120 protein-coding genes and 2 tRNA genes (2 of these 122 running past the window's edge) are annotated in these 114,119 nt (G+C 37.9%); 63 read left to right on the top strand and 59 right to left on the bottom strand.

What is annotated here, in order from left to right; all coding sequences use genetic code 11:
- Positions 1 to 648, top strand: the 3' portion of a protein-coding gene (locus tag BLW74_RS14345) for a carboxy terminal-processing peptidase (RefSeq protein WP_089693289.1). It extends 1,482 nt beyond the left edge of the window; the window shows 648 of its 2,130 coding nt (coding positions 1,483-2,130); its start codon lies off the left edge, out of view; its stop codon occupies positions 646 to 648.
- A gap of 55 nt (positions 649 to 703) precedes the next feature.
- Here the strand turns inward: BLW74_RS14345 and BLW74_RS14340 are convergent, their stop codons facing one another.
- Positions 704 to 1,207: a superoxide dismutase family protein gene (locus BLW74_RS14340; protein WP_089693287.1), complete on the bottom strand. Its 504-nt coding sequence runs from the start codon at positions 1,205 to 1,207 to the stop codon at positions 704 to 706.
- Positions 1,208 to 1,439: 232 nt separating this feature from the next.
- Here BLW74_RS14340 and BLW74_RS14335 point away from each other — a divergent pair, with 232 nt between their 5' ends.
- The 9 genes from BLW74_RS14335 (at position 1,440) to BLW74_RS14295 (ending at position 9,107) form a co-directional block, all read left to right on the top strand.
- The gene (locus BLW74_RS14335; RefSeq protein WP_089693285.1) at positions 1,440 to 2,084 is read left to right on the top strand and encodes a 4'-phosphopantetheinyl transferase family protein; all 645 of its coding nucleotides are present in this window, start codon (positions 1,440 to 1,442) and stop codon (positions 2,082 to 2,084) included.
- A 170-nt stretch (positions 2,085 to 2,254) separates the two neighbouring features.
- The gene (locus tag BLW74_RS14330; protein WP_089693283.1) at positions 2,255 to 4,501 is read left to right on the top strand and encodes a TonB-dependent receptor; all 2,247 of its coding nucleotides are present in this window, start codon (positions 2,255 to 2,257) and stop codon (positions 4,499 to 4,501) included.
- A 49-nt stretch (positions 4,502 to 4,550) separates the two neighbouring features.
- Positions 4,551 to 5,210, top strand: coding sequence for a hypothetical protein (locus BLW74_RS14325; RefSeq protein WP_089693281.1), 660 nt, complete (start codon positions 4,551 to 4,553; stop codon positions 5,208 to 5,210).
- A 138-nt stretch (positions 5,211 to 5,348) separates the two neighbouring features.
- Entirely contained in the window at positions 5,349 to 6,662 is a 1,314-nt protein-coding gene (locus tag BLW74_RS14320; RefSeq protein WP_089693279.1) for a 2TM domain-containing protein, read from the top strand.
- Between the two features lie 4 nt (positions 6,663 to 6,666).
- Positions 6,667 to 6,972, top strand: a complete 306-nt coding sequence (locus BLW74_RS14315; protein WP_089693277.1) for a 2TM domain-containing protein — start codon at positions 6,667 to 6,669, stop codon at positions 6,970 to 6,972.
- A gap of 33 nt (positions 6,973 to 7,005) precedes the next feature.
- Positions 7,006 to 7,575, top strand: coding sequence for a methyltransferase family protein (locus BLW74_RS14310; protein WP_089693275.1), 570 nt, complete (start codon positions 7,006 to 7,008; stop codon positions 7,573 to 7,575).
- 125 nt (positions 7,576 to 7,700) lie between these two features.
- Positions 7,701 to 7,997, top strand: a complete 297-nt coding sequence (locus BLW74_RS14305; protein ID WP_089693273.1) for a 2TM domain-containing protein — start codon at positions 7,701 to 7,703, stop codon at positions 7,995 to 7,997.
- A gap of 31 nt (positions 7,998 to 8,028) precedes the next feature.
- Entirely contained in the window at positions 8,029 to 8,304 is a 276-nt protein-coding gene (locus BLW74_RS14300; protein WP_089693271.1) for a 2TM domain-containing protein, read from the top strand.
- Positions 8,305 to 8,363: 59 nt separating this feature from the next.
- On the top strand, positions 8,364 to 9,107 hold the full coding sequence (locus tag BLW74_RS14295; RefSeq protein WP_089693269.1) for a LytR/AlgR family response regulator transcription factor: 744 nt from the start codon (positions 8,364 to 8,366) through the stop codon (positions 9,105 to 9,107).
- A gap of 110 nt (positions 9,108 to 9,217) precedes the next feature.
- On the opposite strand, the gene BLW74_RS14290 is transcribed toward BLW74_RS14295, so the two are convergent.
- Both BLW74_RS14290 and BLW74_RS14285 read right to left on the bottom strand, forming a co-directional pair.
- Positions 9,218 to 10,444: a DUF6051 family protein gene (locus BLW74_RS14290; protein ID WP_089693267.1), complete on the bottom strand. Its 1,227-nt coding sequence runs from the start codon at positions 10,442 to 10,444 to the stop codon at positions 9,218 to 9,220.
- 164 nt (positions 10,445 to 10,608) lie between these two features.
- Positions 10,609 to 11,505 carry a hypothetical protein gene (locus BLW74_RS14285; RefSeq protein ID WP_089693265.1) on the bottom strand — a complete coding sequence of 299 codons (897 nt, stop codon included), beginning with the start codon at positions 11,503 to 11,505 and terminating at the stop codon, positions 10,609 to 10,611.
- A 113-nt stretch (positions 11,506 to 11,618) separates the two neighbouring features.
- Here BLW74_RS14285 and BLW74_RS14280 point away from each other — a divergent pair, with 113 nt between their 5' ends.
- Positions 11,619 to 12,350 (top strand): glycine-rich domain-containing protein, encoded by a 732-nt coding sequence (locus tag BLW74_RS14280; protein ID WP_089693263.1) that lies wholly within the window; start codon positions 11,619 to 11,621, stop codon positions 12,348 to 12,350.
- A 14-nt stretch (positions 12,351 to 12,364) separates the two neighbouring features.
- On the top strand, positions 12,365 to 12,715 hold the full coding sequence (locus BLW74_RS14275; RefSeq protein WP_089693261.1) for a hypothetical protein: 351 nt from the start codon (positions 12,365 to 12,367) through the stop codon (positions 12,713 to 12,715).
- Positions 12,716 to 12,776: 61 nt separating this feature from the next.
- Here the strand turns inward: BLW74_RS14275 and BLW74_RS14270 are convergent, their stop codons facing one another.
- Both BLW74_RS14270 and mnmA read right to left on the bottom strand, forming a co-directional pair.
- A complete protein-coding gene (locus tag BLW74_RS14270; RefSeq protein WP_089693259.1) occupies positions 12,777 to 12,986 on the bottom strand; it encodes a hypothetical protein in 210 nt (69 codons plus the stop codon).
- Between the two features lie 126 nt (positions 12,987 to 13,112).
- A complete protein-coding gene (mnmA, locus tag BLW74_RS14265; RefSeq protein WP_089693257.1) occupies positions 13,113 to 14,300 on the bottom strand; it encodes a tRNA 2-thiouridine(34) synthase MnmA in 1,188 nt (395 codons plus the stop codon).
- A 191-nt stretch (positions 14,301 to 14,491) separates the two neighbouring features.
- Here mnmA and BLW74_RS14260 point away from each other — a divergent pair, with 191 nt between their 5' ends.
- Positions 14,492 to 15,019: a hypothetical protein gene (locus tag BLW74_RS14260; protein WP_089693255.1), complete on the top strand. Its 528-nt coding sequence runs from the start codon at positions 14,492 to 14,494 to the stop codon at positions 15,017 to 15,019.
- Between the two features lie 273 nt (positions 15,020 to 15,292).
- Here BLW74_RS14260 and BLW74_RS14255 read toward each other — a convergent pair whose 3' ends face one another.
- On the bottom strand, positions 15,293 to 17,830 hold the full coding sequence (locus BLW74_RS14255) for an ATP-dependent Clp protease ATP-binding subunit (protein ID WP_089693253.1): 2,538 nt from the start codon (positions 17,828 to 17,830) through the stop codon (positions 15,293 to 15,295).
- A 151-nt stretch (positions 17,831 to 17,981) separates the two neighbouring features.
- Here BLW74_RS14255 and BLW74_RS14250 point away from each other — a divergent pair, with 151 nt between their 5' ends.
- Genes BLW74_RS14250 through BLW74_RS14235 form a run of 4 tightly spaced genes read left to right on the top strand, consistent with a single transcriptional unit; the run spans position 17,982 to position 20,742 of the window.
- Positions 17,982 to 18,206 (top strand): uroporphyrinogen decarboxylase, encoded by a 225-nt coding sequence (locus BLW74_RS14250; RefSeq protein WP_089693251.1) that lies wholly within the window; start codon positions 17,982 to 17,984, stop codon positions 18,204 to 18,206.
- Positions 18,206 to 19,300, top strand: a complete 1,095-nt coding sequence (locus tag BLW74_RS14245) for a glycosyltransferase (RefSeq protein WP_089693249.1) — start codon at positions 18,206 to 18,208, stop codon at positions 19,298 to 19,300. The genes BLW74_RS14250 and BLW74_RS14245 overlap by 1 nt, the downstream gene beginning before the upstream one ends.
- 48 nt (positions 19,301 to 19,348) lie before the next feature.
- Complete coding sequence (locus BLW74_RS14240) at positions 19,349 to 19,768, top strand: SufE family protein (RefSeq protein WP_089693246.1); 420 nt, start codon at positions 19,349 to 19,351, stop codon at positions 19,766 to 19,768.
- Positions 19,769 to 19,770: 2 nt separating this feature from the next.
- Positions 19,771 to 20,742: a glycosyltransferase family 9 protein gene (locus BLW74_RS14235; RefSeq protein WP_227413299.1), complete on the top strand. Its 972-nt coding sequence runs from the start codon at positions 19,771 to 19,773 to the stop codon at positions 20,740 to 20,742.
- On the opposite strand, the gene BLW74_RS14230 is transcribed toward BLW74_RS14235, so the two are convergent.
- The 4 genes from BLW74_RS14230 to BLW74_RS14215 all read right to left on the bottom strand — a co-directional run bounded on the left by BLW74_RS14230 (position 20,732) and on the right by BLW74_RS14215 (position 23,440).
- Positions 20,732 to 21,853, bottom strand: a complete 1,122-nt coding sequence (locus tag BLW74_RS14230; RefSeq protein WP_089693244.1) for a hypothetical protein — start codon at positions 21,851 to 21,853, stop codon at positions 20,732 to 20,734. The two genes, BLW74_RS14235 and BLW74_RS14230, sit on opposite strands and share 11 nt — an antisense overlap.
- Positions 21,854 to 21,970: 117 nt before the next feature.
- Positions 21,971 to 22,045 (bottom strand) — tRNA-Val (locus tag BLW74_RS14225).
- 33 nt (positions 22,046 to 22,078) lie between these two features.
- Positions 22,079 to 22,153, bottom strand: a tRNA-Val gene (locus BLW74_RS14220).
- Positions 22,154 to 22,195: 42 nt separating this feature from the next.
- Complete coding sequence (locus BLW74_RS14215; RefSeq protein WP_089693242.1) at positions 22,196 to 23,440, bottom strand: bifunctional folylpolyglutamate synthase/dihydrofolate synthase; 1,245 nt, start codon at positions 23,438 to 23,440, stop codon at positions 22,196 to 22,198.
- Between the two features lie 183 nt (positions 23,441 to 23,623).
- Here BLW74_RS14215 and BLW74_RS14210 point away from each other — a divergent pair, with 183 nt between their 5' ends.
- The 5 genes from BLW74_RS14210 to BLW74_RS14190 are packed head-to-tail and all read left to right on the top strand — an operon-like array spanning position 23,624 to position 27,821.
- Positions 23,624 to 24,946 (top strand): TolC family protein, encoded by a 1,323-nt coding sequence (locus BLW74_RS14210; protein WP_089693240.1) that lies wholly within the window; start codon positions 23,624 to 23,626, stop codon positions 24,944 to 24,946.
- 1 nt (position 24,947) lies between these two features.
- Positions 24,948 to 25,538: a SprT-like domain-containing protein gene (locus tag BLW74_RS14205; protein ID WP_089693237.1), complete on the top strand. Its 591-nt coding sequence runs from the start codon at positions 24,948 to 24,950 to the stop codon at positions 25,536 to 25,538.
- 2 nt (positions 25,539 to 25,540) lie between these two features.
- On the top strand, positions 25,541 to 26,623 hold the full coding sequence (locus BLW74_RS14200) for a mannose-1-phosphate guanylyltransferase (RefSeq protein WP_228424920.1): 1,083 nt from the start codon (positions 25,541 to 25,543) through the stop codon (positions 26,621 to 26,623).
- A 33-nt stretch (positions 26,624 to 26,656) separates the two neighbouring features.
- Positions 26,657 to 27,319 carry a hypothetical protein gene (locus tag BLW74_RS14195; RefSeq protein ID WP_089693235.1) on the top strand — a complete coding sequence of 221 codons (663 nt, stop codon included), beginning with the start codon at positions 26,657 to 26,659 and terminating at the stop codon, positions 27,317 to 27,319.
- Positions 27,288 to 27,821, top strand: a complete 534-nt coding sequence (locus tag BLW74_RS14190; RefSeq protein WP_089693233.1) for a GNAT family N-acetyltransferase — start codon at positions 27,288 to 27,290, stop codon at positions 27,819 to 27,821. Before BLW74_RS14195 ends, BLW74_RS14190 begins: the two co-directional genes overlap by 32 nt.
- A gap of 93 nt (positions 27,822 to 27,914) precedes the next feature.
- Here the strand turns inward: BLW74_RS14190 and bcp are convergent, their stop codons facing one another.
- A complete protein-coding gene (gene bcp / locus BLW74_RS14185) occupies positions 27,915 to 28,364 on the bottom strand; it encodes a thioredoxin-dependent thiol peroxidase (protein ID WP_089693231.1) in 450 nt (149 codons plus the stop codon).
- 33 nt (positions 28,365 to 28,397) lie between these two features.
- Here bcp and BLW74_RS14180 point away from each other — a divergent pair, with 33 nt between their 5' ends.
- Positions 28,398 to 29,018 carry an endonuclease III domain-containing protein gene (locus BLW74_RS14180; protein WP_076595135.1) on the top strand — a complete coding sequence of 207 codons (621 nt, stop codon included), beginning with the start codon at positions 28,398 to 28,400 and terminating at the stop codon, positions 29,016 to 29,018.
- 179 nt (positions 29,019 to 29,197) lie between these two features.
- Here BLW74_RS14180 and BLW74_RS14175 read toward each other — a convergent pair whose 3' ends face one another.
- From BLW74_RS14175 to BLW74_RS14165, 3 genes are all read right to left on the bottom strand, one after another.
- The gene (locus BLW74_RS14175) at positions 29,198 to 29,644 is read right to left on the bottom strand and encodes a DinB family protein (RefSeq protein ID WP_089693229.1); all 447 of its coding nucleotides are present in this window, start codon (positions 29,642 to 29,644) and stop codon (positions 29,198 to 29,200) included.
- A 1-nt stretch (position 29,645) separates the two neighbouring features.
- Positions 29,646 to 30,128 (bottom strand): hypothetical protein, encoded by a 483-nt coding sequence (locus BLW74_RS14170; protein ID WP_089693227.1) that lies wholly within the window; start codon positions 30,126 to 30,128, stop codon positions 29,646 to 29,648.
- 86 nt (positions 30,129 to 30,214) lie between these two features.
- Complete coding sequence (locus tag BLW74_RS14165; protein WP_089693225.1) at positions 30,215 to 32,011, bottom strand: DUF885 domain-containing protein; 1,797 nt, start codon at positions 32,009 to 32,011, stop codon at positions 30,215 to 30,217.
- Between the two features lie 169 nt (positions 32,012 to 32,180).
- Here BLW74_RS14165 and BLW74_RS14160 point away from each other — a divergent pair, with 169 nt between their 5' ends.
- From BLW74_RS14160 to BLW74_RS14145, 4 genes are all read left to right on the top strand, one after another.
- Positions 32,181 to 32,642, top strand: coding sequence for a hypothetical protein (locus BLW74_RS14160; RefSeq protein WP_089693223.1), 462 nt, complete (start codon positions 32,181 to 32,183; stop codon positions 32,640 to 32,642).
- A gap of 173 nt (positions 32,643 to 32,815) precedes the next feature.
- A complete protein-coding gene (locus BLW74_RS14155) occupies positions 32,816 to 33,520 on the top strand; it encodes a MotA/TolQ/ExbB proton channel family protein (protein WP_089693222.1) in 705 nt (234 codons plus the stop codon).
- A gap of 12 nt (positions 33,521 to 33,532) precedes the next feature.
- A complete protein-coding gene (locus tag BLW74_RS14150) occupies positions 33,533 to 33,931 on the top strand; it encodes an ExbD/TolR family protein (protein WP_089693220.1) in 399 nt (132 codons plus the stop codon).
- A 36-nt stretch (positions 33,932 to 33,967) separates the two neighbouring features.
- Positions 33,968 to 34,852, top strand: a complete 885-nt coding sequence (locus BLW74_RS14145) for a ferric siderophore ABC transporter substrate-binding protein (protein WP_089693217.1) — start codon at positions 33,968 to 33,970, stop codon at positions 34,850 to 34,852.
- A gap of 15 nt (positions 34,853 to 34,867) precedes the next feature.
- On the opposite strand, the gene BLW74_RS14140 is transcribed toward BLW74_RS14145, so the two are convergent.
- From BLW74_RS14140 to BLW74_RS14095, 10 genes are all read right to left on the bottom strand, one after another.
- The gene (locus BLW74_RS14140; protein WP_089693216.1) at positions 34,868 to 35,260 is read right to left on the bottom strand and encodes a hypothetical protein; all 393 of its coding nucleotides are present in this window, start codon (positions 35,258 to 35,260) and stop codon (positions 34,868 to 34,870) included.
- Positions 35,261 to 35,300: 40 nt separating this feature from the next.
- Positions 35,301 to 35,666: a four helix bundle protein gene (locus BLW74_RS14135; protein ID WP_089693214.1), complete on the bottom strand. Its 366-nt coding sequence runs from the start codon at positions 35,664 to 35,666 to the stop codon at positions 35,301 to 35,303.
- 54 nt (positions 35,667 to 35,720) lie between these two features.
- Positions 35,721 to 37,124 (bottom strand): nucleoside recognition domain-containing protein, encoded by a 1,404-nt coding sequence (locus tag BLW74_RS14130; RefSeq protein WP_089693212.1) that lies wholly within the window; start codon positions 37,122 to 37,124, stop codon positions 35,721 to 35,723.
- A 303-nt stretch (positions 37,125 to 37,427) separates the two neighbouring features.
- Complete coding sequence (locus BLW74_RS14125; protein ID WP_089693209.1) at positions 37,428 to 37,937, bottom strand: DUF6973 domain-containing protein; 510 nt, start codon at positions 37,935 to 37,937, stop codon at positions 37,428 to 37,430.
- Between the two features lie 54 nt (positions 37,938 to 37,991).
- Positions 37,992 to 38,846: an acetyl-CoA carboxylase, carboxyltransferase subunit beta gene (gene accD / locus BLW74_RS14120; protein ID WP_002982142.1), complete on the bottom strand. Its 855-nt coding sequence runs from the start codon at positions 38,844 to 38,846 to the stop codon at positions 37,992 to 37,994.
- An 89-nt stretch (positions 38,847 to 38,935) separates the two neighbouring features.
- Positions 38,936 to 40,006 (bottom strand): class II fructose-bisphosphate aldolase, encoded by a 1,071-nt coding sequence (fbaA, locus tag BLW74_RS14115; protein WP_089693207.1) that lies wholly within the window; start codon positions 40,004 to 40,006, stop codon positions 38,936 to 38,938.
- 71 nt (positions 40,007 to 40,077) lie between these two features.
- Positions 40,078 to 40,944, bottom strand: coding sequence for an NAD kinase (locus BLW74_RS14110; protein ID WP_089693205.1), 867 nt, complete (start codon positions 40,942 to 40,944; stop codon positions 40,078 to 40,080).
- Between the two features lies 1 nt (position 40,945).
- On the bottom strand, positions 40,946 to 41,599 hold the full coding sequence (locus BLW74_RS14105; RefSeq protein WP_089693203.1) for a CBS domain-containing protein: 654 nt from the start codon (positions 41,597 to 41,599) through the stop codon (positions 40,946 to 40,948).
- A 187-nt stretch (positions 41,600 to 41,786) separates the two neighbouring features.
- Positions 41,787 to 42,317 (bottom strand): RNA methyltransferase, encoded by a 531-nt coding sequence (locus BLW74_RS14100; protein WP_089693201.1) that lies wholly within the window; start codon positions 42,315 to 42,317, stop codon positions 41,787 to 41,789.
- A gap of 5 nt (positions 42,318 to 42,322) precedes the next feature.
- Positions 42,323 to 42,943 (bottom strand): toxin-antitoxin system YwqK family antitoxin, encoded by a 621-nt coding sequence (locus tag BLW74_RS14095; protein ID WP_228424918.1) that lies wholly within the window; start codon positions 42,941 to 42,943, stop codon positions 42,323 to 42,325.
- A gap of 55 nt (positions 42,944 to 42,998) precedes the next feature.
- Between BLW74_RS14095 and BLW74_RS14090 the strand changes: the two genes are divergently transcribed.
- Positions 42,999 to 43,598 carry a hypothetical protein gene (locus tag BLW74_RS14090; protein ID WP_228424916.1) on the top strand — a complete coding sequence of 200 codons (600 nt, stop codon included), beginning with the start codon at positions 42,999 to 43,001 and terminating at the stop codon, positions 43,596 to 43,598.
- 12 nt (positions 43,599 to 43,610) lie between these two features.
- Here BLW74_RS14090 and BLW74_RS14085 read toward each other — a convergent pair whose 3' ends face one another.
- Positions 43,611 to 44,489: a bestrophin family protein gene (locus BLW74_RS14085; protein WP_089693197.1), complete on the bottom strand. Its 879-nt coding sequence runs from the start codon at positions 44,487 to 44,489 to the stop codon at positions 43,611 to 43,613.
- Between the two features lie 207 nt (positions 44,490 to 44,696).
- Between BLW74_RS14085 and BLW74_RS14080 the strand changes: the two genes are divergently transcribed.
- The gene (locus BLW74_RS14080; RefSeq protein WP_089693195.1) at positions 44,697 to 45,572 is read left to right on the top strand and encodes a cupin-like domain-containing protein; all 876 of its coding nucleotides are present in this window, start codon (positions 44,697 to 44,699) and stop codon (positions 45,570 to 45,572) included.
- 183 nt (positions 45,573 to 45,755) lie between these two features.
- On the opposite strand, the gene BLW74_RS14075 is transcribed toward BLW74_RS14080, so the two are convergent.
- On the bottom strand, positions 45,756 to 46,286 hold the full coding sequence (locus tag BLW74_RS14075; RefSeq protein WP_089693193.1) for a GNAT family N-acetyltransferase: 531 nt from the start codon (positions 46,284 to 46,286) through the stop codon (positions 45,756 to 45,758).
- Between the two features lie 126 nt (positions 46,287 to 46,412).
- Here BLW74_RS14075 and mutS point away from each other — a divergent pair, with 126 nt between their 5' ends.
- Positions 46,413 to 49,004, top strand: coding sequence for a DNA mismatch repair protein MutS (gene mutS, locus BLW74_RS14070; protein WP_089693190.1), 2,592 nt, complete (start codon positions 46,413 to 46,415; stop codon positions 49,002 to 49,004).
- Between the two features lie 31 nt (positions 49,005 to 49,035).
- On the opposite strand, the gene BLW74_RS22250 is transcribed toward mutS, so the two are convergent.
- The 5 genes from BLW74_RS22250 to BLW74_RS14065 all read right to left on the bottom strand — a co-directional run bounded on the left by BLW74_RS22250 (position 49,036) and on the right by BLW74_RS14065 (position 50,864).
- The gene (locus BLW74_RS22250; RefSeq protein WP_139265744.1) at positions 49,036 to 49,191 is read right to left on the bottom strand and encodes a bacteriocin; all 156 of its coding nucleotides are present in this window, start codon (positions 49,189 to 49,191) and stop codon (positions 49,036 to 49,038) included.
- Between the two features lie 28 nt (positions 49,192 to 49,219).
- Positions 49,220 to 49,387, bottom strand: a complete 168-nt coding sequence (locus BLW74_RS22465; protein ID WP_167358431.1) for a hypothetical protein — start codon at positions 49,385 to 49,387, stop codon at positions 49,220 to 49,222.
- A gap of 163 nt (positions 49,388 to 49,550) precedes the next feature.
- Positions 49,551 to 49,709: a hypothetical protein gene (locus BLW74_RS22460; RefSeq protein WP_164723311.1), complete on the bottom strand. Its 159-nt coding sequence runs from the start codon at positions 49,707 to 49,709 to the stop codon at positions 49,551 to 49,553.
- A gap of 37 nt (positions 49,710 to 49,746) precedes the next feature.
- Positions 49,747 to 49,908, bottom strand: a complete 162-nt coding sequence (locus BLW74_RS22455) for a hypothetical protein (protein WP_167358430.1) — start codon at positions 49,906 to 49,908, stop codon at positions 49,747 to 49,749.
- Between the two features lie 113 nt (positions 49,909 to 50,021).
- A complete protein-coding gene (locus BLW74_RS14065) occupies positions 50,022 to 50,864 on the bottom strand; it encodes a hypothetical protein (protein ID WP_089693188.1) in 843 nt (280 codons plus the stop codon).
- A 148-nt stretch (positions 50,865 to 51,012) separates the two neighbouring features.
- Between BLW74_RS14065 and BLW74_RS14060 the strand changes: the two genes are divergently transcribed.
- The 3 genes from BLW74_RS14060 to BLW74_RS14050 all read left to right on the top strand — a co-directional run bounded on the left by BLW74_RS14060 (position 51,013) and on the right by BLW74_RS14050 (position 52,627).
- Positions 51,013 to 51,489: a TlpA family protein disulfide reductase gene (locus BLW74_RS14060; RefSeq protein ID WP_228424914.1), complete on the top strand. Its 477-nt coding sequence runs from the start codon at positions 51,013 to 51,015 to the stop codon at positions 51,487 to 51,489.
- A gap of 10 nt (positions 51,490 to 51,499) precedes the next feature.
- Positions 51,500 to 52,153 (top strand): thioredoxin family protein, encoded by a 654-nt coding sequence (locus BLW74_RS14055; RefSeq protein WP_089693184.1) that lies wholly within the window; start codon positions 51,500 to 51,502, stop codon positions 52,151 to 52,153.
- A gap of 72 nt (positions 52,154 to 52,225) precedes the next feature.
- The gene (locus BLW74_RS14050; protein ID WP_089693182.1) at positions 52,226 to 52,627 is read left to right on the top strand and encodes a ribosomal maturation YjgA family protein; all 402 of its coding nucleotides are present in this window, start codon (positions 52,226 to 52,228) and stop codon (positions 52,625 to 52,627) included.
- Positions 52,628 to 52,644: 17 nt separating this feature from the next.
- Here BLW74_RS14050 and BLW74_RS14045 read toward each other — a convergent pair whose 3' ends face one another.
- Genes BLW74_RS14045 through BLW74_RS14030 form a run of 4 tightly spaced genes read right to left on the bottom strand, consistent with a single transcriptional unit; the run spans position 52,645 to position 55,859 of the window.
- Complete coding sequence (locus BLW74_RS14045; RefSeq protein ID WP_089693180.1) at positions 52,645 to 53,565, bottom strand: YARHG domain-containing protein; 921 nt, start codon at positions 53,563 to 53,565, stop codon at positions 52,645 to 52,647.
- Positions 53,562 to 54,200: a DUF2306 domain-containing protein gene (locus BLW74_RS14040; protein WP_089693178.1), complete on the bottom strand. Its 639-nt coding sequence runs from the start codon at positions 54,198 to 54,200 to the stop codon at positions 53,562 to 53,564. Before BLW74_RS14040 ends, BLW74_RS14045 begins: the two co-directional genes overlap by 4 nt.
- Positions 54,201 to 54,206: 6 nt before the next feature.
- Positions 54,207 to 54,626 carry an energy transducer TonB gene (locus tag BLW74_RS14035; RefSeq protein ID WP_089693176.1) on the bottom strand — a complete coding sequence of 140 codons (420 nt, stop codon included), beginning with the start codon at positions 54,624 to 54,626 and terminating at the stop codon, positions 54,207 to 54,209.
- Positions 54,627 to 54,656: 30 nt separating this feature from the next.
- Complete coding sequence (locus BLW74_RS14030; protein WP_089693174.1) at positions 54,657 to 55,859, bottom strand: BaiN/RdsA family NAD(P)/FAD-dependent oxidoreductase; 1,203 nt, start codon at positions 55,857 to 55,859, stop codon at positions 54,657 to 54,659.
- A 115-nt stretch (positions 55,860 to 55,974) separates the two neighbouring features.
- Between BLW74_RS14030 and BLW74_RS14025 the strand changes: the two genes are divergently transcribed.
- The 5 genes from BLW74_RS14025 (at position 55,975) to BLW74_RS14005 (ending at position 60,912) form a co-directional block, all read left to right on the top strand.
- Positions 55,975 to 56,469, top strand: coding sequence for an acyl-CoA thioesterase (locus BLW74_RS14025; protein WP_089693172.1), 495 nt, complete (start codon positions 55,975 to 55,977; stop codon positions 56,467 to 56,469).
- Positions 56,470 to 56,554: 85 nt separating this feature from the next.
- Positions 56,555 to 57,607, top strand: coding sequence for a thiamine-phosphate kinase (gene thiL, locus BLW74_RS14020; RefSeq protein ID WP_089693170.1), 1,053 nt, complete (start codon positions 56,555 to 56,557; stop codon positions 57,605 to 57,607).
- 89 nt (positions 57,608 to 57,696) lie between these two features.
- Entirely contained in the window at positions 57,697 to 58,515 is an 819-nt protein-coding gene (locus BLW74_RS14015; protein WP_089693167.1) for a helix-turn-helix domain-containing protein, read from the top strand.
- Between the two features lie 169 nt (positions 58,516 to 58,684).
- A complete protein-coding gene (locus BLW74_RS14010) occupies positions 58,685 to 59,905 on the top strand; it encodes a multidrug effflux MFS transporter (RefSeq protein ID WP_167358429.1) in 1,221 nt (406 codons plus the stop codon).
- A gap of 98 nt (positions 59,906 to 60,003) precedes the next feature.
- Complete coding sequence (locus tag BLW74_RS14005; protein ID WP_089693163.1) at positions 60,004 to 60,912, top strand: DUF6268 family outer membrane beta-barrel protein; 909 nt, start codon at positions 60,004 to 60,006, stop codon at positions 60,910 to 60,912.
- Between the two features lie 54 nt (positions 60,913 to 60,966).
- On the opposite strand, the gene BLW74_RS14000 is transcribed toward BLW74_RS14005, so the two are convergent.
- From BLW74_RS14000 to pepT, 7 genes are all read right to left on the bottom strand, one after another.
- On the bottom strand, positions 60,967 to 61,701 hold the full coding sequence (locus BLW74_RS14000) for a LytR/AlgR family response regulator transcription factor (protein ID WP_089693161.1): 735 nt from the start codon (positions 61,699 to 61,701) through the stop codon (positions 60,967 to 60,969).
- On the bottom strand, positions 61,694 to 62,752 hold the full coding sequence (locus BLW74_RS13995) for a sensor histidine kinase (RefSeq protein ID WP_089693159.1): 1,059 nt from the start codon (positions 62,750 to 62,752) through the stop codon (positions 61,694 to 61,696). Before BLW74_RS13995 ends, BLW74_RS14000 begins: the two co-directional genes overlap by 8 nt.
- 79 nt (positions 62,753 to 62,831) lie before the next feature.
- Positions 62,832 to 63,428 (bottom strand): porin family protein, encoded by a 597-nt coding sequence (locus BLW74_RS13990; protein ID WP_089693157.1) that lies wholly within the window; start codon positions 63,426 to 63,428, stop codon positions 62,832 to 62,834.
- Positions 63,429 to 63,581: 153 nt separating this feature from the next.
- A complete protein-coding gene (locus BLW74_RS13985) occupies positions 63,582 to 63,824 on the bottom strand; it encodes a hypothetical protein (RefSeq protein WP_089693155.1) in 243 nt (80 codons plus the stop codon).
- 152 nt (positions 63,825 to 63,976) lie between these two features.
- Positions 63,977 to 65,284 (bottom strand): hypothetical protein, encoded by a 1,308-nt coding sequence (locus BLW74_RS13980; protein ID WP_089693153.1) that lies wholly within the window; start codon positions 65,282 to 65,284, stop codon positions 63,977 to 63,979.
- Positions 65,285 to 65,437: 153 nt separating this feature from the next.
- Complete coding sequence (locus tag BLW74_RS13975; RefSeq protein WP_089693151.1) at positions 65,438 to 66,004, bottom strand: energy transducer TonB; 567 nt, start codon at positions 66,002 to 66,004, stop codon at positions 65,438 to 65,440.
- A 6-nt stretch (positions 66,005 to 66,010) separates the two neighbouring features.
- A complete protein-coding gene (gene pepT, locus BLW74_RS13970) occupies positions 66,011 to 67,258 on the bottom strand; it encodes a peptidase T (protein WP_089693149.1) in 1,248 nt (415 codons plus the stop codon).
- Positions 67,259 to 67,445: 187 nt separating this feature from the next.
- On the opposite strand from pepT, the gene BLW74_RS13965 reads away from it, so the two are divergent.
- Together BLW74_RS13965 and BLW74_RS13960 are read left to right on the top strand one after the other, a co-directional pair.
- Entirely contained in the window at positions 67,446 to 68,294 is an 849-nt protein-coding gene (locus tag BLW74_RS13965; protein ID WP_089693147.1) for a hydroxymethylglutaryl-CoA lyase, read from the top strand.
- A gap of 109 nt (positions 68,295 to 68,403) precedes the next feature.
- Complete coding sequence (locus BLW74_RS13960; RefSeq protein ID WP_089693145.1) at positions 68,404 to 69,240, top strand: sulfurtransferase; 837 nt, start codon at positions 68,404 to 68,406, stop codon at positions 69,238 to 69,240.
- A 50-nt stretch (positions 69,241 to 69,290) separates the two neighbouring features.
- On the opposite strand, the gene BLW74_RS13955 is transcribed toward BLW74_RS13960, so the two are convergent.
- The 11 genes from BLW74_RS13955 to BLW74_RS13905 form a co-directional block, all read right to left on the bottom strand.
- Positions 69,291 to 69,617 carry an SUF system Fe-S cluster assembly protein gene (locus BLW74_RS13955; RefSeq protein ID WP_089693143.1) on the bottom strand — a complete coding sequence of 109 codons (327 nt, stop codon included), beginning with the start codon at positions 69,615 to 69,617 and terminating at the stop codon, positions 69,291 to 69,293.
- Between the two features lie 3 nt (positions 69,618 to 69,620).
- Complete coding sequence (locus tag BLW74_RS13950; RefSeq protein WP_089693141.1) at positions 69,621 to 70,322, bottom strand: 3'-5' exonuclease; 702 nt, start codon at positions 70,320 to 70,322, stop codon at positions 69,621 to 69,623.
- Between the two features lie 16 nt (positions 70,323 to 70,338).
- Positions 70,339 to 70,686 (bottom strand): tRNA-binding protein, encoded by a 348-nt coding sequence (locus BLW74_RS13945; RefSeq protein WP_089693139.1) that lies wholly within the window; start codon positions 70,684 to 70,686, stop codon positions 70,339 to 70,341.
- A complete protein-coding gene (locus BLW74_RS13940; RefSeq protein WP_089693137.1) occupies positions 70,683 to 71,192 on the bottom strand; it encodes a hypothetical protein in 510 nt (169 codons plus the stop codon). The genes BLW74_RS13945 and BLW74_RS13940 overlap by 4 nt, the downstream gene beginning before the upstream one ends.
- A 152-nt stretch (positions 71,193 to 71,344) precedes the next feature.
- Positions 71,345 to 72,355, bottom strand: a complete 1,011-nt coding sequence (locus tag BLW74_RS13935) for a trypsin-like serine peptidase (RefSeq protein WP_089693135.1) — start codon at positions 72,353 to 72,355, stop codon at positions 71,345 to 71,347.
- A gap of 73 nt (positions 72,356 to 72,428) precedes the next feature.
- On the bottom strand, positions 72,429 to 73,274 hold the full coding sequence (locus BLW74_RS13930; protein WP_089693133.1) for a caspase family protein: 846 nt from the start codon (positions 73,272 to 73,274) through the stop codon (positions 72,429 to 72,431).
- A 270-nt stretch (positions 73,275 to 73,544) separates the two neighbouring features.
- Positions 73,545 to 74,189, bottom strand: coding sequence for a response regulator transcription factor (locus BLW74_RS13925; RefSeq protein ID WP_089693131.1), 645 nt, complete (start codon positions 74,187 to 74,189; stop codon positions 73,545 to 73,547).
- On the bottom strand, positions 74,186 to 74,956 hold the full coding sequence (locus tag BLW74_RS13920; protein WP_089693129.1) for a sensor histidine kinase: 771 nt from the start codon (positions 74,954 to 74,956) through the stop codon (positions 74,186 to 74,188). The genes BLW74_RS13925 and BLW74_RS13920 overlap by 4 nt, the downstream gene beginning before the upstream one ends.
- Before the next feature lie 13 nt (positions 74,957 to 74,969).
- Entirely contained in the window at positions 74,970 to 75,614 is a 645-nt protein-coding gene (locus tag BLW74_RS13915) for a hypothetical protein (RefSeq protein ID WP_089693127.1), read from the bottom strand.
- A gap of 14 nt (positions 75,615 to 75,628) precedes the next feature.
- Complete coding sequence (locus BLW74_RS13910) at positions 75,629 to 76,183, bottom strand: hypothetical protein (protein WP_089693124.1); 555 nt, start codon at positions 76,181 to 76,183, stop codon at positions 75,629 to 75,631.
- Between the two features lie 322 nt (positions 76,184 to 76,505).
- The gene (locus BLW74_RS13905) at positions 76,506 to 77,330 is read right to left on the bottom strand and encodes a universal stress protein (RefSeq protein WP_089693122.1); all 825 of its coding nucleotides are present in this window, start codon (positions 77,328 to 77,330) and stop codon (positions 76,506 to 76,508) included.
- 229 nt (positions 77,331 to 77,559) lie between these two features.
- On the opposite strand from BLW74_RS13905, the gene BLW74_RS13900 reads away from it, so the two are divergent.
- The 11 genes from BLW74_RS13900 to BLW74_RS13850 all read left to right on the top strand — a co-directional run bounded on the left by BLW74_RS13900 (position 77,560) and on the right by BLW74_RS13850 (position 93,209).
- Positions 77,560 to 78,678, top strand: coding sequence for a sensor histidine kinase (locus BLW74_RS13900; protein ID WP_089693120.1), 1,119 nt, complete (start codon positions 77,560 to 77,562; stop codon positions 78,676 to 78,678).
- Positions 78,675 to 79,439: a LytR/AlgR family response regulator transcription factor gene (locus BLW74_RS13895; protein WP_089693118.1), complete on the top strand. Its 765-nt coding sequence runs from the start codon at positions 78,675 to 78,677 to the stop codon at positions 79,437 to 79,439. The genes BLW74_RS13900 and BLW74_RS13895 overlap by 4 nt, the downstream gene beginning before the upstream one ends.
- Positions 79,440 to 79,698: 259 nt before the next feature.
- Positions 79,699 to 80,820: an efflux RND transporter periplasmic adaptor subunit gene (locus BLW74_RS13890; protein ID WP_089693116.1), complete on the top strand. Its 1,122-nt coding sequence runs from the start codon at positions 79,699 to 79,701 to the stop codon at positions 80,818 to 80,820.
- 29 nt (positions 80,821 to 80,849) lie between these two features.
- Positions 80,850 to 84,008, top strand: a complete 3,159-nt coding sequence (locus BLW74_RS13885) for an efflux RND transporter permease subunit (protein ID WP_089693114.1) — start codon at positions 80,850 to 80,852, stop codon at positions 84,006 to 84,008.
- The gene (locus BLW74_RS13880; RefSeq protein WP_089693111.1) at positions 83,995 to 85,410 is read left to right on the top strand and encodes an efflux transporter outer membrane subunit; all 1,416 of its coding nucleotides are present in this window, start codon (positions 83,995 to 83,997) and stop codon (positions 85,408 to 85,410) included. The genes BLW74_RS13885 and BLW74_RS13880 overlap by 14 nt, the downstream gene beginning before the upstream one ends.
- A gap of 252 nt (positions 85,411 to 85,662) precedes the next feature.
- Positions 85,663 to 86,241 carry a DUF4840 domain-containing protein gene (locus BLW74_RS13875; protein ID WP_089693109.1) on the top strand — a complete coding sequence of 193 codons (579 nt, stop codon included), beginning with the start codon at positions 85,663 to 85,665 and terminating at the stop codon, positions 86,239 to 86,241.
- Between the two features lie 106 nt (positions 86,242 to 86,347).
- Entirely contained in the window at positions 86,348 to 86,914 is a 567-nt protein-coding gene (locus tag BLW74_RS13870) for an RNA polymerase sigma factor (RefSeq protein ID WP_089693108.1), read from the top strand.
- On the top strand, positions 86,907 to 88,304 hold the full coding sequence (locus BLW74_RS13865; protein ID WP_089693106.1) for a porin family protein: 1,398 nt from the start codon (positions 86,907 to 86,909) through the stop codon (positions 88,302 to 88,304). The genes BLW74_RS13870 and BLW74_RS13865 overlap by 8 nt, the downstream gene beginning before the upstream one ends.
- A 41-nt stretch (positions 88,305 to 88,345) precedes the next feature.
- A complete protein-coding gene (locus tag BLW74_RS13860) occupies positions 88,346 to 89,308 on the top strand; it encodes a T9SS type A sorting domain-containing protein (protein ID WP_089693104.1) in 963 nt (320 codons plus the stop codon).
- Between the two features lie 532 nt (positions 89,309 to 89,840).
- Positions 89,841 to 91,538, top strand: coding sequence for a T9SS type A sorting domain-containing protein (locus BLW74_RS13855; RefSeq protein WP_089693102.1), 1,698 nt, complete (start codon positions 89,841 to 89,843; stop codon positions 91,536 to 91,538).
- Between the two features lie 135 nt (positions 91,539 to 91,673).
- Complete coding sequence (locus tag BLW74_RS13850) at positions 91,674 to 93,209, top strand: YifB family Mg chelatase-like AAA ATPase (RefSeq protein ID WP_089693100.1); 1,536 nt, start codon at positions 91,674 to 91,676, stop codon at positions 93,207 to 93,209.
- 29 nt (positions 93,210 to 93,238) lie between these two features.
- Here BLW74_RS13850 and BLW74_RS13845 read toward each other — a convergent pair whose 3' ends face one another.
- Complete coding sequence (locus BLW74_RS13845) at positions 93,239 to 94,171, bottom strand: MBL fold metallo-hydrolase (RefSeq protein ID WP_089693097.1); 933 nt, start codon at positions 94,169 to 94,171, stop codon at positions 93,239 to 93,241.
- A gap of 508 nt (positions 94,172 to 94,679) precedes the next feature.
- Between BLW74_RS13845 and BLW74_RS13840 the strand changes: the two genes are divergently transcribed.
- Together BLW74_RS13840 and BLW74_RS13835 are read left to right on the top strand one after the other, a co-directional pair.
- The gene (locus tag BLW74_RS13840) at positions 94,680 to 97,787 is read left to right on the top strand and encodes a non-ribosomal peptide synthetase family protein (protein ID WP_089693095.1); all 3,108 of its coding nucleotides are present in this window, start codon (positions 94,680 to 94,682) and stop codon (positions 97,785 to 97,787) included.
- A gap of 160 nt (positions 97,788 to 97,947) precedes the next feature.
- Positions 97,948 to 98,238, top strand: coding sequence for a hypothetical protein (locus tag BLW74_RS13835; protein WP_139265743.1), 291 nt, complete (start codon positions 97,948 to 97,950; stop codon positions 98,236 to 98,238).
- A gap of 85 nt (positions 98,239 to 98,323) precedes the next feature.
- Here BLW74_RS13835 and BLW74_RS13830 read toward each other — a convergent pair whose 3' ends face one another.
- The 3 genes from BLW74_RS13830 to BLW74_RS13820 form a co-directional block, all read right to left on the bottom strand.
- Entirely contained in the window at positions 98,324 to 99,550 is a 1,227-nt protein-coding gene (locus BLW74_RS13830) for a spondin domain-containing protein (protein ID WP_089693092.1), read from the bottom strand.
- Positions 99,551 to 99,672: 122 nt separating this feature from the next.
- Positions 99,673 to 100,149, bottom strand: a complete 477-nt coding sequence (locus tag BLW74_RS13825) for a YdeI/OmpD-associated family protein (RefSeq protein WP_089693090.1) — start codon at positions 100,147 to 100,149, stop codon at positions 99,673 to 99,675.
- Between the two features lie 78 nt (positions 100,150 to 100,227).
- Entirely contained in the window at positions 100,228 to 102,435 is a 2,208-nt protein-coding gene (locus tag BLW74_RS13820; RefSeq protein ID WP_089693088.1) for a S46 family peptidase, read from the bottom strand.
- Positions 102,436 to 102,521: 86 nt separating this feature from the next.
- Between BLW74_RS13820 and BLW74_RS13815 the strand changes: the two genes are divergently transcribed.
- Positions 102,522 to 102,956, top strand: coding sequence for an META domain-containing protein (locus BLW74_RS13815; protein ID WP_228424912.1), 435 nt, complete (start codon positions 102,522 to 102,524; stop codon positions 102,954 to 102,956).
- Between the two features lie 570 nt (positions 102,957 to 103,526).
- Here BLW74_RS13815 and BLW74_RS13810 read toward each other — a convergent pair.
- A complete protein-coding gene (locus BLW74_RS13810; RefSeq protein WP_228424910.1) occupies positions 103,527 to 104,234 on the bottom strand; it encodes a LytR/AlgR family response regulator transcription factor in 708 nt (235 codons plus the stop codon).
- A 192-nt stretch (positions 104,235 to 104,426) separates the two neighbouring features.
- Between BLW74_RS13810 and hflX the strand changes: the two genes are divergently transcribed.
- The 9 genes from hflX (at position 104,427) to BLW74_RS13765 (ending at position 113,898) form a co-directional block, all read left to right on the top strand.
- Positions 104,427 to 105,650 carry a GTPase HflX gene (hflX, locus tag BLW74_RS13805; RefSeq protein WP_089693086.1) on the top strand — a complete coding sequence of 408 codons (1,224 nt, stop codon included), beginning with the start codon at positions 104,427 to 104,429 and terminating at the stop codon, positions 105,648 to 105,650.
- Complete coding sequence (locus BLW74_RS13800) at positions 105,650 to 106,285, top strand: DUF4919 domain-containing protein (protein WP_089693084.1); 636 nt, start codon at positions 105,650 to 105,652, stop codon at positions 106,283 to 106,285. The genes hflX and BLW74_RS13800 overlap by 1 nt, the downstream gene beginning before the upstream one ends.
- A 21-nt stretch (positions 106,286 to 106,306) precedes the next feature.
- Positions 106,307 to 107,593: a cation:proton antiporter gene (locus BLW74_RS13795; protein WP_089693082.1), complete on the top strand. Its 1,287-nt coding sequence runs from the start codon at positions 106,307 to 106,309 to the stop codon at positions 107,591 to 107,593.
- A gap of 8 nt (positions 107,594 to 107,601) precedes the next feature.
- A complete protein-coding gene (locus tag BLW74_RS13790; protein WP_089693080.1) occupies positions 107,602 to 108,318 on the top strand; it encodes a DNA alkylation repair protein in 717 nt (238 codons plus the stop codon).
- Positions 108,319 to 108,448: 130 nt separating this feature from the next.
- On the top strand, positions 108,449 to 109,117 hold the full coding sequence (locus BLW74_RS13785; protein WP_089693078.1) for a hypothetical protein: 669 nt from the start codon (positions 108,449 to 108,451) through the stop codon (positions 109,115 to 109,117).
- A gap of 17 nt (positions 109,118 to 109,134) precedes the next feature.
- A complete protein-coding gene (locus BLW74_RS13780; protein ID WP_089693076.1) occupies positions 109,135 to 111,156 on the top strand; it encodes a hypothetical protein in 2,022 nt (673 codons plus the stop codon).
- A complete protein-coding gene (locus BLW74_RS13775) occupies positions 111,157 to 112,395 on the top strand; it encodes a hypothetical protein (protein ID WP_089693074.1) in 1,239 nt (412 codons plus the stop codon).
- Between the two features lie 27 nt (positions 112,396 to 112,422).
- On the top strand, positions 112,423 to 112,761 hold the full coding sequence (locus BLW74_RS13770) for a DUF6122 family protein (protein WP_089693073.1): 339 nt from the start codon (positions 112,423 to 112,425) through the stop codon (positions 112,759 to 112,761).
- Positions 112,762 to 112,827: 66 nt separating this feature from the next.
- Entirely contained in the window at positions 112,828 to 113,898 is a 1,071-nt protein-coding gene (locus tag BLW74_RS13765) for a calcium:cation antiporter (protein WP_089693070.1), read from the top strand.
- Between the two features lie 44 nt (positions 113,899 to 113,942).
- Here the strand turns inward: BLW74_RS13765 and BLW74_RS13760 are convergent, their stop codons facing one another.
- Positions 113,943 to 114,119 carry the 3' end of a group III truncated hemoglobin gene (locus BLW74_RS13760; protein ID WP_089693068.1) on the bottom strand. 204 nt of this gene lie beyond the right edge of the window, so only the last 177 of its 381 coding nucleotides appear in the window; the start codon falls outside the window, past its right edge; its stop codon occupies positions 113,943 to 113,945.

Below are 114,119 nucleotides of genomic sequence, written 5' to 3'. Positions count from 1 at the left end.
TACGGAAGAGCAATGATTATCGGATCTCCACAATCTTTCGGGAAAGGAACGGTTCAGACTTTTGTAGACCTGAACAGATTCCTGAACACAGAAGATGATTTCGGATCTTTAAAACTGACTATCCAGAAGTTCTACAGAATTACCGGAGAATCTACACAGAGAAAAGGAATTGTTTCTGATATCCAGATGAAAGATTTCTTTACTTATGCTGAAGTAGGAGAAAGATATGATGATTATGCCCTGGCATGGGATAAAATTTCGCCTACAAAATTCCAGAAGCTGAACTACTTTAATATTCAGGCATTGGAAAAAGCCAGTGCTGGAAGAATGGCTAAAAACAGCAATTATCAGTTACTACTAGAATCTGCTCAGTGGAGAGAAAAACTGGATAAAGAAGAAAATATCACTTTGAACATAAACAAGTTTAATGAACTGATGAAGAACAGAAAGTCTCAGATTGAAAAGTTCAAGGCGTTGACAAAATTTGAAAACGGACTTCAGTTTACGATGTATCCAAGTGAAATCGAAAGAGAGAAAAAAGATGAAGCTTTCAAGAAAAAATCTGAAATGTGGATCAAGAATCTGAAAAAAGATCTTTACCTGCAGGAAGCAATGAATATTGTATCAGATATGGGAGCTAAATCCTAAACATAAAAAACCGCTAATGAAAATTAGCGGTTTTTTTATTGAAGAAAAGAATTAATTACTTAATCTCTACGCATCCCACTCTTCCTCCTGCATTTCCGGTAGGCTGGGTATGGAAATCATCAGCGGCAGCATGTACAATAAGGCCCTTTCCAATGATGTTTTTAGACTCATCTGTACAGCCCAGACACCATTTGTCTGTCTTAAAAGTTAATGTTGCAGTTCCACTCTGATCAGCCACCAGGTTTCCTATATCTCCCATATGGAAATGTTCGGCACCCCATTTACCATGATCATTTTTAGAAGGATTCCAGTGGCCTCCGGTAGAAGTTCCGTCTGCTGCGGAGCAGTCTCCTTTTTCATGAATATGTACGGCATGAATTCCAGGAGTAAGATTGGTAATATCCAGTTTCATTGTTACCTCATTTCCATTTTGAGTGAACTTGGCTGTTCCTCCGGTCTGTGTTCCGCTTTTGGCATTTACGGAATACATTTTTGTGGTTCCGCATGAAACGGCTAAAAATGCAAATCCAGCCAGTAATGCTAATTTTTGTACTTTCATTTTTAAATGATTTATAGTGATTTTACGATAAATTTAAAAAAGATTTTCCAAAGCGCTTTATGATCTCACTCTTTTTTACAAAACACATCGGAATAACCACTGCAGCAGAGCTTTTGTTTGCCTTACATTCAAAAGATATGGAATGGAAGTTAATGCACTGAAAAAGGAGATGAAAAAAAGCTTATTTTAGATGTCATAAGCAATTTATAAATCCGGTATCCGGAAGAAAAATATGATTATTCTGTATACAATCATTAGCCGGGAGAAACACGAGTCTCTTTTAAACAAATATCTGCCTGCATTTTCTCAGGAAGACAGACAGAACATTCTGAGATACAGAAGATGGCAGGATGCGCAGCTGTCGTTACTCGGAAAACTACTGTTACAGTACGGATTGAGAACACACTATAACATCGCTGAAGCAGAAACAGGGATTCTTCCCAACAGGAAGCCTTATCTTAAGAATTATAATGTCCATTTTAATATATCGCATTCCAGGGAGCTCGTGGTGTGTGCTATTGCAGAATATCCTTTAGGAATTGACATAGAATTCAACGATCCTAAGGTCAGCTATCATGATTTTAAATTTCAAATGACGGGTCATGAATTTCAGGAAATTGACAGCTCTGATAATAAAACAAAAGAATTCTTTGCCTGTTGGACGAGAAAAGAAGCTGTTATAAAGGCCCACGGAGCCGGAATGACAATCCCGTTGGATACTTTTGAAATTATAAAAGACGAGTGTTCCATTGAAGGAGAAAGATTTTTTACCAGAGCAGTTTTTATTCATGAAGATTACCACAGTTATGTTGCTTCGTCAAATCATAAAATAAAAGATGAGGTAGCTATTATTACATATTTTGAAGCGGAGATGTAATGTAAAAATGAAGCGATTTTCGGATAAGCGCAATAAATGAGGAAAAAAGAGGTGGATTTTTGCATTCCGGTTCATTAATTACCATTCGGTAGCAAAAGAATGCCTTTCGGTAATAAATTTTTTACAGAAAGGCATTTCTCACCCTATTTTTGAACCAGAAAACAATAAAAATGAAAACACAAGGACAAAATATACTGTTTCTGATTCTGCTTGTCACTTCCATTTTGGGCTATTCCCAGGTGAAAATATCAGGAAAAGTTTCCTTCAAAAATAAAGGAGTAGCGGATGTAAATGTGACGCTGAAAGATACTTATGACGGTAGTACTACAGATGCTCAGGGTAACTTTACATTCGAAACCTCAGAGAAAGGCGCACATATTATCACTTTTACCCACCCGAAATATGAAAATGTGGAAAGAACAGTTTCTCTTGAGAATCAGGAAGTTTCTTTAAGTATAGATCTTAAAGAACAGATCAGCGAGATTGATGCGGTAGTAGTTTCCGCAGGATCTATTGAAGCCAGCGATAAGAAAAGGGCAACAGCTTTGCTCAGCCCGATTGATATTTATACAACGGCAGGTGCAGACGGACAGATTTCTTCGGCACTAAACTATCTTCCGGGAGTACAGAAAGTGGGAGGAACAGAAGGGCTGTTTATCAGGGGAGGTACAGGAACGGAATCTAAAATTTTTATGGACGGAAGTCTTATCAACAATTATTTTTCCAATTCGGTTCCGGGAATTGCGGGAAGAGACCAGTTCAACACTTCTCTTTTTAAAGGAAACATATTTTCTAGCGGAGGCTACTCTGCGCTGTACGGACAGGCTCTATCGGGGGCATTGATGCTGGAGAGTGTTGATCTTCCTGATGAAAGCTCTTACAGTATTGGGATTTCACCTATTTTCGTGAATGCCGGGTTTCAGAAACTGGATGATCATAAAAACTATTCCTACGGCGCTACGGCAGGGTATTCCCTTTTGAGCCTGATGCAGAAAGTTTTTAAATTTAATACAGATTTTGTTGAAGCACCACAAGGACTTAACGGGGATCTTAATTTCAGATTTAAAACCAAATCAGGAGGCTTTTTAAAATATTATGGAATGTTCAATTCCAATAAAATGGGGGTGAGATCAGAAAGTCTGGAACCTGAATATGATTTCAGCCTGGTGAAGCTTAACGGTAAAAATACATTTCACAACCTGTCTTTCAGGCAAAAATTCGGAAAATACCTTCTGAATGTGGGAGGCTCTTACTCTTACAACAGATCGGATCTACATTTTTCTACAGAAACCAATGATATTGAGTCGAATAGAAGCCAGCTTCTGACAGATGGAAATTATCTGAATTTCAAAGCAGTAATGGAAAGAAAAATTAACAGAATCAGTGCAGTAAGAGGAGGAGTTGAACTGAATAATACCGATGAAAATCTCAACTTTGAAGCGGTACAAAAACATTATAAGGACTTAATTTCTTCCGCTTTCTTGGAAACGGATCTTGGTTTCAGCAATGCATTGTCTGCCAAAATAGGAGTAAGGGCAGAACATTCTTCCTTTTTAGGAAAAAATAATATCGCTCCCCGTTTTGCTATTGCCTACCGCCTTGCAAAAGACTGGACTACTTCATTGGCTTACGGTCTTTTTTACCAGAATCAGGAAAGTAAATACATTAATGGACCTGCCCACCTTGATTTCCAGAGATCACAGCATTATATTTTTCAGATTCAGAGGGCTTCAGAGGGCAGAACATTGCGTTTGGAAGCATTTTACAAAAAATATGACCAGTTGATTAAAACATTCAATGTTACACCGGATAAAGAGCAGAATCAGCAGATTCAAACAGCTTTAAACAATAATGGATACGGGTTTGCAAAAGGATTGGAGTTTTTCTGGAGAGATAATAAAAAGACGTTCGAAAATATTGATTATTGGGTCAGTTACTCCTATTTGGATTCCAAAAGAGATTTCCTGAATTATCCTGCTAGCCTGAAGCCAGGTTTTGCTGCCGAACATACGCTTTCTGCAGTCGCCAAAAGATTTATTCCGGAATGGAAACTTGGGGTAAATCTATCTTATACCTATGCAAAAGGACGCCCTTATTATGATATTGCTTCTGCATTTGAAAATGATAAAGCCATTAATTATACCAGGCATGAAGGCAGGTTAAAGGATTATAATGCCCTGAATTTCAGTATTAATTATCTTCCGAATATCGGTAAAAAAGATGCAAAAGCGTTTCCGGTATTTGTACTGAGTGTCAGCAATATCTTAGGATCCAGGAACATATATGGATATAATTTTTCCGCAGATGGTTCCAGAAGTTCAGCAATCGTTCCGCCAGTCAATACTTTTGTCTTTATAGGAGCATTTATAAGTTTCGGAGTAGATAAAACAGATGATGCGATCAATAATAATTTATAAAAAACATATCTTAGAACAAAGAATACAACTAACTTTAAAATGTAATATTATGAAAAAATACCTTTTAAGCTTTGCTTTAGCTTTTGTGAGCTTAACAGCTTTTGCACAGGCAGATTATGACAAAATAATGACTGAAAAAATAGCCAGAATAGAAACCTGCAAAACACCTGATGATTTTCAGGCCTTGGCCAATGATTTCCAGAGAATAGGAAGTAAGGAAAGTACAAAATGGCTTCCGGCCTATTACGCAGCATTTTCTTATATTCAAAAAGGAAGAACATTGATGAGAGACGGAAAGATGCAGGAACTGGATGTGATTGCAGATCAGGCAGAAAAACATCTTTCTATGGCTCAGAATCTTGCCGGAGCGGATAATGCAGAAATTCACCTGCTGAGAAAAATGTCCTATTCTTTGAGAATGATGGTGAATCCTGCACAGCGTTATATGACAGACGGTGCAAGGGCAGCAGAAGAAATGAACGTTGCGGAAAAGCTGGATCCTTCCAACCCAAGAGTTGCCCTTATCAAGGCAGAAGATGTGTATTTTACACCTGAACAGTACGGAGGAAGTAAAACCAAAGGTTTGGAGATGTTTAAAGATGCTCAGGCAAAATTCAGCGCATACAAACCCAAGACAGCGCTGGATCCTAACTGGGGTAAAGCAGAAGCTGATTATTTCTTAAGTCTGCCGGCGGAAAAAGCAAAATAATATGCTCTGTATTTCATCATAATCAACCTTCATTCGTGAAGGTTTTTTCGTACCACTCAGCGAAGAAAATCTGCCTTTCAGCAAGAATTAATTTTTGATACCTTTAATAAAAACTAATTTTGAGCCAAGAAAAAGATCATGAAACGAAAATACCTCATCATATTACTTTGGACATCGTTGGGAACTACGTTATTTTTCTTTTTATTTTTTAATAATGAGAAAAATCTGAATAATTTTCTGATCACGTTGCTGCTTTCCACCATGTATTCTTTTGTACTCGGGTTTGGAAACGGATTTATCAATGAATTTCTCAACAAGAAATTTCCCTGGTCTGAAGCTACAAGAACCAGAGCCATTGTAAGTATTATTTCCATCATTATCGGGAATTTTATTCTCGTATACTTCTGTAATTACATGAATTATGTGGTCATACAAAAAACGGCAACTGCAGAAGAGTTCTTTTCCGCAAAATATGGTACAACCAATTGGTTTATGATCAATATTGCTCTGCTTATTTCGGCTTTTCTCCATGCTAAAAGTTTTATGGAAGAGCTGAAGAAAACTTCCAGAAAAGAGGTAGTAGAACAGAAGTTAATCGCCAAATCTGCAAACGCTCAGTTTGAAAGTTTAAAAAATCAGCTGGATCCTCATTTTCTCTTCAATTCTTTGAATGTTTTAAGCGCTCTGATTGATGAAAATCCGCAGCAGGCTCAGAAGTTTACGGCTTCAATGTCAAAGATTTACCGGTATGTACTTGAACAGAAAGATAAAGAGCTGGTAACGGTGGAGGATGAAATAGAGTTTGCCAAAACCTACTGTGATCTTTTGAAAACAAGGTTTGAAGACAGCGTAGACTTTACTTTTGATGTGAGCGAGGAAGACTATCAGAGATATGTGGTTCCGCTGGCTCTGCAGCTGCTGCTGGAGAATTGCATCAAACACAATTTTGCTACGTCATCAAAACCGCTGACCATCAGGATTTTTTCAGACGGAAATACACTCTGTATAGAAAATAATCTTCAGGTGAGGGAACAGATAAAAGAAAGCTCCGGGATTGGTCTTGCCAATATAGTACAGCGTTATTCTCTGCTTACGGAAAGAAACGTATTCATAGAAAAATCGGAGGATCATTTTAAAGTGAAGCTGCCAATGCTTATGGCTAAGCCGCACGTTTCCAGTACAAAACCAGAAGAGGAGTCTGAGGCTTACAAAAGAGCACAGAAAAGAGTAAAAGAGATTAAAGGATTTTATAAAAATCTTATCTCTTACTGCACCGTATGCTCTTTTTTAATTTTTATCAATCTCTTTACAAACAGCAGAAGCCAATGGTTTTGGTTCCCGGTGCTGGGGTGGGGAATTGGAGTAGGTTCTCATGCCTTTCAGGTATTTGGAGTAGGAGATTCATGGCAGGAGAAGAAGATTCGTCAGATTATGAACAAACAAAAAAAATAAAACGATGGGAAAATTTGATGAAAATGACATGGATTACCAGCGTGCCAGAAGGCAGGTGGAAAGATTGCGGGGCTTTTACGGACATTTATTTGCGTATGTGGCAGTAAATGCAATGATAGTGGTGTACAACTGTATGAACCTTAAGCCTGGAGAAAGTTATTTTCAGTTTAAAAACTTCTTTACAGCCACTTTCTGGGGAATAGGATTGGCGGCACATGCACTTAGCGTTTTCCTGCCCCGCATCAGTTTTATCAGGAAGTGGGAAGATAATAAGATTAAAGAACTGATGGAAAAACAGAAACAGCAGTAAAAAATACTTTTAACTTTAAAAAACGGATTCAAAATGAGCACTTTATCAACTTTGTTTTACATTTCAATGGCCGCATGGTTTCTCACAGAATTTCTTTACAAAAACATGTTGAAATCCGGCAGAGAAGATCAGAAGAACAAAGATAAATCTACCCTGAATATTTTATGGCTTGCTATTCCTTTTTCTATTCTGAGTGCTGTAGTCCTGTCTTATACTACTCATTTTCCTATTGCAGGAGGTATCTGGATTCTGTACCTGGGAGAGCTGTTTATTATCACGGGAATTATTTTCAGATATCTGATCATCAGATCACTTGGAAAATATTTTACGGTAGACGTTACCATAAGAAAAGATCATCAGATCAAGAAAGAAGGGTTCTATAAATATCTGAGGCATCCTTCCTATGCTTTTTCTCTGCTTACATCTCTAGGTCTTGGTTTGTACTTAAATAACTGGCTGTCATTAATTTTAGCTTTTTTACCGCCGTTTATCGCTTTTGCGTACAGGATTAAGATTGAAGAGCAGGCACTGGTGGAAGAGTTTGGAAATGAGTATATTGAATACAGGAAAAGCACAAAGAAACTGATTCCGTTTATCTATTAATAGTCCATTTTTACGATTCGGGCAGCAAAATCTACCATTCGGTAATATAAAATTGATTTCAACCCTTGTACTGCGCTACCTTTGATTCAAGAAAAAAATAAAATCATCCTTAAAAAACAAAAAGTATGGAAATTTTACCAAATAAAGAGACGATTGCTTACAGAAAAGCTTCTAAAAGAGTTAGAGAATTGAAAGAGTTTTATGGAAACCTTACTTCTTACTGCCTCGTGATTCCCTTTTTAGCGATTATAAACCTTTTGACTGCTCCCGGGTATTTATGGTTTTTGTGGCCTGCAATGGGATGGGGAATAGGAATTGCGTTTCATGCGCTGAATGTATTCGGAATTGGAAAAAGCTGGGAAGAAAGAAAAATAAAAGAGCTGATGGAGAAAGATGAAAAACAAAAAATAAAAACCTATTAAACAATAAAATTAACTAAAAACTTATACAATCATGGATTACGAAACAGCCTCTGCAAGAGCAAACAGCCTCAGAAAATTCTACAAAAGCATTTTTATATTTGCCCTGTTTGCTGTACTTATTATTCCTGATGATATTTTCGGAGAAGAAATTGTCCATTTCAGTCTGTTTGACAGATACACGATCCTTGGGATCTGGGGATTTATAATTCTTGTCAAAGCGGCTAAACTGTTTCTTTTTGACTCCGAATGGGAAAAAAAGATGATTGAAAAAGAACTGAGAAAAGAGAAGAAACCAATAGATTATTAAATTTGCCTGCTTTTATTTAACTTTATTTTTATAAAACCTGAAAACCAAAATTAGACTCGATGATCAAAACTGTCATTATAGAAGACGAAAAGCCTGCTTCCAGAAAATTGGAAAGAATGCTGGGTAACTTCCCCGAAATAGAGCTTATTGCTAAAATAGAATCCGTAGAAGAGGGAGTGGCATGGTTTTCTGAAAATGATCATCCTCAGCTGATCTTTTCCGATATTGTTTTAGGGGATGGATTGTCTTTTGATATTTTTGAGAAAGTTCCTACCAAAGGTTTCATTATTTACACGACAGCTTTTGATCAGTATACCCTGAAAGCTTTTAAGCTGAACAGCATTGATTATCTTTTAAAACCTATTCTGGATGAAGATCTGCAGGGAGCAGTGGAGAAATTTAAATCTTTTATTCCTGCCAGTGATACAAATGGCTCTCAGGATATCAAGCAGCTGATCAGAAAAGAAAAATCTACCCTTTCCAGAGTTCTGGTTAAAATAGGATATAACCTCAAGATTATTCAGACGCACGAAATAAGCTGTTTTTTCAGTGAGAACAAGATCGTTTATCTGCAGACAGAAGACCGTTTTTACCCATCAGATTTTACACTGGATGAGCTGGAGGATGTTCTGGATCAGAAAAAGTTTTTCCGGGTAAACAGGCAGTTTATTATAAGCTCGGATTATATCAGGAATATTCATACTTCACCGTACTATAAAGTAGAGCTGGAATTTCAGCCGGAAGAAGAAATAACAGTCAGCAGAGACCGCGTGAAGGACTTCAAAGACTGGCTCGTCAGCTGATAAAGCGGGGAAATATACCTTCCCACATAACCTAAAAACTAACACCATGGATCTTATATTATTGATTTTTAAACTATTTCTTTCGCTCTTTTATACCTGAAAACTCATTCTCAGGTATTATAAAAGTCGCTCGCAGACTGTACAAACTGCTGAAAAGCTTCTGTTATTTCCTTAGCGTGCTTGTGGGTAAGCGGAAAAGGAACCATATGGGAATATTCGAATGGAAAATCTTTGATTTCAACATCCACATTGATATTTCTGTAACCTCCCTGCAGCGTATTTAACGCTTCTATTGGAGGAGCAACGCTGTCTTTTTCCAGTACATAAGCCTTGATCTGAGACTGAATTTCAAGAATCCTTTCTTCCCTTTCTTTTTGAAAATAATTGTAACGGAGCAGCTTTTTGAACCAGCTTTCCTGGGGATGCAGATCCTCATTCTGATAATGTTTCAGGCGGGGATCTGATTTGAAGTCAGAACTTAACAGCTCCGTAAAAACAGACTGCATTTTAACGGTTGCCTGAGTATCCATGATGTATTTCGAAACCGGGAACATCCTGTCGATCGTCATCCCTCCACAAAAGCAGAATACTTTGGATTGGGTGAAATAACGGTGAGGATCTGCCATTTTGATGATCAGAGAAAGAAAAGAGCCTATAGAATAGCCAAACAAATCCAGAGTAGCTTCTTTAGAAATACTGTTGATTTTCCCCTTTTTGATATCTTTTACTACTTCCGTAATATCGCAGTACGTCTGGAGGCCGGACCAGAAAATTCTTTGAGGATGAGCTTCCAGTCTGGAGCTTATGGCAGCATTCACGTAGGAATCATTCATATTTTCCGGGTATTGCTTTCTCCTGAAATGAACAACCTCCATCATATGATGACGATCACTCCAGATGGGTTCCGAACGGTCCATGTGAAATGCAATAGGGAATAAAATGACGGCTTTTTGTGTCCTTTGAGCCAATTCATAGGCCCATGGAAGGTATTTATCCCACTTCTTTTCGTTCAGTCCGTGGAAGAAGAACAGAGCGCCTTCGGCTGTTTCTACATCTGCCGGTTTGAGGATGTGATATTCAAACTTTTTATTGCATTCAATAGCAAAATCTTTAATGTCTACCGCTGGCTGACCATAAAAAAGATATCCTTTTTCGTTAATTTTCAGTTTTTGCTGGTGCTTGCTGCAATGCTGATTTTCTGAACCGTACAGCAGATCACAAACCTTAGATTCAAATGGAACTGATTGAATAGTGACATTCAGCTCTTTGATTTCAACCCTGCCTTTCCCGGAATCAAAATGACTTTTCAAAACTTCATACAATTCAAAATATTCCATAGCAAGTAAATAGAAGGGTTCACAGTAACGAACTGTCAAGTTAGAAAATTATTATTGTAATAGATTGATTTTTAAGCATTAAATATATTCTAGGCATACAAAGAAATGAAAAAACCGAAACGATGCATTGTAATCATGTTTTTGATTCCCGCTTCTTTTAATAACTACCTGTAATCAATTCTGTTAGATTCAGTGTCTTCAAGCTGTTTAATAATAGATCCGGGAATTTCATCACTGTCAATCGGGAAGCTGATAGAATCTGAAATAAAATTTTTTCTGTCCGCTTTTCTGAAGATTTCAAACAGGGCAATCGGTTCCTGATTGAAGCTTATGCAAGTGCTTATAAAGTGGATTTCGAGGAGTTTATAGTCCGGGTTTTTAAGTTTTTCTTTACTATCTTTTATTCTGGAAACAAAATGTCTCTGGCGGATAAATGTATTGCTGTTCATGATAATAAAAACATAATCTGAATACGCGGTTACCTTACCGAAATATTTATGGTGATCACCACCGCTTCTTTCAATAAAATATTCTCCGGTAGTTTCAGATTTATAAATTTCCATAGCAGAGCGCCATATACGGTCTTCTTTTGCCATTAATGGGTTATCAGGAAGATTTCTGTTGTAGGAATACCAACAGCCTACTAAACGGTCTAAAAGAGATGTATTCAGAGCTACATTGTTCATATCGATCCTTAAATCATTAAAATTGAATGATTCTGTAGTGGAATTAACGAAATCTATATAATTGGAATAACCTAATACTTTAACGATGCTGCTCAGTTTAGCAAGATTGGGCCTGCTCAGAACCGCGTTTTCATTCTGTCTGAACTTCTTTAGCTTGTTGATGATCAAATGCTCATAAAGATAATTACTCCCCAGCAGATCAGGCTCTTTCTTTATTGCTTTTTCGGAATGATCAATGGTAATCAGCTCATTGAGTTCTGCACTTATGTAGGACCATTCGGTTTTAGTAACATCTGTCCAATGGTTTTTCTTCAGAAAGTGCCGGCTTAAGAAATTCATTAATTTCTCGAGATGTAGAATGTCTTCCTTTTTCATGGGAGTTATTTGTAAGACTAATTTAAGATTTTTATCCAACCGAAAAAGACTTTTGTGAGACTTTTATATTTTGCAATCCATTGATATTTGAGTAGAAAATAAAAATCAAAACAATGGAAACAAAAATGGTATTACAAGACGAATCCCTTTGGAACCGAATACAGAAGTTCTCCCTGGATGCTCCCGGTGCTGATTTTCCTTTTTCAAAAAAACTGGCAAAAGAACAACACTGGAGTCTTGCTTTTACAAGAAAAGCAATAGAAGAATATAAAAAATTTGTTTATCTCTGCTGTATTCTTCCCAATGGAGCTTCACCCAGTGAAATTGTTGATAAAGTATGGCATATGCATCTGATTTACACCCAGAATTACTGGGAAGAGTTCTGCCCTAATATTTTAAAAAGACCGCTTCATCATCATCCATCAAAAGGAGGAGCTGAGGAGAGAAAAAAGCATCAAAACTGGTTTGCAGATACTTTAGCAGGTTATCAGAAAGTATTTCAACGGGAAGCACCTGAAGAAATCTGGAAAGGACTCAGGAAAAAATCTACAATAGAAACCTGGCTGAGAAAGATGGCTTTTTTATCTCCCATTCTTATCTTGCTCTTATTGCTTTCATGCTCAGACGGTGCAGGGTTAACAGGAATGATGATTACCGTTGTGGTATTGGCGATTATTTTTATTTTAGGAGTGGTTACCTCTTTCACAGGAGACAGTGAAGTTTCTGATCTCCGGAAAAAAGACAAACAGAGTAATGACGGAGGAGGAAGCTGTGGTAGCTCAAGCTGCAGCGGAGGAGGAAGCTGTGGAGGCGGTTGTGGTGGATGCGGAGGCTGTGGCGGATAATAAAACTTATTATTATGAGAAAACTCACCATACATTCAGTTCCAATTCTGATAAGCTTTACATGGCTTATAGTACTTCATCAGACATTTAATCCGGTTATTCTTAAAGGACCCGATTTTCTGAAGTTTTATCTTATCCTTATTTCCGGATTCTACGCTTCAATTTTTCTTTTAAAGAATTTAAAAGAAACCATTTCAAGAACAACACTTTATTTCTCAGGATTTATTTTGTTGTTGGGAATTATAAAGCTGGTCAGAGGAATGATATTAGGAAAACCAATAGGTTTTTTAATCATTATTTTACTAATGGAAATTGTTGTTATCTTGATCTTTATGGTGGATCATGTCAATAAAAAGATCAAGTAAAAACCTTACAAAAAACAAACCCGAAACAAAATGTTCCGGGCTTTATGATATTTTGTTGATCTTAAATATCTTTCTTTTTTTCTTTTACAGGCTGGTAGCCATATTTTCTAACCATTACAGAAGTAAAGACCACCAAAATAAGGCTTATCGCGATATTTGATTTTTCAGGATGTACAATGGCCTGATAAAAGTTATAACCGAAAATTGCCGAAACAATCGTAATCAGTATATTGCTTACATAAGCATATTGGTTTCTTGCAGTTGTTTTCATAGTAATATTTTATTGTTATTTACTCCGTAAGTCTGACAATTTTTCAAACGTTACAGAAAAATTTCAAAAAATATTTTCAATAAAAAACTTTGTTACAATAACGTGCACATCGAACCCAAAAAGTTCCTACGAAATCACTCCGCTGCCGATGAGCTCTTCATCCATATACCATGATGCAAACTGCCCTTCGGCAATCGCAGACTGTAGCTCATCAAATTCAATATAAAAAGCATTTTCAAATTGATAAAGGGTTGCTTTCTGTAAAGGCTGTCTGTATCTGAATCTGGCCATTACTTCCATAGATCCTCCGCTGTGAAGTCTCATGTCTTCACGTACCCAATGCAGTTCGGAATTATCAATTTTGAGTGCTTTTTTATGAAGACCCGGGAAATGGCTTCCTTCTCCTACGAAAAGGATATTGTTTTCCATATCTCTGGAAATGATAAAACAGCTTTCTTTATGTCCGCCTATTCCAAGGCCTTTGCTTTGTCCGATCGTAAAAAACTGGGCACCCTGATGTTTCCCGATTACTTTTCCGTCAGATTTTTTATAATTGATTTTTCTTGATAAAAACTCAAGTTCTTCTTCTTTGGATGAAAATTCAGGTTTTTCTTCTGAAAATAGAGGAGAATCTTTAAATATTTCTACAATTTCACCCTCATTTGGTTGTAGTTGCTGCTGTAAAAACTGTGGAAGGCTTACTTTTCCTATAAAGCATAATCCCTGAGAATCTTTTTTATCAGCGGTTACCAGACCGATCTCTTTCGCAATTTCTCTTACCTGAGGCTTGGTGAGTTCTCCGATAGGAAATAAAGCCTTGGAAAGCTGATCCTGACTTAGCTGGCAAAGGAAGTAAGACTGATCCTTATTGTTGTCTTTACCGGCAAGAAGATGGAAAATTTCTTTCCCGTTCTCATCAAAAGTAGAATTAACCCTTGCATAATGTCCTGTAGCCACTTTATCGGCACCCAAAGACATGGCTGTTTTCATAAACACATCGAATTTTACTTCTCTGTTACACAATACATCAGGGTTGGGGGTTCTTCCTTTTTCGTATTCGGCAAACATGTAATCAACAATACGTTCCTTGTAAAGTTCACTCATGTCTATCACCTGGAAAGGAATTCCAAGCTTTTGTGCCACCATAAGGGCATCATTACTGTCCTCGATCCAGGGACATTCATCTTCTAATGTTACGGAAGCGTCGTTCCAGTTTCTCATGAATAAAGCCACTACTTCATGGCCCTGCTGCTGCAGCAAATAAGCTGTAACACTAGAATCTACACCTCCGGAGAGGCCTACTACTACTTTCATTGTATTTCAATTTTACGAAACTCTTAACGGGAGTTCTTAGTTTGATGCGGCAAAAATACAACTAAATAAATTCGTAAAAAAACCATAATTTTAAAGATTGATAAAAACGATATACATCGGATCATCATTTATCAGCATCTGCAGGAAGAGGCTGATGAGAATATAATTTCAGGACCAATAAAATAAAACATATGAAAAAGTTTATTATTTCTGTGATGCTGATAGCTTCAGGGTCACTTTTTTCCCAGGTTTCAGTAGGAACACAGGCACAGGAAAGCAACAGATGGACCTTTGGAGGAGGCATAGGATTAGGGTTTGGGAGTAATAGCTCATTTAACCTACAGGCTTCACCACGAGTAGGATACAGGCTTACGGAAGATCTTGAAGGGGGAGTTATAGGAAGTGTATCGTGGCAAACATCCAATTCTTATAAATCTACCATGTTCGGAGTAGGACCGTTTTTGAATTACTATTTTGCCAGATCATTCTATGTAGGAGCCAATTATCAACATTTTTTTATCAATTATAAAGATAAATATTACGATTATAAATACAATACGGAAGAAAATGCTCTGTATTTGGGAGGAGGATATATGCAGAGAATCGGGAATAATTCTTTTATGCAGCTTGGGCTTATGTATAACGTGCTGTGGAAGCAGAATTCCAGCGTGTTTACAAGCGGCCTTATCCCGAATATTGGTTTCGTGGTAGGACTTTAATTTTTTATTTCCAAAATTGTAGAGAGGTTTACATTTAATTAAACACAAAGATGAGTTTGATTTTGAGAATGTAAAGATAAATAAGCTGTTTCGCGAAGCTTGAAAATAGGGCTTCATCAAATTAACCTGCTGATTCACTCTTTGCTGCTTACGATAAATCTTTGCGTTAGAAAAAGGAGGAATTCTAAAAATACGGTAAACAATAAAAAACAAAAATCCCCAGGAAACTTCCCGGGGATTTTCTATTTGAAATTAAATTATTTTGAAGTTGTTTTAAGATTGAGAAGATTTCTCAGCAGCCGATTTTTTAGCTTTCTGTGTTTTCCCGATCAATCCGTCTTTAGCCTCGTTAAGGTCAAGAACTACGGTTTCTCCTTCACTTAATTGTTTGTTTACCAGCATCTCTGCCAATAAATCTTCAATGTATTTCTGGATCGCACGTTTCAATGGTCTTGCACCGAAATCTTTATCCCATCCTTTTTCAGAAATAAAGTCTTTAGCTTCTTCCGTAAGATCAACTTTATATCCTAATTTTTCAAGTCTGCCATAAAGCTTATTCAGTTCAATATCAATGATTTTTTTGATATCATCCTGTACAAGAGAGTTGAAGATCACAATATCATCAATTCTGTTAAGGAATTCTGGTGCAAATGCTTTTTTAAGGGCATTTTCAATAGTACTTCTCGCTCTGGAGTCTGAAGTGGTTTTCTTCGCAGAAGTTCCGAATCCTACACCGTCTCCGAAATCTTTAAGATCTCTTGTTCCGATGTTTGAAGTAAGAATTATGATGGTATTTCTAAAATCAATCTTTCTACCTAAGCTGTCTGTAACGTGTCCCTCATCCAGAATCTGCAGCAGAATATTGAATACATCCGGGTGAGCTTTTTCAATCTCATCCAAAAGAACGACTGCATAAGGTTTTCTTCTTACCGCTTCTGTTAACTGGCCACCTTCTTCGTATCCAACGTATCCCGGAGGCGCACCTACCAATCTCGAAACGGCAAATTTCTCCATGTACTCACTCATGTCAATTCTGATCAGAGATTCGTCGGATTCGAAAAGCTCTCTTGCCATTACCTTGGCCAATTCAGTTTTACCAACCCCGGTTGTTCCAAGGAAAATAAAGGTACCAATAGGGCGGTTAGGATCTTTAAGACCTGCTCTGTTTCTTTGAATAGCCTTAACCACTTTTTTCACAGCATCTTCCTGACCGATTACTTTTCCGTTCAGTTTTTCGTCCATCTGAGCCAGTTTGTCAAGCTCATTTTTACCAACTTTTGTTACCGGAACCCCGCTCATCATAGAAACCACTTCTGCTACATTTTCTTCTGTTACGGTTTCTTTTTTCTCTTTTACATCTTTGTCCCATTTTTCCTGAGCCGAATTCAGTTCCATCTGAAGACGTTCTTCTTCATCTTTCAGCTTTCTGGCTTCCAGATAGTCCTGAGCTTTTACAGCCTTTTGTTTCAGTTCTTTGATCTCTTCAATTTTCTTTTCAAAATCAATGATTTCTGTAGGAACTTTCATGTTTTTGATGTAAACGCGGGATCCTGCTTCGTCCATTGCGTCAATAGCTTTGTCCGGTAGGAAACGGTCTGTAATATATCTTGATGTCAAATTGACACAAGCCAGAATAGCTTCCGGAGTATAAATTACATTATGATGCTCTTCATATTTGTCTTTGATCTGATTCAAAATCTGAACAGTTTCATCAATAGAAGTAGGTTCTACCATTACCTTCTGGAATCTTCTTTCTAAAGCTCCGTCTTTTTCAATATACTGACGGTATTCATCCAGTGTGGTAGCCCCGATGCATTGAATCTCACCTCTTGCCAAAGCAGGTTTGAACATATTGGAAGCATCTAAACTTCCCGTAGAACTTCCTGCTCCTACAATCGTATGAAGCTCATCAATGAATAAAATGACATCTCTGTTTTTCTCCAGTTCCGTCATAATTGCTTTCATTCTTTCTTCAAACTGACCACGATACTTCGTTCCTGCCACTAAACTTGCCAGGTCTAAAGTGATCACTCGTTTTCCGTAAAGAACCCTTGATACTTTTTTCTGTTGAATTCTTAATGCTAAACCTTCAGCAATGGCAGATTTACCAACCCCCGGCTCCCCGATAAGAAGCGGATTGTTTTTCTTTCTACGTGATAAAATCTGAGAAACTCTTTCAATTTCCTTTTCACGCCCGATTACTGGGTCCAGCTTTCCATCTCTGGCCAAAGAAGTAAGGTCTCTACCAAAGTTATCCAATGTTGGGGTTTTACTTTTTGCAGAACCTAGATTTCCTGTAGGCTTTCTGATTTGCTCAAATTCTTCTCTCTCGTCATCGTCATCGTACGCGCTCATCTGAGGAGACTGTCCTGAATTTTTAAGCATAGTCTGATACTCTCTTGAAACTCCTTCGTAGTCGATGTCATAAGCTCCCAGAATATTTGAAGTAGGATCCTCATATTTATAAAGAATACCTAAAAGCAGGTGAACGGTATTAATTTCATTGCTTTTATATTGGCGGCATTCTAACTCTGCACGTTTAATGGCATGATCCGCCATCTTGGTGAAAGAAATATTGGTAACCTCTTCAGAAATAGGATTTAGACTTGTTGTATTTAAAGTTTCAATTTTTCTTCTGATTTGTGTTAAATCCGCATTAAGGTTTTGAAGGATTTCTTTTGCAGAGTTTTCCGTTTTTATAATACCTAAAAGTAGATGTTCTGTATTAAGAAATTCACTTTTCAGCCTTTTAGCTTCGCTTTTGCTTTGTTTGAACACCTGGCTCAAACCTTGTGAAAACTTATAATCCATAATATATCTCATTAGAACAAAGGCAACATTACCTTTTATTCATTATCTAAATTACAAATATTTTACCAAAAATCAATTAATGACTTTATGGCAGAAAAAATTTTATTATCTTATTGAAAATGATTAAGTTTGTTGTCCTTAAATTTTCCCTATGAATACGGAAATTACTACTTATATAGGCTATTCTGCTTCTGTTTTTATCGTATTGAGCTTCATACTGAAAGATGTAAGAAAAATCAGAGTGGTTAACATGATTGGCTGTATCTGTTTTGTCATTTATGGTATCTTTAATGGAATGCTTTGGCCGGTTATTATTCCAAACGGGCTTATTTGTTTCATTCAGATCTATTATTTAATATTAGATAAGAAGGATTAATGAAGAAGAAAATAATAGTATCTGCCTTTAGTAATCTGTATACCGATCAGAGAATAGAGAAGGTATGCAAAACCCTTTTTGATAACGGATATCCTATAGAACTTATCGGAAACAACTGGGGAGGAAATGAGAAAATGGACCGTCCTTATCCATTTTCAAGGATCGCATTAAAATCAAAAAGTTTAAAGACCGCTTATTTTGAGTTCAACTGGAAGCTATACAAGGAACTAAAGAAAAAAGCGGACAAAGATACGATTCTTCATGCCAATGATATCGATGCACTTCTGCCAAATTATCTCATTGCCAAAAAACTAGACATTCCCCTGGTGTTTGACAGCCATGAAATTTTTACGGAAATGCCCTCTGTACAAAACAGATTTTCACAGAAATTCTGGAGAATAGTTGAGGGAAATTTGATTCCTCATGTTAAATTTATGATGACAGAGAGTGAAAGCTATGCCGAATGGTTCCATGAAAAATACAATGTCAGACCGGTTGTTGTAAGAAATATCCCTAGAAAAATACTTTCAGCTCCTGAAATTCCGCACAATCAGCCGAAAATTATTCTGTATCAGGGAGCAATCAATCAGTCCAGAGGTATTGAGAAAATGATTGTTGCCATGCATCATATTAAAGATGCTGTTCTGAAAATAGCAGGAGACGGCCCTAAGAAGAAAGAATATGAGGAGCTTGTTGTTCAGGAAAATTTACAGGATAAAGTTTTTTTCCTGGGTAAGCTTAAGCCGGAAAATCTCAGAGAAATAACCAAAACAGCAGATGTAGGGTTTAGTCTTGAAGAAAATAATGGGGTGAGCTATTATTATTCTCTTCCTAATAAAGTTTGTGACTATATTCAATCCAGAGTACCGCTTGTCATGATAGATTTTCCGGAAATGCAGCGCATAAGAAATCAGTTCAATGTAGGAGAAATTATTACGGATCATAACCCAGAAACAATTGAGAAAGCCATCAATCTTATTCTGGAGAGAGGCAGACCATATTATCAGAGTGAATTGAGTAAAGCTGCAGATGTACTTTGCTGGGAAAATGAGGAAACAAAAATCCTGACGCTTTTTGAACAAGCATCTCATTAATAAATTTTACAAAATTGGTTATCTTTGCACAAAGAAATTTGATTTAAAATGACCATTAAAGAAAAACAGCAGGAAATAATCGAAGAATTCGCTTTTCTTGAAGACTGGGAGCAAAAGTATGAGTACATCATAGATCTTGGAAAGGAACTGAAGGGCTTACCGGAAGAAAGAAAGACGGAAGAAAATCTGATTAAGGGCTGCCAGAGCAAAGTTTGGATTGATGCCGAATTTAAAGATGGGAAGCTTTTCTTTAATGCTGATTCTGATGGTATTCTGCCAAAAGGAATTGTTTCTCTTTTAGTAAGCATTTATAGTGGACATTCCACTCAGGAAATCCTGGATTCCGATTTTGATTTTATTGCAGAAATAGGACTACAGGAATTTCTTTCGCCGTCCAGAGCCAATGGGCTAATGGCGATGACAAAGCAGATTAAGTTTTATGCAGTTGCGTATCAACTGAAATCATAACTGTGGCAAGAATTTTAGCATATCGTTTTTCCGCATTCGGAGATGTTGCAATGACGGTACCTGTCTTCAGGGAATTTCTGGAGCAGAACCCGGGCGTGGAAATTATTATGGTTTCCAGGAAAAATTTTGAAGCGCTTTTTGCAGGAATTCCAAATGTGACCTTTAAAGGGATTGATCTGGATGATTATAAAGGATTGTTCGGATTAAGAAAGTTAAGTAATGAGCTGGTCAGAGAATTTAATCCCGATTGTGTTGCGAACCTTCATGATGTGATCCGAACCAAAATTTTAGACAGAATTTACAGAAGAAAAGGACTTAAAGTTTTCAAAATAGATAAGGGAAAAGAAGAGAAAGAGCATCTTACGGATGTTTGGAATCTGGAAAAAGTACAGCTGAAAAAAACAGTGGAACGCTACGCTGATGTTTTTAGAAAGATGGGTTTCCAGGTAGAACTTTCCCATCAGTTAAGGCCGCGTACAGAACAAAAATCGGGGATTGGTTTTGCTCCTTTTGCCCAGCATAAAGGGAAAATGCTTCCTTTGGAAAAATCCTATGAACTGGTTAGAATTCTGGCTAAAAAGCATACTGTTTATTTCTTTGGCGGCGGTAAAAAAGAAAAAGAAACGCTGGAAAAATGGGAGCGTGAAATTCCTAATACAAAAAATCTTGCCGGAACCTTAAACCTTACACAAGAGCTCGACCATATTGCCGGTCTGGAACTGATGATTTCTATGGATTCTGCGAATATGCACCTTGCAAGTCTTGTAGGCACCAGATGTATTTCTATTTGGGGGGCTACGCACCCTTACGCCGGATTTTTAGGATTTGGGCAGCGTGAAGAAGATGTTGTTCAGGTGAAAGATCTTACCTGCAGGCCATGTTCTGTTTTTGGAGATAAAGAATGTTACCGGGGAGACTGGGCTTGTCTTGAAGAATTTGATATTCAGGGCGTGATAGACAGGGTTAATTCTTAAAAATAACCTTAATCATTTCTTCAGCTTTAGCTATATCTGAGTGAGTATTTTCTAGTATTTTTTTTCTGTTTTCAGTATCATGATAATCTTTCTCTGCTGATGTGATAATATGTTGGCGAATTTCATTCATATCAGCTCCATATAGGCATAAATCTGTCAAAACAGGATCATCTGTAATATTTCCGTTGATCATAACAAAACGGCTGTTATAAAGGGTGTTGAATAATTTTACCTTAGTTCCTGAATTCTGGTAGGAAATTAAAATATTCCCATGGGCATTTTCCAGGAGATCATGAAGTTTTTCTGTAGTCTGAATAGGAGTGAGGCTGATGTTCTTAACTTCTGAAATTTTTCTTTTAATATCTTCGCTGGCACGGTCGGAAGCTATCACTAATTTGTATTGCGGAAGAATTTTAAATAGATCTATAGTTTCATTCAAAGCTCTTTTGTTATCGGCAGTCGTAAGATCTCCGTGAAAAAGGAAATAATTTCCTTTTTTATCCAATTGTTTTACCGACTGGTTACCATGAAATAGGTGAATTAACTGCGCATTTCCCGAATAATCTTCTACTTCTTTATATTCCTTTTCAGACAGGCAGAATACGGTTTCAAATCTCTTTAACAGTTTTTTCTGATATCCGGTATATTTTAATGATTCAATCCTGTAAATAATCTTTTTGAATAGATTCTTTTCTGATAAAGAAAGCCCTTTATAATACTCAGTTTCGTTATTGTGGTAACGGAGGTAGAGTTTGTGGTCATTTTTTCTCAGAAATCGTATAATAGAGGTTGTCTGTAAGCCTTCGAACAAAACAGGAGCTTTTATCTTCTCAAGGTTGGTAAGAAGAGTTTGAGAGTCTCTGATAGCAGCAGCGAAAGGTGTTTGTGAAAAATAAAGGAGCGGATTCTTTTTCTTTTTATAAAAAAAAATATTTTCCGTGATTTCTTTAACTTCCGGATCAATCTTGTCAGGGATCTGATCTATAAAACAATGAAGGTGAATTTTTATTCCCAGATCAGATAAAGCCTTAATTTTATAATACACATCAATAATACCACCGTAAGAAGGAGGGTAGGGATAATTGAATGATATAAGATGAAGTTCCTTCACGTAAGCCGAATTCAGTTGAAGGGCAAAGGTAAATAAATATGGGGAAAAGTGGAGTGTCGTTTCAATTTGCTCAGTGTAAAAATAAAAAAATCTCCCAGAAATCTGAGAGATTTTTTGTGGGTCCTGAGGGATTCGAACCCCCGACCCTCTGGGTGTAAACCAGATGCTCTGAACCAACTGAGCTAAGAACCCGAATTTTTTTGAAAGGTTTCGTTTCCTTTTCTGTGGGTCCTGAGGGATTCGAACCCCCGACCCTCTGGGTGTAAACCAGATGCTCTGAACCAACTGAGCTAAGAACCCTCTAGACTTGTTCTCTTGTTTAGAGTGGTGCAAATATACGACTTATTCCTTAATCTCCAAATTTTTTTCTAAAAAATCTCCCACTACAAAGTTGCTTCCGCCGATAAAAATCATTTCTTCATTTGTACATCGTTCTTTTGCAGCAAGATACGCTTCCTGTACGGAATCAAAAATTTTATAAAAAATTTTCGCCTCCCGAAGCAGATTTTCGTAATCTTCCGGGTGTCTTCCCCTGTTGACCGATGGTTTTGCAAAATAAAACTCAGAATTTTCAGGAAGTAAATTCATCACCTCATCTATTTTTTTATCATTCACAAATCCCAAAATAACATGCTTATGACGGTCAATTGAATTCAATTGTGAAAAAACATATTCTAATCCTGCCTGATTGTGTCCCGTATCACAAATGGTAAGCGGATTTTGTGAAAATTCAAACCAGCGGCCGATAAAACCCGTATTCTGATGAACATTAAGAAGTCCGTTTTCAACGGCTTCATCGGAAATAGATATGTTCAGTTTTCTTAATTCTTCCACGGCAGCCAATACCACCCTGATATTTTTTTTCTGATAATTTCCTTTTAAATCAGATGTAAGGGTTGTATGGAAAAGAGTAGCGTCTGTAAATGGAGCATTTTCTTTAATAGCTTTTTCTCTGATGATATGTTTAACAGAATCATTTTCGTCGCCGGAAATTATAGGAATCTGGTTTTTGATAATTCCTGCTTTTTCAGCCGCAATCTCTTCAACAGTATCTCCCAAAATATTCTGATGATCCAACTGTACATTCGTAATCGCAGAAATCAAGGGGGTGATAATGTTTGTTGAATCCAGTCTTCCTCCCAATCCTACTTCAATAATTGCAAAATCTACCTGCTGCTGATAAAAATATTCAAAAGCCATAATGGTGGTAAACTCAAAGAAAGAAGGACGGATATCTTCCGGAATGGTTTTCAGTTTTTGAATGAAATCAAAGACAAATTCTTTATCACAGTTTTTACCGTTTACCTTAATACGTTCTGTAAAGTCTATCAGATGCGGAGAATTGTATAATCCGGTTTTGTAGCCAGCTTCCTGCAGTACCGATGCCAGCATATTGCTTGAAGAACCCTTTCCGTTGGTGCCTCCAATATGAATACATTTGATCTTATCCTGAGGGTTTCCAAAGAAAGCACAAAGCTTTGTAATATTGTCTAAACCTGGTTTATAGGCCTTCTGACCGTCTATCTGGTAGTTAGGCATCTGTACGAAAAGCCAGTCAATAGCTTCCTGATATTGTTCGTTTGTCATGATGCAAAATTCCCAAAAGTTTTTTTAAAATAAAATATAATTTTTCAATCTGTAACTTTTTTATATTTAATTCGTCTAATATTGAAAAATCTTAATATGAAATCGCCGCGATTGCCAAGTTACAGTACTGATGAAGGTAAAGCGATTTCATATGGCCATTAAAAACAAATAAACATATACAATATGAAAAAAGTTTGGATCATCGTTTTTGGATTGGGTTATCTGGGTTTAAGCGCCCAGAAAAAATGGTCCTTAAAAGAATGTGTAAGCTATGCAGTGGAGCATAATCTTCAGGTTATCCAAAATCAGTATAACAAACAAAACCAGGAATACAATCTTAAAGCCGCCAAAAAAGAATATTTGCCATCTGTTTCGGCAAGTGTTACAAATGGGGTAAGTTTCGGGCAAGGATCATTAGGGGCAGGAAGTTATAGAAACGACAGATTCAATAACAGTGTCGGGCTGGGTGCAGATATTTTGCTTTATAATAATGGCAGACTGGAGAAGAATGTAAGAAAGGCCCAGTTTGATGTAGAGGCCAGCCAATATGACATTGAAACCATTAAAAATGATATTTCTCTTCAGATTGCTCAACAATATCTGACCGCCTTGTTGAATAAAGAGATTGTTAAAATCTCTCAAAGTGCTGTTGGCAACGCGCAGAAGCAGTACGACAGGGCTAAAATTACCACTCAGGTGGGAACAACTGCCCAGACAGTTCTGGCAGAGGCTGAAGCTGCGCTGGCGAGGGAGAAACAAAACCTTAAAACAGCAGAAGTAAATGTTGGACGTGCCTTGTTTGCTATTGCTCAGCTTTTACAACTGTCAGATTATAAAGATTTTGATGTGGAAGATGTCAATGTTCCTGAAAAACTAGACCTCCAACTTGCAAATGCAGATGAAGTGCTTGTAACGGCATATGAGATACAGCCCCAGATCAAAGCAGCGGAAAGCCGAATAAGGTCTGCAGAAGCACAAACTGAGGTAAGCAGAACAGCATTCTGGCCTACATTAACAGCCAGTGCCGGTCTTAATACTTTCTATAATAAGCAATTTAATGTTCTTCCAGGCGTTGTACAGGGAACGTTTTTTGAGCAGTATAAAGATCAGTTTGGACAAAATGTAGGATTATCACTTAATATTCCTATCTTCAACAAAGGGAAAACAAAATTACAGGTAGAACAATCCAAACTTAATGAAAGTCTGGCTAAAAATGCCTTGGAACAGCAGAAGCAGTCCGTAAGACAAAATGTACAGAAGGCCCAGTTTGATGCAGATGCGAACTATGAAAATTACCTGGCCGCAGTAGAAGCAGAAAAAAGTTCCAAACTGGCTCTTGATTTTGCTGATAAAAGCTATGCTGCAGGAAGAACCACCATCTATGACGTAAATGTGGCAAGAAATAATTATGCAAATGCACAGGGATCAGTAGCGCAGGCAAAATATAATTATCTTTTTAGTCTTAAACTATTGAATTTCTATGCAGGAATTCCATTAAGTTTGTAAAATGTCTATCCAATCATTAGAAAAATATTTACCTCAAAATACTCTTAAATATTTAAGAATCTGGTTTTCAGATCACTATATACATATTAAAGTTACCAGAAACAGGAATTCAAAGCTGGGAGATTATAGAAAACTTCCGGACAATTCTCATGAAATAACGGTAAACTCTACACTTACCCCGCAGCTTTTTTTCTTTGTGCTGACCCATGAGCTGGCGCATCTCATCGCTTTTGAAAAATACGGAAGAAGAATCTCTCCGCATGGCAATGAATGGAAAGAAACCTTCAGAAATATGCTTCTTGAAAGCCTTGAAATTTATGATGATGAACTCAAACCCATCATTATAAAATTTTCGAAATCCCCTAAAGCTAATTTTATGGCCAGCCCTGATCTGGTAAGGTATTTTCATACTGAAAAACAAGATGATACCCTTCATTTTATTGAAGAACTTAAGAAAGGCGAGTTTTTTATCTACCGCAACGAAAAGTATTTATTAGAAGGTCTGGTTAAAAAAAACTATCTTTGTAAGAACCTGGCTACCGGAAGGAAGTATTCTTTCAAGCCATTGGCTAGGGTAGAAAAATGTAGCTAAGAATGTTAAAATCAGATAGATACTGCGTTATAATGGCGGGAGGAATCGGGAGCCGGTTCTGGCCGATGAGCACACAGAAATTTCCCAAACAGTTTCAGGATATTTTAGGAACTGGACGTACCATGATTCAGCAGACCTACGACAGAATCAGTAAAGTGATTCCTAAGGAGCAGATATTCGTGATTACGAATAAAGAATATGTGGCTCTTTCTCATCAGCAGCTGCCAGAGATTCCAGAAGAGAATATCGTAGGTGAGCCACTTATGAAAAATACAGCCGCTTGTAACCTGTATATGGCCAACAAGATTGCGGAAATTAATCCGGACGCTACTATGATTGTGCTTCCGGCAGACCACCTGATCCTGAAAGAAAACGTATTTTTGGAAAAAGTGGAGCTTGCATTTGACTTGGCTTCAAAACATGATTATCTGGTGACATTAGGAATTACTCCCACAAGGCCGGATACCGGATACGGATACATTCAATTTGTAGAAAAGAAAGGCTCTGAGTATTTTAAAGTAAAAACATTCACAGAAAAGCCTATCCTTGAGATTGCCCAAAATTTCTTAGAAAGTGGTGACTTCTTATGGAATGCAGGAATATTCATATGGAATGTTAAAAGTATTCATCATGCTTTTGACCTTTATCTTCCGGAGATGATGCAGCATTTTATGGCTTGTGAATACAATTCGGATAAAGAAAACAGCTGCATTGAGACCATTTATCCAAAGGTTCAGAAAATTTCCATTGATAATGGAATTTTAGAGAAAGCAAAGAATGTATATGTTATCCCATCAGACCTGGGATGGAGTGACCTTGGAACCTGGACTTCTGTTTATGAAAACACGGAAAAAGATGACAATGGAAATGCCGTAAAGCTAAAGCATCTGCTTTCCTACAATTCAAAAGGAAATATTATCCGTCTCAGAAATAACAATAAGGCTGTAATCATTGACGGCCTTGAAAACTATATTGTTGTAGATACAGATAAAGCGCTGCTGATCTGCCCCCGTGATAATGACCAGCTCATTAAAGACTATGTTCTTGACTTAAAAAACTTTAAGAAAGGGGAGAAGTTTATGTAATATTTGGTATATTTTCTGCTGATTTTTAAAATTATGATTAAAACTGCAACCCGATTTACAATTCTTACATTTTTACTGTTGGGAATCTTAGGATATTCTCAGGAGAAGAAAAAATTTTCAAGCATACCCAATATTTTACAGCAGATCAACCCAAGCAACAGGGTGGATTCATGGGTTTTGGTCTACAACAGCTACGGAAAGGGAGAAGAAATAAAAATTTCGGGAAAGGTAAATTATACACCGCAGTTTTCTGGATTTAATCTTTTTCCTAATGAAGACAGCTTTTACTATATTGCTTATTCGAAAGGTGGTAAGGTAAATTATATTACTGATTTAGAAGGTCTTAAGACATTTTTAGATCGAATTGACAGTGCTCAGGAAGCCGCTGTAATGCTTGCTGCTGAAGGATATATGGTGGATGAGGAGTTCAAGGATCTCGCAGGAAACTATCATGAGGATAATTCAAATTATTATCTGGATCTCGGAAAACTGACCTCAAAGGAATGCCCTTATCAAAAAACGCATTATACAGTGACTGTAAATAAATCTACTGGAACGGTAAACAATGTAAAGGATAATGGAACCTATATTGAGCTTTACAATAAGAAATGTGCTAATAACCCGAGATTGTTGAAAATCGAAAAAAAAGAAGAACCAAAGAAAGATGAGCCCAGAAAAACACCCAAGCGCAAATAAAACCTATGAGACTGATCGGCTGATACTTAGGCCCATGTCCCGTGAAGAAAAAGATTTTGTCTTTGATCTCTATAACAGACCCAAATTTATTCAACATATCGGCAACCGTAATGTGAACAGCCTTGAAGATGCTGAAAACTATATCCTGAACAGATTTGTTCCGCAGATCGAAAGACTGGGATTTGGAAACTATCTTTTAGTAACCAAAGACGGAAATGAAAAAGTAGGAGCCGTAGGAATCTTCGAAAGAGAAGGACTTGATATTGTTGATATAGGATATTCCCTATTGGAAGAGTTTGAAGGAAAAGGCTATGCTTTTGAGGCCGCTCAGAAGGTTAAATCTATTGGAATGGATGATTTTGGATTAACAAAAATATCTGCTATCATTTCAAAAGATAATGTTTCTTCCCAAAAACTGATCGAAAAACTAGGATTGAGGTTTAAAAAACATGTAACACTTCCTGGTGAAACCGAGGAACTCAATTATTACGAAACCGAGTAAATAACAATATAAAACGCTTTCACAAATAATGCATAGATTTTAATCGTGTTATTTGTGAAAGCATTTATGATATTTGTTTTTTCGAAAGAAAAATTATTCCTCCAGAATCTGCTCCGCAGCAGTTTTTGATGTTACTTTTTCAATGACTCTTGTACAAACCCCGCTTTCATCAAAAATAAAAGTGGTTCTTACAATTCCCATGTAAGTTTTTCCAAACGTTTTTTTCTCCTGCCATACTCCGAATTTCTCAATAATACTATGGTTTTCGTCCGCAATCAGATCATAAGGAAACGCAAATTTGTTATGGAAATTCTTCTGCTTTTTTACAGAATCACCACTTACTCCCAATAATTGAAACCCTGCTTTTTCAAGCTTGGAATAATTATCGCTCAGGTTACATGCTTCCACTGTGCATGTCGGTGTATTCGCTTGTGGATAAAAGAAAACAACCAGTTTTTTCCCAATCAATTTTGATGAGGTTACTGTTTCGCCATCTTGGTTGTGTCCTTCAAATTCAGGTAATTTATCTCCAACTTTCAGCATAATGATTTAATTTTGTTCAAATTTAAGGCTTACATGACAAAAAAACAAAGAGCTGAGCTCGTTCAGATAGAACTGGATAAATTATATCCTACTACACCCATTCCGTTAGATCATACAGATCCCTATACACTAATGGTTGCCGTAGCACTTTCTGCGCAGACCACAGATAAAAAAGTAAACCAGGTTACACCTGATCTTTTTGCCGTTGCGGGAACACCACAAAGAATGGCTAAGCTGGAAGAATTTGAAATCAAAGAACTGATCAAAGAAATAGGATTGTCTAATACAAAGGCGAAAAACCTGAAAAGAATGGCCGAACTTCTGCTGGAAAGACACAACGGTATTGTTCCCCAGACTTATGAAGAATTGGAGGCTCTTCCGGGTGTAGGGCACAAAACCGCTTCAGTAGTAATGAGCCAGGGATTTGGGTTTCCCGCTTTTCCGGTAGATACGCACATTCACCGTCTGATGACACAGTGGAAACTGACTTCCGGAAAAAATGTAGTGGAAACTGAGCGTGATGCCAAGAAACTATTCCCTGAAGAAGTGTGGAATAAACTTCATCTTCAGATTATTTTCTATGGAAGAGAATACTCTCCGGCAAGAGGAAAAGGAGAGAAAGATTTTATTACGAAAATGATGTTTGAGAAGTAACGGATTTTAATTTAGCGCCAAGTTCGCTAAGATTTTATAAAAGTAATGTTGAAATAGCTCGCAAAGGCTATTCTTTTAGCAAAGGCTATATTTTCTCTGCTATGGCAAACTAATAAAAAACGCAACAATTACTCTGTGATTGTTGCGTTTATTTTATCTCCATGTCAAGTAAAAAGAATTTAGTTATCCAATAACCTTCTATGATAATTGATTTGCCCTAAATGGTAATCCAGATGAGCAACCAGATGGATCAGGAAATAATCTGTGGTCATTTTGCTTTCAAAAACAATCAAAGGATATTCTCTTTTAATATCTTCATCAGACAATTGTGGCAGAACGGAGTCTGTCATGGCTATAGTAGCTTCAATTTTTTCAATAAGCTCCGTTCTTGGAATATCTTTTAGGGAAAACTCCAGTTCACGGTGTCTTACGTAGTCCGTGTTTCCAAGTTGTGCTCCTATAAAGTGATTGATGTTCCCAACTAAATGAAGACAAAGGTTGCCGGCAGAATTGGCTATACTTTTATCAATTATCCAAAGGTTTTTTTCATTCTGATAGGCTTCTATCTCTGTTTTTAATTTATTTAAATCCCTGTTGAAAAGAGATCTTATACTTTCTGTGATCATATCAATTTTGTTGTATTGTCGTTTTAAAATATCCTCTGAAGTGTTTGTAAACTAAACTGTCAACACGGCATTTGTAATCTATGAAGCCATAAATGCTGTCGTTTTTATTAAATTTATTGGTGTTTAGTACCAATTTCTGCTCTAAAACTTTTGATTTTATGAATTTTTTCTCAGTTTTTAAAGTTTTAGGATCAATATCTTTTATATAAAATTGATTGTTGAATACTTTTACCAAAACTCCATTCCCAAAATATCCATTGTTATTATTCAGTAAAATATTTAAAGTATCATTTTGATATTGAGCTTTGCACTTATAATCATCAAAAAAGAATGAGCCTTTAAGCAGGCCGTCATAATAAAATGCTTGCTGAACAATATAAGCAGTTCTTGTTTTACTTTCAACAATTTCACTGTTATACAGCTTTAGCTCCGGATATTTTGAGAGAATCTGAATCGTATCATAATTAGGTAAATTTTTATCCACCGTGAATTTTCAAAATTTCGATTCTTTTGACAGCTTAAAACTGTCAATAAAGTACCTGTCAAAAACAAAAATAGTTTCATATGAAACTATTTTTGTTTTTGAGCCCAAAGCTCCATTTTTCTGTTCAGAACATCTAGAGGAAGACATCCCTGGCTCAATACTTCATCATGGAAGCTTGCCAGATTGAATTTGTTCCCAAGTTCTTTCTGATACTTCTCTCTCAGCTCACGGATTCTTAAAGATCCTATTTTGTAGCCTAAAGCCTGTCCCGGCATTGCCATATATCTTTCTACTTCTGCTGTGGCAGATCCTTCGTCGTAAGAAATATTGCTTAGGAAATATTTAATAGCATCTCCACGTGACATTTTTCCAGTATGAAGTCCTGTGTCTACTACCAGTCTTACCGCTCTCAGCATCTGATCGCTCAAATAACCCATTTTCTGATAAGGGTCTGTATATAACCCGAACTCAGGACCTAATGTCTCACAATAATGCGCCCATCCTTCACCATATGCTCCAAACCATCCGAATCTCATGAACTTAGGAAGCTTCATATTCTCCTGCTGCAGAGAAACCTGGTAATGATGTCCGGGAATCGCTTCATGCAGGAAAAGAGACTCCATTCCGGAAGTAACATTGAATTGGGTAGGAGCAGGAAGCGGAACATAAAATATACCCGCTCTTTTGCCATCGGGAGTTCCCGGAATATATTCTGCACTCGCACTTGCTTCTCTGAATTTCTCTGTCTGTCTGATCTCAAATTTTGTTTTCGGAGTTACGTTAAACATGGTTTTCAGCTTAGGCGTAATTTTCGTTAAAATACCATTGAATGCACCTAAAACCTCTTTAGAAGTCTTATAAGGCATGGCTTTCGGGTCTGTTTTTACGAAAGTGATAAACTCTTCCAGCGTTCCGGAGAATCCTACCTGCTGCTTTACTTTTTCCATTTCTGCTCGCAGCATAGCTACCTGCTGTAGTCCGGTTTTATTAATTTCTTCGGGTGATTTCTTAGTGGTAGTCCAGCTTTTTACATAATAGCCGTAGATCTCATTTCCGTTAGGAAGGCTATTGTATCCGTCTGTATCTCTAGCCTTAGGAAGATAATCTTTTTCGAGAAAAGCTCCCATTTTTGTATAGGCAGGAATAATCTTTTTTGTGATAGCATCTTTGTAAAGGGATGAAAATTTATCTTTTTGCTCCTTAGTAAAGCTTTTTGGGAAATTTCTGACAGGGCCGTAGAAAATATTCTTCTCCATATCAGAAGTTGTAATTTCTTCCGCTTTCATTTGAGGAATCATTTTAATGACCAGTTTCTTAGGAAGAACCATTTTATTGTTGATCCCTTCACGGAAGTTATCTGCTGCTGCATCCATCCATTCAGGAAATTTTTCCATTCTTTTCAGCCAGTCACTGTAGTCTTTTTCAGTTTTGAAAGGCTGGCTGCCCTGTCCGCTTCCATATAGCGGGAAAGTGAGCGGAAGACCTCCGAACTGCGTAAAGGGAATATATTCGGGATGATAAGCATAGGCTTCAATTTTATCTTTTAAAGTATAATCCAGTACATCATAAACCACTTTATCTTCATCAGAAAGAGCTTTGTAATCTACATGATCCAGCTGCTTTTGTACAGAATTGTAGAAAGCAATTTCCCCGGAGATAAAATCTTTATCAATATTGATCGGCAGCTGGTCGTTGTATCTCGTATCTCCCTGAGAGGTAGCATCTAAAGGGTAGAGTTTAAGATATTGCTCATAGTAGTTGGAAGCAATAGAATCCAGATTGCTCGGGGTTACTTTCGTAAGAGGCGAATCCGACTTTTTGCACGAAGCAAGCCCCATCATCAGTCCCAATCCCAAAATACTCTTTGATAAAATGTTTTTCATTTTCAGAATCTTTATGAAAACAAAAGTAAGTATTATTGGGATATTCAGTATTATTGTAGAAGCCGATTTTAAAAAATTATTTTCAAAATCCTTTCAACTTTGAATCAATTTTTTATCTTTGTCTAAAACGTTTAACAATCATATTATTACAGTTCTTTTTTAAGAAAAAATGAAAGGGATTTTAAAAATTTACCATCCGGATGAAACGCTAAAATACAATATCAGAAATACTTATTGTAAGGCAGTTTACAGCAACCAGCAACATTTTTTAGAGGTTGAAGTGATTACGGATGACAGTTTGGATCACGTAGATGATGATTCATTACAGTACAACTTTCCGCAGCTTTCACTTGAAGTGTTCGATTTTCCTATCGAATCCGCGGAAATTGAAGGAAAAACTATCAAAATCAATGATTCTGACGAAGATACCTATACAGAAGTAGATCTTTTCGATGATGAAGATGCCTATATCTATGATAATGAGCTTCTTTTCGAAAAAAATGAAGAAGGAGAGCTTCAGGTAATCTGGAAAGGCACCATTGATGATTTCTATACCGGATCAGAGACCCCGATCCCTTTTAGATTAAAATGCGAATTCAAGCAGGATGATATTGAGGTAGACGAAGACTAAAAGATCTTCTGCCCTTTTTATACCAAATTTCTTTTCAGAATTATTTTTTGGAAAGAAATTTGCTATTGATACCATTGTAACAAATTTTAAGTTGTTTTTAAGCAATTTTTAAGAGTTCAATTCATAATATTCTCCTACATTTGTCGTTGAAAATTTAATAAAATTCACATTTAATGCTGTTAACGGAACTTTCTCAGATTTTATTTGCACAAATCGCTACACCCGCAGTTGCTACAGACAATTTAGAGTTTTCATTCTGGAAGATTATGTTCCACGGAGGAGCTTTTGCCAAAATAGTGATGGTCACCGTATTACTGTTGGGAATATTTTCTCTTTATCTGTTTTTTGAAAGGTTTTTCTTTATCAAAAGACTGTCCTCAAAAACAGATTCCAACTTTATGAACAATATTGAAGACTTTATTAAAGCTGGCAAAATAGAAGCGGCTGCAGATTACTGCAAAACACAAAACTCTCCGGAAGGAAGAATTTTGGAAAAAGGAATTTCAAGACTGGGACGTCCCGTTTCAGATATTGTAAGTGCCATGGAAGCGCAGGCTCAGGTAGAAGTAGCCAATATGGAGAAAAACCTGAATCTTCTTGCTGTAGTACCAAGTATTGCACCCATGCTGGGACTTTTAGGAACGGTGATCGGGATGATTATCGCTTTCTTTAACTTATCTCATGCAACAGGATCTTTCTCTCCGAAGACCCTTTCGGAAGGTATTTATACGGCTTTGGGGCAGACTGCTGTAGGTTTGGCAGTAGCTATTCCGGCGAACTTTTGCTATAACATCCTTTTAACAAGGATTGATAAATTCGTACTGAAAGCGCAGAATATGTCAGGCGAGTTTTTGGACCTTATCAACAAACCTTTATAAATCTTTCTTACGATGAAAATTCAAAGAAGAAATAAAGCAAATCCGGAATTCAGTTTAGCAGCGATGACAGACGTTATCCTGTTGATGCTGATTTTCTTTATGATCACTTCTTCGGCCGCCAATCAGAGCGCTATTGATGTGAATCTGCCGAAAGCCGGAGCGGTTGAAGACAATATACCCAATCCCTTGACGGTAAGCATTAAACCGGACGGATCATTTTTTGTAGATGATAATCCTGCCAATAAAGGAGAACTGGAGCAGATTATTGTAGATAAGTTGGCGGGGCAGACTAATAAATCATTTACGATAAGAGCAGACGAAAATACATTGCATAAAGATGTTGTTTTTGTAATGGAAATTGCTGAAAAACATAAATTTAATATTGCGATTGCAACGGTTAAAGATAAATAACAGATCCGGATCTCCGGAAAGAATTACTTTTTAAAGATGAGAAGCTATACAGCAAACAGAAACGAAGAAAACAAAGACAGAGTAAAGAGCGCCCTGCTTTCTATTCTGATTTGGGCTGCTATTCTGCTTTTTGTTTTTTTATATAAGCTCAAACCTGACCTGGATAAAGAACCTGAAGTGGTTACCACAATGCTGGTCAATTTCGGTGACAACAGAAACGGAAAAGGAATTGAAGAACCTGCCGAGCAGCCTGGAAGCCTTGCTGCAGCAACCGAAGAGGTTACTCCCGAGCCCGCAGAAACACCAGTGCCGGAAACAAAAACGGTTGTGAAACCCGAGCCTGCTCCTGAACCAAAGAAAGCAGAAGTTAAAGAAAAGGTAATCACAGGAAATAATTCAAAAGCAACGGCTCCTAAAAAAGAAGAGTCTAAAAAAGCTGAGAAAAAAGAAGCCACCAGTACAAGTGCTTCAAAAAATACTAAAAAATCCGGAGCAGCAACGGCTAATTCGAAAACAGGAACCGGAGACGGAAAAGGAAATGCTGCTATTGGAAATCTCATCAAAGGAAGAGGAACAAAAGCCGGAAGCCAGGGAACCGGCGATGGCATTGGAAACGCAGGAGATCCTTTAGGTGGTGACGGAAACGGAGACAGTAAAGTAGGAATAGACAGAAAACTGATTGGCTATATCCCCGGAACTATGGGAAGAGGAGGAGCGCAGCCTTCTCACAGCTGTACGGCCAGCGGATCAATTACCATTGCTTATACCGTAGATAAAGCAGGAAATGTAGTGTCAGCAAGAAGAGCAGGCGGTATTTCGGATCCTTGCGTGTCATCTACATCAGTAGCATGGGTAAAGAAATATGTAAAGGCAGAAAAAGCCGGCACATCTTCCACCGGAACCTATAAAATTACCTTCTAAAAATACAAAAGCACTTTATTCAAGTGCTTTTTTTAATTCATTTATTCTGTTAATAACCGGCAGGGCAAAAATTCCGCTGGTCTTTAGGTACAGCTCATAAAATGTCTTTGCTTTATCCTGGAAATCTTTATTCTGATCATGCCTGCTGTTAAAATAGAAAAGATTTCCCAGCATTTCGTAATAATCTTTATGATCTCTTTCCTGTCTTTCGTTAACGATGGCAATTATTTCTTCCTTGGTTTTAGAAGAAACCTCTGTGAAGCTCATCTTGAAGATATCTCTCATCAGCGTATCAAAGTCCAGTTCTTTCTGCATTAAACTTTCTTCAGGTTTATCAAGAATTAGTTTTTCCAATGCCTGAGTTAATTGACGAATGAGTCTTAGGGTAAATTCTTTATCTGTAATCATAATGAGGTAATTTTGTTGCTAGGTGCTAGGTGCTAGTTTGTTATGTGCGCCAGTTTAATTGAACGTATTTTATAAAGTTGTTGATTTTTCCTCCTAAGAGTTTATATTGTTCTGATTTTTCTTTGAAGTTTAAGTTTAATTCAGGATAAAGCCTGTTAATTTTTGACAAATGGCATACCGTTTCATCACAACTTGCCTGAGAATAGGTAAGAAATCTTATAAAGTCACCTTTGTAATTGTTTCTTCCATAACCTTCTGCAATGTTTGTGACAACAGAATCAGCAGATCGTCTTAATTGGCTGCCCAACTCATATAATTCGTAATTTGGCAGTTGGAGTGAGAGTTTATGTGTCTCAATAAACAACTCAAAAGCAATGTTATAAATATCAAGTTTCTCGTAACTCATTAATACATTTTTAACGGTAAAAAACTAGCAACTACCCAACCTGCAACTTTTTTATTAAGCGAAAAATAAATAAGCCAGCGCAATGGCAGTAATAACACCTACCAAATCGGCCAGAAGCATGGCAATTACCGTGTATCTTGTATTCTTAACGGCAACGGCACCAAAATAAACTGCGATCACGTAAAACGTCGTATCTGAGCTTCCCTGAAGTACTGCGGCTAATTTCCCCTGAAAACTGTCTGCTCCGAATGTTGACATTGTATCCACCATCATTCCTCTTGCTCCCGAACCGGATAGAGGTTTAATCAATGCTGTCGGAAGCCCGTCCACGAATCTTGGATCCATACTGGCAGCATTGGCTACCCATTTCATTCCGTCAATAATCACATCAAAAACACCGGAAGTTCTTAATAATGAAATGGCAATCAGCATTCCAACCAGGTAAGGAATGATTTTGACGCAGGTTGTAAATCCTTCTTTTGCACCTTCAATAAAGGAATCAAAAACGTTGATTTTCTTATAAACGGCTCCCAGGACAATGGCAAGGAAGATAAAGAGAATTAAACCGTTGCTTAGTACTTTACTGAAATCATCCAGCTCATCTTTGCTTAATTGTACAAGATAGACTACTAAAAGTGCTATAACCGCTGAAATTCCTCCTACGTAAGCAATCACCACCGGACGGAGAAGATTGATTTTCTGATATAAAGAAACAATAATCATCGCAGCCAGTGTAGCGGCAAAAGTAGCAATCATACAAGGAAGGAAAATGTCTGTAGGGGTTTTGGATCCCATAGATGCTCTGATAGCGATAATGGATACGGGAATCAGGGTCATGCCTCCCGCATGAAGACACAAAAACATAATCTGCGAATTGCTGGCTGTATCTTTATTAGGATTTAAGGTCTGGAGGCTTTCCATAGCTTTTAATCCAAAAGGAGTAGCCGCATTATCTAATCCAAGCAGATTGGCACTGAAGTTCATCAGCATGTGCCCGAAAGCGGGATGATTCTTGGGGATATCCGGAAATAATTTGGAGAAAAACGGCTGGATCAGACGGCTTAAAAGGTTGATCCCTCCAGCTTTTTCAGCAATGCTCATAAAGCCCATAAACAGGGTCATGATTCCGATAAGCCCCAGACAGATTTTCACCGCGGTCTCAGATGTTCCGATAACTCCATCAGCTTCCTGAACGCGATAAACATTTACATTCTGTTTTAAAGAGTCCGTTTTATAGTGAATTCTGCTGTCTGCAAAATCATTCTTTTTCATCAGGCTGTCTCTCACAACAGGGGAGAGGCTGTTCATTGGCTGAGAGGCAATCTTCACCGTATCACCGCCTTTTCCCACCACCATATCATTGAAAATGGTTTTATAGTTGCTGGACGAAATATATTTTATACTGGCAATGGCAATGGCAATGATAATAAAAGCCGACCAAATTCTGCTGAGAACCATCTGATTGATTTAATTGTTTAAACTTATCAAAAATACTTTAAACCACAAAAATAACTAAAGTCTTTTGTTATTCCGCAGTGAAAGAAAACGATTGATGGATTGCTTGCTTTAGATGTATTTTGGAGCAATTTTTGAAAAAGATCCTAATAATTATGATTTTTTTGTTCGCGAAGGCATTAGCACTAAGCAACGGGGAATGTCAATTAGTGAAACATCGCTGAATGAAATGTCCTTGCGATCAAAAAATATACGTTAAGTCTTCAGATTTTCCTTGCGATTATTCACGGTTAAAATTAAAATGATTTATTCTTCCAGATAAACAAGATGCCCTTCAAAATTGTCATCCAGATTTTTCAGAACTTTGGCTTCGTCCATTTTTTTGATTAATGCATCTACAAAAAAGCTTTTTTCGAAAAACTGACGGTGGATTCCCGGTAAAAGTTCCATAAAATAATCCATCCCGATTTTGTTGTTATGAAGATCCATTTTGGTTTCCAAAGGTTCATTTGGGAAAAGCTCTTCATGCATGTCTGTGATTCTTTTGCAGAAATCAAGAGCCTTTTTAGGGGAAGAAATTTTGCAGCAGTACATCATAATAAAGCAGCACCACAACGCATGTCTGAATGCATTTCCAATTCCGTTAGTAGAGGCTGTTTTAGGGAATCTTTTTTGTGCTATGGTAAAAGCTTTCACCGTAGCATAGAAACTTAACAGGGAGAAAAGAGGATGGGGAAGAACAAGTGATAAAAGACGCATTATCTTTTTAAAACTCATACTTCTGATGGTATTGAAAAATATCTTAAAAGTCCTCATAAATAAAAATCTCTCCCTAATTAGAGAGAGATTGTATTGTTTTTGTTACAGATACTATGCTTTTACAGCTAATAAATTTACTGTTTTTGCTACAGTATCCTGAATTTCAGTTCTTTTTACGATGAAATCTACAAATCCTTTTTCCTGCAGGAATTCTGATGTCTGGAATCCTTCCGGTAGATCTCTACCAATGGTTTCACGGATTACTCTTGGACCGGCGAAACCGATCAGTGCTCCCGGCTCTGCCATAATGATATCAGCAGTCATGGCAAAAGAAGCTGTAATTCCTCCGAATGTAGGGTCACAAAGATAAGCAATGTATAAAAGTCCTGCTTCAGAAAGCTGAGCTAATTTAGCCTGAACCTTTGCCAGCTGCATCAAAGAGTACGTGGCTTCCTGCATTCTAGCTCCTCCGGACTGACAGATGATCATGTACGGAAGTTTGTGCGCGATACAGTAATCTACCGCTCTTCTGATTTTTTCGCCCATTACAGAACCCAAAGATCCACCAATGAAAGCAAAATCCATACAGGAAACTACCATTTCAGTTCCTTTTACAGTTCCCACCGCATTTCTGATGGAATCTGTAAGTTTTGTTTTAGCTTTTACTTCTTTCAGACGGTCTTTGTAAGGCTTTGTATCTTTGAAGTTTAAGATATCAATACTTTCAACATTGGCATCCAGTTCGGTAAATTTACCACCATCAAAAAGGATGTCAAAAAATTCTGCACTTCCTATTCTCACATGAAATCCGTCTTCAGGAGAAACATAGTTATTTCTCTTTAGTTCATCATGTTCCACTACTTTTCCGGATGGAGTCTGATGCCAAAGGCCTTTGGGAACGTCCTTTTTTTCATCAGTAGAAGTGGTAATGTTTTTTGCTTTTCTTTTAAACCAGTCGAATGCCATTTTTGCTTGTATTAATGTATAAATGTAAAATGTACCAATGTAAATGTGTTTTTATGAATACTTTTTACATTGATGCAAATGTACAGTTCTTATTTTAAAGTATCTACGTTATTTAAATCTTCAAATGCTTTCACCAATCTTGTAGAGAATGTTTCCTCACCTTTTCTTACCCAAACTCTTGGGTCATAGAATTTCTTGTTAGGCTTTTCTTCTCCTTCAGGGTTTCCGATCTGAGCTCTTAGATAGTCAATATTGTTCACCATATAATCTCTCACTCCTTCTGTATAGGCAAACTGAAGGTCAGTGTCAATATTCATTTTGATTACTCCATAGTCTATAGCTTCTCTGATCTCTTCTAGAGTAGATCCTGAACCTCCGTGGAATACAAAGTTGATAGGTTTGGCAGCTGTTCCGAATTTCTCCTGAACATACTTCTGAGAATTGTCAAGGATTTTTGGAGTAAGCACTACGTTTCCTGGCTTGTACACACCATGTACATTACCAAAAGCCGCAGCGATTGTAAAGTTATCAGAAACCGCTTTTAATTTTTCATAGGTATAAGCGATATCTTCAGGCTGAGTATATAGTTTAGAGTTATCAACGTCTGAATTGTCAACACCATCTTCTTCACCACCCGTTACCCCGATTTCTACTTCAAGAGTCATCTGAAGCTTAGCCATTCTTTCGAAATACTTCGCTGAAATCTCAAGGTTTTCTTCTAAAGATTCTTCAGAAAGATCCAGCATGTGAGAAGAGTAAAGAGATTTTCCTGTCTGCTTGTAGAAATCTTCGTTAGCATCCATTAATCCGTCGATCCAGGGAAGCAATTTCTTAGCACAGTGGTCAGTATGTAAAATTACCGTTGCGCCGTAAGCTTCAGCAAGCGTATGAATATGTTTTGCTCCAGCGATAGAACCTAAAACGGCAGCTCTTTGTCCGTCATTGTTTAATCCCTTTCCTGCGTTGAATGCAGCTCCACCATTTGAAAACTGAATAATTACAGGAGCGTTCAGTTTTGCTGCAGTTTCCATCACAGCATTGACGTTGCTTGATCCAATTACGTTTACTGCAGGTAATGCAAATTTGTTTTCTTTAGCATACTGAAAGATATCAGTAACTAACTGACCTGTGGCAACTCCTGCCGGAAAAATTCTGCTCATGTTTTACTTTTTGTTATAAATTTATTAGGTGTTTTTAATTTCGTGTAAAGGTAATCATTTTTAAGAAATTACTAATTTCTTTTATCTCTGCCCCAAAGAAGCTTCTGACGGATGGTTTCGTAGAAACTAAGGCTGTTGGGCTGTACCAGAAGAAGCTGGAATTTTGCTTTTTTGATAATGATTTCCTTATCGGTTTCTATGTGGATCAGTCGGGAGTCCAGAGAAAGAGAGTATTGAGGTACACGGCTTTCCACCCGGAATTTTATTTCTACTTTATCATTCACTACCAAAGGTCTCACATTCAGATTGTGAGGAGCAATAGGCGTAATTACAAAGTTTTCGTTGTTTGGCGAAATGATCGGTCCGCCGCAGCTCAGAGAGTAAGCGGTAGATCCGGTGGGCGTTGAAATGATAACACCGTCACCCCAGAAAACATTCAAAAATTCATCATTAATGTAAGAGTCTACCGTGATCATGGATGTTGTTTCTTTTCTGGAAACGGTAACGTCATTCAAAGCGTATGGGAAAGCACCTTCCAATTTTGGAGAGACAACTTCAATTACTGAACGGCGGCTGGTTTTTACTTCTCCTTTTAAGATAGAATCCAGTTCTTTGAAGGCTTCTTCTTTGGTAAAGAATGCTAAAAACCCAAGTCTCCCGGTATTCACTCCTACCACAGGAATTTCAAGATCTTCAATAAAGGTTAAAGAATTTACAATGGTTCCGTCTCCGCCGAAAGTGAAGAAAAGATCCACTTCTTTGTCCAGAAGGTCCTGTTTGGAATTGAATGTTTCAAATATTTTTGAAAACTGAAGTGCTTCAGCCATTTCATCGTACAGAACAGATTTTACACCTCTTGCTTCAAGTTCAGAGATAAACTTGCTTAAATATAAAAAAGTATCAAGATCTTTTTTCTGAGAATATATGGCTGCCTTCATGTTATATTTCTATGAATTTTTGTAAAAAACCATAACGGTCTTTAAACAGATCGGATTTCTCATCAGAATAGTATTTTTCAACGATTCTGTAGTCATACCGGTCAAATGTAGAGTCTATCGAAGCCAGGTTTTCATTGCTGATCTTTATGGTGACCTGAACTACCTCTTCAGACATAAAGCTTATAAACCCCCCGTAAAATTTCGAGTTATTGCTTTCTACGATATTGGTAATTTCCGTCATAGAGTATTTTCTGGCCGGAGTTTCTACAGTAAGAATAGCTCCTGTTTCCGAAAATAAAGGATAACGGGAAAGGTCCTGAAAAACATCTTCACAGGTAATATACCCCAAGTATTTTTCATTTTTATTAATCACCGGAATCACATTGGAACTGAAAGTATAAAACAGACGGATACTGTCCATAATATTATTGTCTTCCAGAATGGCAAAACGCTCAATCTGATGTTCAAGATCCTTCAGGGTTCCGCCATCTTCTTCGTACAGAAAATCCATCGCCAGAGCTCCGTAGAAGTGATGGGATTTTTTGATGAAAACGTGGGAATATCCAAAGTCTTCCAACATATTTCTTGCCGACTCTATAGAGTCAGAGAGGCTAAAACACGGAAAGTCTTTTGAGATATAGTCCTTGATAAACATTGTGCTAATTTATAAAAAATTAAATGAAACTTTTTCTGAAAACCCTATTTTTTTTAATGGAGATCAAAAAAAGTGCCGTCAAAATTTGTTTGTAAAGAAAAATAAAGTACCTTTGTCGCCTTTCATTTTTACTTTTTATTAGATTTATTTCAAACTGCACTGTCTACTAAGGACATATGCAGTTTTTTTATTTTAGAGCTTTTGCGAATTCCCACATCACAATTCCGGCACATACGCTCACATTAAGAGAATGCTTGGTTCCCAGCTGCGGAATTTCCAAAAATACATCAATATTGGGGAGCACTTCATCACTGATTCCTTCCACTTCGTTTCCTAAGATCAAAGCGTATTTTTTTGACCTGTCAATTGTAAAATCTGTGATTAGCTGGCTGCCGGTAGTCTGCTCAATTCCGACGATTTCATATCCTTTGCTTTTTAAATCAGAAATGGCCGTATTGGTATCTGCTTCATGAGACCAGTCTACACTTTCCGTTGCTCCCAATGCCGCTTTATGAATTTCACGGTGGGGTGGCTGAGGGGTAATTCCGCAGAGAATTATTTTCTCTATTAGAAATGCATCTGCCGTTCTGAAAGCTGCACCCACATTGTGCATACTTCTGATATTATCTAAAATGATGACCAACGGAATTTTTTCAACCTTCTTAAATGTTTCTACATCTATTCTGTTAAGTTCTTCCAGTTTTAGTTTCTGTACCAATTGTATTATTTTGTTGAGATTAATTTTCCGTCTTTATAGACCTCTGTCTTTTCTATGCTTCCGTCTTCACGGTAGTGAACTCTGCTTCCGTTTCTTTTGTCGTTGGCAAACTCAGTCTCTCGCTGCAGTTTTCCTGAGGGATAAAATACTTTCCATTTTCCGGTAGCCAGGCCATTATCGTACTGGCCGATATCTTTTATTGATTTTCCATCTTCGTGGAAGGTTTTGCTTTCACCCTGTAATTTATTGAATTTATAATTGGAAATTTCAGTTATTTTACCGGCCGGAGAATAAAAAGTCGCCGTAAGACTATTGTCATAAATATTCTTTTCCCCGTTTCTGAAGGTCTCTTTAGAAGTAAGTACTCCATTCTTATCGAAATAGGACCATTCTTTTACTTTATATCCTTTCTTATATTCTCCTTTTGACTGCACTTTTCCGTTGTCATGATAGAAAATAGCATCTCCGTCCAGTTTCCCCTTTTTCCATTCTACCATATTTTTTACCTGGCCGTTGTCATAGAACTCTTTGCAGGAACCTTCCTGTAAACCGTCTTTATATCCACAAGGTTTCTGGGCCATAACCAGCACGGAAGTGGAAAAAAATAATAGAAATAGGTACTTCATAGCTAATTTTATTTCAAAAATAGTAAAATACTTATATTTGACTCAAAAATATACTATGAAAAAATTACTTACATTATTCATACTGATATGGGGATTTATATATCTGAATGCACAGAATACGTATTATCCGCAAGCTTTCTTTGATAAAAAACTGGCGAGAGAAATGCTCGGATTCGGGAATTCCACCATTGAAGGAGTGGCTTCCACTAAACAAAAAAACAATTGGGGAATTAAACCTTTGCTTGGAGAAAAACATTATGCCCCTAAAGGAACCGTTGTTATGCTGTTTCCTGTTACTCCTTACTTTCAGGAGTTTTATGATATGAGAAGGAAATATGAAAATAAGAAAACAACGGTATACATGTCTGAAGAGGCTTTTAAATACAGAGTAGAAGCTTTAACAGATGATCATGGCAGGTTTAAATTTGAAAAGCTGAAACCAGGGAAGTACTACCTTGAGACCATTGTCAATTTTACAGCTACGGCAAGCTACCAACAGCAGACCGGAACTTCAGATGCGTACAACGGATATGGAGCTTATCTGTATTCAACACCCATATACAGCACATTTTTCTACGGATACTCTGCGGCCAACAGGGAAAGCAAATTTGTAGAAATAAAACAGGATGGCGAACTTAAAGAAATCAAGCTTTAACAGCTTGATTTTTTATTTTCTGATCATTATCTGGTGAACGTTCTTCTCAATATTCTGAGCCAATGTTTCCATGGGAATATCATTTTCATCATTATTGAACGGATCTTCAATTTCCTCTGCAATAAGTTCAAGACTCATCAGTACATAATAAACAAAAACCGTAAGCGGAATCATAAAAAGGCCTATCGTAATGACATAGGCAATAGGAAGCGCGAAGACATACAGAATGATAAACTTCTTGATAAAGGAAGAATAGGAATAGGGAATAGGAGTGTTTTTAATTCTTTCGCAGCCACCGCATACATCCAGAAACCCGGAAAGCTGCGTGTCTAAATACAGCATTTCAACCTCTGAAACTTTTCCTTCTTTTTTTAATTGATTCAGTTTATGGCTCAGCAGGATAATCATTTCGCTGGGACCATGATTTTTCAATGAACTTTCAATTTCAGAATAATCCTCATCCAAAGCCAGTCTGGTAGATTCCTTAGAAAGGTGTTTGGCCAGAAAGTGAGGAAAAAATTTTAAATACCTGGCAATCTGCTCAATATCCTGACGGTTGTCACCAAGAATCGTATTGATTTTTATGGCAAAATTTCGGGTGTCATTGACCAGTTTTCCCCACAGCTTTCGTCCTTCCCACCATCTGTCATAAGCGGTATTGGTTCTGAAAACCAGCAATAAGGACAGCACAAAACCCAACAGAGAGTGAATCATCCCTACATTACTGACTCCCGACTTGGTGGTAAGGTGCAGATATTCCACTTCCAGATACTGAATTCCCCACGAGTACAGCCCCACAAGAATCATACTCGGAAAAAGAATTTTTAAGGTATCGCTCTTATGTAAACTGAAAAGAATTTTAATGAAATGTTTGGTGTTGTAGACTCTCATAAACTCACTTATTCCTACAAATATAAATTTTTCATCTGATCTCTGCTAATAAAGTAAGGAAGTCCGGAGCAGTAAGCGGAAAGTTATTGAAGCCAAAGAAGAGGTGGGAAGATCACTTAACCCGTGGCATCGCTCCCGGCCTTTTAATCTTAATTTTCTCAGGTTTCAGAAAAACACTATTTTTATTTCGCATTAAATACAAAGTACATGATCCTCAAAAACGTAGATATTGTAAATGATATCAGTAAAGAAGATTTTCAGAACAATTATTTTAAAAAGCAAAAACCCCTTTTAATTAAGAATTTTGCCAGCAGATGGGATGCCTTTGAGAAATGGAATCTTGCTTACATCCGTGAAAAAGCGGGAGATCAGGATGTTCCGTTGTATGACAATAAACCGGCAGATGCCAAGAAAAGCTCTGATGCACCGGTTACTCACATGAAAATGAAAGAGTATATTGATACCATTAAAAGCAGGCCGTCTGATCTGCGGATCTTTTTCTATATCATTACAGACAGGCTTCCGGAGCTGCTGAAAAACTTTACTTATCCAGATCTGGGTATAAAATTCTTTAAAAGGCTGCCAACCTTATTCTTTGGAGGCAGTGAAGCCCATGTTTTAATGCATTATGATGTGGATCTGGGAGATTTTATGCATATCCATTTCGAAGGAAAGAAAAGAATTCTGTTGTTTGATCAGAAGCAATCTCCGTTTTTGTATAAAGTGCCTTTATCTGTTCACACCGTTTACGAGATAGATTATGAAAATCCTGATTACGAAAAGTTTCCGGCGCTGAAATATGCTAAAGGCTATGAAATTTTTATGGAACATGGTGATGCGCTCTTTATTCCGGGGGCTTTCTGGCATTTTAACAGGTATCTGGAGCCGGGCTTTTCTCTTTCATTGAGAGCGCTACCCAATAAACCTAATGTTTTTGCCAACATGCTGTATCACGTTTTCATTATGAGATACACAGATAAACTGATGCGTAAACTTTTCAAAGCAAAATGGATCAATTATAAGCAGAAATGGGCATACAAGAAAAGTACCGAGGCTTTGGAAAAGCACCTTTCAGAAAAATAAATGGTATACTTTTGACAATTGAACGCATTGAAAGCAAGGCTCAGGGTTATATGCTGATAATGGTTCGCAAAGGCGTTTCACTCAAAGAGGAAAGTACTTTAATTGCTAAATGAAATGCCTTTGCGAACAAAAAAATAATAAAAATCAGTTCTCTTTGCTTCTTCGCGTTAAATTGGGACTAATTTATTTATTGATAAGCCCGAAGATCGTTGCATCTACAAATTTTCCTTTTTCAAAAAAATAATCTTTTAATGTTCCTTCTTTGCTGAAATTTAGAGAAGATAACAGTCTTTCGGAAGAAATATTGGAAGGATCTATGAAAGCATCCACACGGTGAAGCCTCATTGCTTCAAATCCATAGGTAAGAATAGGAAGAATGGCTTCTTTCATATAAGACTGCTGCCAGAATTTGGGATTGAGTTCGTAGCCGATTTCTGCCCTGAAATGCTCCCGGTACCAGTTATGATAACCACAGGTACCAATAACTTTCCCGCTGGATTTCAGTTCCAGAGCCCATCTGAAGCCTTTTCCTTTCTCGAATTCATTGTTGAAATGATGGATAATACGCCGGGAATCTTCTTCTGTTTTGAAAGTATCCAGGTCATAGTATTCCATCACTTCATCCAGGGAAAAATACTCGAAAAGGTCGTGGGTATCATTAAAAGTAAGCTGACGTAAAATAAGTCGTTCAGTCTCTAAAACGGGAAATTCCATGAATAATGTGATTTGATGGGTGAAAAATACGATTAATTACTGATAAAGAAAAACATAGAACATTAACCCTCAAACAATTCTCTTCTCCTGAATTTATTTTTCTAAATTTGGGGCTCATTTTTTACTATGGCAAAAACGAAGAAGGAAACCCCGCTAATGACTCAGTACAACACCATCAAGGGTAAATATCCTGATGCGCTTTTACTTTTCAGAGTAGGGGATTTTTATGAAACTTTTGGGCAGGATGCCGTGAAAACATCCCAAATCTTAGGAATTGTCCTTACCAAAAGAAATAATGGAGAAGGCAGTGTAGAGCTTGCAGGATTTCCGCACCATTCAATAGACTCCTATCTTCCAAAACTGGTAAGAGCAGGAATGAGGGTTGCAATCTGTGATCAGCTGGAGGATCCTAAAATGGTGAAAGGAATTGTAAAACGGGGTGTGACTGAATTGGTTACTCCGGGTGTTACCTTTAATGATCAGGTTTTAAATTCGAAAAAGAACAACTTCCTTCTTTCACTGCACAAAGAAAAAGAGAAATACGGGATCGCTTTGGTAGATATCTCTACGGGAGAGTTTCTGGTAAGTGAAGGTAATCTTGAAAAGCTCCTGCACATTGTGAATACTTTTGACCCCAGCGAGATTATTTTCCAGAGAAGCACACAGATTCCGGAGCAGATCAAGAATAAAAATGCCTTTAAGCTTGAAGACTGGGCATTTCAATATAATTTTGCCTACGAAAAGTTAACAAATCATTTTAAAACCAATTCATTAAAAGGTTTTGGAGTTGAAAGTCTTTCGCTGGCCATTACAGCAGCGGGAGCTATTTTTGCGTATCTGGTAGAAGACACCCATCATAACCTGCTTGCCCATATTACAAAACTGCAGATCATTCCGCAGGAAGATTATCTGATGATGGATAATTTTACCCTGAGAAATCTGGAAATTGTGTACCCGAGCAATCCGCAGGGAAAGTCACTGCTGGATATTATTGATAAAACGTCTACTCCTATGGGAGGAAGACTTTTGAGAAGAAGAATTATTCTTCCTTTAAAATCAGTAGATGAAATCATGAGAAGACTTTCTCTGATTGACTTCTTAAACGAAAATGATGCTCTTAAATACGAAATCTGCCAGCTTCTGAAATCTATTTCTGATCTGGACAGATTAATGGGAAAACTAGCCGCTGAAAAAATCTCACCTAAAGAACTGGGGTATCTTCGGCAGAGTTTGATTAATATTCACAAGATCAAATTATTACTGCGTCCTCATGCAGGTGTGATGGCTTGGTTAGAGCCCTTATTTGATCTGGAAGAGCTGATTCAATTTTTGCAGAATCATCTTAATGAAGAACTCCCGGTAAGTATTGCGAAAGGAAATATCATTAAGGAAGGGATCTCTGAAGAGCTTGACAGGTTGAGAAACCTCCAGAGCAAAGGACGAGGTTTTCTGGATGAAATGTGTCAGAGAGAAATTGAGCGAACAGGAATTACCAGCCTTAAAATTGATTTTAACAACGTATTCGGATATTATATTGAAGTTCGAAATACCCATAAAGACAAAGTTCCTGATGACTGGGTAAGAAAGCAGACCTTAGTGAATGCCGAAAGGTACATTACCGAAGAGCTGAAGGAATATGAAAACCAGATTCTTGGAGCCGAGGAAAAAATTGGCGTTCTGGAAACGTCACTGTACAGAAATGTATGCACAGAAACCATGGTTTATATTGATCAGATTCAGGGAAATTCTCATATTATCGCTCAGCTTGATGTAGCTTCCGGATTGTCTGAGCTGGCTGTTTCTGAAAGCTATACAAAACCTGTTTTGAATAACGGCTACGCTATTGATCTAAAAGAAGCCAGACATCCGATTATTGAAAATGCCCTTCCGTTAGGCGAAAAATATATCCCGAATGATATCTTTCTGGATAAAGATTCTCAGCAGATTATCATGGTAACAGGACCCAACATGGCCGGTAAATCAGCAATTTTGCGTCAGACCGCTATTGTGTGCCTTTTGGCTCAGATCGGAAGTTTTGTACCTGCCAAACATGCTGAAATCGGATTGCTGGATAAGATCTTTACAAGGGTAGGAGCTACCGATAATATTTCTGCAGGAGAATCTACGTTCATGGTAGAAATGAACGAGGCAGCAAACATTCTGAACAATATTTCAGAGCGAAGCCTGATTTTACTGGACGAAATAGGCCGTGGAACCTCCACTTATGACGGAGTTTCCATTGCATGGGCTATTGCAGAGTATCTTCATCAGCACCCTTCACAGGCAAAGACGCTATTTGCAACCCATTATCATGAGCTGAATGAAATGACTGTGAACTTTGAAAGGGTAAAAAACTTCCATGTTTCTATTCAGGAAAACAAAGGAAATATTATTTTCCTCAGAAAACTGGTGCCCGGAGGAAGTGAGCACAGCTTTGGTATCCATGTGGCAAAACTGGCAGGTATGCCTGCTAAAGTGGTTAACAGGGCAAACGAGATTCTTAAAACTCTTGAATCCAGCAGAACACAGAGTGGAGGAAGTACTTCTGAGAATATCAAAAGAGTGACTGAGGAAAATATGCAGCTTTCATTCTTTCAGCTGGATGATCCTGTGCTGGAGAATATCCGTGAAGAGCTCACGAAAATAGATATTAATACTTTAACACCCATAGAAGCTTTAATGAAGCTGAATGCGATAAAAAAAATGATTGGAGGGTAGTCCAATCATTTTTTTTTGTCATAAAGGAGGACTAACAGCAATAGCCGTCCTTACCTCTTGGGCCTATGATGAGGAAATGGCTTACTCCTCTCAGTTTGCATAAACCCTCTGCACACGCTGCCCCACCGTTAATTTCTTTTAGCTCATTCTTGGTGAGTTTTCTTTTCTTAATGTCCGAATTTTGCATATTCCGTTATTTAAAAGTTATAACTCGGTTAGCAGCAAAATCCATCCTGCATTCCCGGAACTCCATACTGTTCTTCTCCGGTATTAGGATCTGTACAGCTTATTACTCTTGGGCAGATCGGTCTGTTAGCACCTCCGCTGATCTCTTTAAGTTCAGCTTTGTTCAGTTTTCTTTTCTGATTTTTTAAATTTTTCATAATAATTTTAATTTGGTAAAAGCTAATTTACAAGTTATTTTATTACGTACAAAATATTGTGATTCAAATTGTTAACTTTTTTTTTGCTTGGGAATTTTTATTGCATAAAAAAAGATTGAGGGGAAACCTCAATCCATTATTATCTAACAAAGCTTTTCTGCTGTTAACAGCAGAATCCGTTTCTTCCTACCGGCCCGATGACAAACTCACCGTCGCCTCTGTCACAAAGTCCTTCCGGACATACAACAGGACCGTTGCCTCCGTTAATTTCTTTCAGTTCGCTTTTCGTTAATTTTCTTTTTTGGATCGTTGATTTTTTCATGATCAATTAATTTAATTTGGTTATTGTTTTAGTTTGATTAACAGCAGAATCCGTCTTTCCCTACAAGACCAGGAACCATTTCTCCTGAATCAGGAAGCGTACAGAATCCGCGAAGGCATCTCGGAGGAAGAGCTCCGCCGTTAATTTCTTTTAATTCACTGTTGGAAAGTTTTCTCTTGGGAGTGGTTGAATTTTTCATGGTATTTTTAGTTTTGATTCAATTCAAATATATAAAAATGATTTGTATAATTCTACTGGTTGTGAAAAAATTAACACATCTGCCAAAAAAAGAGCCTTAGCGGCTCTCTTGGATTATAAATGATTGTATTCGTAGGTAGTAAGTTCACTGTTTGTAATGCCGCTTCCTGTTTTATTATAATAGGTTCTTACATTTTTCGTTGGGTAACCACTGTCATTGTATTCGTAAGTAGACTTAAATATTCCCCATTCGGCACCTCCCGTTCCGTTATTATAATTAAGGAAATTATTATAACTTAAGATATTGTGCGTAGAACCGTTTTCGTCTTCTGTATCAATAATTTTTAAAAATCCGGTAATGTTTTTAAAAGGGGTATTCTTTGTATCGTATACAATAGGCTGAAGAGAGCCGGTGGCACTATGAAATCCTCCTGTATTGTTAGGTACGGATGCTGTTTCGGTCCAGCTGCTCAGAGAGCCGTCTGCGTTTAATGTCGCTGTTTTAGTGCCGGTTCTTACGGCTGAAGATCCCGTGAAGTTGGCAGTATAGGTAATTTTTACGCTGTTGCTTGAAAGATAGGCATAATTGGATTCTACTGTAGAACTACCACCGGAAACAAGATTGGTCTCCGTGTAAACTTTTTTGCTCAATCTGCTGTTTCCGTCATAGTTATAGGTTGTTTTATAGCTGATGCCTGCCCCGGTTGTTACCTGTTGAGTAATCAGATCTCCTGAATAGCCGAAGAGCGTAACCTCTCCAGTACTGATATTCTTAATCTGAGCAATTTTTGATCCGCTGTAAGTAAACGTTGAAGTGTCTCCGTCTGAAACCATTTTCGTCACCAGGACAGGACCGCTGGAATTGTTATTTTCATTATTGCTGGGTGATGCTGTATCATCACTGCTGGAGCAGGATGCCAGAAAGAAAACTGGCAGAAGTAAAAAAGATTTTTTCATGGTTTAATTTAAGGCAGTAAAAATATCAAAAAAATGAATTGATGATAAAATAAATTGTTCATTTGTAAATAATTTAGACAGTAGAAAAGTTTTATTTTGTATATTGTTGAATTGTAGCTTATTATATATTTTTGGTATGAAAAATTCAATGCACATATTTTTTATATTCCTGTTTTGTACGGTTTTTAAGGCCCAGCAATCTGATGTTTCTGTCATCAAATATGAGGATCTTGAGAAGCGGATTCAGCAGGAAAAGGATAAACTGCTTGTTATCAATTTCTGGTCTACAACATGTGCCCCATGTGTCAAAGAGCTTCCGCATTTTATGGAGGTGAATGCTGAATATTCGGACAATCAGAAGTATAAGATGATTTTAATCTCGTTAGACAGGCTGGCAGATAAAGAAAGAGTTTTGAAATTCATTAAAAACAAAAATCTTACGGCTGAGGTCATTTTGCTGGATGATATCAAAAGAATGAATACCTGGATTCCAAGGTTTGATCAAGACTGGGATGGTAATATTCCCGTAACGCTGTTCTATAAAAACGGCACAAAATTTTATTTTAATGATGGTGAAATGAGTAAAGAAGACTTAAAAAAAACAATTAAAGAAAATCTACAATAAATAACTGATTATGAAAAACCTGAAAATTTTAATGACAGCATTCGTTGTTGCGCTGGGCTTATTGAGTTTTACAACAACAGATCATGATAAAGGCATCAACCCGAAAGAAAATACTGCTGCGAAAGGTTATGAAGTAGGAGATGAAGCTGCCGATTTCAAGCTTAAAAACATTGACGGTAAAATGGTTTCCCTGAGTGATTTCAAAAGTGCAAAAGGATTTATTGTGGTATTTACCTGCAACCATTGTCCCTATGCAAAGAAATACGAAGACAGGATTATAGAGCTGGATAAGAAATACAAATCCAAGGGATATCCGGTAATTGCTATCAACCCGAATGATCCTGATGTACAGCCGGAAGATGGTTATCAGCAGATGATCGAAAGAGCGAAGCAGAAAGGATTTACTTTTCCGTACCTGGTAGACGAGGGACAGAAAATATATCCTCTGTACGGGGCAACAAAAACGCCTCATGTTTTTGTACTGAAAAAAGAAAGTGGAAAGAACATTGTAAAATATATTGGTGCCATCGACAATAATTATGATAACCCGAACGACGTGTCAGAACATTATGCTCAGGATGCTGTAAATGCCCTGATAAAAGAAGAGCCGGTAAAAATGACAAAAACCGTAGCCATCGGATGTACAATCAAAATAAAGAAATAATATATTTGCTGTATAAAAATAAAATCGGTGTTCTCAGAGCACCGATTTTTTATACCTAAACTCAAATTTGAAATGAAATTCCAGTTCAGCCTGAAGTACCTTCTTCTGACCCTTTTTATTTTTCTTGTGGAAGTATTAATCGCCACCAAACTCAGTCATATTTTCTTTGTGAGAGCGTATCTCGGAGATGTCATTGTAGTGATGCTTCTGTATACTTTTGTGAAAAGCTTTATAAAAGTAAATAATGAGAAACTGATTCTGGGAATTCTTATTTTTTCATTTCTGATAGAGTTTGCCCAGTATTTCAATATCGCAGAAAAGCTAGGCTTCCAGAAAGGAAGCCTTATGTATATTGTTATTGGAAATTCTTTTTCATGGATTGATAACCTTTGTTATGCGGTAGGCTGTCTGCTGCTTTATATTTTCGTAAAGATGACAAACAATGATGGGCTAACCTCGACTCCTAATGCCTAATCCCTGCAACCTCACACCTATCTTCCAAAACTGTCATATTTATCTTCAGCGTATTTGGTAAAACGGTTCAGTAAAGCCACGTTTTCTTTTTCCAGAGGCGAAAGATCATGATCTACATTGCTGGAAACCGGGATATACCAGTCTGTCTGCTCAAAGAAGTTTCTGTAGGTTTCTTTTTTAAACAAATATCCGTGTCTTGCAAATACAGAGTTTTTGATGATTTCAAGATCCAGCTTTCTTAAATTTTTAAGATCCTTTTCCGTCAGTTTTTGTTTGGATGCATTCAGTTTGAATATCGCTTCTGAAGCGATGCGGTTTTTAGAGGTTTTATAGCTTTCTGTTTTTCCGGTTTCTTCATCTGTATATTTTTCAGTAAACTCTTTAGGGTTAGACCAGTCCACCAGATCAGAGTCTTTATCCAGCATAAAATTAGGGTTATAAACAAACTCTTTTTTAGTCAATTTAAGTGTTTTTGAAGGAGCTTTAACGCTTGTTTTATCAAAAGCATTCCATTTTCCGGTTAAGCTGTCACCTTTCAGTTTAACTTCAAATCTTCCGTCTGTTTTATCATTGCCGGGTTCATCCAGAACAAAAGACGCTGCCGCTTCATTGAAAATCCCTCTGAACGGACGCTGATTGCCGTTCACAATACTTTGCCCGTAGACGCTGTCTTTGGTGATTCTGTTGATCTTTAAAGAAATTCTTTTATAGTTGTTCACGTCATATTCAGAGCCGTCTGTCTGGTCGACCACTTTTTCCATGCCGGCAAATTCACCGGTATAAATCCCGTAGTATTCCTGATGAACCTCAGGTACCGCAACGGAGTCTTTTTTTGCAACCAGAGAATCTTTTCTGGATTCATTGATCTTTCCGTCTTTTTTGCAGCTTAACACAGAAACTGCGATCAAAGAAATCAAGGTGTAATTTACAATTTTCATAGATGTTTTTTTGTGATTAAATATTCAATAATAAGGATGTTGGGAATCCAGCCCAGCCATGCAATGATCTGATACACCTCCATAGGGTTGGGATGAAATAAATATACAATAATTACTTTCCACATTCTCAGGGTAATGGCAGATAAAGTGAAAGCAAAGCTCCGCCACATCCACTGCTTGTGTTCTTTAAACCTTCTCTGTCTTGCCAGCTGATACGCTTTCCACGTTGAAAACCACCATAAAAAGCCTAAAATAACAAAAGAAATCTTTGATAAGATACCTCCGTTGGCAAATACTCCCATATAAATTCCGGAAGGGGCAGCACAGATCAGAATGAGAAAAATATATACTTTTCCCATATTCCGATGGAAATTGTTGAGCCCGAAATCCTTTCTGACTAAAGAAAGAAACCCTGAAAGGAGTACAAAAATGCTTGTATAAACATGAGTATAAAAAAACGGAAGATATTCCGGTCTTTCTGACACTTCCGTCTGTTTGATCATCAGGAAACTAACCTCAGGATTAAAAGGTATATATTCTAAAGTGATCTTCAGCATCAGCCAAAAGAAATATCCAAATCCTAAAATCAAAAGGATTTTAAAGAAAAAGGCAGTATTTCTTTTGGCAGAGAGCATCGGCTGTTAATCAAGTTTTATCGTAAGAGGAAAAGTATAATAGCTACGGGCAATACGACCCTTGGATTCTGCTGGTTTCCATTTGGCTTTCAGAGATTTTATAGCTCTTTCTATTTCTTTATTGAAGTCGGCATTATCACCGGTTACTGTGATGTCTTCTATTTTACCTTTAATATTAACTATAAACTTTGCTCTCGCTGTTATTGTTCCTTCTATTCCTCCCATATTTATTTTTTTCGTCCTTATTCTGTCAGCAATATCTTTTCGAAGTGCCATCCATCCTCCAGGATATTCTGCAGATTTTGAGTCTTTCGACAAAACATGCTCTTCAGACTGATCTTTAGCCGGTATAATTTCAGTTTCCTTTACCTGAGAAGGTGTGAGCCCAAATCCAAGACATAGAATGAATGCTGCTATTTTTTTCATGTTTTAGTTTTTATTAAAAGTAGTGTTTTTTTACAGGGTATTGAGGTCCTGTGCAATCAGCCATCCTTCACTCCAGCATGCCTGGAAATTGAAACCTCCCGTTACGGCATCTATATTGAGAACTTCTCCGGCAATATAGAAATTAGGAAGTAATTTTGAAGTCATGTTTTTAAAGTTAATTTCCTTTAAATCAACGCCTCCGGCTGTTACAAATTCGTCTTTAAAAGTAGATTTTCCCGATACCTGAAACTTTTTTTGACAAAGATTTTCCAGAATTTTCTGTATTTCTTTTCCTGAAATATTCGCAACCTGTTTGTTGAGGTCGACTTTTGAAATGTCTAAGATCTTCTGCCAGAATCTGTTCGTAATATCAAATATTTTGGACTGTCCGATGGTCTTTTTAGGGTGGGCTTGTTTAAAGGTATTAAAAATGTCTTCTGCTTCGTCTTTTTCTATGGAAATGAAATTAACCTCAATTTCAAAATTGTATTTAAGCTTTGCGAGACTTATCGCTTCCCATGCCGAAATTTTCAGCACCGCCGGCCCGGAAAGTCCCCAGTGTGTAATCAGCAATGGTCCGCTTTCTTCAGTCTTGAGCTTTGGTATTGAAATCCCGGCATTTTCAAAGCTTGTTCCCGGAAGGTCTTTCAGCAGCTCATCTTTAATATTGAATGTGAAAAGAGAAGGGACAAGATCTACAATCTTATGGCCCAGATTTTCGATAATTTTCAGCGATTTTGGAGAGCTTCCCGTAGTATATACCACATAATCTGCCTCAAAATCTCCGGAATTGGTTTTTATGATATACTTTTCACCCTGTTTTTCAATCTCTTTTACTGTACATTTTGTTTGTACAGCAACATTTTTCTTTTGAGTTTCATTCAGAAAAGTATTGATGATGGTCTGGGAAGAGTTGCTTTCAGGGAAAGCTCGGTTATCATTTTCAATTTTGAGCGGAACATTACGTTGCTCAAACCATTCCATTGTATCACCAGGCTGAAACTTGCTGAAAACACTTAAAAGTTCTTTGTTTCCACGGGGATAAAACTGAACCAGTTCTCTTGGATCAAAGCATGCGTGGGTTACATTACAACGTCCGCCGCCGGAAATTTTAACTTTCTGAAGGACATCAGAATTCTGTTCTAAAATCGTAATTGTATATTTCTTTTCGTCAAGATTGGATGCACAGAAAAAGCCTGCAGCACCGCCTCCGATAATAATGATCTGTTTCATGTATATGTAATCCTATGCGGAAGATTATTTTTTCAAAAGTACAATTTTTATAAACCATCTTATTTGAGTATTTTTGAAGATTATTATTTTATAATACCCAAAAACGATTTTCAAAATGATTTTCTACCATAAATTTGAAGTGCGATGGAGCGATCTTGATGCCAACAAACACTTAGCCAATTCATCATATGTACAATATTGTGCACAAGCCAGAATGGCTTTCATGACAAAAGAGAAAATGGGGGTTACCCAGCTGAGCAGATGGGGAATAGGCCCGGTAATCCTGCATGAAAGATATTCTTTCTTCAAAGAAATTTATGCAGATCAGGTTGTAATTGTAAGTGTAGAGATAGACGGATGTGCAGAAGACTCTTCCATTTACCGGTTTGTACACAAATTCTATACTCCGGACGGAATGCACTGTGCCACTGCTGAAGCAACAGGGGTATGGATTGACATGATGCTGAGAAAAATGACCACTCCACCAGACGATGTAGTGGAAGCCATGAATAAGTATAAAAGCCCGGAGACGGTTGTATTATCGAAAGAAGATTTTAAGAAGTTTCCTTTCCACCCACACAATATTGACCCGGCAGAGATTACTATATAAATGATGAATGATAGCTGGTCAATGATGGAATTCTATATTCCTGATCAATTATCATTTGTTAAAGATCACTTATAAACAGAAATTTATGTTTGAAGATAAATCACAGGAGCTGACACCCATCTCAAAATTAGGAGAATTCGGACTTATTAAACATCTGACAGAATATTTTCCGCTGTCCAATGAATCTTCGGAGCTTGGAGTAGGAGATGATGCAGCGGTTATAAACCCAGATAATAAAAAAGTAGTGCTTACAACAGATGTACTGGCGGAAGGAGTACATTTTAATTTAGGGTATGTTCCTTTAAAGCATTTAGGATATAAAGCAGTGGTGGTAAACCTAAGCGATATTGCCGCAATGAATGCTACACCTACACAGATTCTGGTTTCCCTAGCAGTATCCAACCGTTTTCCGGTGGAAGCTTTGGAAGAGATCTATTCCGGAATTCAGGCAGCGTGTGCCAGATACAAAGTCGATTTAATAGGAGGAGATACTACAAGCTCTAACTCAGGACTTGTAATGAGTATTACAGCGGTAGGGATTGAAAATGAAGAAAACATTGTAAAAAGGAGCGGAACAAAACCCAATGACCTTCTTGTGGTAACAGGAGACTTGGGGGGAGCATACATGGGATTACAGATTCTTGAAAGAGAGCATGCCGTTTATCTTGCCAATCCTGATATGCAGCCTGAAATGGAAGGCTATGATTATATTCTGGAAAGGCAGCTGAAGCCCGAAGCAAGAACAGACGTAAAGAAGATTCTGGAAGAACTGGACATCAAACCAACTTCTATGATTGATATTTCAGACGGTCTCGCGTCCGAAATCCTTCACCTTTCAGATCAGTCAAAAGTTGGATTCAGATTATATGAAGAGAAAATTCCGTTGGATAATCTTACCATATCTACGGCAGATGAAATGAACCTGAATCCTGTAATGACCGCTTTAAGCGGTGGTGAAGACTATGAATTGCTGTTCACCATTTCACCAGCTGATTTTGATAAGATTAAGAATCATCCGGACTTTACTATCATAGGACATGCAGTAGAAAAAGAAGAAGGAAACTTTATGGTAGCAAGAGGATCAAACCAGCTGGTAGCGCTTACCGCTCAGGGTTGGGATGCTTTTTTAAGCCAATAAATCAAAAATTATATTTAATTTTAAATATTGTAAGAAAACCGCAGCACTTTTTTTGCTGTGGTTTTTGTTTATAGCTAAATAATGTATTGATGATTACACCAGAAAAAGAAATCCCGGTTCACCATCTCACTTCTGAAGAATTTCAGATGAGTACTCTGAGTGATGCTGGCCCTGAGAACTTTCATGATGTTCACAGGCATAATTTTTTTGAAATTATCTGGTTTAGAGAAGTGAATAAAAACAGCCGATTAGAATTGGATTTTGAAAGCTATAAACTTGAGAATAACCAAATCTGTATCATTGCGCCGGGACAGGCATTCAATATGAAATTAGAAGGAGAGAAGGGATATGCCATGGCAATAAGCCGGGAAATTTTCAATGAAGCCTGTAATATAGAATCCGTACTTACAGGAGGAGAACTTCCCTTTTTTTTAAATTCCCAAAATGAAAAAACCTGCAGTACCATTATCACATTGATGGAGCAGGAATATAAAACAAAAGCAAGAACAGAGCTCTTAAAGGCTTATCTGAAAGCGTTTTGTATCATTATTGGAGAACAGATTATGCCTCAGGGACCTTTATTGAATGACCGCCAGCGTATTCAGGAATTGATCGGGCTTATTGAAAAGCATTATATAGAGCATAAAGAAACAGGTTTCTATGCAGATCAATTGAAGATAAGCAGTCATCATCTTAATGATATTGTACGTCTTTTGAGAGGAACAACCGTAAAAAAAATGATTGCCCAGAGAATTATTCTGGAAGCAAAAAGAGAGCTTAGTTTTGGCGCCTTAACCGTAAAAGAAATCGCTTTTAAATTAGGTTTTAGCGATGCATCTTATTTTTCACGATTTTTTAAAAAACATACCCGGCAAAACCCTGATGGATTCAGACCTGGAAAAGGTTAATCCTCAGATTGTTCCTTTTATTTTCAATTTAAATAAATTATTTGAGCGCAATCAGATAAGGAAATCCTCAGTTTGTGCTATCCTTCCTTCAGTTCTTTTCTTGAAAAACCATACTTTTTACAGCAATTTTGCAGCTGGAAAAAACGCCTGCGAAGGCTTATTGTTATTTATGAAGAAGAATTTGAACATAGTAGTGTTTATTCTCGCACTGCTCAACACGTTAGAGTCGCTAAGTATAGACCTTTATCTTCCCGCTTTCCCAAGTATGGCGAAGATTTTTAATACTGATATCGGGCATATCCAGGTATCTATTTCTGTATTTTTTGCAGGATTTGCTTTCGGGCAGCTTTTGTGGGGGCCTTTATCTGATAAAAAAGGAAGAAAACCTATGTTATACTGCGGACTTTTGCTTTTTATCATAGGAGCAACCGCCATTTATTTTACCTCCGATATTTATGTATTATGGGCTATGCGTTTTCTGCAGGCATTTGGAGGAAGTGCCGGAATTGTTATCGGAAGGGCAATCATTATTGATCTTTATGATAAGCATAAAGCAGTCACTATCTTTTCACAACAGTCACAGATCAGCGGTATTGCTCCAATCGTGGCTCCGTTACTGGGAAGTGTATTTCTTAAATTCTGGGGCTGGAACAGTTCTTTTGCCTTTTTATGTATCATGGGACTGATCACTTTTTTCATGGTGTACAAATATGTACCGGAAACCAATACCCGAATCCATCTTTCCGATGATGAAATGCCGGATGAAAAAGGATTAAAAGATCAGCTGAAAATGATTATTTCCAACAAAGATTTTATCAATAGTACGATGGTTGGAAGTATTGCTTTTGCCTCCTTGATTATTTACATCTCGAATGCTCCGTTTTTATTCATGGAGATCCATGGATTTTCAAGCAGTACCTTCAGTTTTATATTTGCGTTTAACTCACTGGCTTTGATAACAGCGGCTTATATTACGCCTAAACTGATCAAAAGAATAAGCAATTCAACGCTTTTATTTGCTGCTACCATTGTTTTGTTGGTCGTATGTACACTTCATATTCTGATTGCAGCAGAAAATCTTTCTGTAGCGCTGGAAATTGCAATGCTCTATCTTTCATTACTGGCTATTGGTATATTGTTTCCCATTACGTCAGCCCATGCTTTATCTCCGTTTAAGGAAGGAAGAGGAACTGCAGCTGCCTTATTAGGCTTTATGCAGCTGATGGTAACCTTTTTAATATCGGCATTAATAGGTTTTCTGGAAGCAGACTCTATTATTCCAATGGTGGTAACACGTTCTGGAATGGCTTTAATAGCGGTATGGTTCGGGTACCGTATTTTTAAAACGCACAAAGTAGCACCTTCAATAGTAGCCCGATCCGGAAACTAATCCTTTTATTTGATCCTGTTGTCACACAATCCGGACACTTAATCAAGTAATTTTTGTAAAAAATAGTCAAAGGGTTCTCTTTGCATCAAATTTAAAATATGAAAAGAACCCTTTCGACAGCTTTATGCTGTATTTTGCCATTAGGATATTGGGTGAATGCACAGTCCGGACTCTCTGCTGAGCTTAAAACCGAATATATTCCTGCTTCCAATTACATCCGGCCTGAAGACAGCACAAAGACCAATTCTAAAAGTGATTTTAAAAGAGTAGATCTGAATCTAAGTATTCCGCTATCCGTAAAAAAAGATATCGACGGAAAAGTAAGATCATGGTCTGTGCTTTTGAGCGGATCTTATGCAAAAATGAGACACAAAAATTACGAAACCCAGCTATTTCCCGATCAGATGCTGAATGCACAGGCCGGAATACAGCATATGAGACCTTTAGGCAAAAAGTGGAGTATGATGATGACAGCATCCGTAGGGGTGTATACTGACCTTGAAAAAGTAGATTTTGATGATGTACTGGGGCAGGGAGGAGTTTTGTTTATCAGACATTTTAATCCTAACCTTTCATTGGGAGCCGGCCCCGTATTGACAACCGCTTTTGGCGCGCCGATGATTTTACCCTGGATTTATTTTGACTGGAAAACAAACGGAAAAATTAAATTTAAAATCAATTTTCCGGAAGGAATGGAGGCAGGATATCTTTTCTCAGATCAATTTAGTTTAAAAGCTGTTGTAGACCTCAACGGAATGACAGTAGAGAGAAATATAAACGGTAAATCTATGCTTCTGGGCTATCAGCAGATCACTGCGGGACTCAGGCCGGAGCTGAAAATCAGCGAAAAGCTCACTTTACGCCTCACAGGAGGAACGGCAATTCTGAGAAGCTTCAGTGAAAATGACCGGAAAATCAGCAGTATTTTCAAGGACAAAAAAATAGCAGACCCAAGATTTGCCAGTACATTTTATGCAGCAGTATCCCTGCGCTGGAATCTTCCATAAAAAACGCCTGCAGCTGGAGATATAATGTCTTCCGCTGCAGGCTTCTTTCTTCCGCTATTTACTGATTAGTTTTTTATAGACCACCTGGTTTAGCAGTTCTTCCTTTCGGCTGCGTGATACGGGAAGCTCCGTTTTATTAATGAAAAGACGTCCTCCGGAAATCATATCAATATGGGTAATATTGATGAGGTAAGATTTATGAATCCTGAAAAAATGGTCTGAAGGAAGAGATTCTTCAATAGCCTTCATGGTCTGATGAATAACCAGTGATTTGTCTTTGAAATGAAGTTTGGTGTAATTCTGCATGCTTTCGATGTAAAGAATATCTACCCAGGAAACCTTGATAAAAGTATCAGACTGCCTCACATACAGAAAAGGATCATCCAGAAGCGTATTTTTTTTCAGTTTTTCACTGATGATAAACTGCTGCTGTGCTTTATTGACCGCCTGATAAAAACGATTAAAAGCAATAGGCTTTAAAAGATAGTCCGCTACCTGCAGCCGGAATCCTTCCAGAGCATATTCAGAATAAGCCGTTGTAAGAATACATAAAGGAGGATTTTCCAGCTGCTCCAAAAATTCCAACCCTGTAAGATAAGGCATGTTGATATCCAAAAAAAGGAGATCAATTTCATTCTCTTTCACTATGGTATCTGCCTCCAAAGCTGTGGCACAGGTACCTTCAACGGATAGAAAATCAATCTGATCCGCGAGTTCTTTAAGGTGGAATCTTGCCAGAGGCTCGTCATCTATAATCAGGCACTTCATTTTAGGGATATTACTACTCATTATGATCAGATAATTTTAATATTAGGGTTACTTTAAACACATTATTGTTCGTTTCAATCTTTAGATCATGAGAATCCGGATATTGAAGCTTTAATCGTTTCTGTACATTGTGAAGGCCAATTCCGCCTGTGCGGTCTTTCTTTTTATGAATTGCGATATCAGAATAGGAATTTTCAACGCAGAAATAAAGCGTATTGTTTTCTTCTTTACAAATAATTTCAACATATCCTTCATGTCCCGGAAGCCTGCAGACATATTTAAAAGCATTCTCAATAAAAGCAACCAAAAGAAGGGGAGCTATGAAAAGTTTTTTATGAGTTATTTCCCAGCTTTCCTTTACATCCAGTTCGTTACCCCATCTTAGTTTTTCAACTTCTACAAGATTTTGTATATGTTCGATATCTTTATTCAGGAAAACCAGGTTTTCATTACAATGGTAAAGCTGATAGCGCAAAATGTCTGAAAATTTAAGCAGGAGATAATCAGCGAGTTGGGTGTCCTTTTTCATGAGAATATGAATGTGGTTCAGAATATTGAATACTACATGGGGATTAATCTGGTCCTGCAAAAGTTTGAGCTGGTTTTCCAGATGAGCCTGCTGAAGAAGAATATGATCACGCTCTATTCTTCCGTGCTCATTATAAAATTTTACCCCGCACGCCGCTCCGTTAATCAGAAAGGAGGCTGGCAGGGACATATAAAAGCCCTTCCACAAAAAAGGCAGCTGATCTCTGAAGTTTTCCGGAAGCTGATCCTTCGGTTCAACCTCAAGATACGTGAATATAATGGAAAAAACCAGGCTAAGCATGAAAATAACCATTATCAACTGTATCAGAAACCGTTTCATTTTCTTTTCCCGAAGTGCTTTCGGCAGAAGTTTATTGGTTAAAAAATGAGTAAATGTAAACGAGAATGCTGCAATAATCGCAGCCTGGGTCATCGCAAGATAAGTTTCTGTTGTACTCTGGAAATTAAACCACAATACAATAGCCAATACAAGCCAGAAAATAAAAGTAAATAGATATTCTTTTAAAACAAAAGATTTTGTCATGGATCCGGAAATAGGTTGATAAAAAAATTAGAAACTGCAGGGAAAACAGTTTCTAAAAGGTAAAGATAATTTAAGTTTTTTAGAATAGGAAATAGCCTATTCCCAGGGAAAAACTGTGGGGTTTTGACTTAAATTCTTTACTAATGCTTGTAAGACCCGTCTCATATCTCAGATCAAATGTGAAATTCTTATAATCCAATCCTACACCTCCCGTAATACCCATATTGGATTTGTCAAATTTTTTAAACCCCTGCTGAAGAGCCTCAGAAGTAGACACATTATTGTTGAATGCATAGCTGTACACTCCTCCGGCAAATATTCTTACATTAAAATCATCAGCCTTGATCAGTTTATATCCTACCACGACAGGAATATCAATAGCGTTCCAGGAAAGTGTTGAAGAGCTTCCGTCTTGGACCTGGTATTTTGCTTTTCTTTTGTTGAACAGGGCTTCTCCCTGCACATACAGTTTTCCGATGTCCAGCCTTGTCATTACCCCTGCCTGATAACCGAATCCGTACTTCCCTTCCAGAGAAGAAGATTCCATGGAGGTTTTTGTAAAGTTGGCCCCTCCCTTTACTCCAATGTGAAAAGCTGGTGTCTGCTGTGCTTTGGTTTCGATGGTGCAAAAAATGCATCCTAAAAATGCACTCAGAGCAAAAAATTGCTGCTTCATAAATTAATTGTTATTAAAAATCTGATGCAAAGCAACAATGATGAGGTGAGGAATGAAATTTTATTTGATGAACGGCAGCAATGCTTTGATAAGGATCTGTTTTCTGATGAAAATAAAAACCGGAAGCAGTACTGTTTCCGGTTTCTATGATTGCTAATAAGGTTGTTCTTCACAAATAGAAGGAGGAATACATCCGCCACCTCCAGGATTTCCACCGCCGCCTACGGCAATACATTGCCCCGGGCTGCCGTCTTCATACATTTCGCAAGCTTTTCCCCATGCGCATTGGCAGTCATTCTGGCAGTTATAAAAATCTCCGCCCATATGGCAGCTGTCTATACCGCTGCCCAGAATTACAGACAAGTCTTTTCTCAAAAGTTTTTTCATAGTTTTCATGATCGTTGGTTTTAAATGTTATTGTTTATATTATACATTCTTGTAAATATAACAAATTTGTCTTAAATAATTGTAAATGAATTGTATGCAGATTCGTTATTCGAAGAAGGCCGCTAAAAAAGCGGCCTTTATATGAGTGTTGGAAAGTTGTCTTAGAAACTGAAATCCTTTTGATACAGCGTATATTCTTTTTTGAAAAGAGGAAAGGTTCCTTCGTATCTTAAAGGAGCAATTCCAAAACCGTAAAACATATCTGCCTGGATTTTACCTTTTACAGAAAATATACCCTTTTTTTCAGGAATGAACGTGAGGTCTAAAGCTGAAAGGGCAGAAGCTCTTCCCCTTACTCCGGAATTGGCAAGAGGGACAGAAATAAACATCAGTCCTACAGCTCCTTTCGCTTCTAAACCGGTTTCGGCAGATAAGTTGCCTTGAAGACCGGTAATGGCAGGATCTGATTTCTTTTGAAGATGAATATTAATTTCCGGCGTTTTACTGACCAGGAAGTTTGCACTTCCTTCAAGGTCCAGAAGCTGTCCCTGCACCTTTCCTGTTGCCTGTACTCCAAGAAACGGGCCTGCAGAAATCGTAGGGCTTAAGATCAATCCGGTAGGTCCTAAAACGATCGGAACAATAGGGATGTTCAGATAATCTGTGGTGCTTGCTGTATAGCCGAGGCTGCCAACAATACTTGCTGTACTCTGAAGCTGTAGGTCATCCATGATAAAGTTGACATAAAAATCCGATAAGTGACCCCACGAAAACGTAATATGATAGTCTATTTTTGGTGTAAATCCACCTTTTACATTAACGCTTGATGTTCCCGCTGAAGATAAAGGGAAGGAAAAAGTTTTATCAAAATTAAAACGATTGAAAGCAACTACTTTTTGTTTTTGGAGATTCCTTGCTTCGATGGAAAGAATTTTATTATTGATTTCCTGGGAAACCATCCCTTCTACAGGAACATAATTCACCATTTTCCCATCAATAGTAACAGGTGCTTTGCCGGATGGATCGTATACCCCGCTTAGTGTTCCGCTATAAATAAACTCTTCAAGCTTTGCGCTGGATGTTTGTACGGTGAACTGGTTATTCACTTTAGAAACCGAGCTTACTTTTGAAAGGATTGTACTCACCTGATCGCCTTCTACTTTTGTGCCCACAATAACAGTTCCTGTGGAAATACTATCTGTCTGCGGAGTCATGCGGCTAAAGGTAATTTGCCCTTCGTTATAAGCAGAAATAGCATTGACCGATTCATCATTCAGAATAATAACATTTTTTTGTAAAGTCAGATTTCCCAAAGTCTTCATTTGAACAGACTGTGTGGGCTTTTCAGCAGGAGTATCCGCCGGATCATCCTGAGAACAAGACGTTAAGAGAAACAAACAGAAAATAGAAAAAAGAAAAGAAGAATAAAATTTTCTGTTGATTTTGAAATGATTAGATTTCATTTTCATAAGCTGTGATTTTAAGTTCCTCTCTAATTTAGAAGAATTATCTATGGCTTACAAAGGATTTATATTAAATTACTGTCAATAACATAATGATTTTCAGTAACATTATTCATACATAAAAAAGAAAAACCCGCTCATGAGAGCGGGTTGGTGATATTATTTCTTAAAAATGAATGTTAAGGGGAGAGAAACAGTAGAGGATACCGGTTTTCCCTTATCTTCTGCGGGTTTCCATTTTCCTTTCTCTTTGATTCGGTAAAAAGCTGCTTCAATGAATGCATTGACATCCTCGTTATTTCCTTTTACGTTAGGATCAAGAGCATTTCCTTTAGAATCTACCACAAAGGTGAGTGTTACTTTATAAGAATCCGAATAAAAACCTAAAAAATCAAGATTGACAGCTTCGGATAATTGCTTTTGGAAAGCAGCCTTTCCTTTGTCGTACTCAGCTTCTTTGGTAACCTTTGTTTTTACAGGAGGATCTGCTGCAACCATCTTTTTATCATCCAGAGATGCTTTATCTAAAGTTTCTTTGTAAGCTGCAATTTTATCCTCTGTCAGGAGCCATTCTTTCTTTGTTCTTAAATCATTAGGCTTAGGATATTTGTTATACAGAGCCGTTTTCTTTCTCTCATAGCGGGAATCTGCCCTCTGGAATTCAGAAACCTGGGCACTGCCAAAAATAAAAGTGAAAATGAATGCTGATGCTAAGACCTTTTTCATGACTGATTAAGCTTTTACAATATTAATAATGACCTCAGTTGCTTTTTCCATACTTTCTAACGCTACGTACTCGTAGGGCCCGTGGAAGTTGATTCCTCCTGCGAAAATATTAGGGCATGGAAGTCCCATATAAGAAAGCTGGGCTCCGTCTGTTCCTCCGCGGATAGCCTTGATCTTAGGCTCGATTCCAGCTTCAGTCATGGCTTTTGCAGCAAGATCCACAATATGCATTTTACCTTCGAATTGCTGCTTCATGTTTCTGTACTGTTCTTTGATCTCCACTTCAGCAGTTCCTTCACCATGTTTTTGGTTGAATTCAGCTACTTTTTCTTCCATGAATTTCTTTCTGGCCTCAAATTTATCTGCATCGTGATCACGGATGATGTACTGAAGTTTAGCCTCAGAAATATCTGCCGTAATATCCATCAAATGGTAGAATCCGTCGAAGCCTTTTGTTGTGGCAGGTGTTTCGTCAGCTGGAAGCATTTGAGCAAATTCAGCCGCTAAAAGAGCTGCATTGATCATTTTTCCGTAGGCATAACCAGGGTGAACACTTAATCCGTGGATTTTTACCACAGCTCCGGCAGCATTAAAGTTTTCATATTCCAGTTCACCAACTTCTCCACCATCCATCGTATAAGCCCATTCTGCGCCAAATTTAGCAACATCAAATTTATGAGCTCCTCTTCCGATTTCTTCATCCGGAGTAAATCCTACAGCAATTCTTCCATGTTTGATCTCAGGATGAGCAATAAGATATTCCGCAGCGGTTACAATTTCTGCACAGCCTGCTTTATCATCAGCACCAAGAAGAGTTGTTCCGTCTGTGGTAATTAATGTCTGGCCAACATATTTTTTTAAGCTTTCAAATCTTGAAGGAGATAATGTGAATCCTGTAGACTGATTCAAAAGAAGATCATTCCCGTCATAATTTTCCCAAACCTGAGGCTTTACATTGTCTCCGCTGAAATCCGGTGATGTATCATAATGTGAAATAAACCCGATCGTAGGTCTGTCATCGTTTTCAAGGTTAGAAGGAACATAGCCCATAATATAACCGTGTTCATCAATTGAAACATTTTCCAAGCCGATAGTCTTCAGTTCTTCAGTAATATAGTTGGCAATATCCCACTGACGCGGAGTAGAAGGTGTAGTTTCACTTTCTGCATCGCTGGTTGAATATATTTTTACATAGCTAAGAAAACGGTTCAGTAACTTTTCTTTCCACAAAGGGTTGAATTCTATTGTACTCATCAGATATCATAAATTTTAACAAAGTTAGCAAATTTGATGCTGAGAATACCTTATTTGCGATTTAATATCAGTTATTGAAATTATTAATCAGTTATAAATCTTTGAAAATCAAAATAGTGTTAGCTTTGTATGTACAGTATACCAAGTAGTTTAGTTTTATTATATTTGAGAAAATCAAAAAGTAACAATGTTTCTTACCGAATGTCCTAGAGATGCCATGCAGGGATGGGGAGAATTTATCCCTACCGATAAAAAAATAGATTATATCAACTCCTTGATGGATGTTGGCTTTGATGTATTGGATTGTCTGAGTTTTGTTTCTCCGAAAGCAATTCCGCAGATGGCAGATTCTGATGTGGTGGCCGAAAATATCGACAAATCACGTTCCAAAACAAAAGTTTCCGCCATCATTGGTAACTATAGAGGTGCCGAAAAAGCATTGAAACACCAATCGGTAGATATACTTGGGTTCCCGTTTTCTATTTCCGAAACTTTTCAGCACAGAAATACGAATAAAAGTCAGGAAGAAGCTTTCGATGAAATCATTAAAATGCTTGATCTGGTAAAAAGCGAGGGAAAACAGCTTAATATCTACTTTTCAATGGCCTTTGGAAACCCCTACGGTGAAATGTGGAAGTGGGAAGATGTAGATCATTGGGCACAAAGATTCTCTGATATTGGTGTGAAAGATATTTTATTATCTGATACAACCGGTGTTGCAACTCCGGAAACGATTGCTCTTTTGTTTGAAAAAATACCGTCAAAGTACCCTGAAATTAACTTCGGAGGACATTTTCATAACCGTTATGAAGATTCCTATTCCAAATTAAAAGCGGCTTACGATAAAGGCTGCCGAAGATTTGACAGCGCTATCAAAGGAATCGGAGGATGTCCTATGGCGAAAGATGATCTTGTAGGGAATATGCCTACAGAGCAGGTCATCAACTTCATGAGTGTTGAAAAGGCAGACCATAAACTGAACCTTCTGAACTTTGAAAGCTCTTATAACAAGGCGAAAGATATTTTTCATTTTTAAGTAGGAAGAATAAAAAATCAATAGGAGCGGGCTTTAGCCCGCTTTACTATATTGAAATATACATGGCTTTAGCCAAAACATACTTAAATTAACCCCAAAAATCAACAAAATGTCTCCAATCATCTCACCATCCGATCTTAAGAATATTCCAACAGAAAATCTTATCCTTCTTGATGCAAGAACCGGGAAAGATGTAAAGCAGAATTACCTTGAAAAACATCTCAAAGGAGCAAGATTCATAGACTTAGACAAAGATCTGGCTGAAATAGGAGAGGATGCTGCGTTTGGGGGCAGACACCCGCTTCCTTCTGTAGAAAAGTTTGTTGAAACCCTTTCAAATCTTGGCATTTCGGAAGGAGCTCATATTGTTGTGTATGATGATAAAAATGCTTCGAATGCAGCTGCTAGAGCGTGGTGGATGTTAAGATCTTTTGGATTTGAAAAAGTTCAGGTTCTTGATGGCGGAATGCAGGCAGCAGAAAAAGCAGGATTAGAATTTTCTTCGGGAGAGGAAACATTTGATAAAGCTTATTTACTCAAAAAAGATGATTGGTCTCTTCCTCTTTCAAGTCTGGAAGTTGTTGAAATTGAATTGAAAAACGGTTCTTCTACTGTGATTGACGTCAGAGATGCTTACCGTTATAAAGGTGAATCTGAACCGATTGATCTGGCGGCGGGACATATTCCGGGAGCCATTAATATTCCTTTTTCTGAAAATCTTGATGAAAACGGTAATTTTTTGAGTCATGAAATTTTAAAAGAAAAATATAAGCAGTTGTTAGAAAACAAACCTGAGCATCTGATTATTCACTGTGGATCTGGAGTTACTGCCTGTCATACAATTTTGGCTTTGGACTATGCGGGATTTCCCATTCCTGATCTGTACGTAGGTTCATGGAGTGAGTGGAGCAGGAGGGAAGGAAAAGAAATAGCAACCGATATTTAAAATAAAAACCCCGAAAATTTTTCGGGGTTTTATATTATCAAAGGTACTATTTAAAGCATTCCCAGCTCAAACTTTGCTTCTTCACTCATCATATCCTTATTCCAGCTCGGTTCGAAAGTAAGCTCCAAATCTACACTTTTTACGTTCTCTACTTCACCCACCTTATCTTTTACTTCCTGAGGGAGAGTTTCTGCCACGGGACAGTTGGGAGTCGTAAGTGTCATTATAATTTTTACGTCAGCATCATCGGAGATCTGGACATCGTAAATCAGCCCCAGTTCGTAGATATCTACCGGAATTTCAGGGTCATATACGGTTTTCAACACACCAATGATTTCCTCACCAATGTCAGCAATTTGATCGTCTGTAAATTTCATTTTTTAATCTAGATTGATATTCCTTTTCAACAAATCTTCCTGACGCATGCGCCGGAAAACATTTGCCAAAGTTAAGACATCTTTTTCACAATAGTCAACAATTCTCTGCAAGTCTTTTTCTATGTAGTAAATTGATGAAACCATTGAGCCGTCAATATCATCTTTTGGAGTAGGAATTCCAAAAACATGAGCCAGTAGTTCCAGCGATACAAAGCTTTTATAGTCCCCGAACTTCCAAAGCTCCATTGTATCTATGTGAGGAACTTCCCATGGCTTTTTTCCGAACATCTGAAACGGGGCAGGAGGCTGCATTCCATTAATGAGATAGCGTCTTGCAATCCACGGAAAATCAAATTCTTTTCCATTATGTGCACAGAGAATCACATTGTAAAGCCTTGGGCTGTTGAAGATTTCTCCAAATTCCTGAAGCATTTTCTTTTCATCGTGCCCAGAAAAGCTTTTTATTTTTAACGTTTCATTCTTTTCAACCATTCCGATGGTGATGCAGATGATTTTTCCAAACTCGGCCATAATACCGGCTCTGTCATAAAATTCTTCTGCAGAGACATCTTCTTTGCGCTGAAATTTTGTTTTTTTATCCCAGAGATACTGATCGGTTTCGGACAGGTCGTCCCAAGATCCGGCCTGCGGAACGGTCTCAATATCAAGGAATAAAACTCTTTCTAAAGGTATGCTTTGTATCATATTGTGTTTTGTTGGTCTATCCTACCTGCATTCCGTTTTTTGTGGGAAGTGAAGGGGTTAAAAGCGTGACATCACTTTTGTCTTCACCATATAATCCCAGTACAAGACACTCACTGAAGAAGTTGGCAATCTGTTTTTTAGGGAAATTTACCACGGCTAGAATCTGTTTGCCCACAAGCTCTTCTTTTTTATAAAGAGTAGTGATCTGTGCAGATGATTTTCGGATTCCCAAGTCTCCGAAATCAATCTCAAGCTGGTAAGATGGGTTTCTTGCCTTTTCAAAATCGTTTACAGAGATTATCGTTCCGCATCTGATGTCTATTTTTTCAAAATCTGCCCAGGTGATGTCTGGTTTTACTGTCATGGTAATTCGTTAATTAAATGTTCTACTTCTGTTTTCTGTTCTGCATATTTTTGTTGTAGCATAGAGCCTTCCCCCATTCTTTTATAATATTCCAGAGCTTTACCGCCGAAGAATTTTTTATGAAAATCCGAAACTTCCGGTATCTGCGGGAATACTTTATGAAAAAGCATCTCATAATACGCCTGAAATTCTCTCTCATTTTTGTCTTCAATGACCTGCCCCGGAGCTTTTTGTCTTACATGAAGCATTTCGTGGGCCACCATATTCAGAACAAGGTTCAGGTCAAAATCAAATAAATTTTTGGGGATCATTACTGTCTGAGGCCCTCCCAGGTCGCCTTCTGCTGTAAGAAGCATCGAAGTGGGCGATAATTCCTGCCTAAATCCGAACCCTGCAAAGTTTTCATGCTCCAAATCGAAAGAATGGATCAGGTATTTTGCTGCATCCAGAATCTGATCATGTTCTTTATAGGCTTCAAGGTGTAAATTGATCTGTTCGAAATTCATCTGAAATATGTTTAGTAACAAATGTATTAAAATATTGAGAATACACAGAACGATTGCTTAAAAATGAAAATGATAACAGAATATATTTAAACAGCATACAAAATCCCGTCTTTAAAAACGGGATGTTACTGAATATAGGCTAAAAAAATAAATTAAGGATGTTCATTTCTCGCCCTGATGACCAGATTGACTAAATCTGAGCCGCCACTTGCAAAATTATCACTTGGATTATGGGCACTTTGAGTAGCCACAGCATATGGAGAGCCGTCCCAATATCCCCAGAAAGGACCTCCGCTTTGTCCAGGCCATATATCTGCTTTATGGCTCATGCTTTCGTTGTCATCAGCACTCCAGAAATCTCCGTCCAGGGCAATACCTGTTTGGTACGTTGGTCTTTGCGTTCCTGTAAGGTCTCCCGGATAACCTGCATGAGTCCAGTAAGCTCCTCCATCCCAGGAATCTGAGTAGGATTTTGAACCTAACCAACCTGTACTGTTTCCGATAGGTCTGTCTAAGACAATCACTACATAATCATATTGGATCTCTGTAGAGTCGATGGTAGGGCCAGCTACTTTATACTTGTAATAGGTTAAGGTACCCCAAGCCGTTCCGTAAGGAGCGCTTCCGTTATAATACATAGGGGTGAACTTAAGCCATCCTGTTGTATTATTAGGCTGCCAGTCTACAATATGAGAGCAGGTAAGAAGGTGTCTTGGCCCGATCATTACGCCGCTTCCTGATCCTAGAGAACTTTCTACTCTGCCTACACATCTCCAAGGGTAAGCTGTAGAATTGTATACTTTTCTCTGATCCGTTCCGAAAATTGTTCTTGCATTTTCAGGAGTCAGGAAAGAATCTCTTTCAATGAACTTAGGTTTACGGTCTTTTTTAGGTTCCAGTTTTGGGCTGTATTCAAAATCGGCATGGGTAGGGTAGAAATGATCGGTTTCCAGAGCACGGTTTTCTGCTGTTTTTTCATCCATAGGCATTCCTATGGTCTTCATTCCTTTCGGGAAAGTTCTTCCGTTAATGGTTTCCATAGCTGGGCGCTGGCTGAATAATTTTTCAATGACAGAGGGTTTTTCAGTGGATTTTGCTTTAACGGTTCTGAGTCTTAAAACCTCTTCAGCGGTCATGGGGTTGTTGTTTTCAATTTTTGACATGATTATTATTTTTAATCTAGTGTGTTCCTACTCTTTTGATGGCTTTTCGGATTCCGCCGGTATAGTTTTATGGTTAAGTGAATATTTTTTGTGAAAATTCGGCAGTAATGCTTTCAGTTTGATTAATTTGAGCTGCTCCCATAGCTGCTAATGCAATGGCAACTTGTTTGTCAAGTGTTTTTCGGACGATATTTCCGTTGGTAGCACGAAGTATTTTACAGAAATGATAAGTGAAGTACCCGCGTATCTGTCCGCTGATATTACCTTCCATAGATACCTGATTGTCCTTCGCTGCTGCCCACAACGTGTGGTTCATTCCGGCAACAGGAATCAGTGCTTTGGTAAGAACGGTTGATTTTTTTGAACTTTTAGAAGCCTCCATTTCACTGGCGTAGGTCAGATAAAACTCATCTTCCAGCATTGGAGGAATATAACGGGCGGTTTCGTTAAGAAGATCTGCTTCCAGTCCCAGATCCATTTTTCGGGTTCCTGTTCCGGAATAACAGCAGTCGAAGATGACTTCCATATTCACTCCGGCTTTTAGCTTGCTGAGAACAGTTTTAAAATCATCATCACGAATAACCCCTGCACTGGCATAATCGTGCGGGCAAATCGCTTCGTCTAAGCCATCCAGTTCCAGATCTGTTCCGATATTCGCCACTCTGGTTCCGTGACCTGAATAATAAAAAACAAGAGAATCTCCTTTTACACTGGTGCTGATCATGGATTTCAGATAGTTTAATATATTCGCTCTTGTGGCATTTTGATTGGTCAGGATTTTAATCTTTGCAGGGCTGAATCCGCAGATAACCAGCGTGTTTGCCATATCTCTCGCATCATTTACACAGCCATTAAGATCCGGACCTCCGTATCCGATGGGTGCATAATCATTAATACCTACGATAAGTGCTTTTTTCATTGTATTAGTTTTAAAAATATTCCCTACTCTGTTTCGGCTTTTCGGGTTCTGCCTTTTCGTGTTTTTTTCTATGACAAAATTCCATCATTCTGAAGGACAAAAACAGAGGAGAAAACCGTATTTTGAAAAAGGGAAAACACCTTTTGAATTGTAAATGAGATTGTTATGTAATTAAAAATCCGGCAGCTTGAAAAGCTGCCGGATCCGTAATTAAAATGCAGGAAGTTTTTTACAGAATAATAAATCAGTTTAAAATGCTGGAATATTCAATCAGCAAAGGTTATGTTTCAAAGCGAAAAGTACCAGCCCTGCTCTGTTTTTTATATCCAGTTTTACAAAAACGGAATCTCTGTAGCCGTCAATGGTTTTAGGACTCAGGCACATTTTGTCAGCGATCTCCTTGTAAGTAAGTTCGCTGCATGCCCATTTTATAAACTCTTTCTCTCTGTCTTTCAGTTCTGAGAGGAGAGAAGCATTTTTCATTTCCTCTGTTTTTACTTTCAATAATTGTTGGGCGACAAAATCCGTATAAAAGCTGCCTTTCTCAAATACGGTGTCAATAGCCTGAAAGAGAATAGAAGGCTGCATGTCTTTTAGCAGATATCCTTTAGCGCCGGCTTTCAGCATTCTGATAAGAACCTTTTCATCATCATCCATCGTCAGGGCAATCACTTTTATTTCCGGATAGTTTTCGGTAAGCCATTCGGTGGTTTCAATACCGTTTTTATAAGGCATGTTAACATCCATCAACACTACAGCAGGCAATTCGGACGCGTTTTCTATACCTGCAATAAAATCTTCACCATTAGGGTGATTCATAATGACTTTATACTGAGTGTTTTCCGTAATCATATTCTCCAGCGCTTTGGAGATTAAAGTATGATCATCAACGATCGCTATGGGAATAGTTTTCATAATAAATTTTTGTGATAGGTTATCAGAGTTTGTGTTCCTTTATTCAGTTCTGAATGTATAGACATTTCCGCATGAATCAGCTTAGCTCTCAGCTCCATATTTTTTAATCCCGAGCCGTCCTGAATACTGTTGATATCAAAGCCTTTTCCATTATCAGAAATACTGATGTGTAATTTCTCACAGTCGTCTTCTATCTTTATCAAAACATTTTTGGCTTTGGAATGCTTCAGAATATTGTTGATGCTTTCCTGAACAATCCTGAAAAGTATCAGACCATGTTTAGGAGTGATATCAATATCCTGTTTTTGAGTCACGAATTCTATTTTTAGTAATTTCAGTTTCTTGATCCTGCTGACCTCTCTTTCAATAGATTCTGCCAGTCCGAAATGAATAATCTGTTCGGTGATAAGTGTTTTAGAGAGGTTTCTGATATCCTGTATACATTCGCCAAGCAAATCATTCAGTTCGATGAGGTCTTCTTTTTCGGAGCTTTTTAATTTGGTAATCAGCTGGTTTTGTCGCAGCCGGACTACAGAAAGTTTTTGCCCCAGATCATCATGCAGTTCCTGTCCTATATAGTTGAGAGTCTGTTCTTTCATCTCTACCTGTGAAGTAGCCAGTTCCTTTTCAAACCGGAGATCTTTTTCCTTTTGCTCAATCACCAGTGTTGTTTTTTTCTTAATAAAGATCACGTAAATGAAGATCATTGTTAAAACAACGATGAATAAAGTAACAGTAAAGATGATGACCAAATTATTCTCTTCCATATTGATGAAGTATTTATCGGGTTCTTTCCTGTTTGTTTCTGATTAAGCCAAATATCAGGATACTGTTACTGATCAGATTCAGCATAAATAAAATGAAGAAATAAATACTTTCTGAAACCGTAGTTCTGAAAAACAGAATCGGAATGCTTCCGATAAAAAAGATCAGCAGAGCCACGGATATCCAGAAAGGCAGATAATTATTAATTCCCAGTATCTTATCGGAGTTAAAAGTCTGATACAGAAACAATATAATAGAAAATAAGAGCAGGAGAATATCTACATACAGCATAGTAAAAGAAAAATGATGAAGCAGATCATCCTCTGTGTAAAACATGAAAGCAATATTAAGGACAAAAAGAATCAGAATAATAAACTGTAACTTTTTGAGCAGCGGAGCGTACAGTAATTGGTAATAATACAGTAGATACAAAAAAAAGACAATCATCAAAAAGCCAATTACATAAAAGACGTCCGTAGGCATACCTGTAAACCGATAGTAGAAATAACAGAAAATATCAATCAGGGAAAACAACAGATATCCAATGATAAAAAATAAATTTTCCTTTCCGGTTTTTCTATATTTCAGGATCATTACAACCATTACTAGAATGGAGATGATCATCGAAACCTGTTTCCCTGTATCAATATTCCAGTTCATAATATGGTGTTTTTTTAAGGCATTGTTCCTGATAGCGCTTTTGGCGGCGGTGCCAGATTGGTCATGTTCATAGATTCTATTGAAGGCACATCTGTATTTTCTTCAGTGGAGGCAGATCTTGATTTAGCATTGGTTCGGTTCCGTTGTTGAGCGGTAGGAACTAAAAATATAGTCTGATAGCCTGCATATTCCGGCTTTGCCATTCTGTTTTTTGGATGATTCATAGGGTATTTCCCCATATAAATTCTGATTCCCGGATTTTTTAATTTTTGTTTTTTGGCGTTTTCTTTTACATACTTGATATATCCTTCCATATCTTCCAGTGAAAACCAGTACCATCGGGAGTCGGGTTCACCATTTCTGGACTTCATAAGAACTTCATGATTGGTTCTGGTGTATTCATCAAAAAGAACTCTTCCTTCACGGTAGCTGATCAGTTTCTTTTTATAACTGTTACTCACGGGTTCTTGAGGTGGTTCAGAGCAACGGGTGCAGCTAAACAGGCAGAAAGCCAGAATGAAAGCGGCACACAACGGACTTAAAATCTTAGTAAAAAAGGGAGTTTTCATTTGTATGGTGTTTAATTTATGGAACAAAATTAGCTAACAGCACAACTATAAAAAAGAGGGAAAACACTGTTTTTATCCTTTATTAAATTTACGACTTTTTGATATTCAGTTGAATAGAGTGTGCATATTTGTTTTTTAAGGATAAGATGTTCCCGTTATGTTCATTAAAATAGAAAAATTGCCCTCTTTTTACATCTCCTGAAATCATGCGTAAAAACATGACCGGAAAATTATTTCCGGTCATGTTAAACAAGATTAAGTGTAAAATTTAGCCTTTAAAGGCAAAAAGGATCATTCAAATGTGTACAGATTTTTATTGACCTTAATCTATGTTTAGGGGAATTGATAGTAATGGTATTTTATTTTTATAAGCCATAATAGCTGTTTTGCTACGGTGAAATAGAGATTCTATCAGGTTGTATTGGTAAGGAACCATAGTAAGAAGATCAGGATTGCTGAGTTTTATTTCTTCTTCAATGGCTTTGATCACTTCGATGGACTGAATCATCTTAAAGCTGTATTTAATATCATCCAGATCGTAACCGGAGTTCAGGTCAATATCACGCATCACTTCGGTAAATTCTTCCAGTCTTTCACTCACATTAAATACTTCAATCTCAGCATCAAATTCATTAATGAAAGCATAGATTTCGTTCAGGGCAGACCACGTCACGCTTTTGTGAGTATCATAAGCAAAAAGAATCTTACCGATTCCTGTATATTCTATATGGGAAGGAATAATAAGGATCGGTTTTTTAATTCTGTGAATGGCCCTTGTAACACTATTTCCTAAAAGCTTCTGCTCAATCGTTTTTTCTCCCATTCCCATGACTATAAAATCACAGTCCTGAAGCTGTATGCAATTTTCAAGCTGTTCAATGAAATTGCCGGATGCCAGATGATAGCCCGTTTCAATAGCGTAAAGAGTTTTTAATTCAGTAGCTTTATCTTCCAGTTTCTGCTGATTTTTAAGAGTCTGGTTATAGAAAAAGTCAGCCGAAGCCTGTGCATTCAAAGCATGAATAGAAACGGTTTGCAGATTAAAAAGCGTGATCCTGTAATTATGCTCCTTTGCCATAGATGCAGCATAATGAGTGGCATTTTCAGCTTCCTGGGAAAAATCTGTGCAGACAATTATTGTTTTCATTGTACCGGATTTAGTATTGCAAAACTATGGTACACAGAAGTTCACTGATCATAAAAATAACGTGACATTGCATAAAATGATGATGAAATGTCTTTTTCAGGTGATGAAACGTCACATCCATTTGAAGTCTGCTATTTTACGTTTCATACACGGTTTTGGCGGTCTCGTCTAAAATAGAAGGTTGTCGTCAGAAATCTATTTCTATATTTACATTCATAAAATCCCCGATATGAATAGGGTTTCTACCATCAGAAAAAAAATTGTACGTTATAAGAAAGTTCTTTCTGCCATGAAGAGAAGACTCGTGATCTGGGCAGTAGCAGTAGTCACCTTCTGCGTTTTTTCTTATCTTATTGATCCTTTTGATCCTGTATGGAAAGAGTATCTGGATGCTCCGCTCAGGATGATTCTGGAAGATGCAACATGGATTGTCTTTTTCTCTATTATTATTTCGGAGGTAAGTATATTTATAGACAGAACACTCAACAAATTGCTCCCCTGGAAAGACAGAACCATAAAACGTCTGCTCATTCAGTGTCTGCTTCAGATTGTGGGAAGTGTCATGATTGTAATTATCATTAATGCAATCGTAGACTGTACCTCAGTCACATTACCGGAAATGGACTCCCGAAAAGAATATACTCTCCTGGGACAGTGGATCGCAACCAATATTGTAATATCATTGATTATCAGTGCATTTAATACTGTAGATTATTTATTGGAAAACTGGAAAAAAACAGCAGTAGAAGCTGCTCAGCACAAGTTAAGAGCTTCCAAGCATAAACAGGCTGCTATGGCTGCTGAACTTCAGGCACTTAAGCTGCAGATAGATCCTCACTTTATTTTCAATAACTTAAGTGTATTGTCAGAACTCATCCTGGAAGACCAGCAGTTGGGTTATGAATATTCTGAAAAATTTGCAAGGGTTTACCGGTATCTGTTGGTCAATTCCAAAAAAGATATCATTGCGGTAGATGAGGAACTCAAATTTCTGGAATCCTATATTTTTTTAATTGAAAAAAGAATTGGAGAAGGGGTTGTATTCAAGATAAATATTGATGAAGAGTACAAATCCAGATTTACTCTTCCGCTGTCATTACAATTACTGGTTGAAAATGCCATTAAGCACAATCAAACCTCCAAAGCCCATCCCCTTGAAATTCATGTGTATACCGATTCTGAAGAAGAATTGGTGGTCTCCAATACATTCCTGCCTTTGATCAATAAGCCGGATTCCTCAGGAGTAGGACTTACCAATATTATTGCACGATACGAAATTTTAGGATATCCTAAACCCGTAATCGAAAAAACAGAAGATAAATTTATAGTAAAACTACCATTGATATGAAAATTAATAAAGTTTTAATAGTTGAAGACGAAAGACCCAATGCAGACAGATTAAAAAGACTGTTGTTGAAACTGAGACCCCATATCGAAATCCTTTCTGTAGAAGACTCGATCACCTCAACAGTACACTGGCTGGAAAATAACGTTGTGCCGGATGTGATCATGATGGATGTAAGGCTGGCAGACGGGCTTAGTTTTGAGATATTCAATAAGCATGAAGTAAAAAGCGCTGTAATATTCACCACGGCATATGATGAATATGCAGTACAGGCCTTCAAATACAACAGTGTAGATTACCTTCTGAAACCCATTGAAGAAGAAGAGCTGGATGCTGCATTAAAACGCTATGAAACCTTTATGGAAGCCGTTCCGGTAGTAGGAACAGCCATTGAAGGACTGCTGAACTATATTCAGCCAAAAGATTACCGAAAACGATTTCTGATCGCTCACAGAGATGGGTATAAAACCGTGCTGGCAGAAGATATCCTGTACTTTTATACCGAATTGGGAATCAGTAAAGCCATGCTGAATACAGGAGTAGTTGAAAATGTTCCGCAAACGTTGGAAGAGCTTGAAAAGCAGTTAGATCCCAAATTCTTTTTCCGGGCCAACAGACAGTTCATCATTCATATCAATTCCGTAAAGCAGATTTTCAACCATTTTAATGGAAAATTAAAGCTGGAACTGAGAAAACAGCCTGATATGGAAGTCATTGTAAGCCGGGAAAAAGCCTCAATTTTTAAATCCTGGATGGATTATTAATTCTAAAAAAATATAGTGGAGATTGTTTTTACAAGAGCAATCTCTTTTTCTTTTTATTAATTTCTCATTAATGATTTCACTCTTATTTCCGCCTGAAAATCTCTTTTTTTATCACAATTATAAGGAGAAACGCCTGTATTCCTTTCATTTTTGCTATCATACGCTTCACCTGCAATTAACGACGCTTCACCCAACTTCTGAATGAATATCCCTATAAGATGAAGTTATTTTGCTCCTGTAAAATTTAAAAACTCATGTTATGAATTACAGAAAAGGATATCTGGTACTTTCACTGGCAGCCGCATCGATACTTTACTCATGCGGTTCCGGAAATGCCCAGGAAAATGCTCAGCAGATGCAGAAGGCACTGCCTACAGATTTTATTCAGGTGAAATCCGGAAATGCTGACGTGTCTACAGGATATCCGGGAAGCATAGAAGGACAGGACAATGTAGATATTAAAGCACAGGTGACAGGCTACCTGGAGGCCGTATATATCAGAGAAGGGCAGTTTGTGAGTAAAGGACAGACCCTCTTCAGAATCAATCCATCTGTGTACAACGAACAGGTAAACACCAATGAAGCCGCGTTAAAATCTGCTCTGGCAGCACAGGAGACAGCCAGGCTTGAAGTTGAAAAGCTGAAGCCTCTTGTTGAAGGGAAAGTAGTTTCTGATATGCAGCTGAAAACTGCTCAGGCAAGTTATAAAGCAGCATCAGCACAGGTTGCACAGGCACAGTCGTCATTAGGGTCATCAAAGATTAACGCCAATTTTACGTATATCAAAGCACCGGTGAGCGGATATATAGGCAGAATACCGAATAGAGTAGGAAATCTTATCAGCCCGTCCGATGCTTCACCTTTGACAACGCTTTCAAATATAAACACCGTTAACGTGTATTTCTCAATGAACGAAGCTGATTTTATTTCCCACAGCAGAGCTGTTGCTGGAGGAAATACCGCAGAAAATGTAGAGCTTATCCTTGCAGACGGCTCCACCTATTCTCTAAAAGGAAAACTGGAAAATGCCAGCGGAAATTTCGACAGAAATACAGGAAGCATTCAGATGAAAGCTGTTTTTCAAAATCCTGATAAATTATTAAGAGCCGGAGGAACAGCAAGAGTCATGATTCATAATGCCCTGAATGGAGTAGTCAAGCTTCCGAAAACCTCCGTGAAAGATATTCAGGACAGATTCTTTGTCTATAAACTGAATGGTAAAGACAAAGTGAAAATGACCCAGATTACCGTATCGGGAAGTACCTCCCAGGATTACTTCATCAAAGAAGGAGTGAATGCAGGAGATAAAATAGCCATCAACAGAATTGATGCCCTTACAGACGGAGCACAGGTTGCGGCCACAACGGTTCATTTGAAATAGTTGTATAACCTTTCTTAGAAAATTCAAAAATGTTAAAAAAGATCATAGACCGTCCGGTACTGGCGACGGTAATATCCCTTATCATCGTTATTTTAGGGGTTATAGGATTGAACCAGCTGGCGGTGACCAGGTTTCCGGACATTTCTCCGCCTACAATTACCGTTTCAGGGTCATATCCCGGGGGAAATAGTGAAACCGTAATCCGTTCCGTGGTAACTCCTCTGGAAGAGCAGATCAACGGTGTGGAAGATATGGAATACATGAAATCTACTGCCAGTAATGACGGTACATTCTCCATCTCAATCATATTCAAGCAGGGAGTAAATGCCGATCAGGCCGCGGTAAATGTACAAAACAGAGTACAGCAGGCCACTCCGATCCTTCCGCAGGAGGTAGTGAGAATGGGACTGACCACCTCCAAGCAGCAGAACAGCATGGTATTGATTTTCAATATTTATACCGAAGATAATAAACAATACGATGAAACTTTCCTGCAGAACTATGCGAATATCAACCTTATTCCACAGGTTAAAAGGGTAAAAGGAGTAGGACAGGCCATGGTATTTGGGTTGAAAGATTATTCCATGAGAATATGGCTTAACCCTCAGAAAATGTCATCCTACGGGCTTGAGCCGGCAGATGTTTCCAGAGCGATAGCAGATCACAGCCTGGAGTCTGCGCCGGGTAAATTAGGAGAAGAATCAGATGCCGCTTTAGAATATGTAATCAGGTATAAAGGGAAAAAGAACAAGCCTGAACAGTATGAAAACATTATCGTTAAAAATACAGGAAGCCAGGTCATCAGGCTTAAAGATGTAGCCCGGGTAGAATTTGGAGCCATTTCAAATACGGGAGATAACCTTTCCAATGGGAAAAATGCGGTGACTGTAGCCATTATGCAAACCACAGGATCCAATGCGAATCAGATTGAAATAGGCGTTAATAAAGCCCTTGATCAGTTATCAAAATCATTCCCTCCGGGTATTAAATATACGAAGGTAATGAGTACCAAAGAAAGATTGGATGAGGCTACAGGACAGGTGAAATCTACTTTGATAGAAGCATTTATTCTTGTATTTATTGTTGTATTTATTTTCTTGCAGGATTTCAGATCTACAATTATTCCGGCAGTAGCAGTTCCGGTAGCCATTATCGGTACCTTCTTCTTTCTTCTGGTTTTAGGGTTTACGATAAACGTTTTGACCCTTTTTGCGCTTGTACTGGCCATCGGTATTGTAGTGGATGATGCCATTGTAGTAGTGGAAGCCGTTCACAGTAATATGGAAGGGACAGGTCTTTCAGGAAGAGAGGCAACTCATAAGGCGATGAGTGAAATTACAGGAGCGGTGATTTCAATCACATTGGTGATGTCGGCCGTGTTTATTCCAATCGGATTTATGTCCGGTTCAGCAGGGTTATTCTACAAGCAGTTTGCCTATACTTTAGCAATAGCAATTATGATTTCAGCGGTTAACGCTTTGACTTTGACCCCTGCTTTATGCGCTGTGTTTTTGAAAAACAACCACTCTGAAGAAGGTAAAAAACCAAAAGGATTCGGGCAAAGATTTGCAGTAGCATTCAATGCTGGCTTTAATAACATGACCAACCGTTATGCAAAAGGAGTACGCTTTTTAATAGGAAGAAAATGGATAGCGGGAGGATTAATAATAGCGGTAATAGGGGTTGCAGGCTGGCTGATGTACAGCACGCCTAAGAGTTTTGTACCCATGGAAGATGACGGATTCTTCATGTACACCTTAAGCATGCCTCCGGGAACAGCATTGACCAAAACGACAGAAGTTTCGAACAAGATCAATGAAATCTTAAAAGGAGTAGACGCAGTGCAGGAAAATACTTCCATTACAGGATATAACCTCCTTAGTAACAGTGCAGGACCTGCTTATGCGATGGGATTTGTTAAACTGAAACCTAAAAAAGAAAGAGGCGGAGTACAGGATATCCAGGAAGTGGTAGATATGGCAAATGCAAAACTGGGAGTGATCAAAGAAGGAAGTGTAATGACCTTCAGAATGCCTCCGGTAGAAGGATACGGGATGACGAATGATGCTGAGATTGTTCTTCAGGACCGTATGGGTAGAGACCCTCAGGTTCTTAAAGCGAAAGCAGATGAACTGATTGGCCGGCTCATGCAGGTTCCGGAAGTGGCATTTGCCTACACCATGTTCAGAGCAGATTATCCCCAGATGGAGCTTGAAGTAAATGAAGATAAAGCCAAACAGCTGGGAGTGAGCATTTCAAATCTGCTGGGAACTGTTCAGACGTATTTCTCTGGAGATCAGTCTCAGAATTTCTCAAGATTCGGGAAGTTCTACAGGGTGAATATTAAGGCGGACGGCGTTTTCAGAATGGATGAGCAGGCCTTCAATGACATTTTCGTAAAGAATGAAAAAGGAGATATGGTGCCGGTAAATACACTGATCACGCTGAAAAAAGTTTACGGCCCGGAATCCGTTCAGCGTTACAACCTTTACAACTCATTAAATATCAACGTGTCTCCAAAACATGGAGTAAGTAACGGAGAATTGATGGGCAAACTGGAACAGACCTTAAGCCAATTACCCTCAGATTACAGCTACGAATGGACAGGATTAAGTTTAGAAGAGAAATCAGCAGGAAATCAGACGATTGCCATCTTCGGTTTATGTCTGCTGTTCGTTTACCTGCTGCTGGCAGCTCAATATGAAAGTTATATCCTTCCTTTAGCCGTAATGCTTTCCATCCCGACAGGAATTGTGGGAGCATTCTTAGGAATAAAAGCAATCGGACTGGATAATAACATCTATGTACAGGTAGGACTTATCATGCTTATCGGTCTTTTAGCTAAAAATGCGATCCTTATTGTAGAATTTGCCATACAAAGACGGAAAGCAGGTCTTTCCATTCTGGATTCTGCACTGGAAGGGGGAAAGGCAAGATTACGCCCCATTATCATGACCTCATTGGCGTTTATTGTGGGAATGGTTCCACTGATGATTTCTACGGGAGGAATGGCTTCAGGAAACAAATCAATCAGTACAAGTGCTGCCATAGGAATGCTGAGCGGAGTAGTTTTAGGTGTTTTTGTAATTCCTGTACTCTATATGTTTTTTCAGTATCTGGATGAGAAGTTTTCTACTAAAAAGAAGTTTCAAAAAATAGAAAATCAATTGACAAATGAGCATATTTAATATAAAAAACGTCCTTGTTTCAGGCGCAATGGCATCTTTACTGATGTCCTGTGCCGTAGGGAAAAAATATACCAGAACAGAGCTTCAGATTCCCGAAACCTACAAAGAATCTGTACAGGTAACCGGAGATACTGTAGTCCTTCCATGGAAAACATTCTTCAAAGATCCAAAGTTGATTAGCTTAATAGATAAAGCTCTTTCAAGAAATAACGAAGTGAATGTTGCCCTGAAAAATATACAACAGCTCGATCTGATCTACAAACAAGCTAAGCTGGGTCTGATGCCGACACTGGATCTTACAGCAGGAGCCAACAGAAGCTGGGCTTCCACCAATACGCTTAACGGCTCCCTGAACGAACAGTTTGTCGGTACAAAATACATGGATGATTTCAACGCTGCATTAAGACTTTCATGGGAAATAGATATCTGGGGAAAAGCGAAAATGCAGAAAGAATCTGCAGCGGCTGACTATTTTGGACAGAAAGAAAATTTAAATGCCATCAAAAGCAGAATAGTTGTTCAGGTAGCCCAGGCATATTATAATCTTATCAGCCTTGATGAACAGCTGAAGATAGCTGAGCAGAATATTGAGCTGAGTAACAATACACTCAAGATGATGAATCTTCAGTTTACCGCGGGACAGATCAATTCATTAGCCGTTCAGCAGTCAGAAGCGCAGAAGAAAACAGCCGAGCTGCTGATTCCCTTGGCGAACCAAAATATTTCTATACAGGAAAATGCTTTAAGTATTCTTTGTGGAGAATATCCGGCCAGAATAGAAAGGGAAGGTAATCTGAAAGCGATGATTCCAGAGAATAAACTGTCAGAAGGATTACCCGCACAACTGCTAAGCAGAAGACCGGATCTGAAAATGGCAGAATTTAACGTAATCAGCTTAAATTCTAAAACAGGACTGGCAAAAGCTGCGATGTATCCGAGTATTAGTTTAAGCCCGCAGATAGGAGTAAATTCCAATAAATTCAACTCATGGTTTGATATTCCGGGATCCATTACCAAAGCCATTGCTGCCAATCTTGCAGCCCCCATATTCCAGAAAAAGCAATTGAAAACGGCTTACGAGACGGCCTTGCTTGAACAGGAAAAAGCAGCGATCAGTTTCAGACAATCGGTAATGACAGCTGTGGGAGAAGTCTCCGATGCAATGGCTAAATCTAAAGGTTCTTCAGAAAGACTTGAGCTCTTAGAACAGAGGACAGCCATTCTGGATAAAGGAATCAACGATGCGCTGAAGCTGTATAAAAGCGGTATGGCTACCTATCTGGAAGTGATTACTGCTCAGAACAATAAATTACAGAATGATCTGGAAGCCATCAATGTAACCCTTGAAAAATTAAATGCCGAGGTAGATCTTTACAGAGCGCTTGGCGGAGGTGCACAATAACTTTGAACTGTTGAATAAATAAAAGGAAGCTATACTATATAGTTTCCTTTTTGCTGTTGACAGAGCCGAAACACATCCCTATTGAGAACAGGTATGGAATTTGCAGGGGATGATAAAATTTTATATACACAAAATCAATCGGTTATGAAATTTTTATTCTTTTTTTAGAAAAAACATGCAAGATTTTCAATAAACAGGATTTATATAGATGAGTACTCGAAAATAAATAATGTTTAACGAAAATGTAATGCAATGAAAAAATTGACAGTACCCCGATTTTTTATAACAGTTTTAATGGTTTTGATAGGATTTACCCTATCCTCATGCAATGACAATGAAGGGCCGGAAATTCCGCCTGTAAAAATGGAGAATTTACCGGGAAATTATAAAGGTAAACTCATTATAGTACAGGGCAATAGCAAAAGAGAAGGCGTAAAAGAGTTTAAAGTAAAAAAAGATACCATCTCCTTTGCAGAATTTCCCATCGAAGAAATTGTAAAAACGGTAGTGAAAAATCCTGCAAAAGCAGAACAGGCATTGAAATCAATGGCCAAAGTAAAGTATGATCTTAAATATGCAGCAGTAATTAACACCGCAAATAATGTAATAGAACTTACGTTAACTCCGAAAACAATGGAACTTCAGATTCCCGTGGATGGAGTTAATAAAAAGACGGTAGTAGAATTCGTCTCTAAGCAAAAAGGATATTATGTAGGGTTGGATCAGTCGCTTAGATATGCGCTTACAGCAGAAAAAATTACAGTAGATGGTACATTGGTTACCCCTTACGAGGTGATTGATTATAATTTTCCATTCTGTATAAAAAATTAATTAATAGATATTATCATCAATGGATTGCGCTTTATCATGAAGATGCAATCTATTTTTGCTTGACAGTTTTATAGAATCCCGCAGGATACGGTGACGGCAGCATTATATGGAAGAAAGTAAAGAACAGATTTTGGTAAAGCACCTCCTCAAAAAGGAGGAAGCTGCCTGGAAAGAGCTTTTCGGAGCTTATTCCAGAAATCTGACCTATGTATGCTCACGTTATCTGACCGAAAAAGAAGATGTGCATGATGTGCTTCAAAACAGTTTTATCAAAATGTTCCGTTCGATAGAATCTTTTGAGTACAGAGGAAATGGTTCTTTGAAAGCATGGATGACCCGTATTACAGTGAATGAATCTTTGAAGCATATAAAACAGAAAGGAGATTTTACCTCTGCTGTTGAAGTAGATGATCTTCCGGACATTCCTAATGAAGAACAGCCGGATTTTGAAGAGATACCGCGTGATGATATTATGATGATGATTAGAGCTCTGCCTGATGGGTACAGAACCGTTTTCAATCTGTATGTATTTGAAGAAAAAAGTCATAAAGAGATTGCCGTGCTGCTGGGAATTGCAGAAAATTCTTCTGCATCTCAGTTTCACAGGGCAAAAGCACTGCTTGCCCAGAAAATAAAAGAATTTAAAATGTCAAAAAAAGCACAATATGAATAATGAATGGCTAAATAACCTGCGAAGCAGAATGGATGACCATGAAGAGGACGTTCCGGAAGGGTTGTGGGATGACATTAAAGATGAATTATTTTCCGGAGAACAGGATAGTGCTATTTTGGGCTTAATTACTGAAATACAGGAAGATATAGCAATTAAAGAAAAGGAGACATATGCAGGAAAGAAGTCTTTATTCTATCGTATTGCAGGAATTGCAGCTGCCATTGTGCTGCTGTTTTTACTCATTAAATTAATTCCACAGGAGGTTTCAGAAAAAAGAATATCTCAGAAATCGCCAGCTGTGGAAATTGGAAAGGAGAGAAATTCTTTAAAACCTATAAAAACTGGAGATCATTCAAGTGGAGAATTGAAATCAGAGAGGGATGCTTTTTTAGCGGACAATATCTTAAATACAGGATCAGCGGAGAAAATAGCAGCACAAAGATATGCCGAAAGCAGATCAGAAAATCAAGCTGAAAAGAGTCAAAAGATCCAGAATGTTTTCAAGCTTCCGGAAGCAGCTGAGTCTTTTCAGCAGGAAAGCAGAATTGCTTATAATATACCGTCTGTTGATGATACAGCAAAAGAAAACGACAAAGAAAAGGCTTCAGATGAGGTTATTTTTAAGCAGGAGAATCCCAAAGAAATCTATGCTGAAAATACAAAGCGGAATACCGCAAAATCCCGTAATAAAAAATCGTGGATGCTCAGTATGCTGACGGGAAATATAGCCTCTAATTCTGCAGAACAGCAGTTTCCGGGCTATGCTTCTATTACAGGAAAAGCCATGAGTGTAGAGCAGGTATTTACCACTTCCGAGTATCATGATGATCCCCTGACGGCCATATTGCTGGCTAATCAGAGTCAGCCCGTAGAAGCGAGAATCAGACATAAAGTACCGGTAACTTTCGGATTATCATTGTACTATAATTTAGGAAAAAGATGGGGAATAGGAACAGGACTGAACTATACCAAACTGTCCTCCGAACTGCATTCAGGAAGTGATAACAACTATATAAAAGGAGATCAGACCATTCATTATATAGGACTTCCGGTTCAGGTGAACTACAATGTAATCCGAAAAGGAAGATTTACAGGATATATTACAGGAGGAGCACTTGTTGAAAAGCCCATATCAGGAAGTGTTACAACAAGTTACATTGTCAATGACGAAGTGAAGGAGAGTTCAAAAGAACGTCTCGATCACAAGCCCTTTCAGTTTTCTGTGAATGCAGCAGCAGGGCTTCAGCTGAAGATTGTAGATAAAATAGGAGTGTATGCAGAACCGGGAATAGGTTATCACTTCAAGGAAGAGAATGCACCCAACACAATTTATAAAGAAAAACCTCTTCATTTTAACATGAAATTCGGGATAAGAGTGCTGCTGGATTAATAGAGGAGAATTTTTGAAACACCAAACTTAATAATCTATATATGAAAATAAAACTAATTTTTTTAGTGTTTTTATTATTCTCCATTTTGAATATAAAAGCACAGTGTACCCCTACGATTACCAGTGCAAGACTGGGACAGAAATACCCCGGAACCATCTTGTTCTGTGATACGGAAGATGAGGTTCTTTCCACAGTACAGTCTTATGGAAGCTACCAGTGGTATAAACAGGAATGGACCTGGCAGACCCCTAATAACAATCCGTGGGTTGCTATTCCAGGGGGAACCTCGCAACAGCTGACCATTACCGGAAATGACCAGCTGAATTATTTTAAAGTGATTGTTATGCAGGGCGATTGTACTGCAGAAAGCCCCGCAGTATTTGCAGACGGCTTCGTATACGGTCTTCCGGCTATGATGGCCACTTACACTCCCGGAACCTATCAGGAAAACGGAGGAACAGTGAATGTGTGCAATGGAGCTTCTGTACAGTTTGATAATATATTTCCCCTTGTCTATGGAAAACATACCTGGTTCAGATGCGTGCCTGCCAGTAACCCTCCAGTGCTGGGAGATCCTTGTATCATCCCGGGAGTGGCAGGCGCTACCTATGTAGCAACCAGCTCAGGGAAATACGGGTTTTATGCCTGTACGGAATATTGTCCGGATCAGTGCCAGATGCTGGATCCGTTTGCTTTTGTAGAGCTGAACTTCGGGAACTGGGAGTTCTGCAGCAATTTGGGGACGGGAGAGGCAAAAAGAAAGGATAACAGCCTGAAAATTTATCCTAATCCTACAGCGCAGCATCTTTATATCGGGAAAGAATCAGATAAAGTATATCAAGAAGTGACCATTACAGATATGTCAGGAAAACTTGTTCTGAAGAAAAATGATCACCGGTATAATCAGCCGATTGATGTGAGTGCTCTTGTACCGGGAAATTACATGATTGTTTCTAAAAGCACAGACGGTACAGAATATAAAAATAGATTCATAAAAAAATAATAGGATTATAAAATCTGAAGATGTTTAAAGATTGATTGTGGGAAGGAAGAATGGATGCCGGAGAGGGATGTTTCTTAAATTGAAGAAGAACTAAAGTATTTTTACTTTACGCTCAATAGATAAATTTCATCCTTGTTAATCTAATGACGGTCATAATTGCCCCAAAAGGGACTTCCTCTTTTGGCATCCGGCTTCCGACTCATCTTTTCATTTTTTATTCGGAATTCAGAGATTTAATCTTTTTCGTTAGTTTTTAATAATGGTTGGGTCGGTACAAATCTTTTGTACCGATTTTTTATTCGGGTACTGGCAGCGCTTTCCTTTTTCATGATGTCCTTAAACGGGCTGTTCAGAGTATAATCAGAATATTGTTTTTTTTTAGAGTAGAACAGAAAATTTTAAATAAAGAAAACGGATAACATTCTGAACTGTACCATTATCAGAAAGTTCCCAAATATGCCTGCTAAGGTTAAGATTTGATAATCGTGATATTTTTCTTACTTTTGAAAAAATTAATAACAACTAATATACCATGGGAAAATTTTCTACTTTTCTTTTTCTTTTCTTTATAACCCCTTTTCTTTTCGCTCAATCCAGTATAAATTGGTTCAGAAATTTTGGTTCATCTCAAAATACGGATGCTTCTATTATAAAATCGCGTTTGGATGAAAATGGAAATATTTACACTATAGGAAAATTTACATTTTATTCAAATTTTATGGATAATACCACTACGGACGCTGTATTTGTTAATGGTCAAAATTCATATGTTGCCAAATACAATTCATCAGGCCAGTTATTGTGGATTAACAATTTCGGAGGCAGCGCAACTGATTTTGTTTTTGATAATAATGGTGACCTGATTATTACAGGCGGATTTTCGGGAACAATTACGTTCAATGATAATACCACGTTTACGAGTGCTGTATCTAACCAGCCTCAGATTTACAATCTGAAACTAAATAAAAATTCAGGAGCTTATATTTGGAAAAATACACTGTCAAATAGTAATTCCGAATACAGACCCGCTACGGGAATGGCTGTAACGGTATTAACCGATAATAATTTTATTATTGCAACCCAGTATTATGGTACTATTCCAGGTGTTCCGGTTTATCAGTTGATGAAATTTGATGCGAACGGGAATATCATTTTACGAAAAATTATGGACAGCGTAAATAACACGGGAGTAGAATTTAAAGGATTAAAATCTGACAATGCCAATAACATTTACCTGATAGGGAGTTTTTACAGCATACTCAACCTGAATGTAAACGGCGGACAATATGTTATTGAAGACCCAAGTGGCAGTGGATCTTTAACTGCGTTTATATCTAAATTCAACAGTAACTTTGATGTGCAGTGGGGCAAGGCAATTGGAGGTTCCAGTGCAGACCAGGCCATTACACTTGAAGTGGATAAGGTAACTCAGAAAAGTTATGTTTCATTTGCGGTCAATGGAAATAATATTAACCTGAATAACGGAGGAACTACTCCTGTCATGACAAATTTTTGGCAGAGCCCGAGCTCGGGTGTTTTCGTTACTTACGATGGTAACGGGGAGCTATCCAATTATCATTTATATACAGGATCTGGTCTTAACGTAGGAACAGGATATGTTGATGACATTCAGCTTAATGGCAGCATGCTGGTTTTAAGTGGAAGAGTTTATGATAAACCTGATGTTGATATTTCCTCTGCCAGTTCGTTTCCGCCAAGTAATGCTATTAATGAACGAATCAGATTTTTTGTTAGTACATTCAATATAAATTCAAATTCTTATTCTTTACTTAAGAATACCTATTTTGCTGTTGATATGAACAATCAATACAGTGATCCTAATGTTACAGGTTTAATTGTTCCTAATACATCAAAAATCATTATCGCAGGAGATAATAACTCACTTATTCCTTACCAAGGTTCTGAACTTGTTTCTTTTCCGAAACATAGCGCATTCCTTTTTCAGTTAGACACGCAGCCGCAAACATTGAGTACAAAGGAAACAAAAAATGATTTTTCTCTGTACGTTTTAACAGACAGCCATAATAAAACGGCGAAAATAATATCAAAAGATGCTGTAGAAAATGTAATAACTTTTGATTCAGTCGGAAGGAAAATATTTGAAACGCAAAGCACAGAATTTGATATTTCTAATCTTAAAGAAGGGCTGTATTTTTTCCAAATCAAAACAACCCAGGGAACGGTTACAAAAAAGTTCTTAAAAAAATAGTTTTTAGTCAACACAAAAGGGGTCAATTGACCTCTTTTTTTCTTTTATCCTTACTCCGGAAATAGAGTGAACTTTTCGTTTTAAACATTTTGATGCTCTGAGCATTTTTTTTACTTTTACTAAAAACACAAACAGATGCTGATAAAAATTTATGGAAGCGCCATTCATGGAGTGGCTGCTCAGACGATTACAATCGAAGTAAATGTAGATACCGGCGGAATAGGATATCACCTTGTAGGTCTTCCCGATAATGCTATTAAAGAAAGCAGCTATAGAATTTCTGCAGCACTCAAAAATGTAGGATTTAAAATTCCCGGAAAGAAAATTACCATTAATATGGCTCCGGCAGACCTCAGAAAAGAAGGATCTGCTTATGATCTCAGTATCGCCATTGGGATTTTAGCCGCTTCAGACCAGATTTTAGCCGAAGAAATTGAACATTATATTATTATGGGTGAGCTTTCTCTGGACGGAAGTCTTCAGCCTATTAAAGGTGTTTTACCCATTGCCATTCAGGCGAGAGAAGAAGGTTTTAAAGGAATTATCCTTCCTAAGCAAAACGGCAGGGAAGCCGCTATTGTCAATGATCTTGATGTATACGGGGTAGAAAATATCAGAGAAGTTATTGACTTTTTTAATGATGGAAAACCACTCGATAAAATAGTGCTGGATACCCGGAAAGAATTTCATGAAAAAATCAACGATTTTCCTTTTGACTTCTCTGAAGTGAAAGGCCAGGAAACGGCCAAAAGGGCCATGGAGGTTGCCGCCGCAGGTGGTCATAATATCATACTAATCGGCCCGCCCGGAAGCGGAAAAACGATGCTCGCTAAAAGAGTTCCGAGCATTTTGCCTCCATTAACTTTAAAGGAAGCTTTGGAAACAACAAAGATTCATTCTGTAGCAGGGAAAATCGGAACAGAAGCTTCACTGATGACGGTTCGTCCCTTCAGATCTCCGCATCATACCATTTCTGATGTCGCATTAGTGGGCGGGGGAAGCTACCCGCAGCCGGGAGAAATTTCATTGGCCCACCACGGAGTCTTGTTTCTTGATGAAATGCCCGAATTTAAAAGAACAGTGCTTGAAGTAATGAGACAGCCCTTAGAAGATCGTGAGGTAACCATTTCAAGAGCCCGTTTTACCGTTAATTATCCCGCAAGTTTTATGCTGGTTGCTTCCATGAATCCCAGCCCCAGCGGCTTCTTCCCGGATGATCCGAACAATACTTCGTCTGTTTATGAAATGCAGCGGTATATGAATAAGCTTTCGGGGCCGCTTCTGGATAGAATTGATATTCATATAGAAGTTCAGAAAGTAGAATTTGAGCAGCTTTCCGAAAAAAGGAAGGGGGAAAAAAGCAAAGATATCAGAGCCCGCGTACTGAAAGCACGAGATATTCAGAATAAACGGTATCAGAATTTAAATATCAGCAGCAATGCCCAGATCGGCCCCAAAGAAATTGAAGCCTTCTGCCAATTGGATGAAGCATCATTTGGTCTGATAAAATCAGCAATGGAAAAACTTAATCTTTCGGCGAGAGCTTACGACAGAATCCTGAAAGTAGCCAGAACCATAGCAGATCTCGAAGAATCCGAAAATATTTTATCCCATCATATTGCTGAAGCCATACAGTATAGAAGTCTGGACCGTGAATTCTGGAATGGATGATCCGGACTTCTATTGCTGAAATACTATTGTTATACGGCTTTTATTGCAGGCTCCGTTTTCAGATTGATTACAAAAGGATGGTTGTAGACCTTAGGAATCCAATGAAACTCATCGTTCACCTTATTAATATATCCAATGCCCGGCCATGGAAGATGAGCAGAACAGATAAGCGTTCTGTTCTGATAGCAATTTTCCAGAACCTTCCTGCGGGTTTCTACACCTGTCTCAAAATCAATATCCCATTGCGTGCCCCAGTCCGGTCTGGCAATAAGAAGAGGAGAGTGAAGAACATCTACTATATTGGTAATAGAAAGGTCCCCGTCATTTACTGTATAAATAATATGCCCCGGCGTATGTCCCGGAGCAGCCTGCGTCTGAATACAGGAGAACAATACATCTCCCATTTCAAATGTCGTAAGACGGCTGTTAATAGCAGAAAGAATCTTTCTTACAATAGGAATACCGGGTTTTCCTCCTTCCGGATTCTTACTTTTTTGAAAATCGGGTTCACCGGTCATCCAGAATTCAAATTCCTTACGTGAGATATAGTAACGGGCATTAGGAAATACATTGTCATCATTTTGGGAAAGAATTCCTCCGATATGATCTCTGTGAGCATGCGTAAGAAGAATATCCGTTACAGATTCCGGTGTAAATCCGGCAGCGTTCAGACTGTGCAATAATTGTCCTGCATTCTCTTCATCATAAAATCCTTCTCCGGTATCTATTAAAATAATACGGTCATCTTTTTTGATGAGCATTACATTGATAGGGGCTTCATAATAAGAATCCGGCAAATACAAATTACGGAGTTCACCTTTTACGATGTCCTGAGGAATACCCGGCGCTAAAATCGGCTGATGATAACCAACTCCAAAATATCCGTCAGAAAGTATAAAAATATCCAGTTCATGACATGGAATATGTATAAATCCATGTTCTCTCTTCAGTTTATGGTCCATTTAAAAATGATAAGTTTTTGTAGTATACAAATGTAAATAATATTCCTGCACCGCAATAGATGAAAACAGAGATTTGTTTATTTTGTAACCTGTTATAATTCAGTATTTTATTCCAGAATATCAATTCTTTGTTACGGTAAATAATAGGAATTATGTAACACATGATTTGATTTATTATGTTAAGTTTGATCACCAAATTATTTAAAACTATTACATTATGAAAATCAAATTCTCAAACAGCGCGTAAAGAATACCCTTACTTTGAAAGGAAGAGTCCCTGTATTCTTCCTGTTTTTCCGACGGTCATCAAAACTGTTTAAATACTGCATGTGGTCCTGCTCTTTGAGCGGATTACGTTATGCACTGTATCATTCAGTTGTTTGAAAAAATACCAGAAACACATTTCATAAATAAGCTGTGGTTATCCCTCATGCCTTTACTATTCAAATGTTTTTCTGTAATTGAAGCGAACTTTATCCATTTTTTACACCCAATCATACTCATTATTATGTCAAACACCACTTCCTCACCAGAACCCCATTCATTAGGTTCTGCTGTATTACTTTCATCTGAAGACAGAGAAAAATTATTAGACGGATTCAATAAGACCGGCTGGGATTATCATCATGACGAAACACTGGAATCGCTTTTCCGGAAGCAGGCAATACTTCATCCTGATAAAACTGCAGCTGTTTATCAGGATCAGGAGATTACGTACAGAGAGCTGGATCAAAGGAGCAATAAGATTGCCGGCTTATTACTGAGCCGCGGCATCAAAGAAGGAAAATATGTTCCGATCTGGCTGGACCGTTCTTTAGAATGGATTGTTGCCGTACTTGGCGTTATAAAAACAGGGGCAGCATACGTTCCCATTGACCCGGCTTACCCCGCCAGAAGAGTAGAATATATTCTTTCAGATACCTCTGCTGATGTCATGATTACCAATCAAAATCTCAAAGATCTTTTATCAGACTCCGTAAAGACAAAAGTACTTGATCTGAGTACTATGGAAAACCTTAATCCTTTATCTTCAGACTATCCTGAAATTACCATTCACCAGAACAGCTTAGCCTATACCATTTATACATCAGGCTCAACCGGAAAACCTAAAGGGGTAATGGTAAGCCATCATGCTATACAACATTTAGTAACATGGCATAATCATCATTTTCATGTAGATCATAGTTCAAAATTGACGCTCGTTGCAGGATTGGCGTTTGATATCTCCGTCTGGGAAACCTGGTCAGCACTTACTGCCGGAGCAACGGTTTTTATGGCCAATAATGAAGACCGAACAGATGCGTCTGCATTAGTTGATTTTTACAGAAACAACCAGATTACGCATGGTTTTGTACCTACTGTTCTTGCTCCGTCTTTCGTTAATTATTCCCGGAACTATAACGATCTTAAACTGAAATATCTCTTTACGGCGGGTGAAAAACTAAAACCTGTACTTACTTCAGAGTTAAGCTACGAGCTGATAGACTATTACGGCCCTACAGAATGCACTGTGTATGCTACTTTTAAAAAAGTGAAAGATGCTAACGGAAAATATGTTTCCTCGATAGGAAGACCCATTGCCAATGCGAAAGCCTATATTTTAAGCGAAAATATGGAATTACTGCCGGTAGGCGCTGTGGGAGAATTGTGTATAGGAGGAAGTATTTTAGCTGACGGATATCTGAATAATGAAGAACTGACAAAAACTAAATTTGTTACCAATCCATTCAATAAAAAAGAAAAATTATACCGCACCGGAGATCTTGCCAAATGGAAAGCTGATGGCGAGATTGAATTTTTAGGAAGAATAGACAGCCAGATAAAAATCCGCGGATTCCGGGTTGAATTAAGCGAAATTGAGAGAACATTGATCCAACAGGATAATATCAGGGAAGCGCTCGTCATTGGCAAGGAAACTGAAGGAAGTACCAAATATCTGATTGCTTTTATTGTCGTAAAGACAGGTGCGGAAAAAGACGTCTCATCAATCCGAAATGCATTGAAGGATGAACTTCCGGGTTATATGATTCCCGCACAAATTATTTTTATAGATAAAATTCCTTTAACGGCAAATGGCAAAACGGACATCCAGGCACTAAAGGATATAGCTGATAGAGAAACTGCGGAAGTGATCTCACTGGAACCGCCTACCAATGAAACGGAAAGAATTATAGTAGATGTCTGGTCTTCAGCATTGGAACGGCCTGTTATAAATAGGACAGATAACTTCTTTGATATCGGTGGAAACTCTTTGCTCGTCGCAGCAGTGGCTGTAACATTACAAAAAAAGCTTGATGTAAAAGTATATCTGCGGGATATTTATCAGTATCCGGTGCTGCAACAGCTGTCGGAAGTTCTTATTACCAGATCCCGGGAAGAACGGGAAGCCATTCCTGCGGAAGATGTGGAACCTTATGTAGAGCTTCAGAAAGATGTTTATCTTGCTCCTGGAACTGTTTTTGCCGGTGGATTTAATCCGAAACAAGTAGAAAATCCGGCAATAATATTTTTAACGGGAGTTACAGGGTTTGTGGGAATTCATCTGCTGCAGGAGCTGCTGGATACTACAAATGCTGCTATTTACTGCCTCGTAAGAGCTCAGGACGAGTTTTATGCGATGGAAAAGATTGACCGGTGCTTTAAACAATATCGTATTCCTCAAAATATTGAACAGAAACCAAGAATTATTCCTGTTATCGGAGATCTGGCTCTGCCGTCCTTAGGATTATCAGAAGAAACATTCACAAAGCTGGCAAAACAGGCCGACCTGATTTACCATTCCGGAAGCTCCGTCAACTTTATTGAACCCTATTCCTTTATGAAGGCCCCGAATGTAGAAGGATTAAGAGAAATCATAAAACTGGCAGGAGCAGAAAGAACATCATGCCTCGCTTTATTGTCAACCATTTCCGTATACAGCTGGGGGCATCTGTTTACCGGAAAAACAGTGATGCTTGAATCCGATGATATTGAACAAAACCTGATGTCTGTAAGCAAAGATATTGGTTATGTAAGAAGCAAATGGGTTATGGAAGCTATTGCCGATTTAGCCTCAAAAGAAGGCCTGCCACTGATTACTTACCGTCTTGGATATGCCATGTGCCATAGCGGAACAGGAGCAAGCGCCTCTTATCAATGGTGGTCCGGATTGGTGAAAAACTGTATTGAATTTAAATCTTATCCTGCATTAACGGAGCTTAGAGAAGGGCTTACTACGGTAGATTACATGACCAGAGCCATGGCTTATATCACAAAAAACAAACAGGCCATAGGCAAAAAATTCAACCTGATTGCGAGTCCTGAAACCAATCTCACTCTGGAAGACTTCTTTGGACTCATGAAAAAATATTATCCTTTTACACTCAAAGATCTTCCTTACAAAGAATGGAGGAAACAGTGGGAGGATGACAGTAAGAACCGCCTGTACCCCTTGACAAGTCTTTTCAGGGATAATATGCATGAAGGTTTATCCACGGTAGAACTTTACCAGAACACTTACATCTGGGATTGTTCCAACGTAATTCAGTTTCTTGAAGGATCAGGGATTCACGAGCCGGTATTTGATAAAAAAGTATTGGATTCCTATTTACGATACCTGGGAATTCCGGTTGAATAGTATTTAATCATTGAAAAAGCCCGGACAGAATATGTTTGGGCTTTTAATTTTAAAAAAAATAAATGCGTCAGGTTTTGTCGCAATGGAGAATGACATTTGTGCAAGGGTAATAGGAAAGTATTGCTCAGTTTTTAATGAACCGGAAAACCGAAGAAAAAAAATGAATACTGTTATTGTATTATCAAAAGATTTTGCCGCTAATGAAAGTGCAGTGGTAGATCTTAAATCCTGGGGATTTATAAATCCGTTAAAAGCGCTTACCTTTCAAAATAAAACAGGACGGTGCGCAAAGTTTATTTGGCAGGGAGATATGATCTATAATAAAGAAAAAGCAGGCTATTTTAAAGAAATAAATAACGATCTTGGCGTGAAAGTGAGCCATTACGAGGGCTTTATAACCATTACCAATGGAGGAGGAGAACAACATTTGGAAGGCAAGGTGAAATTATAATCAAGCCTCTACCATTAATTCCAGTAGATTATACCGGAATTAAAAAGGTCAAACATTACTGTCTGACCTTTTGTTTATCTGCAAATTAATTCACTGTTACCTTAATAACATTCTGAACAGCAGGAACCGGGTATTGGTTTCCTACTTTGGAGATCACTTTATTTTCACTTTGTGGAGTTCCTCCAAATAAGGCCTGATGATTTCCAGCCCCAGGATATTGGTCAATACCTGTCCCGGAATCAAACAATGAGGTTTTAGAGCTAAGGTCTCCCTTACTATTGGCATCAATACTCTGATCATTGGCATAAAACCAGTCATTGGAAAATCCAAACATCGTTGCATAAGCAATTTTATCACCCGGCTCAGCATTAAAGCTTGTGGTTACTTTACTTCCAGGTGCTACCGGGGCATTTCCTGCTATATATACACCTTTTACGCCGGATAGAGATTTAAGGCTGTTTTGAAGCTTGGCTACGTTTCCGAATTGTGCAATATCCTTCAGTCCCATTCCGCTGTCTGATTGACCCAGTTCGTAAATTGGGTTTTTATCACCGCGATAAACCACAACTAACGCAGGAGAAAGTCCGGTCATAATTCCTGTGTTCGCATTCAGCTTGGTCATCATTTTGCTGATATTTCCCATTTGAGCAATATCGGTGATTTCCGGATTTGATAATGCATTAGGGGTAAAAAATGGAGCGCTGTTCAGCAGTTGAGATCCATTGTAGTTGGAAACGGCCCATACACCAGGAGAAAAAGGAGTTTCGTTGGCTGTTCCTCCGGACGTGTTGGTAATGGTAAGAGTGAACTCTGAAGTTACATCATTGTAAGCAAGATTGAGCTTCATAAGCTGTGAAGCATTTACATTGGGAACCTGCATGATAGGCTTGCTTTCTACCTGTCCTGTAGCATCATCTTTACTTCCGTTGTCCCATAATCTTACGTTTGAAGAAACATCTCCTGTGATCGCATTTCCATTGGCGTCAAACAGTTTGATGCCAGGCTGCTGAGAAGCAAAAAACCAGTCTTTTGAAGCACCATACATTGTAGCAAACATTAGAGCCTGTGTTTTTCCTGCACTGAATTTAACAGAAACAGATTGTCCCGGCAAAATAATAGGGGGTGTTCCGGTCCCCTGAAAGCTGCCGCTTTCTACAAAATCTTTAGGAGCTACCACATTTTCAAAAGTGATGCTTCTTTGAAAACCCATATCCATCATCATGTCGTCATTAGAATCACTGCATGAAGAAAGGGTAAATGCAGCTAAAGTAGCTGCCGCTAAAATTGATGTTCTGAAAATAAACTTGTTCATAAAAGTAAATTTTTTATAGTTATAAATGATACCTGTAACTATAGTCGGCTACTTTTTGAGATCCTGACAAAAAATATTTTCTTAGTTCAATTTTTTTTTAAAATATATTTTTTGAGTATAGATTATATCCCCTTTTTCCCATCCAGAATCATCCGGATCATTTTTATTTTTCTGTTTTCTCTTGTTTCCGGTTTTTTGGCTTCTTCAATCCAGCGGATGTATTCTTTTCTGTGAGTGTAGCTCATTTTATCAAACAAGGCTCTTGCCTCCGGATTTTCATTAAAAACGGAAGCGATATCATCTGCAATTTCAACCACTCTTTCTTCTTTGTCTTCCGTAAGAGAAACAGAGACCTCGTCACCGAAAGTTTTTCCCAGCTGCTTTCTGATTTCCTGGGTCAGACCTAAAATATGACAATCCGATTTCATTTTGGCCAGACTTCCACGATATTCAACTTTATCATCAAACAGTGCTTTTATTTTGACCTGCCCTTTCTTATTAAATAGCTCTTCGGTAGAAAAAGGAAATTCTACAAAGGCAGCATTCATCTCTCCGTTTTGCTGAATGACAGCTTTGAATTCAATAGTTTGAGGATTCATAATGGAAAATTTTAATAGTCAAAAATAAAAAAACCGTGAAATTTACTTTCACGGTTTTCAAAAATATATCAGATAAGATTATTTTTTCTTGATTTTCTTAGGCATGGTTGTAGTACCTGAGTTCTTCGTTTTTGTATCGGCAGGCGTATTTTCACCTCTTACAAGCTTCAATTCGTCAACTAATCTTCTTGCACCTGCATATTTGTCGATTGTCCAAAGAACGAAACGAACGTCTACGTTGATCGTTTTCTGCCATTCAGGCTCGAATACGATATCTCCGCTTAATGCTTCACTGTTACCATCGAACGCAATTCCGATTAGGTTTCCGTCTCCATCAATTACCGGAGAACCGGAGTTACCTCCTGTAATATCATTGTTAGAAAGGAAGTTCACAGGCATATATCCTGCAGCATCAGCGTACTGTCCGAAATCTTTAAGGTTGTAAAGATCAATCACTCTCTGAGGAAGATCGAATTCTTCATCACCTTTCTTGTATTTTCCAACAAGACCAGTCATATCGGTATAATAATTATCAGTAATACCGAAATAGTTTCTGTCATTTCTGATCGGTAATTTATCTACAGTACCGTATGTTAATCTCATCGTAGAGTTAGCGTCCGGGTAGAATTTCTTTTCAGGCATTGCCTTCATCAGACCTGCTAAGAAAAGACGGTTATTTTTTGCAAAATTGTCATCTATTTTAACAAATCTTTCAGTGCTTATTTTTTGATCTGCAACAATTCCGTTCGCTGCTTTCCAAAGCGGATCAGCATCAAGCTTCAATGCATCTGGGTTTAATAAGAAGTTCGTTGCAGAAGTCTTATTTGCAAAGATTGATGAATAAGCTAAATTTGAAACATTTTTAGCATCTAATCCTAAAATAGTAGCAGAAGCCACTTCCGGATTTTTAACTCTGGCCTGGTACAGGCTTGTCATTGCAGCAAGCATTTCTCCTTCAAGAGATGGATTGAAATTTTCATAGGCAGCTTTAATAGCAGCTTCAGTTTTAGCTTTCATCGCCAGTCTTCCCTGCATGTCTTGTGCGGCATATGCCTTAAGTGCAGACCCTAACTGTAGAGCAAGCGACATATATTTAGCATTTCTGGTAAACTGAGAAGCATAGTTTCTTTCAATATTTCTGTCAGATACTTGTTTGTAATATACACCAATATCTTCTAAAACGCCATTGTATTGATCATTTCCAGGCATTGCAGCCCATTTATTGTACGTTTCTTCAATCTTTTGTTTGTCAGCAATGGTTCCGTTTTTCTCTACTGCATCAATAGTACCCTGTCTGTTTTTCCAGTAATTAGCTACTGACGCGTACTGAGAAGCATAGTTAAGCTGAGTCGCTTTATCCTTGTCCATGTATTTCTTCATTACATCCATAGCCAATTTAGAAGCTTCAACCCAAGCCGGGTAGTCTTTAGTTACCATCTGCTGAATTCCGTAAGAAGTCAGGTAACGGTTTGTTCTTCCAGGATACCCCAGAATCATTGAGAAGTCGCCAGGCTTGATTCCTTTAAGAGAAACCGGAAGGAAGTGTTTAGGCTTCAAAGGCGTGTTGCTTGGAGAATATTCAGCAGGGTTTCCGGCAGCATCAGCATATACTCTGAAAACCGTGAAGTCTGCAGTATGTCTTGGCCATTCCCAGTTGTCTGTATCTCCTCCGAATTTTCCTAAAGAGGAAGGTGGAGCCCCTACCAGTCTGATGTCTTTATAATCCTGATATACAAAATAGTAGAACTCATTTCCGTTAAAGAAATCTTTTACTACTACAGTGTATTTTCCGTTTTCAGAGTTTTCTGTCTGGATCGCTTTTGTTTCGGCATCAATAACAGCTTTTCTCTCTGCTCCGGTCATATTGTTGTTGAGCTTAGAAGTGATTCTCTGCGTTGCATCATCCATTCTCACCAAAAATCTTACATAAAGATCCTTTGCGTTGAACTCGTCCTTCTGCTTCATTGCCCAGAAGCCGTTCTTCAGATAATCTTTTTCTGGCGTGGAAGCAGCCGCCACCGCACCATAACCACAGTGGTGGTTCGTAAATATAAGTCCTTTATCAGAAACAATCTCTCCTGTACAGAAACCACCGAAACTTACGATAGCATCCTTTAAGCTTGAATTGTTCACAGAATAAATTTCCTCAGGCGTAAGATGCAGCCCCTCCTTTTGCATATCAACACCGTTAAGTCTTTTGATGAGCATTAGCAGCCACATCCCCTCATCCGCCCTCATCTGAGCAAAGCCCAGTAAGAAAGTGAATAGTAGAAATAGTCTTTTCATTTTATAAAATAATTTTTGTGTCGCTAATTTACTAATTTTTACGAGATTCTGTCCCGGAATGGTATGAAAATGGGATGATAATCCGCATGAAAAAGATACTGTTATCACTTTTTGCCGTTTTACTTTTAGGAATGGTTTTGAATTGTTCCTCAGTAACCAATAAAAATCCCGCTCTTCAAAGACAATGGATGCTGGTTTCGTTAGATGGTTTTTCAAAGGATCAGTTGATAGCTAATAAGGCCGAAATGAACCTGACAGCCAATATGGTAGATGGAAAAATTCAGGCAAGTGCCTATATGGGATGTAATCAAATGTCTTTTGTAACTGAATTCAAAAGCAATGGAAGCGTAAAAATTTCAAAGGGGATAAGCACTATGAAAGCCTGCCGGGATATGGCGCTTGAAACTTCTTTTCAGAAGAAAATTGAAATGATGACAAAATATTCAGTGGAAGGACATTTTCTTACGTTAAATGATGATAAAGGAAATTCAATGAAATTTGTAGCAGCCGATTGGGACTAATGATATGCTTTACCATAGAAAAAGTCCGCTTTTGGCGGACTTTCTTTTTGTTTGAAAAATCTATTTTGGTTATCAGCTTTTGTGGGTATTAGTTTTTTGGGGTTATTAGCTTTTAAGAAAAGTTTTTTAAAGTGCCTGTATATAATGGGGAGCCAATAAATTTTTTATTTGTGTTCCTAGAATTTATAATAAATAACCTGCTTGTCTGGTGAAAAAAGAGAAGACTGAGGCTTTTTGAAACTGTTGTTTTAAGTTTCAAACTTTAAATTATTGTTTTTGATCAGCTTTTCTATAGAAAGACCTGGAGGTTAGAAGGCTTTATTTCCATTCTTTCAGTGATGAAGATCGAGCTTATGCTAAAACTAAGAATCAACATATGATATTGGAAAACAGCAGGGAAATTAAGTAGATGTTTCTTTCATAGATAAACGTTTTTAGGGTGAGACAGGGGGATTTTGGGAAGACTAAATTACTGCCTATCTCCATCGAATAGTATAAAAATAGACTAACGGCAGAAAAAATCGACCAACAGCATTTTGCAAATTATTCCTGAATGCTTACCAAGGTTTTTCAGGGATTGAAAAAAGAAAGATTATTCTTGTAACTGCGTCCAATAGGTAGCTTTATGTGATGAGCCAGCTCTATTTCGTGACAGTTTTTTCCGCGGATAAGATGGCGGGGAACGGCGAAGCTTCTGTGTATTCTGACGAAAGAATCAAAACAGTTCTTTTGCAGAAGATTCCCCAAAGAATTCAGAATACAGTGATTCTTTTCAAGAGTGATGATTCTTGTGTAGTCTTTCAGCGCTTCCAGATACAGAATATCTTTTATCTTGATCTGTAAAATGTTTCCGCCTTCCTTTATTTTGAGGCAGTTTTCTCCTGTCATGGCATCATAGCATTCACATTTCTCTTTTATTTCAAAAAAATTGGTCAGCCTTTCCATAGAGTGATGAAAACGTTCTGCAGTAAGAGGTTTGGTGATAAAATCTAAAGTGTTGATTTCAAAAACTCCTGCCGCCAGCTCAGGATGGGAACTTACAAAAATACATGCCGGTATTTTGTGAGCTATTTTCCGGAAATCAAGGCCGCTCATGCCTTTTAAATTTGTTTCTGTAATCAGAAGATCGATAGGGAGGTCAAGATAGGGAACAGCCTTTTCTGCAGAATCAAAAGAGGCTATAATTTCAATAGTCTGATATTGCTTGATATAATGCTGAAGAACCAGCCTGTCCAGTTCATCATCATCAATAATCATACATCTGATATGGGTAATCATGATTCCGGAGGTTTAATTTCGTTTTAAATAATTAAAAATCAGAAATTTATTAGATAAAGTTATTGATTTTTTTGCAGATTTTTGAGGGTCAAACTTAAATTTATCTTAAAAAGTGTTATTAAATAAAAATTGATTTTGTTTTTTTTCTGAAAAATATTAACTTGTAAAAATCATAAACATAGACAGAACTTAATGTTAGAAAAGAAAGAACATAACTATGAGAAAGCAGTCTTAGTAGGGGTTATTACCCAGAATCAGGACGAAGAAAAACTGACGGAGTATTTAGATGAACTTGAGTTTTTAGCTTTCACAGCCGGAGCTACCGTACAAAAGCGCTTTACCCAAAAACTTACTCAGCCGGATTCCAAAACCTTTATCGGAAGCGGAAAAGCCATTGAGATAAAAGAATATGTAAAAGAAAACGAAATCGGAACGGTAATTTTCGATGATGAGCTCTCTCCTTCACAGCTTAAAAATCTGGAACGAGAAATGGAAGTGAAGATTTTGGACCGTACCAATCTTATTCTTGATATTTTTGCCCAGAGAGCCCAGACCTCTTATGCGAGAACGCAGGTGGAGCTGGCACAGTATCAGTATCTTTTACCACGCTTGACAAGAATGTGGACCCACCTTGAGCGCCAGAAAGGAGGTATTGGAATGAGAGGTCCCGGTGAAACAGAAATTGAAACTGACCGCCGTATTATCCGTGACAGAATTACCTTGCTGAAGGAAAAACTGAAGACCATTGACAAGCAGATGGCTACCCAGCGCAACAACCGTGGAAAAGTAGTGCGTGCCGCCTTGGTAGGATATACCAACGTAGGAAAATCTACTTTGATGAATTCCATTTCAAAATCTGAAGTTTTTGCTGAAAACAAATTATTTGCAACACTGGATACTACCGTAAGAAAAGTAGTGATTGGAAACCTGCCTTTCCTGCTTACGGATACTGTAGGGTTTATCAGAAAACTGCCGACTCAGCTGGTAGAATCATTCAAGTCCACTCTGGATGAAGTACGTGAAGCTGATCTTCTGATTCATGTGGTGGATATTTCTCACGAAAGCTTTGAAGACCACATAGAATCTGTAAATCATATCCTGATGGAAATTAACGCACATCAGAAACCTATGATCATGGTTTTCAATAAAATTGACGACTTCAGCTATGAGAAAAAGGATGAAGATGATCTTACTCCATCTACCCGTAAAAATATCTCATTGGAAGAATGGAAAAAAACGTGGATGGCTAAATCAAAGTATCCAACGGTTTTCATTTCTGCATTAACCAAGGAAAACTTCCCGGAAATGAAGAAAATGATCTACGATGAAGTCATGAAGATCCATATTTCAAGGTTTCCGTACAACGATTTTCTTTTCGAATATTTTGACAACGACGAAGAAGAAAGCAGCCATTAATGAAGTATCACCTTTCCCTTTTATTCATTCTGTTTTCGGTTTTTGGGTTCAGCCAGAAATCAAAAATAGACCTAAAAGCTATTGAGAAAAGTCTTAAAAGTTCTGATTCTCCCTATCATTACGAGAAGCTTATTTTTAAGTATAAAGGATATCCAAAATCTCTGGACAGTATAGAAGCGCAATATCTTTACTACGGGAGAAATTTTAGAAATGATAAAGTAAGCACATCAGAAGACCGGTTTAAGAATCTTGTAGATGCCTTTAAACAGAATAATTTTGCAGATTGTATCAAACAGGGAAAGATACTCTATGGCCAAGATCCTACCAATCTTGACATTTTGCTGATCCTGCTCAGAGCCTATGACTCTGTGAAAGATGGAAATAACTTTATGCATCACCTGAACCAGTTCCGTGCACTTACAGACGGAGTAAAAAGCTCAGGGGACGGAAAATCTGAAAAAACAGCCTATGTTGTGAATTCTGTCGGGGACGAATACATTCTGCTGAACATTCTGAATATAGGCCAGGATTTTACTAGGAGCTCAAAAGCTTCTCAGGATGCCATGTTTGATGTCTGGGAAAAAGACGGCAGCAAGATCTATATCAAAATACTTTATCTGGAACTCACCAATTAATCTTAACATAAAAAACACTTAGTGGAATTATATTATTCATTTTCAGCATTAATCGTATTAGCCTCAATATTTGCCTATCTAAATTACAGGTTCTTAAAGCTTCCCAGCACCATCGGAATTATGGTAATCGCTATTGTGGTTTCTATCTTTCTGGTAATGTTTGGAGAAACCGTGCTGCCGAGAACATTCGGACATCTTCACAAGCTTATGAACGGTATCGACTTTACAGAGGTATTGATGGGCGCGATGCTTAATTTCCTGCTCTTTGCAGGAGGAATTCATATTAATATTAATGACCTGAAAGAACAGTTCAGACCTGTAGTGATATTTTCCACGGTAGGGGTTGTGATTTCTACTTTTGTGGTAGGATTTGGGATGTTTTATCTGCTTCCTTACGTGGGGGTTAAGCTTCCTTTCATTTACTGCCTTGTTTTTGGAGCTTTGATTTCCCCTACCGATCCGGTAGCGGTTCTCAGTGTGCTGAAACAGGCTAATGTGTCAAAATCGCTTGAAACAAAAGTAGCGGGTGAATCTCTTTTCAATGATGGTATGGCAGTTGTGGTCTTCACCGTAATTTTACAGCTGGCAGTAGGAAAAGAGGTAGATCTGAGTGTTGAAACCATCGGACTGCTTTTGCTTAAAGAGGCCGGAGGAGGTCTTCTGCTGGGAGTGCTCCTTGGCTGGGTTACCTCAAGGCTGATGCGTGAAGTAGATGATTATATTATTTCTGTATTGGTGACGCTGTCTGTAGTGATGGGAGGTTATCTTATTGCCCGTCAGATGCATATTTCAGGACCGTTAACAATGGTTGCAGCAGGATTGTTTATGGGGAACTTCAACAGAAGCTTCAAAATGAAATCTGTTACTCAGGATTATCTGATTAAATTCTGGGAACTGATTGATGAAATTCTGAATGCCGTATTATTCCTGTTCATCGGATTTGAACTTTTGATGATTAAAGACCTCAGACATTTTATGATTCCTGGCTTAGCAGCCATTGTGGTTGTTCTTTTTGCAAGATTTATTTCCATTTGGGGACCTACAAAATTTACCTCACTCAGAAGAAGCTTCAGTCCGCAGACGGTAAAAGTTTTGGTTTGGGGAGGAATCAGAGGAGGGGTTTCCATTGCACTGGCGATGTCTATTCCTAAAAGTGAATACAGCGAGATTATTTTGAGTATTACTTACTGTGTGGTGGTATTTTCGATCATTGTTCAGGGGCTTACCATTGCTAAAGTAGCCAATCCTAATAAGATTGCAAAAGAAGAGGAAGAGCAGGAAAATATTGCTGTAGAAGAAAACGCTTAAATGGTCATATGAGCATTGTTAAAGAAATACAGGAAGCACTTGCTGTTTTGTCCGTTCCTGAAAAGGCAGAATTCTTTCCGAGATTTTTCAAGACAGGAAAAGGAGAATATGGTGAAGGCGATCTGTTTCTGGGCGTAACAGTTCCGGACCAGCGCTCTGTGGCCAAAGAATATTTTTCGAAAATCAATTTAGAAGAACTCAGTATATTACTTTCTTCGAAATACCACGAACATAGGCTGACAGCTCTTTTTATACTGGTTTCAAAGTTTGAGAAAACAAAAGATAAAGCCTTAAAAGAAGAGGTAGTTGCTTTTTACCTGAATCATCTTCCTTACGTCAACAATTGGGATCTGGTAGATTCCTCCTGTTATAAAATTCTGGGCAGATATGCGTACGAAAATCAGAAAGATAACCTTCTTATAGAACTTTCGGAATCTGAGGAAATGTGGCATAAGAGAATAGCCGTTGTGGGAACCATGCATTATATAAAGAAAGGCTCATTTGATCTTATCAAAGAATTCGTAACCAGGAACCTGAAACATCCTCATGATCTTATGCATAAAGCCAATGGCTGGCTATTAAGGGAAATGGGAAATAAAAATGAAGCAGAACTCATCAGCTATCTGAATCAATATTACAAAGAAATGCCCAGAACCTGCCTTCGGTATGCTATTGAAAAGCTGGATGAAGACCTTCGTCAGGATTATCTGAAAGGACGTGTTTAAAAAATAAGATATAGAAAGCACCGTATTTTCCCTAAAAAAGTACCGGGAAACAGCTATTTTATGCCCAAAGATCAAAGATTACAAGAATTTAAGGCCAAAATTGAGTAATTTTGTGGCTTTAAACCCAATCATGAAAAATTGTCTCAAATTATTTCTTTTATTTTTTCCTTTGCTGTTCCTTACAAGCTGTTTCGATATCCTTGACAAAGTGAATGTAAAGGCCGACGGTACAGGGGAGTATACTATTATTCTTAACGCAAGCAAAAGCAAAACAAGACTTGCCTCCATCTCCAAAATGGAAACCATTAACGGAAAAAAAGTTCCGAAAAAGGCCGAAATTGAAAACAAAATCAATGAAGCTGCCAAAATTTTCAAAGGAACTCCGGGCATCAGCAATGTGAAAACATCCATGGATTTTGAGAACTACATCATTAAACTCAGCTGTAATTTCAAAAAAATTGAAAACATCAACGCAGGCCTGGAGAAGCTGAAGGCTCAGAAAATTTTGGGTAAAATGGTTCCTACCCAGATTTACAGCCAGAATCTTGAAAAAAAGACATTGACAAGGAATAAAGTCAATACTTTCAAAGCAGATTACGACAAGATGAGCAAGGCAGACAGGGAAGTTTTTAATGAAGCAAAATACACTTCCATTATGCAGTTTGAAAACGCTGTAAAATCTCAAACCAATAATGCATACGTACTTTCTCCCAACAAAAAAGCACTCAAGCTGGAGGCTGATATCCTGGATCTGATTCTTCAGAAAAAACAAATACAAAACACAATTCTTTTTCAATAAATTTCTAAACTATAGTCATGAAATCTATCTTATTAAAAACACAAAAAATTATTTTTGTACTCTTTGGTTTTACGCTGGTTTTTGCACAAAACAGGATGAAAATACCGGCTGATGCCGTATTTTATATGGAAGTAAACGGAAAACAGCTTAATAGTAAAATCAACTGGAATAAACTGAACCCGTTGCTGCATGAACTCAGCAAAAAAAGCAAAGAAGCACCCTCGTGGACAGATTATTCCAAAACCGGGATCAAATACGATGCGGTTCAGTATCATTATGCAAGCTTTAATGACTCTATTAAGACCTATAACACCCATTTTATCATAGATAATAAAGAAAAGTTCAGGGAGTTTATCAATTCTGTCAAGAAAAAGGGGCAGGAAGTTTCCAACAGGAAGAATTATTCTTACGTAGATATTAACGATGATGTTTTTGTAGCGTGGAACGGAAGCCGTGCCGTTCTTAGCATGATAAGCTATACCAAACCTTACAAAGATCTATGGGCCGCTGAAGCTGTTGCAGACAGCACCGCCGTTGCTGTGGATTCCGTTTACGCTGAAGCAGGAGATACAGCTTATACTGATGAGCCGGAGAAACCTTTCGATTACAAAGAGGAAATCAAAAACCTTAAGGATGATATTAAGTACTTGAAAGAAAGCATTAAAGATAATAATCGTGAAATAGCCAGAATTCAGAAAGATATTAAATACCTTCAAAAGCACCATAAATATCCTCAAGAGAAAGAAAGTGCCGGGAATTCTGAAAATGAGGAAGAAATGCCTAATGATGGTTATGCTTATGATGAAGAAGAAGATAAAGCTTACAAGAAAGAACAGGATTCTATCCGAAGAGAAAATTTCAAGATTGTAAAAAAGAACGCTGAAGACCGTTTTGACCTGTATTTTGCTTCCAGTCTGGAAATTGAGGTTCCTGGAGAAATGCTGAAATTCAGAGATGCCAATTCTGATGTCTTTGTCTATGCAGATTATGGAAGAATTGTAAATGACGGAATTTATGGCAAAATGACGAAGTTCTACAGCTATGGACAGTTCTTTAAAAATATGTACAATTCCAACTATTCGTACAATCTTTATTTTGATAAGGATAAAGTAAGGCTGGTGAATAATTATCAGCACAAAAATGAAGAGATTCAAAAGAATATTTCAGCCATTTACAAAGGGAAGAAAAACAGAAAGCTGCTGGAGCTGATCAATGAAAAAAGCGTAGGTTACTATGCTATGAACGTAAATGGTGCAAAATGTTTTGACATGATGTACAGCCTTCTTCAGAATTCAGGAGAAAATGAGTACAAAAAAGAAATGGAACTGGTGATGGAAACCATGAAAATTGTTCTGGACGAAGAAGCCATTACCAAAATTGCACCCGGAAACGGAATTTTTGTTTTGAACGAATTAAAATCAAAAACGGTAGAGTACACAGATTACGAGTATGATGCTGATTTCAACGAAAAAGAAGTAAAGAAAACCAAAGAAATTGCTGTGCCCAACTTCACCTTTGCTTTTGCTACAGAGAACGAAGGCTACTGGAACCGTATTTTTGATATGCTTTCAACCAATAAAAAACTGTCTAAAAGATTCTCTAAAAAAGGAAACCTCTACACTTTCAAAGAAGAGAAAGCCGGAGGATATATTGATCAGCTGTTCTTTACGGTAAAAGATGGAGTGGTATATCTGATGAGTTCTGCCGATAATAATTTATCAGTAAACCAGTCTGACGTATCCAGAAAATGGGCGAAAGATTCAGCAAAATATCCTTTGTCCGGAAGATTGGATATTCAGAAGCTTTTAACAGGTCTGGATAAAGAGTTCAAAACTCCAAAAGAAAGAAAAACACTGGATGCCATCAGAAAAAATGTTGGAGAAGTGTACTATAAAACCGAAGTGAAAGGAGAAAGCATCCAGACCGAAATGAATTATAATATTAAAGATTCTTCAGAAAACAGCTTAATGTATTTCTTTGATATATTCGATCAGGTTTTTAAGGCCCAGGAAAAGGAAGAGAAACCGCAAATTTTATAAATGAATACAAAGAAGATTATTGTCCCGTTAATTGTATTGCTCGCTATTGCAGTATATTTTGTGGCTTTTCATAAAAATAAGAGCCTGAAATATATTCCGGAAAACGCTGATGCAGTTATTTTAATTGATGTAAAGAAATTAACGGGACAATACCTTTTCAGCCTGGCAGCACACCCTTCAGGTTGGTCAGGAAGCAAAAATAAGAGAAAAAGTACAAAAGGCTCATTGAAAGATGCGGGAATCATAATTCCGGATTTTCTACAGATTTTCCATATTAAAGACACAAAGTTCTCTGAATGGTACAGTGTTGCAGAGCTTAAAGATTCACAGAAATTCATCAGTTTTTTAAAGAAGCAAAGCTTTACTGCCAAAGGAAATAACCGTTTTCAGAAAGATCAGATTTTTATTGTAGTTACCGGAAACCTCTGTATTGCGGGAACTTCAGATTCTGGTTTTGAAATGATAAAGAATAAGTTTCCTGTTTCTTCAGATCCTGTTTGGAATGCGGATCAGTTTATAAATAATGCTGTCGGGAGTATTTCTTTTATTTCCGGGAAAAAGATCCAAAACTTTTCGATTGATATAAATGAGGATGAAATTGAAATCAAAAACAGCCCAGACACTGAAACCTTTAATGCTATAGCATCTCAACTCGAAAAGAGAACCCATTTTCTTGATATTGAATTAGACAAAGAAAATGTCAGAAATTTCAGTCATTTATTCAATAAAAGTATTGCTGATTCCTCACAGGTAACATCCTTTAAAGCAACAGCAGATCTCGAGCAGCTGAATGATACCATTATCAGCTATGAATATGACGACAATTTCAATGAAGTGGAAAAAAAGACCGTTCAAAAGATCACCCAGCCTATTTATACCATTGACATTCTAAGTAATGCTCCTGAAAAAACCTGGGAATATTTTCAGGCTAAAAAATGGATCAACAATGAAAATCAATTCACCGCAATTCCTTTCCAGCCAAATGTAATCAGCCGGAATAAACAAGGAGCTGCGATAAGATCAACACAGAAAGCAGTATCGCTGTCACCCCGGTTAAAGGAAAATTATATTCTGATCAGAAATAGCGCACTGCTATATTCTTCATTAAAAACGCTGAGTACCAAAGAGAAAAGAATTATTTCAGACATCGATTATGTGCTTTACACGAATAAATCAAAGGATTACTGGATAAAAATAAAAGCAAAAAACGGAGAATTACCCTTAATTTTACGCTGGTAAGCATACAACCGAATAAAATTATCATTAATGGCTCCATCAGATCTTGCACTGCTCAAAACCTTTACGCATTATTTCTTGCATTTTGTTTTTCCGGTATTTATCGCCCTGATTTTCTATCGTAAAAACTGGAAAAAAGTCTATCTCATCCTTCTGGCTACCATGCTGGTAGATCTTGACCATCTTTTTGCCAATCCGATTTTTGATCCCTCAAGAGAAAGCATAGGTTTTCACTTTTTACATTCTTATTATGCCATTGCGGTGTATTTTTTGCTGTTGTTCTTCAAAGGAAATATCAGAATTATAGCAATTGGGCTGTTGTTTCATATGTTTACAGATTATCAGGATTTTAACTTCTGGCCTCATTAAAATATTATTAATATTTTCTTTTGATATTTAAAATTTCATAGATTTTTTGTATTTTGTAGTCACGATATGAAACTAAAAGAAATTTTACATTATACCTATATTTTTCCTGTTCTGGCAGTGGGATATTATTTTTCCGGTTTAATGGGAACCGGTGTTATTTATGATGTCCTTGCAGGAATTTTATTGATCGGAAGTGTTTTATCGGCAGTACATCATGCGGAAGTAGTAGCCCATAAAGTAGGAGAACCTTTCGGAACCATTATTCTGGCACTTTGTATTACCATTATTGAAGTCGCGCTTATCATCTCGCTGATGGTTGCCGGCGGAGATCAGGCGATCACGCTGGCCAGAGATACTGTTTTTGCCGCTGTAATGCTTATTCTTAACGGAATTCTGGGAATATGTATTTTGGTAGGCGGTGTTAAATATCACGAGCAGTTTTTTGCAAGAACCTCAGCAACTACTTATCTGGTAAGTATTGTTTCCATCCTGGTGCTTACCCTTGTTCTTCCTAATTTTACTTCAAGCGTTAACGGACCTTTCTATAATGAAGCGCAGCTTATTTTTATATCCATTGCATGTCTTGTCATTTACGGAATTTTCCTGATGGTGCAGACTGTACGTCACAGAAGCTATTTTATTGTTCCTGATGAACATCCTGAAGAACATTATATTCCTTCACTTACGAAAACGCTTATCAGTTTTGCTTTCCTTGTAGTTTGTCTCGTTATTGTCGTATTGATGGCAAAAGGATTATCGGATACGATAGAAGGAATGGTACAAAGCCTTGGTGCACCAAAATCTCTGGTTGGGGTGATCATTGCAGCGGTAGTACTGCTTCCGGAGGGTGTGGCTGCAATTAGAGCAGCACGAGCAAACCAAATTCAGTCCAGTTTGAATCTTGCGTTGGGATCTGCACTGGCAAGTATCGGGCTTACAATTCCTGCGGTTTCGGCGGTTTGTATCATGTATGATATTCCGTTAGTGCTGGGTCTGGACAAAAAGGACGTTATTCTTCTTTCTCTATCTGTCTTTATCGTTATGCTCTCTCTAAGTCGGGGAAAAACTAATGTTCTCTACGGAACGGTTTTATTGGTCAATCTGGCAGCCTATATCTTTACGGTAATTGTTCCTTAAAGCGTAAAATAAAAATAAATCTCCCGAATCTCTAAGCCAACCGCTTACAGTCTTCTGGCTAAATCCATCTTGAAAGCCATCAGTTTGGCTATATTTTCAGATTTATAGACTGCCATATCTGCATTTTCTCCCACAAAATTTTCTTCAATTGTAGTGCGCCACAGGTACAGCCATCTGTCAAAATGTTTTTGTTCCATAGCCTGTATTTCATTGATAGGGAA

The organism is Chryseobacterium culicis (genome assembly GCF_900108365.1).
Taxonomy (GTDB): Bacteria; Bacteroidota; Bacteroidia; order Flavobacteriales; family Weeksellaceae; genus Chryseobacterium; species Chryseobacterium culicis.
Note: the sequence above shows the minus strand (reverse complement) of the source record. Positions and strands in the feature narration are given on the sequence as shown.

Bases quoted from the DNA above. Each gene is read 5' to 3' on its own strand.
- BLW74_RS13820 (WP_089693088.1), bottom strand. From the start codon at position 102,435: ATGAAAAGACTATTTCTACTATTCACTTTCTTACTGGGCTTTGCTCAG.
- BLW74_RS14145 (WP_089693217.1), top strand. From the start codon at position 33,968: ATGAGAAGCTATACAGCAAACAGAAACGAAGAAAACAAAGACAGAGTA.
- BLW74_RS14305 (WP_089693273.1), top strand. From the start codon at position 7,701: ATGGAAATTTTACCAAATAAAGAGACGATTGCTTACAGAAAAGCTTCT.
- BLW74_RS14005 (WP_089693163.1), top strand. From the start codon at position 60,004: ATGAAAAGAACCCTTTCGACAGCTTTATGCTGTATTTTGCCATTAGGA.
- BLW74_RS14050 (WP_089693182.1), top strand. From the start codon at position 52,226: ATGAAATTCCAGTTCAGCCTGAAGTACCTTCTTCTGACCCTTTTTATT.
- BLW74_RS14065 (WP_089693188.1), bottom strand. From the start codon at position 50,864: ATGAAAAAATCTTTTTTACTTCTGCCAGTTTTCTTTCTGGCATCCTGC.
- BLW74_RS14240 (WP_089693246.1), top strand. From the start codon at position 19,349: ATGACCATTAAAGAAAAACAGCAGGAAATAATCGAAGAATTCGCTTTT.
- BLW74_RS13785 (WP_089693078.1), top strand. From the start codon at position 108,449: ATGAAAAATTGTCTCAAATTATTTCTTTTATTTTTTCCTTTGCTGTTC.
- fbaA (WP_089693207.1), bottom strand. From the start codon at position 40,006: ATGAGCAGAATTTTTCCGGCAGGAGTTGCCACAGGTCAGTTAGTTACT.
- BLW74_RS13950 (WP_089693141.1), bottom strand. From the start codon at position 70,322: ATGATACAAAGCATACCTTTAGAAAGAGTTTTATTCCTTGATATTGAG.
- BLW74_RS13775 (WP_089693074.1), top strand. From the start codon at position 111,157: ATGAATACAAAGAAGATTATTGTCCCGTTAATTGTATTGCTCGCTATT.
- BLW74_RS14085 (WP_089693197.1), bottom strand. From the start codon at position 44,489: ATGAGAGTCTACAACACCAAACATTTCATTAAAATTCTTTTCAGTTTA.
- BLW74_RS14290 (WP_089693267.1), bottom strand. From the start codon at position 10,444: ATGGAATATTTTGAATTGTATGAAGTTTTGAAAAGTCATTTTGATTCC.
- mutS (WP_089693190.1), top strand. From the start codon at position 46,413: ATGGCAAAAACGAAGAAGGAAACCCCGCTAATGACTCAGTACAACACC.
- BLW74_RS14270 (WP_089693259.1), bottom strand. From the start codon at position 12,986: ATGAAAACAACTGCAAGAAACCAATATGCTTATGTAAGCAATATACTG.
- BLW74_RS13860 (WP_089693104.1), top strand. From the start codon at position 88,346: ATGAAAATAAAACTAATTTTTTTAGTGTTTTTATTATTCTCCATTTTG.
- BLW74_RS14110 (WP_089693205.1), bottom strand. From the start codon at position 40,944: ATGAAGGCAGCCATATATTCTCAGAAAAAAGATCTTGATACTTTTTTA.
- BLW74_RS14045 (WP_089693180.1), bottom strand. From the start codon at position 53,565: ATGAAAATTGTAAATTACACCTTGATTTCTTTGATCGCAGTTTCTGTG.
- BLW74_RS14200 (WP_228424920.1), top strand. From the start codon at position 25,541: ATGTTAAAATCAGATAGATACTGCGTTATAATGGCGGGAGGAATCGGG.
- BLW74_RS13765 (WP_089693070.1), top strand. From the start codon at position 112,828: ATGAAACTAAAAGAAATTTTACATTATACCTATATTTTTCCTGTTCTG.
- BLW74_RS14030 (WP_089693174.1), bottom strand. From the start codon at position 55,859: ATGAAACAGATCATTATTATCGGAGGCGGTGCTGCAGGCTTTTTCTGT.
- BLW74_RS14205 (WP_089693237.1), top strand. From the start codon at position 24,948: ATGTCTATCCAATCATTAGAAAAATATTTACCTCAAAATACTCTTAAA.
- BLW74_RS13780 (WP_089693076.1), top strand. From the start codon at position 109,135: ATGAAATCTATCTTATTAAAAACACAAAAAATTATTTTTGTACTCTTT.
- BLW74_RS14160 (WP_089693223.1), top strand. From the start codon at position 32,181: ATGAAAGGGATTTTAAAAATTTACCATCCGGATGAAACGCTAAAATAC.
- BLW74_RS22460 (WP_164723311.1), bottom strand. From the start codon at position 49,709: ATGAAAAAATCAACGATCCAAAAAAGAAAATTAACGAAAAGCGAACTG.
- pepT (WP_089693149.1), bottom strand. From the start codon at position 67,258: ATGAGTACAATAGAATTCAACCCTTTGTGGAAAGAAAAGTTACTGAAC.
- BLW74_RS13825 (WP_089693090.1), bottom strand. From the start codon at position 100,149: ATGAATCCTCAAACTATTGAATTCAAAGCTGTCATTCAGCAAAACGGA.
- BLW74_RS14280 (WP_089693263.1), top strand. From the start codon at position 11,619: ATGGAAACAAAAATGGTATTACAAGACGAATCCCTTTGGAACCGAATA.
- BLW74_RS13835 (WP_139265743.1), top strand. From the start codon at position 97,948: ATGAATACTGTTATTGTATTATCAAAAGATTTTGCCGCTAATGAAAGT.
- BLW74_RS13885 (WP_089693114.1), top strand. From the start codon at position 80,850: ATGTTAAAAAAGATCATAGACCGTCCGGTACTGGCGACGGTAATATCC.
- BLW74_RS14140 (WP_089693216.1), bottom strand. From the start codon at position 35,260: ATGATTACAGATAAAGAATTTACCCTAAGACTCATTCGTCAATTAACT.
- BLW74_RS13930 (WP_089693133.1), bottom strand. From the start codon at position 73,274: ATGAAAAAAGCACTTATCGTAGGTATTAATGATTATGCACCCATCGGA.
- BLW74_RS14335 (WP_089693285.1), top strand. From the start codon at position 1,440: ATGATTATTCTGTATACAATCATTAGCCGGGAGAAACACGAGTCTCTT.
- BLW74_RS13910 (WP_089693124.1), bottom strand. From the start codon at position 76,183: ATGAAAACTCCCTTTTTTACTAAGATTTTAAGTCCGTTGTGTGCCGCT.
- BLW74_RS14015 (WP_089693167.1), top strand. From the start codon at position 57,697: ATGATTACACCAGAAAAAGAAATCCCGGTTCACCATCTCACTTCTGAA.
- BLW74_RS13940 (WP_089693137.1), bottom strand. From the start codon at position 71,192: ATGAATTTCGAACAGATCAATTTACACCTTGAAGCCTATAAAGAACAT.
- BLW74_RS13830 (WP_089693092.1), bottom strand. From the start codon at position 99,550: ATGAACAAGTTTATTTTCAGAACATCAATTTTAGCGGCAGCTACTTTA.
- BLW74_RS13840 (WP_089693095.1), top strand. From the start codon at position 94,680: ATGTCAAACACCACTTCCTCACCAGAACCCCATTCATTAGGTTCTGCT.
- BLW74_RS14130 (WP_089693212.1), bottom strand. From the start codon at position 37,124: ATGGTTCTCAGCAGAATTTGGTCGGCTTTTATTATCATTGCCATTGCC.
- BLW74_RS14325 (WP_089693281.1), top strand. From the start codon at position 4,551: ATGAAAAAATACCTTTTAAGCTTTGCTTTAGCTTTTGTGAGCTTAACA.
- BLW74_RS14250 (WP_089693251.1), top strand. From the start codon at position 17,982: ATGAATACGGAAATTACTACTTATATAGGCTATTCTGCTTCTGTTTTT.
- BLW74_RS14165 (WP_089693225.1), bottom strand. From the start codon at position 32,011: ATGAAAAACATTTTATCAAAGAGTATTTTGGGATTGGGACTGATGATG.
- BLW74_RS13990 (WP_089693157.1), bottom strand. From the start codon at position 63,428: ATGAAGCAGCAATTTTTTGCTCTGAGTGCATTTTTAGGATGCATTTTT.
- BLW74_RS22465 (WP_167358431.1), bottom strand. From the start codon at position 49,387: ATGAAAAATTTAAAAAATCAGAAAAGAAAACTGAACAAAGCTGAACTT.
- BLW74_RS14215 (WP_089693242.1), bottom strand. From the start codon at position 23,440: ATGACAAACGAACAATATCAGGAAGCTATTGACTGGCTTTTCGTACAG.
- thiL (WP_089693170.1), top strand. From the start codon at position 56,555: ATGTTTGAAGATAAATCACAGGAGCTGACACCCATCTCAAAATTAGGA.
- BLW74_RS14190 (WP_089693233.1), top strand. From the start codon at position 27,288: ATGAGCCCAGAAAAACACCCAAGCGCAAATAAAACCTATGAGACTGAT.
- BLW74_RS14040 (WP_089693178.1), bottom strand. From the start codon at position 54,200: ATGCTCTCTGCCAAAAGAAATACTGCCTTTTTCTTTAAAATCCTTTTG.
- BLW74_RS13915 (WP_089693127.1), bottom strand. From the start codon at position 75,614: ATGAACTGGAATATTGATACAGGGAAACAGGTTTCGATGATCATCTCC.
- BLW74_RS22455 (WP_167358430.1), bottom strand. From the start codon at position 49,908: ATGAAAAATTCAACCACTCCCAAGAGAAAACTTTCCAACAGTGAATTA.
- BLW74_RS13905 (WP_089693122.1), bottom strand. From the start codon at position 77,330: ATGAAAACAATAATTGTCTGCACAGATTTTTCCCAGGAAGCTGAAAAT.
- BLW74_RS14105 (WP_089693203.1), bottom strand. From the start codon at position 41,599: ATGTTTATCAAGGACTATATCTCAAAAGACTTTCCGTGTTTTAGCCTC.
- BLW74_RS14090 (WP_228424916.1), top strand. From the start codon at position 42,999: ATGAAAAAATTACTTACATTATTCATACTGATATGGGGATTTATATAT.
- accD (WP_002982142.1), bottom strand. From the start codon at position 38,846: ATGGCATTCGACTGGTTTAAAAGAAAAGCAAAAAACATTACCACTTCT.
- BLW74_RS14175 (WP_089693229.1), bottom strand. From the start codon at position 29,644: ATGATCACAGAAAGTATAAGATCTCTTTTCAACAGGGATTTAAATAAA.
- BLW74_RS14285 (WP_089693265.1), bottom strand. From the start codon at position 11,505: ATGAAAAAGGAAGACATTCTACATCTCGAGAAATTAATGAATTTCTTA.
- BLW74_RS14275 (WP_089693261.1), top strand. From the start codon at position 12,365: ATGAGAAAACTCACCATACATTCAGTTCCAATTCTGATAAGCTTTACA.
- BLW74_RS13985 (WP_089693155.1), bottom strand. From the start codon at position 63,824: ATGAAAACTATGAAAAAACTTTTGAGAAAAGACTTGTCTGTAATTCTG.
- BLW74_RS14125 (WP_089693209.1), bottom strand. From the start codon at position 37,937: ATGAGGACTTTTAAGATATTTTTCAATACCATCAGAAGTATGAGTTTT.
- BLW74_RS14340 (WP_089693287.1), bottom strand. From the start codon at position 1,207: ATGAAAGTACAAAAATTAGCATTACTGGCTGGATTTGCATTTTTAGCC.
- BLW74_RS13895 (WP_089693118.1), top strand. From the start codon at position 78,675: ATGAAAATTAATAAAGTTTTAATAGTTGAAGACGAAAGACCCAATGCA.
- BLW74_RS14330 (WP_089693283.1), top strand. From the start codon at position 2,255: ATGAAAACACAAGGACAAAATATACTGTTTCTGATTCTGCTTGTCACT.
- BLW74_RS13800 (WP_089693084.1), top strand. From the start codon at position 105,650: ATGAAGTATCACCTTTCCCTTTTATTCATTCTGTTTTCGGTTTTTGGG.
- BLW74_RS14255 (WP_089693253.1), bottom strand. From the start codon at position 17,830: ATGGATTATAAGTTTTCACAAGGTTTGAGCCAGGTGTTCAAACAAAGC.
- hflX (WP_089693086.1), top strand. From the start codon at position 104,427: ATGTTAGAAAAGAAAGAACATAACTATGAGAAAGCAGTCTTAGTAGGG.
- mnmA (WP_089693257.1), bottom strand. From the start codon at position 14,300: ATGAAAGTAGTAGTAGGCCTCTCCGGAGGTGTAGATTCTAGTGTTACA.
- BLW74_RS14150 (WP_089693220.1), top strand. From the start codon at position 33,533: ATGAAAATTCAAAGAAGAAATAAAGCAAATCCGGAATTCAGTTTAGCA.
- BLW74_RS13965 (WP_089693147.1), top strand. From the start codon at position 67,446: ATGTTTCTTACCGAATGTCCTAGAGATGCCATGCAGGGATGGGGAGAA.
- BLW74_RS13995 (WP_089693159.1), bottom strand. From the start codon at position 62,752: ATGACAAAATCTTTTGTTTTAAAAGAATATCTATTTACTTTTATTTTC.
- BLW74_RS14195 (WP_089693235.1), top strand. From the start codon at position 26,657: ATGATTAAAACTGCAACCCGATTTACAATTCTTACATTTTTACTGTTG.
- BLW74_RS13980 (WP_089693153.1), bottom strand. From the start codon at position 65,284: ATGAAAATGAAATCTAATCATTTCAAAATCAACAGAAAATTTTATTCT.
- BLW74_RS14095 (WP_228424918.1), bottom strand. From the start codon at position 42,943: ATGAAGTACCTATTTCTATTATTTTTTTCCACTTCCGTGCTGGTTATG.
- BLW74_RS13815 (WP_228424912.1), top strand. From the start codon at position 102,522: ATGAAAAAGATACTGTTATCACTTTTTGCCGTTTTACTTTTAGGAATG.
- BLW74_RS13920 (WP_089693129.1), bottom strand. From the start codon at position 74,956: ATGGAAGAGAATAATTTGGTCATCATCTTTACTGTTACTTTATTCATC.
- BLW74_RS14210 (WP_089693240.1), top strand. From the start codon at position 23,624: ATGAAAAAAGTTTGGATCATCGTTTTTGGATTGGGTTATCTGGGTTTA.
- BLW74_RS14260 (WP_089693255.1), top strand. From the start codon at position 14,492: ATGAAAAAGTTTATTATTTCTGTGATGCTGATAGCTTCAGGGTCACTT.
- BLW74_RS14180 (WP_076595135.1), top strand. From the start codon at position 28,398: ATGACAAAAAAACAAAGAGCTGAGCTCGTTCAGATAGAACTGGATAAA.
- BLW74_RS13845 (WP_089693097.1), bottom strand. From the start codon at position 94,171: ATGGACCATAAACTGAAGAGAGAACATGGATTTATACATATTCCATGT.
- BLW74_RS13790 (WP_089693080.1), top strand. From the start codon at position 107,602: ATGAGCATTGTTAAAGAAATACAGGAAGCACTTGCTGTTTTGTCCGTT.
- BLW74_RS22250 (WP_139265744.1), bottom strand. From the start codon at position 49,191: ATGCAAAATTCGGACATTAAGAAAAGAAAACTCACCAAGAATGAGCTA.
- BLW74_RS14025 (WP_089693172.1), top strand. From the start codon at position 55,975: ATGATTTTCTACCATAAATTTGAAGTGCGATGGAGCGATCTTGATGCC.
- BLW74_RS13890 (WP_089693116.1), top strand. From the start codon at position 79,699: ATGAATTACAGAAAAGGATATCTGGTACTTTCACTGGCAGCCGCATCG.
- BLW74_RS14080 (WP_089693195.1), top strand. From the start codon at position 44,697: ATGATCCTCAAAAACGTAGATATTGTAAATGATATCAGTAAAGAAGAT.
- BLW74_RS13865 (WP_089693106.1), top strand. From the start codon at position 86,907: ATGAATAATGAATGGCTAAATAACCTGCGAAGCAGAATGGATGACCAT.
- BLW74_RS14035 (WP_089693176.1), bottom strand. From the start codon at position 54,626: ATGAAAAAAATAGCAGCATTCATTCTATGTCTTGGATTTGGGCTCACA.
- BLW74_RS14320 (WP_089693279.1), top strand. From the start codon at position 5,349: ATGAAACGAAAATACCTCATCATATTACTTTGGACATCGTTGGGAACT.
- BLW74_RS14010 (WP_167358429.1), top strand. From the start codon at position 58,685: ATGAAGAAGAATTTGAACATAGTAGTGTTTATTCTCGCACTGCTCAAC.
- BLW74_RS14155 (WP_089693222.1), top strand. From the start codon at position 32,816: ATGCTGTTAACGGAACTTTCTCAGATTTTATTTGCACAAATCGCTACA.
- BLW74_RS14135 (WP_089693214.1), bottom strand. From the start codon at position 35,666: ATGAGTTACGAGAAACTTGATATTTATAACATTGCTTTTGAGTTGTTT.
- BLW74_RS14060 (WP_228424914.1), top strand. From the start codon at position 51,013: ATGCACATATTTTTTATATTCCTGTTTTGTACGGTTTTTAAGGCCCAG.
- BLW74_RS13880 (WP_089693111.1), top strand. From the start codon at position 83,995: ATGAGCATATTTAATATAAAAAACGTCCTTGTTTCAGGCGCAATGGCA.
- BLW74_RS14315 (WP_089693277.1), top strand. From the start codon at position 6,667: ATGGGAAAATTTGATGAAAATGACATGGATTACCAGCGTGCCAGAAGG.
- BLW74_RS13850 (WP_089693100.1), top strand. From the start codon at position 91,674: ATGCTGATAAAAATTTATGGAAGCGCCATTCATGGAGTGGCTGCTCAG.
- BLW74_RS13855 (WP_089693102.1), top strand. From the start codon at position 89,841: ATGGGAAAATTTTCTACTTTTCTTTTTCTTTTCTTTATAACCCCTTTT.
- BLW74_RS13900 (WP_089693120.1), top strand. From the start codon at position 77,560: ATGAATAGGGTTTCTACCATCAGAAAAAAAATTGTACGTTATAAGAAA.
- bcp (WP_089693231.1), bottom strand. From the start codon at position 28,364: ATGCTGAAAGTTGGAGATAAATTACCTGAATTTGAAGGACACAACCAA.
- BLW74_RS13935 (WP_089693135.1), bottom strand. From the start codon at position 72,355: ATGTCAAAAATTGAAAACAACAACCCCATGACCGCTGAAGAGGTTTTA.
- BLW74_RS13955 (WP_089693143.1), bottom strand. From the start codon at position 69,617: ATGAAATTTACAGACGATCAAATTGCTGACATTGGTGAGGAAATCATT.
- BLW74_RS14295 (WP_089693269.1), top strand. From the start codon at position 8,364: ATGATCAAAACTGTCATTATAGAAGACGAAAAGCCTGCTTCCAGAAAA.
- BLW74_RS14075 (WP_089693193.1), bottom strand. From the start codon at position 46,286: ATGGAATTTCCCGTTTTAGAGACTGAACGACTTATTTTACGTCAGCTT.
- BLW74_RS13960 (WP_089693145.1), top strand. From the start codon at position 68,404: ATGTCTCCAATCATCTCACCATCCGATCTTAAGAATATTCCAACAGAA.
- BLW74_RS13770 (WP_089693073.1), top strand. From the start codon at position 112,423: ATGGCTCCATCAGATCTTGCACTGCTCAAAACCTTTACGCATTATTTC.
- BLW74_RS13875 (WP_089693109.1), top strand. From the start codon at position 85,663: ATGAAAAAATTGACAGTACCCCGATTTTTTATAACAGTTTTAATGGTT.
- BLW74_RS14245 (WP_089693249.1), top strand. From the start codon at position 18,206: ATGAAGAAGAAAATAATAGTATCTGCCTTTAGTAATCTGTATACCGAT.
- BLW74_RS14300 (WP_089693271.1), top strand. From the start codon at position 8,029: ATGGATTACGAAACAGCCTCTGCAAGAGCAAACAGCCTCAGAAAATTC.
- BLW74_RS14000 (WP_089693161.1), bottom strand. From the start codon at position 61,701: ATGAGTAGTAATATCCCTAAAATGAAGTGCCTGATTATAGATGACGAG.
- BLW74_RS13975 (WP_089693151.1), bottom strand. From the start codon at position 66,004: ATGAAAAAGGTCTTAGCATCAGCATTCATTTTCACTTTTATTTTTGGC.
- BLW74_RS13870 (WP_089693108.1), top strand. From the start codon at position 86,348: ATGGAAGAAAGTAAAGAACAGATTTTGGTAAAGCACCTCCTCAAAAAG.
- BLW74_RS14310 (WP_089693275.1), top strand. From the start codon at position 7,006: ATGAGCACTTTATCAACTTTGTTTTACATTTCAATGGCCGCATGGTTT.
- BLW74_RS13810 (WP_228424910.1), bottom strand. From the start codon at position 104,234: ATGATTACCCATATCAGATGTATGATTATTGATGATGATGAACTGGAC.
- BLW74_RS14055 (WP_089693184.1), top strand. From the start codon at position 51,500: ATGAAAAACCTGAAAATTTTAATGACAGCATTCGTTGTTGCGCTGGGC.
- BLW74_RS13945 (WP_089693139.1), bottom strand. From the start codon at position 70,686: ATGACAGTAAAACCAGACATCACCTGGGCAGATTTTGAAAAAATAGAC.
- BLW74_RS13925 (WP_089693131.1), bottom strand. From the start codon at position 74,189: ATGAAAACTATTCCCATAGCGATCGTTGATGATCATACTTTAATCTCC.